Annotated in this window: 68 protein-coding genes and 5 tRNA genes; 54 read left to right on the plus strand and 19 right to left on the minus strand. The window is 32.8% G+C overall.

Going from position 1 to position 85,539, the window contains the following annotated elements:
* On the minus strand, positions 1-4,849 hold a 4,849-nt coding region (locus DFQ10_RS18545; protein WP_181897580.1), incomplete at its 3' end, for a beta strand repeat-containing protein.
* Positions 4,850-5,038: 189 nt separating this feature from the next.
* On the minus strand, positions 5,039-7,144 hold the full coding sequence (locus tag DFQ10_RS05400; protein WP_115816328.1) for a muramidase family protein: 2,106 nt from the start codon (positions 7,142-7,144) through the stop codon (positions 5,039-5,041).
* A 366-nt stretch (positions 7,145-7,510) separates the two neighbouring features.
* On the opposite strand from DFQ10_RS05400, the gene der reads away from it, so the two are divergent.
* Both der and DFQ10_RS05410 read left to right on the plus strand, forming a co-directional pair.
* Positions 7,511-8,815 carry a ribosome biogenesis GTPase Der gene (der, locus tag DFQ10_RS05405; protein ID WP_115816329.1) on the plus strand — a complete coding sequence of 435 codons (1,305 nt, stop codon included), beginning with the start codon at positions 7,511-7,513 and terminating at the stop codon, positions 8,813-8,815.
* A 287-nt stretch (positions 8,816-9,102) separates the two neighbouring features.
* Positions 9,103-11,883, plus strand: a complete 2,781-nt coding sequence (locus DFQ10_RS05410) for an outer membrane beta-barrel protein (protein WP_115816330.1) — start codon at positions 9,103-9,105, stop codon at positions 11,881-11,883.
* A 15-nt stretch (positions 11,884-11,898) separates the two neighbouring features.
* Here DFQ10_RS05410 and DFQ10_RS05415 read toward each other — a convergent pair whose 3' ends face one another.
* Genes DFQ10_RS05415 through DFQ10_RS05435 form a run of 5 tightly spaced genes read right to left on the minus strand, consistent with a single transcriptional unit; the run spans position 11,899 to position 15,085 of the window.
* Positions 11,899-12,723, minus strand: a complete 825-nt coding sequence (locus DFQ10_RS05415) for a TPM domain-containing protein (protein ID WP_115816331.1) — start codon at positions 12,721-12,723, stop codon at positions 11,899-11,901.
* Positions 12,723-13,160, minus strand: coding sequence for a TPM domain-containing protein (locus DFQ10_RS05420; RefSeq protein WP_115816332.1), 438 nt, complete (start codon positions 13,158-13,160; stop codon positions 12,723-12,725). The genes DFQ10_RS05415 and DFQ10_RS05420 overlap by 1 nt, the downstream gene beginning before the upstream one ends.
* Before the next feature lie 9 nt (positions 13,161-13,169).
* On the minus strand, positions 13,170-13,769 hold the full coding sequence (locus tag DFQ10_RS05425) for a LemA family protein (protein ID WP_115816333.1): 600 nt from the start codon (positions 13,767-13,769) through the stop codon (positions 13,170-13,172).
* 13 nt (positions 13,770-13,782) lie between these two features.
* On the minus strand, positions 13,783-14,112 hold the full coding sequence (locus DFQ10_RS05430; protein WP_115816334.1) for a MerR family transcriptional regulator: 330 nt from the start codon (positions 14,110-14,112) through the stop codon (positions 13,783-13,785).
* Between the two features lies 1 nt (position 14,113).
* Positions 14,114-15,085, minus strand: a complete 972-nt coding sequence (locus DFQ10_RS05435; RefSeq protein WP_115816335.1) for a M23 family metallopeptidase — start codon at positions 15,083-15,085, stop codon at positions 14,114-14,116.
* 132 nt (positions 15,086-15,217) lie between these two features.
* Between DFQ10_RS05435 and alaS the strand changes: the two genes are divergently transcribed.
* The 4 genes from alaS to DFQ10_RS05455 all read left to right on the plus strand — a co-directional run bounded on the left by alaS (position 15,218) and on the right by DFQ10_RS05455 (position 21,494).
* On the plus strand, positions 15,218-17,830 hold the full coding sequence (gene alaS / locus DFQ10_RS05440; RefSeq protein WP_115816336.1) for an alanine--tRNA ligase: 2,613 nt from the start codon (positions 15,218-15,220) through the stop codon (positions 17,828-17,830).
* A gap of 38 nt (positions 17,831-17,868) precedes the next feature.
* Positions 17,869-18,819, plus strand: a complete 951-nt coding sequence (locus tag DFQ10_RS05445) for a GSCFA domain-containing protein (RefSeq protein ID WP_115816337.1) — start codon at positions 17,869-17,871, stop codon at positions 18,817-18,819.
* Between the two features lie 366 nt (positions 18,820-19,185).
* Positions 19,186-20,613 (plus strand): tetratricopeptide repeat-containing sensor histidine kinase, encoded by a 1,428-nt coding sequence (locus DFQ10_RS05450; protein WP_115816338.1) that lies wholly within the window; start codon positions 19,186-19,188, stop codon positions 20,611-20,613.
* A 146-nt stretch (positions 20,614-20,759) separates the two neighbouring features.
* Positions 20,760-21,494 (plus strand): hypothetical protein, encoded by a 735-nt coding sequence (locus tag DFQ10_RS05455; RefSeq protein ID WP_147299176.1) that lies wholly within the window; start codon positions 20,760-20,762, stop codon positions 21,492-21,494.
* A gap of 108 nt (positions 21,495-21,602) precedes the next feature.
* Here DFQ10_RS05455 and coaD read toward each other — a convergent pair whose 3' ends face one another.
* Both coaD and DFQ10_RS05465 read right to left on the minus strand, forming a co-directional pair.
* Positions 21,603-22,061 (minus strand): pantetheine-phosphate adenylyltransferase, encoded by a 459-nt coding sequence (gene coaD / locus DFQ10_RS05460; RefSeq protein ID WP_115816340.1) that lies wholly within the window; start codon positions 22,059-22,061, stop codon positions 21,603-21,605.
* A gap of 59 nt (positions 22,062-22,120) precedes the next feature.
* Positions 22,121-23,098, minus strand: coding sequence for a D-alanine--D-alanine ligase (locus DFQ10_RS05465; protein ID WP_115816341.1), 978 nt, complete (start codon positions 23,096-23,098; stop codon positions 22,121-22,123).
* Positions 23,099-23,235: 137 nt separating this feature from the next.
* Here DFQ10_RS05465 and DFQ10_RS05470 point away from each other — a divergent pair, with 137 nt between their 5' ends.
* The 4 genes from DFQ10_RS05470 to DFQ10_RS05485 all read left to right on the plus strand — a co-directional run bounded on the left by DFQ10_RS05470 (position 23,236) and on the right by DFQ10_RS05485 (position 26,692).
* On the plus strand, positions 23,236-23,781 hold the full coding sequence (locus DFQ10_RS05470; protein ID WP_115816342.1) for a PASTA domain-containing protein: 546 nt from the start codon (positions 23,236-23,238) through the stop codon (positions 23,779-23,781).
* Positions 23,782-23,793: 12 nt separating this feature from the next.
* Positions 23,794-24,831 (plus strand): RluA family pseudouridine synthase, encoded by a 1,038-nt coding sequence (locus DFQ10_RS05475; protein WP_115816343.1) that lies wholly within the window; start codon positions 23,794-23,796, stop codon positions 24,829-24,831.
* 352 nt (positions 24,832-25,183) lie between these two features.
* Positions 25,184-25,942 (plus strand): peroxide stress protein YaaA, encoded by a 759-nt coding sequence (gene yaaA / locus DFQ10_RS05480; RefSeq protein WP_115816344.1) that lies wholly within the window; start codon positions 25,184-25,186, stop codon positions 25,940-25,942.
* Positions 25,943-25,972: 30 nt separating this feature from the next.
* Positions 25,973-26,692, plus strand: coding sequence for a hypothetical protein (locus tag DFQ10_RS05485; RefSeq protein WP_115816345.1), 720 nt, complete (start codon positions 25,973-25,975; stop codon positions 26,690-26,692).
* A gap of 56 nt (positions 26,693-26,748) precedes the next feature.
* On the opposite strand, the gene DFQ10_RS05490 is transcribed toward DFQ10_RS05485, so the two are convergent.
* Positions 26,749-27,315 (minus strand): hypothetical protein, encoded by a 567-nt coding sequence (locus DFQ10_RS05490; protein WP_115816346.1) that lies wholly within the window; start codon positions 27,313-27,315, stop codon positions 26,749-26,751.
* A gap of 228 nt (positions 27,316-27,543) precedes the next feature.
* Here DFQ10_RS05490 and DFQ10_RS05495 point away from each other — a divergent pair, with 228 nt between their 5' ends.
* The 4 genes from DFQ10_RS05495 (at position 27,544) to DFQ10_RS05510 (ending at position 30,188) form a co-directional block, all read left to right on the plus strand.
* Positions 27,544-28,341, plus strand: a complete 798-nt coding sequence (locus tag DFQ10_RS05495; RefSeq protein ID WP_115816347.1) for a tryptophan-rich sensory protein — start codon at positions 27,544-27,546, stop codon at positions 28,339-28,341.
* A 112-nt stretch (positions 28,342-28,453) separates the two neighbouring features.
* Positions 28,454-29,740 carry a DEAD/DEAH box helicase gene (locus DFQ10_RS05500; protein ID WP_115816348.1) on the plus strand — a complete coding sequence of 429 codons (1,287 nt, stop codon included), beginning with the start codon at positions 28,454-28,456 and terminating at the stop codon, positions 29,738-29,740.
* A 3-nt stretch (positions 29,741-29,743) separates the two neighbouring features.
* The gene (locus DFQ10_RS05505) at positions 29,744-29,959 is read left to right on the plus strand and encodes a DUF6500 family protein (protein WP_115816349.1); all 216 of its coding nucleotides are present in this window, start codon (positions 29,744-29,746) and stop codon (positions 29,957-29,959) included.
* 1 nt (position 29,960) lies between these two features.
* Positions 29,961-30,188 carry a VF530 family protein gene (locus DFQ10_RS05510; protein ID WP_115816350.1) on the plus strand — a complete coding sequence of 76 codons (228 nt, stop codon included), beginning with the start codon at positions 29,961-29,963 and terminating at the stop codon, positions 30,186-30,188.
* Positions 30,189-30,232: 44 nt separating this feature from the next.
* On the opposite strand, the gene DFQ10_RS05515 is transcribed toward DFQ10_RS05510, so the two are convergent.
* The 5 genes from DFQ10_RS05515 to trpA form a co-directional block, all read right to left on the minus strand.
* Positions 30,233-31,123 (minus strand): YitT family protein, encoded by an 891-nt coding sequence (locus DFQ10_RS05515; RefSeq protein ID WP_115816351.1) that lies wholly within the window; start codon positions 31,121-31,123, stop codon positions 30,233-30,235.
* A 154-nt stretch (positions 31,124-31,277) separates the two neighbouring features.
* On the minus strand, positions 31,278-31,610 hold the full coding sequence (locus DFQ10_RS05520; RefSeq protein WP_115816454.1) for an EF-hand domain-containing protein: 333 nt from the start codon (positions 31,608-31,610) through the stop codon (positions 31,278-31,280).
* A 70-nt stretch (positions 31,611-31,680) separates the two neighbouring features.
* Positions 31,681-32,133 carry a tRNA (cytidine(34)-2'-O)-methyltransferase gene (locus DFQ10_RS05525; RefSeq protein ID WP_115816352.1) on the minus strand — a complete coding sequence of 151 codons (453 nt, stop codon included), beginning with the start codon at positions 32,131-32,133 and terminating at the stop codon, positions 31,681-31,683.
* Complete coding sequence (locus tag DFQ10_RS05530; RefSeq protein ID WP_115816353.1) at positions 32,123-32,347, minus strand: hypothetical protein; 225 nt, start codon at positions 32,345-32,347, stop codon at positions 32,123-32,125. Before DFQ10_RS05530 ends, DFQ10_RS05525 begins: the two co-directional genes overlap by 11 nt.
* Before the next feature lies 1 nt (position 32,348).
* A complete protein-coding gene (trpA, locus tag DFQ10_RS05535) occupies positions 32,349-33,110 on the minus strand; it encodes a tryptophan synthase subunit alpha (RefSeq protein WP_115816354.1) in 762 nt (253 codons plus the stop codon).
* A gap of 295 nt (positions 33,111-33,405) precedes the next feature.
* On the opposite strand from trpA, the gene DFQ10_RS05540 reads away from it, so the two are divergent.
* The 5 genes from DFQ10_RS05540 (at position 33,406) to DFQ10_RS05560 (ending at position 42,430) form a co-directional block, all read left to right on the plus strand.
* Positions 33,406-34,998 carry a right-handed parallel beta-helix repeat-containing protein gene (locus DFQ10_RS05540; protein ID WP_115816355.1) on the plus strand — a complete coding sequence of 531 codons (1,593 nt, stop codon included), beginning with the start codon at positions 33,406-33,408 and terminating at the stop codon, positions 34,996-34,998.
* Between the two features lie 138 nt (positions 34,999-35,136).
* The gene (locus DFQ10_RS05545; protein WP_115816356.1) at positions 35,137-38,160 is read left to right on the plus strand and encodes a tetratricopeptide repeat protein; all 3,024 of its coding nucleotides are present in this window, start codon (positions 35,137-35,139) and stop codon (positions 38,158-38,160) included.
* 70 nt (positions 38,161-38,230) lie between these two features.
* Positions 38,231-39,961 carry a porin family protein gene (locus DFQ10_RS05550; RefSeq protein ID WP_115816357.1) on the plus strand — a complete coding sequence of 577 codons (1,731 nt, stop codon included), beginning with the start codon at positions 38,231-38,233 and terminating at the stop codon, positions 39,959-39,961.
* Between the two features lie 161 nt (positions 39,962-40,122).
* Positions 40,123-41,739: an amidohydrolase gene (locus DFQ10_RS05555; RefSeq protein WP_115816358.1), complete on the plus strand. Its 1,617-nt coding sequence runs from the start codon at positions 40,123-40,125 to the stop codon at positions 41,737-41,739.
* A 13-nt stretch (positions 41,740-41,752) separates the two neighbouring features.
* The gene (locus DFQ10_RS05560; RefSeq protein WP_115816359.1) at positions 41,753-42,430 is read left to right on the plus strand and encodes a hypothetical protein; all 678 of its coding nucleotides are present in this window, start codon (positions 41,753-41,755) and stop codon (positions 42,428-42,430) included.
* Here DFQ10_RS05560 and DFQ10_RS05565 read toward each other — a convergent pair.
* The gene (locus DFQ10_RS05565) at positions 42,406-43,107 is read right to left on the minus strand and encodes a class I SAM-dependent methyltransferase (protein WP_115816360.1); all 702 of its coding nucleotides are present in this window, start codon (positions 43,105-43,107) and stop codon (positions 42,406-42,408) included. The two genes, DFQ10_RS05560 and DFQ10_RS05565, sit on opposite strands and share 25 nt — an antisense overlap.
* A 71-nt stretch (positions 43,108-43,178) precedes the next feature.
* On the opposite strand from DFQ10_RS05565, the gene DFQ10_RS05570 reads away from it, so the two are divergent.
* From DFQ10_RS05570 to DFQ10_RS05590, 5 genes are all read left to right on the plus strand, one after another.
* Complete coding sequence (locus DFQ10_RS05570) at positions 43,179-43,673, plus strand: YkgJ family cysteine cluster protein (RefSeq protein WP_115816361.1); 495 nt, start codon at positions 43,179-43,181, stop codon at positions 43,671-43,673.
* Between the two features lie 53 nt (positions 43,674-43,726).
* Complete coding sequence (locus DFQ10_RS05575) at positions 43,727-44,629, plus strand: hypothetical protein (protein ID WP_147299177.1); 903 nt, start codon at positions 43,727-43,729, stop codon at positions 44,627-44,629.
* Positions 44,630-44,631: 2 nt separating this feature from the next.
* Positions 44,632-45,474, plus strand: a complete 843-nt coding sequence (locus tag DFQ10_RS05580; RefSeq protein ID WP_115816363.1) for a sterol desaturase family protein — start codon at positions 44,632-44,634, stop codon at positions 45,472-45,474.
* 28 nt (positions 45,475-45,502) lie between these two features.
* Positions 45,503-46,333, plus strand: a complete 831-nt coding sequence (locus DFQ10_RS05585; RefSeq protein WP_115816364.1) for a glycerophosphodiester phosphodiesterase — start codon at positions 45,503-45,505, stop codon at positions 46,331-46,333.
* Positions 46,334-46,491: 158 nt separating this feature from the next.
* Positions 46,492-46,944: a hypothetical protein gene (locus DFQ10_RS05590; RefSeq protein ID WP_147299178.1), complete on the plus strand. Its 453-nt coding sequence runs from the start codon at positions 46,492-46,494 to the stop codon at positions 46,942-46,944.
* Here the strand turns inward: DFQ10_RS05590 and DFQ10_RS05595 are convergent.
* Positions 46,930-48,300 carry an exo-beta-N-acetylmuramidase NamZ family protein gene (locus tag DFQ10_RS05595; RefSeq protein WP_115816366.1) on the minus strand — a complete coding sequence of 457 codons (1,371 nt, stop codon included), beginning with the start codon at positions 48,298-48,300 and terminating at the stop codon, positions 46,930-46,932. The two genes, DFQ10_RS05590 and DFQ10_RS05595, sit on opposite strands and share 15 nt — an antisense overlap.
* Before the next feature lie 9 nt (positions 48,301-48,309).
* Between DFQ10_RS05595 and DFQ10_RS05600 the strand changes: the two genes are divergently transcribed.
* The 29 genes from DFQ10_RS05600 (at position 48,310) to DFQ10_RS05735 (ending at position 75,961) form a co-directional block, all read left to right on the plus strand.
* Entirely contained in the window at positions 48,310-49,542 is a 1,233-nt protein-coding gene (locus tag DFQ10_RS05600) for an ABC transporter permease (RefSeq protein ID WP_115816367.1), read from the plus strand.
* A gap of 146 nt (positions 49,543-49,688) precedes the next feature.
* Positions 49,689-50,669, plus strand: coding sequence for a PLP-dependent cysteine synthase family protein (locus DFQ10_RS05605; RefSeq protein ID WP_115816368.1), 981 nt, complete (start codon positions 49,689-49,691; stop codon positions 50,667-50,669).
* Between the two features lie 135 nt (positions 50,670-50,804).
* Positions 50,805-51,917 (plus strand): methyltransferase, encoded by a 1,113-nt coding sequence (locus tag DFQ10_RS05610; RefSeq protein ID WP_317124889.1) that lies wholly within the window; start codon positions 50,805-50,807, stop codon positions 51,915-51,917.
* Positions 51,918-52,073: 156 nt separating this feature from the next.
* Complete coding sequence (locus tag DFQ10_RS18550) at positions 52,074-52,214, plus strand: hypothetical protein (RefSeq protein WP_181897582.1); 141 nt, start codon at positions 52,074-52,076, stop codon at positions 52,212-52,214.
* An 85-nt stretch (positions 52,215-52,299) separates the two neighbouring features.
* Positions 52,300-52,626, plus strand: coding sequence for a hypothetical protein (locus tag DFQ10_RS05615; RefSeq protein WP_115816369.1), 327 nt, complete (start codon positions 52,300-52,302; stop codon positions 52,624-52,626).
* Between the two features lie 67 nt (positions 52,627-52,693).
* Entirely contained in the window at positions 52,694-53,971 is a 1,278-nt protein-coding gene (locus DFQ10_RS05620; protein WP_115816370.1) for a DUF2851 family protein, read from the plus strand.
* Between the two features lie 8 nt (positions 53,972-53,979).
* Positions 53,980-54,207, plus strand: a complete 228-nt coding sequence (locus DFQ10_RS05625) for a PspC domain-containing protein (protein ID WP_115816371.1) — start codon at positions 53,980-53,982, stop codon at positions 54,205-54,207.
* 15 nt (positions 54,208-54,222) lie between these two features.
* On the plus strand, positions 54,223-55,245 hold the full coding sequence (locus DFQ10_RS05630) for a potassium channel family protein (protein ID WP_115816372.1): 1,023 nt from the start codon (positions 54,223-54,225) through the stop codon (positions 55,243-55,245).
* Positions 55,246-55,343: 98 nt separating this feature from the next.
* Positions 55,344-56,969, plus strand: a complete 1,626-nt coding sequence (locus DFQ10_RS05635) for an alanine/glycine:cation symporter family protein (protein WP_115816373.1) — start codon at positions 55,344-55,346, stop codon at positions 56,967-56,969.
* A 16-nt stretch (positions 56,970-56,985) separates the two neighbouring features.
* Positions 56,986-57,873 (plus strand): ComEA family DNA-binding protein, encoded by an 888-nt coding sequence (locus DFQ10_RS05640; RefSeq protein ID WP_115816374.1) that lies wholly within the window; start codon positions 56,986-56,988, stop codon positions 57,871-57,873.
* Between the two features lie 13 nt (positions 57,874-57,886).
* Positions 57,887-59,053: an acyl-CoA dehydrogenase family protein gene (locus DFQ10_RS05645; RefSeq protein ID WP_115816375.1), complete on the plus strand. Its 1,167-nt coding sequence runs from the start codon at positions 57,887-57,889 to the stop codon at positions 59,051-59,053.
* 292 nt (positions 59,054-59,345) lie between these two features.
* Positions 59,346-60,725: an alpha-amylase gene (locus tag DFQ10_RS05650; RefSeq protein WP_115816376.1), complete on the plus strand. Its 1,380-nt coding sequence runs from the start codon at positions 59,346-59,348 to the stop codon at positions 60,723-60,725.
* A 104-nt stretch (positions 60,726-60,829) separates the two neighbouring features.
* Positions 60,830-61,720: a tyrosine-type recombinase/integrase gene (locus DFQ10_RS05655; RefSeq protein WP_115816377.1), complete on the plus strand. Its 891-nt coding sequence runs from the start codon at positions 60,830-60,832 to the stop codon at positions 61,718-61,720.
* A gap of 81 nt (positions 61,721-61,801) precedes the next feature.
* Positions 61,802-62,104 (plus strand): ribosome hibernation-promoting factor, HPF/YfiA family, encoded by a 303-nt coding sequence (gene hpf / locus DFQ10_RS05660; RefSeq protein WP_115816378.1) that lies wholly within the window; start codon positions 61,802-61,804, stop codon positions 62,102-62,104.
* Between the two features lie 110 nt (positions 62,105-62,214).
* A tRNA-Thr gene (locus DFQ10_RS05665) sits at positions 62,215-62,288 on the plus strand.
* 68 nt (positions 62,289-62,356) lie between these two features.
* A tRNA-Tyr gene (locus DFQ10_RS05670) sits at positions 62,357-62,438 on the plus strand.
* Between the two features lie 139 nt (positions 62,439-62,577).
* Positions 62,578-62,650: transfer RNA gene (locus DFQ10_RS05675), tRNA-Gly, on the plus strand.
* A 68-nt stretch (positions 62,651-62,718) separates the two neighbouring features.
* Positions 62,719-62,790: transfer RNA gene (locus DFQ10_RS05680), tRNA-Thr, on the plus strand.
* 70 nt (positions 62,791-62,860) lie between these two features.
* Complete coding sequence (gene tuf / locus DFQ10_RS05685) at positions 62,861-64,048, plus strand: elongation factor Tu (RefSeq protein ID WP_115816379.1); 1,188 nt, start codon at positions 62,861-62,863, stop codon at positions 64,046-64,048.
* Positions 64,049-64,111: 63 nt separating this feature from the next.
* Positions 64,112-64,184 (plus strand) — tRNA-Trp (locus DFQ10_RS05690).
* Positions 64,185-64,234: 50 nt separating this feature from the next.
* A complete protein-coding gene (gene secE, locus DFQ10_RS05695) occupies positions 64,235-64,429 on the plus strand; it encodes a preprotein translocase subunit SecE (RefSeq protein ID WP_115816380.1) in 195 nt (64 codons plus the stop codon).
* A 17-nt stretch (positions 64,430-64,446) separates the two neighbouring features.
* The gene (gene nusG, locus DFQ10_RS05700) at positions 64,447-64,992 is read left to right on the plus strand and encodes a transcription termination/antitermination protein NusG (protein ID WP_115816381.1); all 546 of its coding nucleotides are present in this window, start codon (positions 64,447-64,449) and stop codon (positions 64,990-64,992) included.
* 65 nt (positions 64,993-65,057) lie between these two features.
* Positions 65,058-65,498: a 50S ribosomal protein L11 gene (gene rplK / locus DFQ10_RS05705; RefSeq protein ID WP_115816382.1), complete on the plus strand. Its 441-nt coding sequence runs from the start codon at positions 65,058-65,060 to the stop codon at positions 65,496-65,498.
* Positions 65,499-65,508: 10 nt separating this feature from the next.
* A complete protein-coding gene (gene rplA, locus DFQ10_RS05710) occupies positions 65,509-66,198 on the plus strand; it encodes a 50S ribosomal protein L1 (protein ID WP_115816383.1) in 690 nt (229 codons plus the stop codon).
* A 19-nt stretch (positions 66,199-66,217) separates the two neighbouring features.
* A complete protein-coding gene (gene rplJ, locus DFQ10_RS05715; protein WP_115816384.1) occupies positions 66,218-66,739 on the plus strand; it encodes a 50S ribosomal protein L10 in 522 nt (173 codons plus the stop codon).
* A 61-nt stretch (positions 66,740-66,800) separates the two neighbouring features.
* On the plus strand, positions 66,801-67,175 hold the full coding sequence (gene rplL / locus DFQ10_RS05720) for a 50S ribosomal protein L7/L12 (RefSeq protein WP_115816385.1): 375 nt from the start codon (positions 66,801-66,803) through the stop codon (positions 67,173-67,175).
* A gap of 121 nt (positions 67,176-67,296) precedes the next feature.
* On the plus strand, positions 67,297-71,109 hold the full coding sequence (gene rpoB, locus DFQ10_RS05725) for a DNA-directed RNA polymerase subunit beta (RefSeq protein ID WP_115816386.1): 3,813 nt from the start codon (positions 67,297-67,299) through the stop codon (positions 71,107-71,109).
* A gap of 73 nt (positions 71,110-71,182) precedes the next feature.
* Positions 71,183-75,484 (plus strand): DNA-directed RNA polymerase subunit beta', encoded by a 4,302-nt coding sequence (gene rpoC / locus DFQ10_RS05730; RefSeq protein WP_115816387.1) that lies wholly within the window; start codon positions 71,183-71,185, stop codon positions 75,482-75,484.
* 159 nt (positions 75,485-75,643) lie between these two features.
* Positions 75,644-75,961 carry a DUF3467 domain-containing protein gene (locus DFQ10_RS05735; RefSeq protein ID WP_115816388.1) on the plus strand — a complete coding sequence of 106 codons (318 nt, stop codon included), beginning with the start codon at positions 75,644-75,646 and terminating at the stop codon, positions 75,959-75,961.
* Between the two features lie 263 nt (positions 75,962-76,224).
* Here the strand turns inward: DFQ10_RS05735 and DFQ10_RS05740 are convergent, their stop codons facing one another.
* Positions 76,225-76,455 carry a (4Fe-4S)-binding protein gene (locus DFQ10_RS05740; protein ID WP_115816389.1) on the minus strand — a complete coding sequence of 77 codons (231 nt, stop codon included), beginning with the start codon at positions 76,453-76,455 and terminating at the stop codon, positions 76,225-76,227.
* Between the two features lie 151 nt (positions 76,456-76,606).
* Positions 76,607-78,196, minus strand: a complete 1,590-nt coding sequence (locus DFQ10_RS05745) for a peptide chain release factor 3 (protein WP_115816390.1) — start codon at positions 78,194-78,196, stop codon at positions 76,607-76,609.
* 819 nt (positions 78,197-79,015) lie between these two features.
* Between DFQ10_RS05745 and DFQ10_RS05750 the strand changes: the two genes are divergently transcribed.
* Positions 79,016-85,539, plus strand: a 6,524-nt coding sequence (locus DFQ10_RS05750; protein WP_147299179.1) for a DUF7507 domain-containing protein, incomplete at its 3' end; no start/stop codon positions are given.

Consider the following 85,539-nt stretch of genomic DNA (forward strand, 5'->3'; position numbering starts at 1 on the left):
AAAGTTCAAGATTACCATTATCTCCTGCATCGCTATTGTTAGTTGAAATAGTGATAGTGGCAGAGCTACTACCACATGAATTACTTACAGTATAAGTATAAGCGTCAGCAGTATCAGTACTAGGATCATAAATGTTTGTACCACTATTAAGTGCCGGTGACCAAACACCTCCTGTTTCTGGTGTTCCGGTTAGAGTGTCAAATAAGTTAACCGTGTTTGTAGAATCACATAAATTTAGTGTTCCGTTGCTACCTGCATCAGGTCCTTGTAAAACAGAAACGGTAACTGTTGCGGAATCATCAGGACATGCCGATGTACCACTAGAAACCGTATAAGTATATACACCATCAGTATCAGTAGTTGGATCAAATATACCAGTTCCACTTGTAAGCGTTGGCGTCCATGTGCCACCAATATCTGGTGTTCCACCTAAGCTGTTAAATAAATCTACAGGTGCATCCGTATTACAAAATTCTACTGTTCCATTATCACCAGCGTCATTCACATTAGATAAAGAAACGGCAACAGTTGCAGAGTTAGTGCCACAAGCATTACTTAAAGTATAAGTGTATGTGCCTTCAGGATCAGAGTTAGGGTCGAATATTCCAGTACCGCTAATTAAAGCAGGAGACCAAGTTCCTCCAATTTCTGGTGTTCCGGCAAGACCAGTTATTAGGTCTATTGTATTTGTTGTATCACATAGGTTTAGAGTTCCGTTACTACCAGCGTCAGGTCCTTGCAAAACAGTAACTGTAATTGTCGCAGAATCATCAGGACAAGCTGTTGTGCCACTTGAAACCGTATAAGTATATATACCAGCAGTATCAGTAGATGGATTAAAGACACCTGTTCCACTTGTAAGCGTTGGCGTCCATGAGCCACCAATATCTGGTGTTCCACCTAAACTATTAAATAAATCTACAGAAGCATCTGTGCTACAAAGTTCTATTGCTCCATTATCACCAGCATCATTCACATCAGATAAAGAAACGGTAACAGTTGCAGAATTGGTACCACAAGAATTCGTTAATGTATACGTATATATTCCTTCAGGATCCGTATTAGGATCGAATATTCCAGTTCCGCTATTTAAAGCAGGAGACCAAGTTCCTCCTGTTTCTGGTGTTCCAGCAAGACCCGTTATTAGGTCTATTGTGTTAGTTGTATCACATAGGTTTAGTGTTCCGTTGTTACCAGCATCAGGTCCTTGTAAAACAGTTACTGTAACTGTAGCAGAATCATTAGGACATGCGGTTGTGCCACTTGAAACCGTATATGTATATATACCAGTAGTATCAATAGATGGATTAAATACACCTGTTCCACTTGTAAGTGTCGGTGTCCATGTGCCACCGATATCTGGTGTTCCACCTAAACTGTTGAATAAATCTACAGAGGCATCTGTGCTACAGAGTTCAACTGTTCCATTATCACCAGCATCATTTACATCAGATAAAGAAACGGTAACAGTTGCCGAATTAGTACCACAAGAATTCGTCAATGTATAAGTATACATTCCTTCAGGATCTGTATTCGGGTCGAAGATTCCAGTACCACTTGTCAGAGTTGGAGTCCATGTACCTCCCGTTTCAGGGGTTCCTCCAAGCCCATTGATTAAATCTACAGTTATGGTTGCATCGCATAAATTAAGAGTTCCATTGCTTCCTGCGTCTGGCTCTTGTAAAACTGTAACCAAAACAGTTGCAGTATCATCAGGACATAAATTTGTACTGTTAGAAACAGTGTACAGATAGGTTCCTGCAGAATCAACAGTTGGGTCAAACATTCCAGTGCCACTATTTAGCATGGGCGTCCAAGTTCCGCCAATATCAGGAGTTCCACCTAAACTGTTAAATAAATTTATAGGTGTATCATTAAAACAAAGTTCTGCATTTCCGTTATTTCCAGCATCGTTAGCATCTGTTACAGAAACTGTAATGGTTGCAGTACTATTATTACATATTGCCGAATTTATAGTGTAAATGTAATCTCCTTCGGGATCTATATTAGGATCAAAAACTCCAGTTCCACTTGCTAATGCTGGTGACCATGTACCTCCTGTTTGTGGCGTACCGCCAAGACTATTAAATAAATCTACCGAATTGGCTAGACTACATAAATTTAGTGTGCCATCTAAACCTGCATCAGGCGATATTTCAATAGAGACTTCTACTGTAGCTTCATCTTCAGAACAAGGTGCTGAACCAGAGGTTGTATAAGTATAAGTTCCTGCTGCATCTATTAAAGGATCAAAAACGCCTGTTGTACTATTAAGTGTAGGTGTCCAAATACCTCCAGATTGTGGTGAGCCACCTAAACTGTTAAAAAGGTCAATAGTTCCATCATTAGTACAAGCAGTAACAGAACCATCTGTACCAGCATTTTGGAATGGCACTACCGTTATTAAGATTGTTGCTGTAGCATCGGCACAAGGACTCGTTCCTGTTACTGTATATGTGTAGTCACCAACGGCATCAACTAATGGGTCAAAAATATTTGTGCCACTAGCAAGCGCAGGAAACCATGTTCCTCCAGTTTCAGGGGTTCCACCTAGGTTATCGAATAAATTAATAGGTCCTATATTATTACAAATATTTATTGTAGCGTCTAAACCAGCATCAGGTGCTGGAATTACTGAAACTTCAACAATAGCTTCGTCGTCAGAACAAGGTCCTGTTCCAGAAGTTGTATACGTGTAAGTGTCTGCTAAATCGATAGCAGGATTAAAAATTCCTGTTCCACTGGTTAATGCTGGAGACCATGTACCACCAACTTCTGGTGTACCGCCAAGACTATCAAAAAGATCAATTGAGCCATCATTAGAACAAACAGTTATTGCACCATCTGTACCTGCATTTTGAAATGGTGTAATTGAAATAGTTACTGTTGCTATGGCGTCAGCGCAAGGACTGGTTCCTATCACTGTATAATTATAATCATCAATAGGATCCACTAAAGGATCAAAAATTCCTGTTCCACTTGTAAGTGCTGGTGACCAAGTACCACCAACTTCAGGTGTTCCTCCAAGACTATCAAATAAGTCTATTATTCCATCGTTACTACAGATATTTACAGTAGCATCTATTCCTGCGTCTGGTTCTTGAATTATTATAACATTTACTTCAGCTGATATATCTGTACATGGAGGATTTCCAGATACGGTATAAGTATATATTCCTGCGGTATCAGTAGATGGATCAAAGATACCAGTGTTACTAGTTAGTGAAGGAGACCAAGATCCGCCTGATTGAGGTGTGCCTCCAAGACTATTAAATAAATCTACAGTTGCTAAGTCATTACTACAGAGTGTAAGTGTAGCATCAGTACCAGCAATTGGTAATGGAACTACGTTTACAGAGACTGCTGCAGATTCATTAGGACAAGGATCATTTCCTGTAAAGGCATAGGTATATGTACCTGCGGAATCAATTATAGGATCAAAAACTCCAGTTCCACTATTTAATGCTGGAGACCAAACTCCACCAATATCTGGTGTGCCTCCAAGACTGTCAAATAAATCAATAATACCAATATTGTCACAAATATCTATAGAGCCATTTTCACCTGCATCTTTATATTCGGTTACAGATACAGTTATAGTTGCAGTGGCATCAGCACATGGGTCTGTTCCACTTACGGTATACGTGTAAATACCATCAGAATCAATAGACGGATCAAAAAGACCAGTTCCACTATTTAATGCAGGAGACCAAATTCCTCCTACTTCTGGATTTCCACCTAAATTATCAAATAAATTGATAGCAGCGTCTATGCTACACATATCTATGCTGCTACTTGTACCTGCATTTGGAGCAGGAATTATTGATATTGTAACTGATGCAGATGCATCAGGACATGTGTTATTTGAAGTAACGGTATATGTATACTCACCTATAGGATCTGTATTTGGATCAAAAATTCCTGTACCACTATTTAGTGTTGGTGACCATGAACCTCCACTCTCAGGAGAACCTTCAAGTGATAAGAATAGGTCGAAAGTAGAACTTAAATTATTATCGCAAATATCGAGTATGCCATTTTCACCTGCGTCTGGAACTGAATCTAAAATTGCAAGTACGGCTAATCTTCCAGTACTTTCACAAGGAGGGTCTAAAGTTGTTGCATAATACGTTTGCCCACTTATTAAAGGAGTACTCGCAGGTAAAGGTAATGCTGAGAATAATGAAATATACCAATTATTGTTGCCACTTGCTACTAAATCACCGACAGTTGGTGTTGATCCAGATGTACTACAAAAATTTTGAACCATATCTCCTGTTGGAATAGAAGTCGAGCCAACAATAACTAAAACAGGTAGTCTAGATGTTCTACAGCTTCCATCCGGACTTGCTTGATCTGCATAGTATAAGGTACTATTTACTAATATATCAGTGCCATTTAAAGGTGTGCCACCTGTAGGAGATGAATACCATTGTACATCATTTCCTGTAGCAACTAAGCTACTTACAGTAGCTTGAGATATGTCATCTAAACAAACTCCTTGAAAGTTATTACCTGCAGGAGGTCCAATAAGTGTAAAGTCTACACGAGCTCTAGATCCACAAGATCCAGTATTGTCATCCGCATAATAATCTTCACCACTTATTAAGCCTTCAGAATTAGATAAAGGTGTTGTAGAGTCTGCTGTGGCATACCATACTATTCCTCCTCCATTATCCGTAGCTTCAAGATCACCAACCAAAACGGATTGCAAATCGCATAGCGTTTGTGCACTGTTAGTTACTGTTGGGCATTGTGCATTAATAGACGTAAATGCGGTGGTAATTGTTAAAAGAAAAAATGTTATAGATATAGGATAACATTTAAAACGTCGCTGTTTGGCTTTCATTAAGAAAATTTAAAATAATTACTTTTGTTGAAATTGATGCCATGGATTAAGAACAGCAAGTTCAAAATAAAATCGTTCACTTGCAAAATTGTAAGATAAAGGGGAAACAAATATATGTAATTAGCCTTTACTTAGCAAAATTAAAATATGTCAGTTTTATAGTTTTTTTTATTTTAACATTCTAGCGTGTTAGTCTAGTTCCATTAATCCTTCATTTGAATGGTATTGCATTATTCGGATTCCATTGTTAGAATAGATAGAATCATTCGATTTTTGATATTCGAATTTTAAATGTGGATGTTCAGAAATAACAGTATTTATAGTATTTTCAAAAGATGAATTTTGGGAAAGTCTTAATAATATGTCTAAGGTGACATCAAATCCTAATTCAGAATATCTTGAAGGTTTAGATTCAAATATATCTTCGTAATGACGCTCAAAGTCGTTTACGCCTTTTTTATTTCTAGGATCTGTAATTGAAGGGAAAATTAAGCGCAAAACACGATATCTCATATCTGAAACCTCAGATTGTTTAGGTAGTAATGATGATTTAAGCATTACAAGCTGAATGTTGAAGTCCGATAATTGACTCATTAATGCTGTTGTTGAGTTTAGAAAAACAATGGTTTTTTCACTGTCTAGAACCAAATAGTTTAGTTTGTCTTTTCTTAACGTATTTTCTAGTGCATTTGCTTCAAAGAAACCTGCTTTATCAACTTTTAAGAATTTAGCATTAGGAATGATATTTGAAATTAGATTTTTATTTCTAGTTTCTTCCAGATCGCTAACAACTATAACTTGTGCGTTTTGTGTTGCTAAATAATTTAATGTTTTAGTTTTTTGAAAATTATCTGATGGAATTGATTGATATACTTTACTACTATCTTTAGGGATGATATTAGATTCTATATCAATAATTGAAAGATTTTCATTAGACGTAATGGCTGGGTAATGAGAAGCATTATCTAAAAAAGGAACAAGAATTGCATTTTTTTGATGAGGACTTTCAATATTTAGTTGAGGTTTGCCAATATTCTTTTTAATTAATGTAACGTCGAAATTAAGATTTAATGTTTTAGCTGAGTCGATTGCAATTTGAGCACCTTGGAAAAAATCGATATATTTTTGAAGATCGGCATTTGCATTGATCATTTTATCTCTTTGCTCAGGTGAACTTAATTCTTCGCTAGAAAAAGGAGTATAAAAATAAATACCATTGGCTGTTTCTGTAACCAAATTATCATATAATGCTTGGTTTTTATTAATACCTGTTTCCTCGTAATTTACTTCGGCTACAGTATCTGTAGTTGTTGAAACAACGTTTGTTGGCATTTTAATTACGTCTCCGGTATTAACAGAAGTTAGTAGTTTTGGATTTAATGTTGTTAATTCACTAATAGTCATCCTAGCTTTTTTAGACAAGCTATACAGTGTTTCTTTTGGTTGAATAACGTAATCTCTATAATCTCCGTTAGAGGATGCTGCACTTATTTCTGTTACAGAATTCTCAGTGGTGTTAGTAGAACTAAGAGTTTCATCTTGAGAGTTAGTGCTAGAATTGTCTACGTTAAGTCTATGACCAGCCATTAACATATCTACAATATGAGGGTTTTTGTTTTCGAGCTCGGCAATAGTCATATTAAAACGTCTAGCCAATTCAAATTTTGTGTCACCACGCTTTACTATATATTCTCCTTCCGTTGTAATCTCAGTATTTTTGTCTGGAATAACTAAAGTTTGTCCGATTTGTAAAAACTCAGATAATCTACCAGCGTTTGCCGCTTCTAATTGAGCAAGACTAATGCCATTACTTCTAGCAATTCCCCAAAGTGTCTCTCCTTTTACTACAATATGCTCGCCAGCAGCTGCTTTTCGTTCATTTTCTTTAATAGTTTTATCGATATTTATAATGTGTCCTGCCTGAAGCATTCTAACAATATGAGGATTTTGTTGCTCTAACATTGCAATGCTAACACCAAAGCGTCTTGATAGACCAGATTTTGTTTCACCTCTTTTTACTTCATAATTACTAATTTGGCTATCACTAATTACGGTATTGCTTGCTTGTGTATTTGTATCGCTAGAATTTGGTATTTTTAAGGTTCTACCAGCATATATAACTTCTTCGGATCCTGGGTTAAGTGAGAAAATCGCATTTACAGTAACTCCGTATTTTCTCGAAATCATATAAACACTTTCACCTTTTTGAATGGAGTGTTCAACGTAATTTTCTTGAGCTATTGCAAATTCTAAGCTTAAAAATAAAACTAAGATAAGCGTAAAGTATCTCCCCATTCTTTTTGAATATTTAATTATAATCTTTTAGTGTTTAATGTTAGCCATCAATAAAACCTTACGTCTTGTTTTAACACACAATTTCCCGCAAGAAAAGGGGCGGTTTCTCGAAAGATTATGTTTGTTAAGCCTTTTTAAGGATGTGTATGAAAGCTTCATTTTATACACGCCTTAAAATTACTAAAAATATACGTCTCATTTTTTAAATAAATACTTGTTATCAACAGGATGTTAACAATATTAGCTGTGTTATTTATGCTTTTACTTTTTAATTTGAATAGTTTTTAAAGTATTAAATGAAAAGTGATTAATAGTGCGCTATAACTAGGAAGGAAGTAGTATCTTTGTAGCCTTAAATATAAATAAATGGGTAATATAGTCGCTGTAGTGGGTCGTCCAAATGTTGGGAAATCGACATTTTTTAATCGTCTTATTAAAAGAAGAGAAGCTATTGTTGATGCTGTTAGTGGTGTAACAAGAGATCGTCATTATGGAAAAACGGATTGGAATGGTAAAGAGTTTTCTTTAATTGATACTGGAGGATATGTTGTTGGTAGTGATGATGTTTTTGAGGCTGAAATTGATAAACAAGTTGAGCTAGCAATTGATGAAGCTGATGCTATTATTTTTATGGTTGATGTAGAGTCTGGAGTTACAGGTATGGATGAAGACGTCGCTCAGCTATTACGAAAAGTTAAAAAACCCGTTTTTTTAGTCGTTAATAAAGTTGATAATAATAAACGTTTAGAAGATGCCGTTGAGTTTTACGCCCTTGGATTAGGTGAGTATTTTGCTATTGCAAGTATAAACGGAAGTGGTACAGGTGATTTATTAGATGCCGTTGTTGAGGCTTTACCAGAAAAAGAGGAAATTGAAGAAGATGAGTTACCTCGTTTTGCTGTGGTTGGGAGACCAAATGCAGGGAAATCTTCATTTATCAATGCTTTAATTGGTGAGGAGCGCTACATTGTTACTGACGTTGCTGGTACAACACGCGATTCTATAGATACAAAATATAACCGTTTTGGGTTTGAATTCAATTTAGTAGATACGGCTGGTATTCGTCGTAAATCTAAGGTTAAAGAGGATTTAGAGTTTTATTCTGTAATGCGAAGTGTTAGAGCTATTGAGCATTGTGATGTTTGTTTAGTTGTTTTAGATGCTACTCGTGGTTTTGACGGTCAGGTTCAAAATATTTTTTGGCTAGCTGAGCGTAACAGAAAAGGTATTGTAATCTTAGTTAATAAATGGGATTTAGTAGAGAAAGATACAAAAACGGCTAAGGAATTTGAGAAGCATATTAGGGAACAGATTGCTCCGTTTACAGATGTACCTATTGTATTTATTTCTGTATTAAATAAGCAACGTATTTTTAAAGCTATTGAAACGGCTGTTGAGGTTTACAACAATAGATCTAAGCGTATAAAAACAAGTGTGCTTAATGAAACTTTGTTGCCAATTATAGAGAATCAACCACCTCCAGCTTATAAAGGTAAATTTGTGAAAATCAAGTATATTATGCAGTTGCCAACTCCGCAACCACAATTTGCTTTTTTCTGTAACTTACCACAATATGTGAAGGATCCATATAAACGATTCTTAGAAAACAAATTACGTGACATGTTTGATTTCAATGGTGTTCCGATAAGTGTTTATTTGAGGAAAAAATAATATATTATATTCTAAAATTATATAACGATCTAAAGCGCAAATGCCATATGCTATTGTGTTTTAGATCGTTTTTTTTTTTTTTTTGTTTTAAAAAAATAGATTTCTATTTTTTTAAGTGCATTCGTCTTTATTGTTCAAGTTGTCTAATGTAAGCATGTTGAGTAGTTTAGCTGTTATCATATATATCTTTAAAAATTAATAAATTAGAATAAATGTGAAGAAATTTCATACGATTTCTTATTTTAGTGCGTTTAAGAATTAATCATCAATCAATCAACTAATTAAACATGAACAAACTAGTCTTAGTTTTTGCATTCTTATTTGCAATTAATTCATTTTCCCAAGAAAAAAAATTCGAAATTAAAGGAACACTTATAGCTGAAGACACTAAAAAACCACTAGAGTCTGCAACGATTTACTTGGAGCGCGTAAAAGATAGTTCTGTAGTTACTTACACGATTTCCGATAAAAATGGAAATTTTAAAATTGAAAGCTCCACTTACGATAAAAGCTTAAATTTTTACGTGTCTTATATTGGGTATGCGACTTATTTTAAGAAAATAAATATAGATAAAGAGAATATAGATCTAAAGGCTATTTCTTTAGAATTAGATAACCAGCTTGGTGAAGTTTTAGTGAAGTCTACTGCGCCAATAACGATTAAAAAAGACACCTTAGAATTTAATGTAAAATCCTTCAAAACTAAAAAAGATGCTAATGTTGAAGATTTACTAAAGCAACTACCAGGAGTAGAAGTTGATGAGGAAGGGAAAATTACGGTCAATGGTAAAAGCGTTAATAAAATTTTAGTAAATGGCAAGCCATTTTTTGGAGACGATCCTACCATTACAACAAAGAATTTAACCAAGGATATAATTGAAAAAATTCAGATTGTAGATACAAAAACAAAATCTGAAGAGTTTACAGGAGAAGAAGGCGATAAGGAAAACAAAACAATCAACCTTACTATTAAGGAAGAAAATAATAAAGGAGTGTTTGGTCGTGTTTCTGCTGGTGGTGGAACAGATAAACGTTACGAACTTGCTGGTATGGTTAATGTTTTTGATAATGATAGGCGTGTAAGTGTCCTTGCAGGCGCCAACAATACTAATACTCCAGGTTTTAGTTTTGGAGAGATTTCAAAAATGTTTGGAAATGGAGGTGGAGTTTCATTTAATAGTAATGGATCTTTTTCTATTGGAGGTCGTTCTTTTGGAGGAGGAGAGGGTATTACAACATCTCAAAATGCAGGACTTAATTATGCAGATGTAATTGGTGAAAAAACTGATCTATCAGCAGATTATTTTTTCTCATCTAGTAATTCTGAAAATAAATCATCATCTCAACGTGAAACGATTTTGTCTGATTCAAGATTTTTTACCAATTCAAATTCTAAATCAGATAACGATACAGATAATCATTCATTTAATTTAGAGTTTGAAATTAAAACAGATTCTACCTTTCAAATTAGCATAGAACCATCTTTTGGGTATTCAAAATCGAGAACCAGGTACAATAGCAATGAAGAAACATTAGATGAAAATTTACTATTAACTAACCAATCTGAAGTGAACTCAGATGTAGAAAGTTTTGCAAGGAGGTTTTCTAATGAAATTTCTATTACAAAACGTTTTGGGAATCGAGGAGCTTTTATTAAGGCGGAACTAGAAACTACGGTCAATCAGCAAGAAAGTGATGATTTTCTAGATTCAGCTACAGAAGTCTATGGTACCAACCCTGAAACTATAGATCGTAATCAATTTGCAGAAGGTGAAAATAATAGTTATGGTGTTTCAACAGCATTGTCTTATAGATTACCACTAATTACAAAAAAGTTCTTTTTAAATTTTAAATATAAGTACGCTAGAGATAAGGACAATAATAGAGAAAGTACGTTCGATTATAATAATAGCACACAGGATTTTACGGATTTCAATACCGATCTAAGTACCGATTTTCAATATACAGATTATAGAAGCATTCCAGGGTTTGGATTGTCATACAGAGGTGAAAAATTCTCTACAAGTTTTGATATTGGTTACAATATACGTACACTTAAAAATGAAGATTTGTTAAGGCCACAATTTAATGTAGAACGTGATTTTAAGAATATTGAAGCTAACTCTTATATCAGTTATACTTTTAGTCCAAAAGCATCTATTTATGTTAATTATTGGCTAGAAAATCAGCCGCCAGCGTTAAGACAACTTCAAGCGTTTGAAGACGTATCAAATCCGTTACAAACTATAATAGGTAACCCTAATTTAGAACCTTCAAACAATCATAGTTTTTATGCAGGATATAACGGTTTTGATTGGCAAAAGCGTACAGGTTTTTATGTAGGTGTTAATGCTAGTATTTCAGATAATCAAGTGGTGTCTAAAACTTTTGTAGATCTAGAAACTCTTAAGCGAACAACAACATATGTAAATGTTGATGGGAATTACAATATTGGTAGTTGGGTTAACTATAACAAAGACTTTAAAGTTGATACATTACGAACTATTAAACTAAAGGTTAGGGCAAGTTATAATACTTCAGAACGAATTAATTTTAATAATGATGTAAAATATGCGAGTAAGATAAATAGAATATCACCAAGAATAGGTTTAGATTTTATTTGGGATAAAGTATTGGAGTTTAAACCATATTACCAGTTGAGCTTTACTAACAATGCTTATGATATTGCGGCTTTTGAAGATCGTGAATTCACAAGCCATAATGCAGGTGTAAGAACGGCGACTTTTTTGCCTAAAAACCTTGAGTGGAGAAATGACATTAACTTTAATTATAATCCAAATGTAGCAGATGGATTTCAGAAAAGTGCTTGGTTTTGGAATTCTACTTTAGCCTATAGTGTGTTTAATGACAAAGCTATTATTACATTAAAAGTATATGATTTACTAAACCAAAACACTAATGCAAGGCGCATAGCAACTCAAGATTATATAGAAGATAAACAAAGTACCGTTTTAAGACAGTATTTTATGGTAAGTCTAAGTTATAAGTTTAATAGTTTAGGAAGTAAAGGTGAATCGGGAGGTGATGATGTTTACTTTTTTGATTAATCAAAGCTGTTAAAATTACCAGCCACCAGAAGCTCCACCGCCTCCAAAACTTCCTCCGCCAAAGCCTCCGCCAAAACCGCCTCCAGAGCTGCCACCAAAGCCACCACCTCCAAAGCCTCCAGTAGATGAGCCTCTAGAATAGCTTCCGCGTCCCATATTACTTAAAATAATGGCTTCGAGAAGACTTCTGCTGTCAGATCGGTTTCCTCTATTTCCACCGTTTCCACCACCATGACTTTTAGAAATCGCTATAACGAAAATTATAAATATGATGACTAAAAAAATAATAACTTCAACTGGGAATTCTCCACCTTCGGATTGTCTTGAGCCTTGGTATTCACCATTCATAACCTCAAAAATGGCATCTGTAGCACGATTTAATCCTCCGTAATAATCATTTCGTTTAAAATATGGAATAACGTCTGTATTAATTATACGTTTACTCATGGCATCTGTGAGTAAATGTTCAACACCTTTTCCTGTACTGATATTTATTTTTCTATCGTCTCTGGCTAGTAGTATAAAAATGCCGTTGTCTTTGTCTGCTTGTCCTATTCCCCATTTTTCGCCCCATTGTGCTCCTAAATAGTTAATGTATTCGCCTTTGGTTGAGCTAATTATTGCAACAACAATTTGCGTTGATGTAGAATCAGAATAACGAATAAGTTTACGTTCTAAGTTGCTTTTTTCTGATGCAGATAATAACTTTATCTCATCATCATAAACGCTAGTTTGAAATTCTGGTTTATCAGGAATATCATATTGTGCCAATCCAATAAAAGGACTTGCTAAAAACAGTACTAATAAAACCTTAAACGCTATGTGTTTTGTATGTTGCATTAACCTTTAGAAATTGCATTATCTAATTCGTCTTTATCATGATGATGCCATGGGAAGTGCTTAGATAAAACTTTGCCAGCCTCAGTTATTCCGTCTACAATGCCTTGTTTGAAGTTGCCTGTTTTAAATTGTGTCGCAATTTTATCGCGAGTAGAATTCCAAAAATCAGCACCAACAATATTATTGATGCCTTGGTCACCAAAGATTACAAAAGTTTTATTGTCTACAGCAACATAGATAAGTACTCCATTTCGCTGTATAGTATTGTCCATTTTTAAAACATGAAAAACCTCTAGTGCATGTTCGTAAACATCAGTATCACATTTCTGTTCTATATGCACACGAATTTCACCAGAAGTATCACATTCAGCAATTCTTATAGCTTCAACAATTTCCTCTTCTTCTTTCGATGTTAGGAAATCTTCAATTTTTGGCATAATTAGATTTTATTTAAAATCGAAATTAACATCTGGTGCATTTTCACTACCAGCATCTGCTTTATATCTTGGCATCTCTTCAAACCCAAACCAACCAGCTAAAACTGATCCTGGAAACTTTGAAGTATGTATGTCATAAATATTCACTTTTTCGTTATAACGATCTCTAGCGATATTTATTCTGTTTTCTGTGCCTTCTAATTGGCTTTGTAATTCTAAGAAATTCTGATTTGCTTTTAATTCAGGATAACGTTCAACGGATACTAAGAGTTTAGATAGAGCTCCACTCAATCCACTTTGTGCTTGTTGGAATTGCGCCATGTTTTCAGCATTTAAATTGCTAGCATCAATAGTAGTAGATGTTGCTTTTGCTCTAGCTTCAATTACCGCAGTTAAAGTTGATTTTTCAAAATCAGCAGCACCTTGTACGGTTTTAACTAAGTTACCAATAAGGTCATTTCGTCTTTGATAAGAACTTTCAACATTAGACCAAGCTGTTTTAGCATTAGCTTCATATTCTACAGCAGTATTGTTAAATCCTACAGCCCAATTATAGATACCAAATGCAATAATTGCAATTACGATTACAGGAATTAGCCATTTTTTCATGATAGTTTATTTTTTAAAGTTGTGTTTTAATTTTTGTGAGTTGTGCTTTTATACTTTCAAGCTTATCAATTATTTCAAATTTATTTAAAGCCTGCTTTTTTTCTTCTTTAAGATGTGTTTTTGCACCTTCAAGTGTAAAACCTCTTTCTTTTACTAAGTGATATATAAATTTAAGATTTTTAATGTCTTCAGGCGTAAATTTTCGGTTGCCTTTTGCGTTTTTCTTCGGTTTTAAAACATCGAATTCTTTTTCCCAAAATCTAATCAAGGATGAATTTACCTTGAAAGCTTTGGCAACTTCGCCAATACCGTAATAACGTTTTTCTGGTAAGTCTATGTGCATCTTAATCGAGAGATTGGTTTTCTAATGACGCTTTTTTCAGCAAAATATCATATTCTTCCGCAGATAAATTACCGTAATAAAAGTTAATAGGATTAATACGCTCACCATCTTTAAAGATTTCATAATGTAAATGTGGTGCTTCAGAACGACCTGTGCTACCAACAAAACCTATTAAATCACCACGTTTTACACGTTGATTTACTTTAACATTATACTTGTACATGTGCGCATATAATGAAACGTAACCATAACCATGGTCTATCCTTATATGATTACCGTAACCTGTAGATGCATTATCTGCTCTTTTTATAACTCCATCACCAGATGCATAAATTGGTGTGCCTCGTGGTGCTGTAAAGTCCATACCAAAATGAAATTTTCTCACCTTTGTAAATGGATCTGTTCTGTAACCGTATCCAGAAGCCATACGTGTCATGTTTTCATTACTTATAGGCTGAATAGCAGGTATTGCTTCTAAAAATTTTTCTTTGTCTTCGGCAAGTTTAGCAATCTCGTCTAAGGATTTAGATTGTACTACGATTGCTTTTTCTAAAATATCCATTCGCTTATTGCTTTCTGCAATTAATTGCGAATTGTTATACCCTTCGTATTTTTTATAACGATTAATGCCGCCAAATCCAGCTCTGCGTTGTTCTGTAGGTATCGGGTTGGCTTCAAAATAAAGTCTGTAAATAGCATTATCACGTTCCTCTACATTTTCTAAAGCAGCAAAGGCATCATCTGTTCTTTTGTTTAGCAACTCGTATTGCAATTCCATATTCTGCAATTCTCTTGCTAATTGTCGCTCTTTTGGAGATTCAATATATTGACTTGCAATAAAAAAAGATAGGAATCCAAAAAGCGCAGCAGCAGTTAAAAACACCGAAGCGTATTTTAATGTGGTGGTTTTTTTACGCTTTATCTTACGGTAAGAAAGCGTTTCAGAATCATAATAATATTTTACTTTAGCCATGTTTGAATTTATACTATTTTTGCAGCGAATAAGTGCACAAAGCAAGCACCTTATTCAAAGCGTAACGACCAAAGATAAAAAAATGTTTTGCATTTGCGCTAATTTATTACAAACAAGCTCTAATTTCAATATATGAAGTCTCAAGAAATCCGTTCTAAATTTTTAAATTTCTTTGAAGGAAAACAACACCTTATTGTTCCTTCTGCGCCAATGGTATTAAAAGATGATCCAACATTAATGTTTGTTAATTCTGGAATGGCACCTTTTAAAGAGTACTTTTTAGGTAATGCAGAACCAAAGAAAAATAGAATTTCAGATTCTCAAAAATGTTTACGTGTTTCTGGGAAACATAATGATTTAGAGGAAGTTGGGTATGATACTTATCATCATACCTTGTTTGAAATGTTAGGAAACTGGAGTTTTGGTGATTACTTTAAAAAAGAAGCGATTGCTTGGGCCTGGGAACTTTTAACAGAGGTTTATGGCATTGATAAAGATATTTTATATGTTACTGTTTTTGAAGGTAGTGATGATGCTGATAAGCTTAAAATGGATACAGAGGCTTATGATATTTGGAAGCAGTACATCTCTGAAGACCGAATTTTAAAAGGTAATAAGAAAGATAATTTCTGGGAAATGGGTGATCAAGGACCTTGTGGACCTTGTAGTGAAATCCATGTAGATATTAGGTCTAAAGAAGAAAGAGCTAAGGTAGATGGAAAGACGTTGATTAATATGGATCATCCGCATGTAGTTGAAGTTTGGAATTTGGTTTTTATGGAATATAACCGAAGAGCAAATGGGTCTTTAGAAGCTTTGCCAAACAAGCATATTGATACAGGTATGGGATTTGAGCGTTTATGTATGGTTTTACAAGGCGTGCAATCTAATTATGATACTGATGTTTTTACACCAATTATACGTGAAATAGAAACTATTACGGATAAAAAATATGGTAATAATGAGGAGGTTGATGTTGCAATTCGTGTAATTTCAGATCACGTAAGAGCTGTTGCTTTTTCAATAGCAGATGGTCAGTTACCAAGTAATACAGGTGCTGGTTATGTTATTCGAAGAATTTTACGAAGAGCAGTGAGATATGGGTTTACTTTTTTAGATAAAAAAGAACCTTTAATATATCGTTTAGTTGATGTATTGAGTAAAAAAATGGGTGATGCATTCCCAGAATTGAAAGCACAGAAACAATTAATTGAAAATGTAATTAAAGAAGAAGAAGCGTCTTTTTTAAGAACTTTAGATCAAGGTTTAGTATTATTAAATCGTATTGTTGAGGAAACAAAAGGCGATACTGTGTCTGGTGAAAAAGCCTTTGAGTTGTATGATACTTATGGATTTCCTATTGATTTAACGGCATTAATTTTATCTGAAAAGAATTTAAAGCTTGATGAAAAAGGTTTTAAAGAAGAATTAGAAAAGCAGAAAAAAAGGTCGCGTTCAGCAAGTGAAACATCAACTGAAGATTGGACGATTTTAATTGAAGATGATGTAGAAGAGTTTATTGGTTACGATACGTTAGAAGCGAATGTTAGAATAACAAGATATAGAAAAGTGACTTCTAAAAAAGATGGAGAAATGTATCAGTTGGTTTTCAACTTAACACCATTTTATGCTGAAGGCGGAGGACAAATTGGAGACAAAGGGTTTTTAGAAGATATTAGTGGTGATGTTGTTTATATATTAGATACAAAGAAAGAAAATAACGTTATCATTCATTTTACTAAAGAATTGCCAGAGCACATTAATGAGAGCTTTAAAGCTGTTGTGAATAATGAGCATAGAGCATTATCGTCTAGTAATCATACAGCAACACATTTATTACACCAAGCTTTAAGAACAATATTAGGAGAGCATGTTGAGCAAAAAGGGTCGCTGGTAAAACCAAAATCTTTAAGATTTGATTTTTCGCATTTTTCAAAAGTAACACCAGAGCAATTACAAGAGATTGAAGATTTTGTAAATGCAAGAATTGAAGGCAAATTACCATTAGAAGAAGAAAGAAATATTCCGATGGAAAAAGCTATTGAAGAAGGTGCTATGGCATTATTTGGAGAGAAATATGGTGATACAGTTAGGACGATTCGTTTTGGTAATTCTATTGAACTATGTGGTGGAATTCATGTGAAAAACACATCAGATATATGGCATTTTAAAATTGTATCTGAAGGTGCTGTTGCAGCAGGAATAAGACGAATTGAAGGAATTACCAATAAAGCTGTTAAAGATTATTTCTCTGAAAATAACGCTGCTTACCTTGAAATGAAAGGACTTTTAAATAATGCAAAAGAACCAGTAAAAGCATTAGAGAATCTTCAAGATGAAAACAACGATTTAAAAAAGCAAATTGAAGGCCTTTTAAAAGATAAAGCTAAAAATATCATAGGTGAACTTAAAAACGAATTAACCGAAATTAATGGTGTTCACTTTTTAGCTAAAAAACTAGATTTAGACGCGTCAGGAATTAAAGATGTATGCTTTGATTTAGGAAGTCAGTTTGATAATTTAGTTTTATTATTTGGAGCAGAGAATGATGGGAAGGCCATTCTATCTTGTTATATATCTAAAGAGTTAGTAGCGAGTAAAGGTTTAAATGCTGGTGCTATTGTTAGAGAATTAGGAAAACACATCCAAGGTGGAGGTGGAGGACAACCCTTCTTTGCAACTGCTGGTGGTAAAAATCCTGCAGGCATTGAAGCTGCTTTGGAAGCTGCTAAAGGTTATTTATAAGAATTTATATTCTGAACTTGATTCAGAATCGTTAGTAAATGAATTTACAAACTATAATACCACTAAAAAAACAACAGCATAATCAATTAGGTTACAACTCTAAGATTATGCTGTTTGGATCATGCTTTTCAGAGCATATAGGTGAGAAATTTAAGTATTATAAGTTTCAAACTTCAATTAATCCTTTTGGTATTTTATTTCATCCTTTAGCGATTGAAAACCTCATAACAAGAGTAATTAATAAGGATTATTACTCTGAGAAAGACTTACATTTTCATAATGAGCAGTGGTGTTGTTTAGATGCACATTCAAAATTAAACAATGCTTCAAAGGAAGTACTGTTAGATGTTTTAAATACTCAAATAGAAGAGATGCACAATGATTTGCTTAACGCTAGTCATATCATAATTACGTTAGGGACAAGTTGGGTGTATAGGCATATTGCTTCAGATGAAATCGTAGCCAATTGCCATAAAATTCCCCAAAAACAGTTTTTAAAAGAATTACTTTCCGTAGCCCAAATAACGGAATCTCTAGAGGCTATTATTAGCTTGGTAAAAAGTGTTAATCCTAATATTACCTTTCTTTTTACAGTGTCTCCCGTTAGGCATATTAAGGATGGTTTTGTTGAAAACACACAAAGTAAATCTCATTTATTAGCAGCAATCCATCAGGTTGTAGAGCCTAGAGCGCAACGTTATTATTTTCCTTCATATGAAATTATGATGGATGAATTACGGGATTATCGTTTTTATAATGCAGATATGCTTCACCCTAATGAGGTGGCGATAAATTATATTTGGGAAAAATTTAAATTGGTTTGGTTAACTGAAGATGCATTCAAAATATCAGAAACTGTTGCTGCTATTCAAGCTAAAAAAGCACATCGTCCTTTTAATCCAAATTCTGAAGCACATCAAAATTTTCTATTAAAGCTTCAGGTAGATATTAAAGATTTACAAGATAAATATCCTTTTCTTAATTTTTAATAGAGCTCAAGTAAATTACAATTTTACAAATAGGTTTTTTACGCGATCAAATGATTGATTGCTAGCATGTTTAATGCGGTAAATATTATATTTTTTATCTTTTTTTTGTTCTTTATTCCCAATTTATTTTGTCAATTAAAGATACTGGTTTATAGCTTTATTTAATTGATTTTGATGTTATTGAAGTATAATAGCTACAATTAGGCATTGTTTTAACTCAAAATTAATTCACACATCGAAAAAATGTGTAAGTGATTAATAATTAGTGATATATTAAACCAGCTATTAATTAAATTTTATAAAATACTTTAGATAATCTTCTGTTTTGAAAAGGCAGAACATTTCTAGTGTGTTTTTTTTATCTCAATGAAAAAGTCATTAGTCACATTTATTTGTTGCAGCATGTCTATGCTCAATTTTGCCCTGAATTTGGAGCGTTCAATTGATGTTACAAAACAAACGGAAAACCATTCGGTTATAAAGACTATTGATGTTAATTTGAATGAATTAGGTAGGTTAGATGAAGCCATTGCTACTTATAAAACAGAAATTGACGTAGCGATAACAAAAGGTAGGCAATTAGAATATGTTAAACTTTTAGAAAAACTTGGAAGTGCCTACAACACTAAGGGCAATACAAACCTAGCCCTTAAAACGTATCTTAAAATTATTAAAAAAGCGGAATTATTTAGTGTAAACGAAAAGGAATTAATTTCAGTTTATAACCAAATAGCTTCATTATATAATCAACTTAATGAGCCTGTTGATGCGCTTATTTATGCCAATAAGGGATTTAAGCTGATTGAAAAATATCCTGAAAGCAAACTTATGGCGGCAGATTTATATTTAATTGGAGCAGAAAGTTATTATATAATAAACAACTACAATAAAGCTAGAGAATATAAACAGAAATACATTTCACTAAAAGATTCCGTGTTTTCGGAGCAAAAGGTCTTAGCAATTGCGGATTTAGAAATTAAATACAAAACTGAAGAAAAACAAAAACAAATTTTAATTGAACGCGCAGAATTAGCCGAACAACAATTATTAATAACTAAAAAAAACTATAAAGTTTATGGTTTTGCAGGTTTGGTATTCACTTTGTGTTTTTTAGGGTATCTTTTTTATACTCAAAAGAATGAAAAAAATTCTAATAGTACATTAATTACAATCGAGACACAGAATAAATTACAAGAACAACGCTTGGCATTTAGTAGAGATTTATACGATAATATTGGGGTTCATTTAACGTTTATCATTTCGTCAATAGATAATTTGAAGAATGCTTTAAAAATTAAAGACGAAAAAATAACTAGCAGATTTAATACGATTAGTGATTTTACTTCGAGCACTATTTACGAGCTTAGAGATACTATTTGGGCAATGAATAAAAGAGAAATTACATTTGAAGATTTAGAAATCCGAATTGCCAATTTTATAGAAACAGCAAATCATGTCACTCAGGATATAAATTTTCAATTTAAAGTTGATGACAACGTTGATAAGTCTACTTCTTTTACCGCAGTTGAAGGTGTGAATATCTACAGAGTTACTCAAGAAGCCATCCATAATACTTTAAAATATGCTAAAGCATCAACGATTAATGTCGAAATATATGAGGTTAATAATCACATTAGAATTTCGATTAAAGACAATGGAAAAGGCTTTGATGACGAAATTATAAGTTTAGGAAATGGCATTAGAAACATGAAAAAACGTGCTCATGATTTAGGTGGGAATTTAGGGGTAGAAACTATGATAAATAACGGTACATCGGTTACGCTATTTTTGTAATCCACTTATAATTGCATGTAAAAACTAGAGCAATAAATTTTAATATCTAGTTACTATACTGACTATGTTTTATTTATTAATTGAGGATTTACTCTAGTTAACTACTAAATAACTTTATTTTAGCAGTCTTAATTAAATAACTAAACATGAAAAAACTGATTTTTATTTTTTGCGCCTTCGGCTTAATGCTTAATTCTTGTTCAAGCGATGATTCATCAGACGATGATGGTGGAGACCCAGATACTGTTTTATTGCAAACTTTAATTGAAACTTATGAAGGTGAAGATTATATAACTAATTTTACTTATTCTGGAAATAAATTAATTGGTACTTCTGATAATGATGGTTACTCTGAAGAGTATATTTATACAGGTGAATTATTAACTACAATTAAGGAATATGAAGATGGTGTTTTAGACTTTCAGACGGAGTTAGGATATGACAGTAGCAATCGATTAATAACCGAAACATTTACATTTGGTTCAAGTTCGGTTGACGTTAATACATTTACTTATAATGCAGATGGTACTATTACTTTATCAGAAGATGGAGTAAATACCTATATTTTAACTTATGCTTCAAATGGAAACCGTATTGAGGAAGAAGATGTTGATGGAGGACAGGATTATACATTTACTTATGACACCAAGAATAATCCATTAAAAAACATTCACCAAAGAGAGGTTTTTGAATTAATTGGGAATTATGCGTATGAGAATAATGTGTTAGATGAAGTTAATACAGGTAATACAGCTTTTGCTGATGAGAGTTCATTTACATATACTTACAATTCTGCAAACTATCCTACTAGTGGTGTAGAAACAATAACGCTTGACACTGGAGGAGAAGAGGATTATATTTTACAATATATTTACGAGTAAATATTATATTCAATTTTAAATAGTAATAAAAAACTCAAGCCTTAACGGTTTGAGTTTTTTTTATACTTTAAATATGTTGAGAAAAGCTATAAAAATATATGCAATCAGTTATTGGTTTACCCTCACGCTTTCAGGCACCAAAACCGTGTAATCTCCATTGTTTCTAATAACATCTCTTACAATAGAAGATGAAATAAAAGAAGTTTTAGCCGCAGTTAACAAAAATACGGTTTCAATTTTAGAGAGTCTCCTATTAGTATGTGCTATGGCTTTTTCAAATTCAAAATCAGCAGGATTTCTTAAACCTCTTAGTATAAATTCTGCATCAATTTTATCACAGAAATCAATAGTTAATCCTGTATAGGTGACAACTTTTACTTTAGGTTCGTTTTCAAAAGACTTTTCAATAAAAGCTTTTCGTTCTTCTAAAGAGAACATATATTTTTTATCAGCATTGATACCAATAGCTACAACGACTTCGTCAAATAGCTTAATACCACGTTTTATAATATCGAAGTGTCCGTTTGTAATGGGATCAAATGATCCAGGGAATAATGCTCTTTTCATTGCCTATGTTTTGTTATTGTCAAATAAAATAGAAATTTTATTAACTTCAAATATAACTATTAATTGTTCAAAGCCTCTTCAATAGCATTCCCAAACAAATCCACTAGACTAATTCCGGCTTCAGTAGCTTGTTGAGGTAATATACTCTCTTCAGTTAAACCAGGAACAGTATTTACTTCCAGCAAATAAGGTTCATCATTTTTAGAGATAAATTCACTTCTAGAAAAGCCTTTCATTTTAAGGATTTCATATATTTTTTTTGCTTCAATTCTCACTTTATTCGCGTAAGCTTCAGAAATACGAGCAGGAGTAATTTCTTGAGATTTTCCTTCATATTTAGCTTCATAATCAAAGAAGTCGTTTTCCGAAACGATTTCAGTAATTGGCAAAACGAGTGTTTCTTTATTGTATGTAATGACACCAACAGAAACTTCTACACCATCTAAAAATTGCTCTATAATGATTTCATTATCTTCCTTAAATGATTTTTCGATGGCTGTTTTTAAATCTTCTTTTTTATAGACTTTAGAAATTCCAAAACTACTTCCAGCTTTATTGGCTTTTACAAAACATGGTAAGCCTACTTTTGCAATAATAGCATCTTCATCAATAGTATCACCAAGATTTAAAGGATAGCTTTCGGCCGTTTTAATTCCGTAAGGCTTTAGTGTAGCCAATAAATCGCGCTTATTAAATGTAAGGGCAGCTTGGTACATTGAGCAGCTAGTTTGTGGCATATTTAACAAGTTAAAATACGCTTGCATGTAGCCATCTTCACCAGGAGAACCATGAATGGCATTAAAAACGCAATCAAAATTAATTTTTGTTTCGTTTACTAAAACCGAAAAATCATTTTTATCTATTGGAAATTCTTCATCCAAATCATTCACAAAAACCCATTTGTTTTTGAAAATATGAACACGGTAAGCGTTGTATTTATTTTTGTCTAACGTGTTGTAAACCACGTTGCCACTCTTAAGGGAGATCTTATATTCACTAGAATAACCTCCCATTATAATTGCGATATTTTTTTTCATTATTAGGTTTAAAAAAGTCTTACGGTAAATGTATAATTTATTTTTTATAAACTAAATCACTTGTTCTAACGTATTTTATACATGTGTCGTTAATATAACGTCAGAATTTCTTAGTTTTGTCAACAATTATATAGCTTATGAGTTTAATTAAGTTTCTTACTAGTAAAGTGTTTTTTAAACAATTGGCAATTGCCGTTGTTGCCATTGTAGTACTATGTTTTTTAGTATTAAAATGGTTAGATGTAACAACCAATCATGGAGAATTTGTAATCGTACCAGATTTAAAAGGTAAATCTATAGAAACGGTTGGGATAGAATTAAAAGATCATGATTTGGCTATGGAAATTCAAGATTCAGCAAATTATAATCCAAATTACCCAAAGTATTCCGTTATAGAACAAAATCCAATAGCAGGATCGCAGGTTAAGGAAAACAGAAAAATTTACTTAATTTTAAATCCTTCAGGTTACAGAAAAGTAGAGGTGCCAAACATCTTAAAACGTACTTTTAGACAAGCCAAACCACAATTAGAAGCCTTAGAATTTCAAATAGGTGAAATTAGTTACAAAAAATCTATTGGAGAAGGCGTGTTGTCTATGTCACACAATGGAAAGCCGCTAAAACCAGGTACATTATTGCCTTTAACATCAAAGATCGACTTGGTAATAGGTAAGGTTGACTAAAAAAAAATGATAATGCCAAATATTCCTGATATTTCAGAAAGTGACGATAACGAATTGTACGAGCATCACGCTTTTAGAGTTGTTAGTGGTCAACAACCACTTCGAATAGATAAATACTTAATGAATTTTATTGAAAACGCCACGCGTAATAAAATTCAAGCTGCAGCAAAAGACGGTAGTATTTTTGTTAATGATGTGCCTGTAAAGTCAAATTACAAGGTAAAACCTAATGATTATATTACCGTTAGGTTTGAGCATCCTCCACACGAAAATTTATTAATTGCAGAAGATATTCCAATAGATGTAGTTTACGAAGATGATGACTTGCTCGTTGTTAATAAACCTGCAGGTATGGTAGTGCATCCAGGACACGGAAACTATTCTGGCACCTTAATTAATGCATTAATTTTTCATTTTGAAAACCTACCAAACAACTCAAGTGAAAGACCTGGTTTAGTTCATAGAATAGATAAAGATACCAGTGGATTGTTGGTTGTTGCTAAAACGGAACAAGCCATGGCGCATCTTTCTAATCAGTTTGCTAAAAAAACGAGCGAACGCGAATATGTCGCCTTAGTTTGGGGAAATATAGAAGAGGAAGAAGGTACAATAGAAGGTAATATTGGTCGTCACCCTAAAAACAGATTGCAAAACACCGTTTTCTTAGACGATGAAGAAGAGCAAGGTAAGCCAGCTGTGACACATTATAAAGTAATAGAACGTTTAGGTTATGTAACGTTAGTGAGTTGTATACTCGAAACTGGTCGTACGCACCAAATCCGTGTGCACATGAAACATATTGGCCATACCTTATTTAATGACGAACGTTATGGTGGTGAGCGCATCTTAAAAGGGACTACATTTACAAAATACAAACAGTTTGTAGATAACTGCTTTAAAATTTTGCCAAGACAAGCCTTACACGCCAAAACTTTAGGTTTTGTGCATCCAACAACAGGTGAATTTATGCAGTTTCAATCTGAAGTTCCAGAAGATATGACGCAGTGTATTGAAAAGTGGAGGCACTACGCTAAACATACAAATGAATAATGATTTTTGGGCGTTTCTCTACTTCGCAATAGCTACGTAGAGTCAGGCTGTCCATTATATCTTTTTTTTCGTACCTCAAAAAAAGGATGCCATTTCCATCCTTAACGCACTTTCCAATGGTTAGTGATTATAAAGCTAATGCAATTACAACAACTTAATAAGGTAAGTGTAATTGCATTTTTACTTTTTGGTATACAAAATGTTTCTGCCTCTTAATAGTTATTCATTATAACACTATCAAGATTAGTTCTCACTAAGATTTGAAACTCTTTCATTTACAACGTATTTTTACATTGAGAAAGAAAAATTGTTTAACCTTTAATGAGAGACCACACAATTGTGGACATGTGTTATGAAACTAGTACTATCACCAGCAAAATCTTTAGATTACGAAACTAAACTGCCAACAACTAAAACTACAGAGGGTGTTTTTTTAGGTGAAGCAGAGCGTTTAAATAAATTACTAAAAAAGAAGTCTGCAAAGAGTTTATCTACACTCATGCACATATCAGATAATTTGGGACAATTGAATTATGAGCGTAATCAAGAATGGGAATTGCCATTTACATCAGAGAATGCAAGGCAAGCTATGTATGCTTTTAGTGGTGACGTCTACAGAGGGTTAGATGCTTATACCATAGATACTAAAAAGCTAGATAAAGTTCAAGATACCGTTCGGATTCTATCAGGATTATATGGTGTATTAAAACCTTTAGATTTAATACAACCTTACCGATTAGAAATGGGAACTAAAATGCCAGTTGGTAAAAACAAAAACCTTTATGAATTTTGGCAGAAGAAAGTTACTAAAGCTTTAAATGAAGAGTTAGAAGACGATGAGATTTTTCTCAATTTAGCAAGTCAAGAATATTTTAAAGCCATAGATACAAAGGCTTTAAAAGTGCCAGTAATAAATATAGCATTTAAAGAGTATAAAAACGATAAATATAAAATCATAGCCATCTTTGCAAAATTAGCTAGAGGATTAATGACCAGATATATTATTGATACCGATGCAAAAACCATTGATGATATTAAAGGTTTTAATTACGAAAATTATGGTTTTAGTGAAGAATTATCTTCAGAGAATGAATTGGTGTTTACAAGATAAAATAGATCTTTAAAGCCTTAAATTGGATTTATGTATTACTTACTTATTGTTGTTCAGGTGTATTGTTTATATCACGCCTATAAAAACAACAAACCATATTATTGGTATTTTCTTATCTTTTTTGTTCCTGCTATTGGATCTTTGATTTATATCGTGACTCAGATATTTAACCAAAGTGATGCTGAAAAAATTCAAGAAGAAATAACAACCGTTCTTAATCCAACTAAAAAAATAAAAGATTTAGAAAAGAAGGTTAATCTTGTCGATACCTATACTAATCGAATTGAGTTAGCAGATGCATATTTTAAAAACAATGATATTACTAATGCTATTGTACAGTATAAGAAAACATTAGAAGATACCATTCAAGATGATTTGCATGCAAGGCAGAATTTGGTGTTGTGTTATTTTCAGCTTAAAGATTATACAGGTGTAATTGAACAAGCAGAGTACATCAAGGATAAATCAGAATTTAAAGGTTCAAAACAACAATTTTGTTATGGCTTGGCCTTAAATGCATTGGGCAAAACTGGTGAAGCTGAAGTGCAATTAAAACAAATAGATAGACCGTATTCAAACTATGCAGAACGTTTGGCACTCGCCAAATTTTATATAGAAAACAATAGAACTTCAGACGGGAAGGAGCTATTAGAAGAAATCGCAACAGAATCTAAACGTTTAACAAAACCAAACAGAAAACTTTATGGTGCAACCATTGTTGAGGTTGAACGTATGTTGTCTGCATTATAAGATTTCACTTCAAAATCTAAACCAACGATTTATTATATCCACTAAACTCGTTTTACTCAATCTTCAGTTCCCCAAGGATCACCTGGCGTTTCAATAATTTTAGTTAAATTAAAACGAACGGAAAATAAACGATCAGTACCTAAACGACGTAAGTTGTATGTTAGACTTGTTTCATCTATGGTAAACCACCAAATATTGGTAGAAGCTGCAGGTAATATTTCTGAAGTATGTGCATCGGCAGGAAACATTTGTAAATTAGCCAAACCTTGATTTGCACTTGTGCCACCATATTGGGTTAGTTTTTCTTCCGAACCGTCTTCATGTCTATGATCGTGTTTTAGGCTTATTATTTTATCATCATTCATATGTAACACCCAAGTACGTGATTTGTCCTCACCTACAAAAAATGGAATTCTAATATCGTTAGTATCACAAGAACGCACATGCATAACTAATTTTTTACCTGTAAAGCCATCACCTACTTTTCCTCCTTCTATAATTTCGCCTTCGTAAGCATGGCCACAATGTGCTTCCAATTGCTCCCAAAATTTTTCTGAATTGGTCTGTTCTTGTGCTAAAAGGTGTAGTGGTAATGCGAGTATAAAAAAGAGTAGTACTTTCATATTTAAATTTTCTTAACGTGTTTCTATAACAGCTAATATACATGAATTCTATAGGTTAAATAGTTTTCTATTACCATCAAGGAAACATGAATAATCTAATTGTTCAGTAAATCTAAATGTTGAAAAAGAGACATTAACAAGATTTATATATTTTTATTTATGTTAAAGAATGACGAGAATAAGATAATCTAATATGTTATAAGTCTTAAATTAGAGAAAAATTAAATCATGAAAAAGACGCTTCAAATTGGAAATATAATAGCTTTAGTTATAACCATATTTATCAATTACCTCTCTAACACAGGAGCCTTAAATAATACCACTATTGGTGAAGTTTCTAATAGTTATAAATCTTTATTTACTCCAGCAGGTTATACGTTTACCATTTGGGGAGTTATTTATTTACTGCTAATAGGTTTTGCTATTTATCAAGGTCGGAGCTTATTTAAGGAGGTTAAAAATGACGATGTTGTACTTAAAACAGGATGGTGGTTTATGCTCTCGTGTTTATTTAATTCGCTTTGGGTATTCGCTTGGATTTATGAATATACAGCCGTGTCTTGTGTTTTTATTTTCTTATTACTGTTTTCGTTATTAAAAATTGTAGTCAACAACAGAATGGAGTTAGATGATGAGCCATTACCAATTATTGCATTTGTTTGGTGGCCTTTTGTGATGTATTCCGGTTGGGTTACCGTGGCGAGTATTGCTAATGTTTCAACATATCTCGTGAAAATTGGTTGGGACGGTTTAGGGTTGTCTGATGTGACTTGGGCTATTATACTCATCGCAATTGCAGTGGTTATAAATGTAGCGATAACATGGAAACGTAATATGAGGGAGTTTGCGCTTGTTGGTGCTTGGGCATTAATCGGTATCGGAAATGCCAATAAAATTAATAATGAGACACTCATGTATGTTGCCTTTGTTAATGCGGCTGTATTAATAATAAGCAGCTCTATTCATGGTTTTAAAAACCGTGATACTAGTCCGTTAATTAAATTTAAGGAACGAAATAATTCATAGTGTTTAGAATATAATAGTTGATTTTTTAGAGTCAGGCTTAAAATAGCTGTAACTTCGCACCAAATTAAAGGAGTGACCTAAATAAATAGAGTTTGCTTCATAAACACTATTTATGTCATTTAAATCTTTGGGCCTATCTGAGCCTTTACTTAAAGCTATCCAGAAAAAAGGATACGAAACACCTTCACCAATTCAAGCAAAAGCCATTCCTCCTGTATTAGAAGGAAGAGATGTTTTAGCATCAGCACAAACAGGAACTGGAAAAACAGCAGGTTTTACATTGCCATTGCTACACTTATTATCTAATGGTCCTGAGCAAAGGCACAGACCGATTAGAGCTTTAATATTAACTCCAACTCGTGAGTTAGCAGCTCAAGTTTATGCCAATGTTAAAGAGTACAGTGAGTTTTTAAACATTAGAAGTACGGTTATTTTTGGTGGAGTAAATCAGAAACCACAAGTTAATAAATTAAGTCAAGGAGTAGATGTTTTGGTAGCAACACCAGGACGTTTAATAGATTTAGAAAACCAAGGAGTTTTATCTTTAAATAAAGTAGAGATATTTGTTTTAGATGAAGCAGATCGCATGTTAGATATGGGTTTTTTACGCGATATAGAACGCGTTATGAAACTTATGCCAGCGAAACGTCAGAACCTTATGTTCTCGGCAACGTTTTCAAAAGATATTAAGAAACTAGCCTATTCAATACTTAATAATCCTATTCAAGTTGAAGCGACACCTGAAAATACAGCAGTTGAGGTTATTGAGCAAAAAGTCTATCGTGTTGCCAAAGGCAAAAAAACAGGATTGATTATAAAGTTGATTTCTGAAGGGAATTGGAAACAGGTTTTAGTGTTTACAAGAACCAAACATGGAGCCAATAAGCTTTGCAAAAAGATGATAAGCGATGGTATTACAGCAGCAGCGATTCACGGAAATAAAAGTCAAGGAGCAAGAACCAAGGCATTAGCAGGATTCAAAAATGGATCGGTTAGAGTTTTAGTAGCTACAGATATTGCAGCAAGAGGTTTAGATATACCATTGTTGCCACATGTTATTAATTTTGAATTGCCTAATATTTCTGAAGACTACGTTCATAGAATAGGTAGAACAGGTAGAGCAGGAGCCAGTGGAGAAGCAATTTCTTTAGTAAGTGCAGATGAAACTACATTTTTACGCGATATTGAGAAGTTGATTGATATGAAGATTGAAGTTGAAATCCTTGAAGGTTTCGAACCAGATCCTAATGCTTCAACAGAACCGATTAAGCCAGGTCAGAATAGAAATCAAGGTCGTGGTAGAGGTTCTAATAATAGAAATTCAGGAAAGGCTAAAAGCTCTAGTTCAGACCGAAATAAAAGTAGAAATCGTAATCGAAATAATGATAACAGACGTTAGGCAATGACTTCAGCTTTAAAAGATAAAATCATAGCGGTTTGCGATAAAAAGATTGTTCAAAAAGGGACCAATGTTGGCATTTCATTCTATGCGTTTTTTAAAAACAAAAATGATAATCCAGAGTTATTAATGGAAGCTGCGACGTGGTGGATTCAAACACACCAATTAGATCATTTTGAAAAAGCGGTTAAGATTAAAGAATTAGTTAAAAGTTTATAGTTTGTCAACGCAACCTAATAACCCACTTCACGGAGTAAAATTAGAACAGATCATAATAGAGCTGCAAGCACATTATGGCTGGGAATATATGGGCTATCAAATTAATATTCGCTGTTTTACCGATAACCCTTCTGTTAAGTCGAGTTTAAAATTTTTGAGACGTACACCTTGGGCAAGAACTAAGGTCGAAAATATGTATTTGGACTATTTAAAAAAGAATAAGAAATAGTCCTTCTTTGATTTGTCTTTAAAAGATAGCATCAAAATTCGGACTTAAATTTTAGGTAATGTCTTACCTTTTTTCTTGTCTAGATAATGACGTAATACCCCTCCTTTTACATTATTTACATCAAACTCAACGATAAACGCATTTTCGTCTATTTCTTCAATGATGCGATGCATTTTTTTGATGTCTATACGGTTAATTATAGTATGAATAATATCAAAATCTTGCTGAGGTCCATTACTTCCAAATCCTTTAGAGCCTTTGTAGGTGGTTAGGCCTACTCCCAATTCAATCATAATAGCATGCTTAATTTTAGCATAGTCATTAGAAACGATAGTAACACCAATAAAATCTTCAAAACCTTCAATAGTCATGTCAGTCACTTTTGCAGTAACGATATACGTGAGAATTGAGTAGAGCGCTATTTCTAGAGAGACAACCATTGCTGTAATACTGAATAATATAATATTGAATATAAGGATTACTCTACCTATGCTTAATCCAAATTTATCATTCAGATAAATCCCTAAAATTTCTGATCCATCTAAAACAGATCCATTTCTGATAGCAATGCCAATACCTCCACCTAAACATAAACCTCCAAAAATGGATATTAAGAGTTTGTCGTCTGTAATGGTGTCGTAATTTCCAAAATGAATCAATGATGCAAAAGCAAGAATACTAAGAATGGACTTTATAACAATGCGTTTAGAAACCGTATAATAGCCAAGAATTAAAAATGGCAAACTGAAGATGACCAATAGTAATGAAATGTCTACTCCGATAACTCTATTGACTAATAGGGCTATTCCTGTAACACCTCCATCCATAAAGCCATTAGGTAATAAAAAAGCTTTTAAACCAATACTAGCTAGAATAATACCTAGCGTAATTTGACCAAATTCAGAAAAAAAATTATAGGTTTTAGAGTGCTTCATAATACGGTGTTAGATTAATGAAAAGTTACAAAAGGATAATCATTTAAATGTTATTTAGGAGTAAAAAACCTCTAGAAATTCCAGAGGTTTTTTTATTTGTTTCTCACTTACGCTAAAACTTATGTGAGTATTTAGTTTTTAGAAAAACGAGTAATTATTCTTTTTTCTTTTCAACTTTGATGGAGCTTGTTTGTTTTTTTCTGTTATCACCAAAAGCAACTTTGTATTCTTCTCTGTCAAGAGTTCCATTTTTATCTGAATCTAATTCTGTAAAGCGATTTTCGTATCTTTCTTTCTTAGATTCATCTTTCATCATTAAAGATTTGAACTCTTCTAAAGTAATTAGATTATCAGAGTTTTTATCAAGTTGTAAAAACATTTTTTCTGATTTATGTTTTTTATCTGCAACCTTTTCTTGAGCACCTACAAAAGAAAATGAAGCAACTGCAATTATAAAAATTCCGGTTTTTAATGTTTTAGTAATCATTGTAATATGATTTAGGATTTGTTTAAAATTTAGACCAATATAAGCGAAAAAGGTCTAATCACCATAAAAATTATTTTATTTGTCGTAATCCTTCATAAACTACGATGCCAACAGCATTCGCTAAATTTAGACTTCGAATGGATTTACTATAAAGTGGAATTTTAAATAATTGTGTTTTATATCGTTCTATGAGTGGCTTAGGTAATCCTACAGATTCTTTCCCAAAAACTAAAAACATATCGTCCGTAAAATCGATATCCCAATGTGTTTTTGTGCCATAGCTAGATAATAAAACCATTTTAGCATCTTTATTTTTTAAGAAGAATTCGTCTATATTATCATAGTAGATGACCTCTAAATGCTGCCAATAATCTAATCCTGCTCGTTTAAGACGTTTATCATCGATTTCAAAACCAAATGGTTTTACTAAATGTAATTTAGAGCCTGTTGCTAATGCTAAACGTCCAATGTTACCAGTATTGTTTGGTATTTCGGGTTCTATAAGTACAATATTAAGTGGCATTTTTACGTGTAATTTTAATAAAAATTAATCTTATTAATAACAGAAATGGAAAGCCATGAAATACCACATCAAACCAATCTTTTAATGTCATTCCGTGTGCTCCACCTTCAATCCATCTTATTTTTCCAATGATATGAGGTTCTGGAAAAAAAGGTGCTAAACCTAATGTTAGGCATAGTAGAAGTATAATACGCCAATCGTTAAGGATTTTCATATTATCGGATGGAGGTTATGAAGCTATCGATGGAGTTGATGCCGTTATTACTGATATACTTAATAAATGCACTCCCAATAATGGCGCCTTTACCATACTGCGTGGCTTGCGTAAAAGTTTCATTGTTAGAAATTCCAAAACCTACTATTTGTGGGTTGCTTAATTTCATATCTGCAATACGCTTAAAATAATTGGTTTGTTCGTCTCCAAAACCAGAATTACCACCAGTTACACTGGCAGAACTTACCATATAAATAAAGCCATTAGAAACAGAATTGATATAACGAATGCGTTCTTCTGAAGTTTGAGGAGTAATTAAAAGAACATTAATTAAACCATATTTTTCAAAAATTGATTTATAATCGGAGTGGTAAACGTCTACAGGTAAATCAGGAATGATGAGTCCATCAATTCCTACTTCTTCACATTTTTTACAGAAGGCTTCAATACCATATTGAAACATTGGGTTAAAATAGCCCATTATAATCAATGGGATGTTAACCGATTTACGAATATCTTTGAGTTGCTCAAACAATAATTCGCTAGTCATGCCATTTTTTAATGCTTGTGTAGAACTTGCTTGTATTGTTGGTCCATCTGCTAAAGGATCACTAAAAGGTAGACCAATTTCTATCATATCTACACCACTTTTTTCTAGATTTTCAATGATGGTAACTGTATCATCTACATTTGGATAACCTGCTGTAAAGTAGATGGATAAAAGCTTTTTGTCTTCTGCTAATTTTTGGTTTATTCTGTTCAAAATTTAAGTTTTGTTATTGGGTAGTGAACTTTAGAAATTTTCACGGTAATTTGTTTAATGTAAAAGTATAACTTAAATACGAAACTTTTGTATTTTGATAAAACCTTCTTTTTCTACATTAGTGTATTTGTAAAGCTTGTTTCCATCGTTAAATTTAGAGATGTATTTTTAAAAACTATATTGGCACAGTAATTGAAATTATGCGATGCTAACAGATGTACTTGCCTAATTAGTTGTTTAAATAAATGATTAATAGGAAACAGTGCGATAAGGTAAAAACAATAAAATTAAATTCATGAAACATATTATAAGTATCATAATTCTACTAAGTTCAGCAATTGCTTTTGCGCAAAATGAATTCCACGTTTTTCCTTTAGATGGTACAACAATAGCCGGAACACCAAATGGAAATGGAAGTATAGATAATCCATGGGATTTGCAAACAGCATTATCGCAATCTCCCGAATACGTAAATGGAGGAGATACAATTTGGATTCACGAAGGTGTTTATAATGGAAGATTCATGAGTTTAATTCGGTCTTCAAACTCAAAATTTATTACAGTTTCAGCATTTAAAGATGATACTGTAATACTAGATGGTAATGTATCTACGGAAGGCAAATATGTATTGGAGGTTAAAGGAGGTAAAGTAATATTTAGAAATTTTGAAGTGACCTATTTAGGAGATTTTCCGAGGTTGTATTCAGATAAAAATATTAGAGGAGCTAACGGAATTAATCATATTTCTGGTGAATGTAAATTTCAGAATTTAAAGATTTATAATATTCCTGGACTAGGGTTTGGGTCGTGGAAATCAACAGGAGGATCTGTAATAGAAGATTGTATTATTTATAATAATGGTATTATCGGAAAAGAAAGAGGTTTTGGTGAAGGTATGTATGTTCAAAATCATAGCGATAATACAAGGATCATTAGAAACAACATCATTTTTAATAATTATTATAAAGGTGTAGAGATTTGGTCTGCAAGTTCAGGTCAAAATAAAGAATTTGTTAAAAATATAACCTTAAGTGGTAATGTTATATTCAATAATGGAATTCCCTCAGGAAGACATCAAGGCAATGTAATTATAGCAAGTAATGACAGAGAAAGTGTAAATATTGCCAAGCATATTAAAGTAGAAAACAATGTATTATATCACAACGTAGATTTTATTAAAAACAATAAATTAGGTGATGCTTCGTCTTTGCTTTTGGGTTTTATAAAACAAGCACTTGTTGAAGATATTATAGTTACAGATAATGTAATTATTGGACAAAACAACGCTTTCAGTATTTTGCATGCTAAATCTGTTTTGTTTAAAAATAATACGGTTTATACAGGTTATGTGCATTTTGATAGATCAACGTTACCAGGTTTAGAGTCGCAGTTAATTCAAATGGATCATAATAACTACTTTTCTAAAAGAGGAGTGCCTTTTAGAATTTCAAAACACAAAGATTATACGCTAACAGACTGGCAAAATACTTTTAAAATTGATACACATAGTTCAGCTGGAGCCTTAAAAGATTTTGAAATTAATTCTGTTTTAAAAGTGAGTTCATTACATACAAAACCAAGTCACTTTAATGTTGTGCTTTTAGAAAAAAATGGAAATGATGTTGAAGTTAATTTTAGTGATTATAATATCGAAGAAGGTATGACTTATAAAATCTATGATATTGAAAACAGTCATAAGGTTTTAAAATCTGGTAAAATCACAAAAACTTTAAAAGTTAGTTTCCCTATGAATTTGACGAATTTTGAGAAGCCATTACACAATACTTTGGCCATAAAATCTGCTGATAATTTTGGAGTATTTAGAATTGAATTCGAAAAATCAGAAAAGAAAAGTTTTTTCAAACGCTTATTCGGTTGGTTGTTTTAAGGACTAAACACCATTTACTTAATTACACCAACTATTTTTAATAACTCCGTGTATAATTATAAACAAATTCTATCGTTATAGATTTGGGATTGAATTATATTTGACACTAAATAAAATCATCAAAAAAACGTAAAACTAATGATGTTACTTAAAAAACAGTTAATCATCGTTTTTCTTGTAGTTTCTTCGCTTGCAATGGCTCAAAAATCGGCTGTTTATACTAGTGATTTACAAGATTATCAAAAAGCATTAACCTTATACAATAACAAACAATATCGTGCAGCTCAGTCTTTGTTTGATAATGTTAAAGACAATACAGACGACATAACCATACAATCCGATTGTGCTTATTATATCGCAAATTGTGCTGTGCGTTTAAATCAGAATAATGCAGACGATTTAATCACGGAATTTGTTGAAGATTACCCAACAAGTACTAAAAGAAATACAGCTTTTTTAGATGTTGCAGACTATTACTTTGATAATGGAAAATATGCGTATGCACGTAAATGGTATGAGAAGTTAGACGAAGGTAGCATAGCGCGTTCAGAAAAAGAGCGTTTCAATTTTAATTATGGTTATGCTTTATATTCAACTAAAGATGAAAAGAAAGCGACTAAGTATTTAAATAGAGTTGTAAACTCTAAAGAATATGGTTCTCAAGCTAAATATTACATAGGTTTTTTAGCGTACCAAGGAGATGATTACGATAAAGCGAATGAGTATTTTGATCAAGTAAGTGATAACGAAAAGTACAAGGAAAAATTATCTTATTACCAAGCAGACTTAAATTTCAAGTTAGGTAAATTTGAAAAAGCCATAGAGCTTGCCCAAGCACAATTACCAAGAAGTAATGCAGCTGAAAAATCAGAATTATCAAAAATTATTGGAGAAAGTTATTTCAATCTAGAGAAATACACTGAAGCTATTCCATATTTAAAAGACTATAAAGGAAAAGATAGAAAATGGAGTAATACCGATTATTATCAATTAGGTTATGCGTATTACAAGCAAAATGATTTTGAAAGCGCCATATCAGAATTCAATAAAATAATTGGAGGACAAAATTCAGTAGCGCAAAATGCATATTACCATTTAGGAGAAAGTTACATCAATCTAAACAAAAAGCAGGAAGCTTTAAATGCCTTTAGAAATGCATCACAAATGGATTTTGATGCTAAAATTCAAGAAGATGCTTGGTTAAATTATGCTAAAATTAGTTACGAAATTGGAAATCCATACCAATCCGTTCCTCAGGTTTTAACAAGTTATTTAAAAGCCTATCCTAATTCTGGCTATAAAGAAGAGGTTGAAACACTCTTAATAGATTCTTACATTACATCAAAGAATTATAAAGAAGCCTTAGAACTTTTAAAAGGTAAAAATAGTTTTGAAAATAAAGCAGCTTACCAAAAAGTGGCCTTTTTTAGAGCTGTAGAATTATTTAATGAAAATAAATATAACGAGGCTTTAGGTTTATTTAAAGGCTCTTTAAAAGAACCAATAGATCCTGTTTTTGTTGCTAAAGCAACCTTTTGGAAAGCTGAAACAGAATACAATTTAACTAATTATAACGATGCTTTAATTGGCTTTAAACAGTTTGATGGTTATAGTGAATCTGCTGGTTTATCAGAAAACGAAAATCTAAATTACAATTTAGCATATACCTATTTTAAGCTGAAAGATTACGCTAACGCTTCTAACTATTTTGAGAAATTTATAAAAAATAAGTCGAATGACAAACTACGTCAAAACGATGCTTATTTAAGATTGGCAGATGGCTATTTCGTCTCTAGTAAATATCAGAATGCGATTGAAGCATACAAAAAAGCAATTCAGATTAATGAAATAGAAACAGACTATGCAGCTTTTCAAACAGCGATGAGTCAAGGGTATTTAGGAAAAGGTGCAGATAAGATTTCAGAATTAAAAGCCTTTATTAATCAGTATCCAAAATCGGCATTACGAGATGATGCTATGTATGAGTTGGCAAATTCTTATGTAAAATCTAACGAATCGGATAAAGCGATGCAAATGTACGATCGCCTAAATTCTGAATACAAAACAAGCGCCTTTACCTCTAAGGCCTTATTAAGACAAGGTTTGGTTTATTATAATGGTAATGATAATAATCGTGCATTAACCAAATTTAAACAAGTAGCAACAGACTTTCCAGGTTCTGGAGAAGCGGTTCAGGCGGTTTCAACAGTACGATTAATTTATATCGATTTAGGAAAAGTAGATGAATACGCAACGTGGGTGAGAACATTAGATTACGTTGAAGTTACAGACGTAGATTTAGATAATGCAACCTATTTAGCAGCAGAAAAGCCATATTTAGATAATGAAACGGATAAAGCCATCCGCCAGTTTAATAAATATTTAAATGAATTTCCAAAAGGACTTCATAATGAAAAAGCCCATTTTTATTTGGCGCAATTGTATTACAAAAAAGAATTGTTTGATAATGCACAACCTCATTTTAAAGCTGTTGTTGAAGCTTCAAAATCAGAATATACTGAACAAGCTATCGTAAAGCTTTGTGAGATTTATTTAGGTAAATCTAATTGGGAAAAAGCAGTGCCTATTTTAAAACGATTAGAGCTAGAAGCTGACTATCCTCAGAATGTGGTTTATGCACAATCTAATTTAATGAATGCTTATTACCAAACTGAAGATTACGTTAAAGCAGAAAGCTATGCTGAAAAAGTATTGAGCAATTCTAAATTAGATAACAAAGTTAAGAGTGATGCTAAATTAACAATTGCACGTTCTGCTATTAAAATTGGAGACGAAGCTAAAGCAAAAATAGCATATGCTGAGGTTGAAAAATTAGCAACAGGAAGTGTCGCTGCAGAAGCTTTATTTTACAACGGTTATTTTAAAAACAAAGCAGGAGATTACGAAGCATCAAATACTACTATTCAAAAATTAGCAAAAGACTACGGCAGTTATAAATTGTTTAGTGCAAAAGGCTTGGTTGTAATGGCAAAGAACTTTTATGCTTTAGGAGATGCATTTCAAGCTACTTATATTTTAGAAAGTGTAATTAGCAATTTCCCAGACTTTACAGAGGTTGTAACGGAAGCGAAAGCAGAATTGAATAAAATAAAAGCTGAAGAAGCAAAAACAAATTCATCAATCGAAACTGACGACAACTAAAGGTAACATTAATCAAACGGTCAGGTTCAACCTGTTCAAGCCAAGTTGAAGTATAAACAAAACATTTAAAATGAAAATCAAATTTTTAATTTTTATTGTAACCATATCAAGCAGTATGTCTTTTGTTGTAGCTCAAGAAAAAGACACCATCGCAGATCAAACGGTTAACGTTATTAAACCATACACACCAACAATTTCAGATGCCTTTAAAGTTAAGGATAACCCTAAATTGAATGATTCTAGCGCAGTTAAGAAAAAGGCAATTAAGTATAATATCTTTTCAATTCCGGTAGCATCTACTTTTACACCTGCAAAAGGAAAAGCAGCCACTGTAGATAAAGCCAAAGCTGTAAAATTATACGATAATTATGCATCGCTTGGTGTTGGTAATTATTCGACGCTTTTAGGTGAAGTTTATTTAAACCATGAACTAAGTAAAAGTGAAAATGTTGGTGGTTACTTTAGTCATCATTCGTCTCGAGGAGGTATTGATAATTTGTCGTTAGATGATTATTTTTCTAAAACCAAATTGAATGCACATTACAGTAAGAGCCAACGAGATTATACGTGGAAAGTAGATGGTGGTTTTAATTTGCAAGCTTATAATTGGTACGGTTTACCAGAGGGTGTTTATTCTGAAACACAAATTGATTTAATTGACTCTAAACATACATTTAATAGCTTTAATGTTGGAGGGAAAATTAATTTTGATGATGCTATTGTAAAAGATGCAAGTCTTAGATTTAGACGTTTTGGTGACAATCAAGATTCTGGTGAAAACCGTTTTATGGCTAATAGTAATTTTGAAGTTTCTATACAAGATGCAGATATTGATGCAGAAGTATTTTTAGATTATTTAGGTGGAAGTTTTGATTCTACTTATTTGGAAACCCTAACATCAACATCAATAGATTACGGTAATATTATGTTTGGTTTGGCTCCATCTTATCAGCTTAACCGAGATGATTTAACCATTAATTTAGGTGTAAGGTTAACTTACCTTAATGATACAGAGCTAAGCAAAAGTAAATTTTATGTACATCCTAATATTGAAGCATCATACCGCTTAGTAGATGAACTGTTGATTGCTTACGCAGGTCTTACAGGTAAAGTGATTCAAAATTCGTATTACGATTTTGCTAATGTGAATCCATTTGTATCACCAACACTTTATGTAAGTCCAACCGATCAACAGTATAAAACTTTTGTAGGTGTAAAAGGAAAGCTAACTAGTAATATAAGCTATAATATTACAGGGAATTATGCTTCTGAAAAAGCAAAGGCATTATATAAGTCTAATGTTGCGATAACTTCGGCAACGGAAGACTATCAATATGGTAATTCTTTTAATGTAGTTTACGATGATGTTACTACATTTTCTATTGCAGGTGAATTGAATGTAGACTTCAATAGAAATTTTACTTTAGGAATTAAAGGAGAGTATTTTGCATATGATACAGATGATGAAGCACAAGCATGGAATTTACCAGATTTAGAAGCCTCATTGTTTTTAGATTATCAGATTTCAGAACAATGGTTTGCTGGTGCAAGTGCTTATTTTGTTGGTGAGCGAAAAGATGAAAGAATAGTTACTGATTTGTTCTTGCAAACAGATATATCAAGAGTATCATTAGAAAGCTATTTTGATTTAAACGCACATGTAGGTTATAAAATAAACGACCAATTATCTGTTTTTGCGAAGGCTAATAATATTTTTAATCAAGATTATCAGCGATGGTTAAATTTCCCAGTTCAAGGTATTCAGTTTTTAGCTGGTGCAACTTATCAGTTTGATTTTTAATAAAAAGTATTATTACAGTTGTTGTTTAGAGACTTCATTATTACATACAAGATTTTTAAAAGCGTTCCAAAGTGGAGCGCTTTTCTTATTTTTACACAAGATATCAATTTATCATCATGGTGTTGAATATTTATAAATACAGAATAAAAATTAGATTTAACATGAATAAAAAACTACTATTAATTTTCTTATTAATCACCGTTTTCGCTTGTGAAAAAGATAAATTACAAGCCGATTTAATCGTTACAAATGCTAATATTTATACCGTTAATAATGACTTCAATAAAGCGGAAGCATTTGCTGTAAAAGATGGTAAAATAATTGCTGTAGGATCAACATCTGAAATAGATAATAAATACAAAGCCATTGACACGCTCAATGCTAAAGGTAAAACTCTTGTGCCAGGATTTATAGATGCACATTGTCATTTTTTAGGTTTAGGGCTTAATCAGCAAACTGTTGATTTAGTGGGTACAAAGAGTTTTGAGGAGATGATGAAACGTGTTTTAGATTTTCAGAATACAAAACATAAAAAATTTATATTCGGACGCGGTTGGGATCAAAATGATTGGGAGGATAAACAATTTCCAAATAAAAATTTATTAGATAAATTATTTCCTAATATACCTGTTGCGTTGTTGCGTATAGATGGCCATGCCATATTAGCCAATCAAGCAGCATTAGATTTAGGTAAAGTCACTAAAAACAGTAAAATTGATGGAGGTGAAGTGGTTGTTGAAAATGGAAAACTGACTGGAGTTTTAATTGATAATGCAGAACAGTTGGTTATGAATCATTGGCCAAAACCAACAAAAATTGAACAAGCAAAGGCGTTGTTAGAAGCTCAGAAAATATGTTTTGATTTAGGTTTAACCACAGTTGATGATGCAGGCTTAAGTAAGGAATCCATTGAGATTATTGAAAACCTTCAAGAATCTGGAAAACTGAAAATGCGCATATATGCAATGGTGTCGCATTCCGAAGAGAACTTAGATTACTTTTTAAATAAAGGTATTACCAAAACAGACCGACTCAATGTACGCTCATTTAAGTTTTATGCAGATGGAGCACTTGGTTCTAGAGGAGCTATGTTAAAAGAACCATATTCAGACAAGCCTGGTCATCTAGGATTATTGGTTACGGATTTAGAAACCTTAAAAAAAGCAGCTGAGCGTATTGCAGATTCTGAGTTTCAAATGAATACTCATGCTATTGGAGATTCTGCCAATAGAGCCGTTTTAGAAACCTATAATAAAGTTTTAAAAGGTAAAAACGATAGACGTTGGAGAGTAGAACATGCACAAATTGTGTCGACCGAGGATTTTGATTTTTACAAAAATATAATGCCATCTATACAACCAACGCATGCAACAAGTGATATGTATTGGGCAGAAGATCGTATAGGTTCTGAACGCGTCAAAGGTGCATATGCCTATAAAAAACTATTAGAAGCTTACGGAAAAGTAGCTTTAGGAACTGATTTTCCGGTAGAGCGTGTAAGTCCGTTTTTAACGTTTTATGCTGCTGTGGCTAGACAAGATTTAGACCAATATCCTGAAGGTGGTTTTCAAATGGAAAATGCATTGAGTAGAGAAGAAGCTCTAAAAGGAATGACTATTTGGGCAGCGTACTCTAATTTTGAAGAAAATGAAAAGGGAAGTATTGAGGTAGGTAAATTTGCAGATTTCATCATTCTAGATAAAGATATTATGACGGTTGATGCTAATGAAATACCGAATATTAAAGTGTTAAAGACCGTTGTTGGAGGTGAAATTTAATAGATGTTTAAATATGAAAAAGGTTAGTATAACATTTTTATTAATTACTTTTTGTTTAAATTTTTCATTTGCTCAATATGATTGGACAAATGCTAAATTATATTTAAAAAACAGAGAGGTTCTTAGCGGTGAAGTAAAGATTCCTGTGATGGGAGCTGGCATGAATTTGGGTAAAGAAACTCTAAAATATAGAATTGATAAAAAAGATAAGGTGTCTGATTTCAAGCCAGAGGAAGTTGATAGTATTCTTTTTATAATTGAATACAACAAAAAAGTAGATAACAAAAAAGTAATAGAAACCCGTTTACAAACATTTGTTCCAGTTTTTCTAAATAAGAAGAAATCAAGATTGGGTTTTGTAGAAATTTTGGTTGATGGAAAGCTAAGGTTGGTTGGTAAAACTGTGATAGATAATTTTGGGGGTAATTCTTCAAATATTACAATTGGAGTAAATGGAGGTCATATATATCAAAATGATTATATGCGTGGTCATAATCAAGTTATGCTTTTAAAAGAAGGTGAAAAACCTGAGGTATTTTATAGGGATACTTCTTCTAAATTTTTTAGAAAGAGAGCTATGAAATATTTTAAGGATTGTATTTCATTAGAAATTAAAATAGAAAATAAATTTTTTAAAAAAGAAGATATTCAAGATGTTGTAAGATTTTATAACCTTAACTGCGCCAAATAATCAAAATGCTCACCATCTATAACTTTTTCACATTGTAATCCAACAGTTAAACAAGCTGTTTTCAACGTTTCAAAATCGAGATATAACCATTTCATAGGAGATTCTTTTTCGTCTTTATAAGTTAAAAAATAATCTAGTTCGCCAGGATAACCTTGGTTGAGGTCTAACCACATGCCTCCATCCTCATCTTCGTACATATATGAAATATCCGAAGAATCTATGAGAATTTGCCCTTCAGGTTTTAAAAGCGATTTTAAATGCATTAAATATTTTGAAACTTGAGATAATTCTTGAAAAATCCCAGTACCATTCATCAATAATAAAATAGTATCAAACGTTTCAGTTTCTTCTAAAAGTGGTTTTAATTCGGCATTTAAAACTCCACGTTTTTTAGCTACTTCAATAGCACCTTTAGAGTTATCAATCGCTTTTACTTTTAAACCCTTTTCTTGTAACCAAAGTGAATGGCTTCCAGAGCCACAACCCACGTCTAAAATGTGACCTTTAGATAACTGTAATGCTCTTTGTTCTAGTTTTGGCATATCAGAATAACCTCTAAATAAGTAAGGAAGTGGTAAAGCATCTTCATCCGAAATATTAGTAGATGTTATGAGATCTTCAGAGTAATTTCCGTTCTGGTAATCTAATAAGGCTTTTCCAAAAATATCTTTAGTCATAGTTTTTTGTCTGTTTGATGGATTTTTGTTTTAATTGAAATTGTATTGAGAACTTTAGTTAAATTTGTTTTATGCAAGACCAGATCAATAACCTTCCAAAGCTCGCCAAAGATAAACATAAGGAGAACAAAACCTTTTTTACAAAGCTAAAAAAGAAACCACCAAAGCAGTTAGACTATTTAATGCAAGAGTTGCACGAAGCTGAATTTGAGCGTACCGATTGTTTAGAATGTGCCAACTGTTGTAAGACCACAGGTCCTTTATTTACAGATAAAGATATTCAGCGTATTGCTAAATCTTTTAAAATGAAAGAACAGCAATTTATAGATGCCTATTTGCATTTAGATGAAGAAAATGATTATGTACTGCAATCTGTGCCATGTACGTTTTTAGGAGCTGATAATTATTGCTCTATTTATGATGTGCGTCCTAAGGCGTGCAGAGAATTTCCGCATACAGATCGAAAAAAGTTTCAACAAATTTCTAATTTAACTTTAAAGAATGTTGCCATTTGTCCTGCAGCTTTTAATATTGTTGAAGAAATGAAGAAGAGAATTCAATTGTAAGAGCTTTTGTGTTTTCGGAATAATTTTTGATATTAAAAAGATTAAAAAACACCATGAAAAAACGAATTATAATATCGCTATTGTTTTGTTTTACAATCAGTTTATCACATGCTCAAGCTTGGATGACGAACTTAGAAATTGCTCAAAGTTTAGCTTCGGTGCAAAATAAAATGGTATTAATGGTTTGGGAAGGGACTACAAAATATCCTTATCCTGTATTTATAAATAATGATAAAGGGAATACGGTTTTTATTAATAACCTTTTTGAAGATGAATTGGTAAGTCCAATAATTTGGAAAAATTTTGTTCCAGTAATTGTAAGCGAAGATGAATATGCGGATTTATACTTAAAAATTAAGGATAGTCGCTCTCAAAAATATATGGATAAGTTTAATGATGACTCTATTAAAATATTAGATATAAATGGTAATATATTGAATACAGCTTACACCTCAATTGATTACGAGAATATTACTACGATGATTCAGGATTACGGATTAAATACCGAATTTATCGCGGTGGAATTAATGAGTTATAAGCAAAAGCAAGATTTTTATTCGGCTTATTATCTAGCTTCAAAATATTTAGATTATTCTATGTATATGAAAGAAAGCGTTAGGCAAGAAGTGATAGATTTAGCCAATATCTATTTAAATGAAGCTGCTGGTTTTGTTGAAGCAAATAAAAATGAAGATCAACTTTCACTGCAGCAACGTGTAGAGCTTTTAAAAATTCAGGAAAATTTAATTACTAAACATCCCAAAAAAGTATTGCGTCAATTAAAACGAATGGATGCCGAAAATGTAGCAACTAATAACCAAGCATTCGTTGCCTTTTTGTATTATACAGCTTATAAGATTTTAAATGACAAAACTAATGCTGAACAATGGAAGTCTAAGATTTCTTCAGTAAATTTGAAGAAAGCGGAGTTAATTATTAATCTTAATTCTTTATAATATTGGAAAACATTATTAATTACTTTGAAACTATTCCTTCATTACACAGAAGTCTTATTTTAGTTGGTGGACTTACATTTTTTTGGTTATTAGAAGGAGGTTTACCATTATTTAAGTTTAAATATAAAAAATGGCAACACGCTATTCCTAATCTCTTCTTTACATTAACTACGATTATTATAAATTTTGCTTTTGCATTTGTTCTTTTAAGTTCTGCAGATTGGGTAAAAGCCAATGATTTTGGAATTATAAACTGGTTACCGCAAATGCCATTATGGTTATATGTCTTTCTTGGTTTATTATTTTTAGATTTTTTTGGAGCCTATTTAGCACATTATGTGGAGCACAAAGTAAAACCACTTTGGATGGTGCATTTAGTACATCATACAGATCATAAAGTAGATACGACTACTGCAAATAGACATCACCCAATTGAAAGTCTTATTAGGTTCGGTTTTACTTTACTAGGCGTTTTTGTAGTTGGTACACCAATAGCTTTAGTGATGATGTACCAAGCCATGTCTTTAATATTTACACAGTTTACACATGCAAATATTAAATTACCAAAAGGCTTAGATAAGGCCTTGAGCTATTTTATTGTATCTCCAGATATGCACAAAACACATCATCATTATAGATTACCATATACAGACTCTAACTATGGAAACATTTTTAGTATTTGGGATCGTGTTTTGGGAACTTATAGGTATATGGATCGTGAGAAGTTGATTTATGGAGTTGATGTTTTTCCGGACGAAGTGAAGAACAGTAATATTAGGCATTTACTTAAACAACCATTTCTGAACTATGAAAAATCAACACTTTCAGCAGAAACTGAAAACTAGTGCAATCGCATTTTTAATTCTATTATGTATGAGCTGTAATACTAACCGAAAACAAATAGATATACAAGGTCATAGAGGTTGTAGAGGATTGTTACCAGAAAATTCATTACCAGCTTTTGAAAAAGCAATAGATTTAGGAGTGCATACTTTAGAGTTAGATATTGTGATCTCTAAAGATAATAAGGTGGTTGTATCTCATGAGCCTTTTATGAATCCTTTAATTTGTTTAGATATTAATGGAGACGTTTTTCCAGATTCACTTGATGCAAAACTTAATTTGTATCAAATGAATTATGAAGAGATTAAACAATTTGACTGTGGTTCAAAATTTCATCCTACATATCCAAATCAAGAAAAATTAAATACCTATAAGCCATTATTAGCAGAAGTATTTGATTTGGTGAAAGCAAAAAAATCTGATGTTAAGTTTAATATCGAAATTAAATCTGAATCTAATTATTATGGCATTTTCACACCTTATCCTGAAGATTACGTCGCCTTAGTTTTAGATGAAATTAAAAAACAAGACATGCTTAATCGTGTAAATCTTCAATCTTTTGATTTGCAAATTCTTGAACAAATAAAAAAGCAATCTCCAAATATGGAAGTAGCTATACTCATTGAGGATAATGAAACCATTGATGGAAAACTTAAAGCACTATCTTACCAACCAGAGATTATCAGTCCATATTTTAAATTATTAACATCAGCATCTGTTAAAGCCTATCAGGCAAAAGGTTTTAAAATTATTCCTTGGACAATTAATAGCGAAGATGATATGAAAGAAATGATATCATGGCAAGTTGATGGTATTATTACAGATTATCCAAATCGATTGATTGAGCTATTAAAGCTATAATTTTCTTACATTTTTTTAAAATAATGCAGTTCGTCGAATATTTGTGGTAGATAATGTAAATTATAGGTTGTATCATCTTAAAACCACTTATGTTTAAACGGATTAATTAATTATTGTTGGGTATACACTTGCTATGTGTAACTTAAAGTTGTGTTGTTTTGAAAAATTTAATCCGCTTCTGCATTATCATTATTCTCTCCATTTTATTGGGTTTTACGTTGCATGCACAAGAGCAATATGCTAAGTTAGAGAAAAACCGAAATATTCAAGCTCAAGGATTAATTCATCAATTAAATAAAACTAGTGACACTTTAATTCTTAAAAGTGATAAAATAATCCATTCGCTTTATACAATCAATCAAAACTATACACGCGAGCTAGATATTGAAATCGATTCTACCGCTTATAAATTACCATTAAATAAATTATCTATAGGAAAGCATGTGTTTGTAGCTAGACAAGCACCAATGAAAATAATATTTGTTGTAAGAATTTTAAAGGAAATTCCAACGCAACTTCCTGAGTCGTATAGAACCAAAGCTCTGGTTGCTATTAAACAATTAAATTCATCAGTTGAAAAAGAAAATAGCGCGCGCTTAGTCGTAGATTAAATAGTGCTTGCGTTTGTTTTTAAAAGTCTCTAAATCGGTTTTCCAACTTGCTTTAATTTCCGCTTCACTTAAACCAGCTTCAATCTGTTTTTGCAATATTGCGGTTCCTGCATGAGTGGTGAAATTAGACATGTTAAACACTTTACTCTTATCAGTTGCATGGTTATAAGCATCCATGATATATTTTAAGGTGAAATGACGCTCAGCACTAACCTTTGATAAATCTACGCCATAGCAAATTTCATTTTCATGCTTTGGATATTTAGACCCAAAATTGGCAACAGGAGTATAACTAAAGTTGTAGTGATTCTTATCTAAAAACGGTGCGCCATAGCGTTGAAACTGAAATTCAGTACCTCTACCTGCATTAATGTTTGTGCCTTCAAACAAACCCAAACTAGGATACAACACAATAGATTGGTCGTTTGGTAAATTAGGCGACGGTCTAATGGCTAAGTTGTAAGTACTATTGTGATTATAATTCTGCACTTTAATAATAGTAATGTTGCAAGTGATGCCATTATTTAACCAAGCTTCACCATTTATCATTTTTGCATACTCGCCAATCGTCATGCCATGAACTAAAGGAATAGGATGCATGCCTAAAAAGCTACTGTGTTTTTTTTCTAAAACAGGACCATCAACATAATTACCATTTGGATTTGGCCGATCTAAAATTAAAAGTGGAATATTTTGTTCGGCACAAGCTTCCATAACATAATGTAATGTAGAAATATAGGTGTAGAAGCGCACACCAACATCTTGAATATCAAAAACCACAATATCCACATCTTCAAGCTGTGTTTTGGTCGGTTTTTTATGTTTTCCATGCAGCGAGTAAATGGCTAAACCTGTTTTGGTGTCTTTGCCATCTTTTACCAATTCACCTGCATCTGCAGTGCCTCTAAAGCCATGTTCTGGAGCAAATACTTTTGTAATATCCACATTTCGGTTTAAAAGAGAATCTATAAGATGTGAGTAAGGTTTATTTGGATACGTACTTTTATCTTCAGTGAAATGATAGCGATTAAATTCATTGTAGTAAGCTTTTTTAAAAATTACAGACGTTTGATTGGCAACAACACCAACACGTTTTCCTTTTAGTAGTGTTAAATATGACTCTGTTCTATTAGCGCCAACTATAATTGATTTTTTTTCTTCGATTGCTGTTGTGAGACTTAAAGAGTCAACGTATTGGTTTTCTGAAATTATATGTAAAGCACTACTGTTTTCTTCTTCTACAAGTTGAGAATTCTCTGCTTTTGATTTCATTTGATTTCCACAAGAAAATGTAAGGGAGGATATCCCAATAATTATCGAGAATAAAACTGTATTTTTGAAAACCTTTAAAAGCATATATTAGGTTTGAATTTTGAGTTATTTATAGCTAAACGTATAATAGGCAATAAAACGTATAAAAGTAGTGTTTCGGCACCAATAATTAAAATTGGTATCGCAGCAATTGCTATTGGTATTATTGTAATGCTTATTGCAATCGCAACAGGTTTAGGATTACAGCAGAAAATTAGGGATAAAGTTGTAGCATTTAATGGCCATATAGAAATCACTAATTACGATACTAATGCGTCAGATGAATCTCAGGTACCAATTTCTATCAACCAAGATTTTTATCCTAATTTTAAAGATGTAGACGGTGTAAAACACATTCAAGCTGTAGCTACCAAATTTGCAGTGATTAGAACCGAAACGGATTTTGAAGGTGTGGTTGTAAAAGGTGTTGGAGCCGATTATAATTGGGAATATTTTAAAGAATTTTTAGTCAAAGGAAGACTTCCAGATTTTACACAAAATCGAAATGAAGAAGCATTAATTTCAAGTTATCTTGCTAATCGATTAGGATTTAAAGTCGGTGATAAGTTTCAAACTTTATTTACCGAAGAGATAGATAGATTACCTCGTATTATTAATTTTGAAATTGTAGGGATTTACAATTCAGGTTTTCAAGAGCTTGATGAAAAATTTTTAATAGCCGATTTAAGGCATGTGCAACGTCTTAATAAATGGGAAGCTGACCAAATAGGAAGTTTTGAGGTTTTTATTGATGATTTTTCTCAAATTGATGAAAAGACAGTTGAAGTATATAAAGCGATTCCATCTTTAATGAATGCGACTTCAATTACTCAAAAATATTATACCATCTTCGAGTGGATTAAGATTTTCGATAACAATACTTATGGTATTATAGCTATTATGATTATTGTAGCAGGTATTAATATGATTACCGCTTTATTGGTTTTAATCTTAGAACGTACGAGTATGATTGGGATCTTAAAAGCGTTAGGTAGCTCTAACTGGACCATCAGAAAAGTATTTCTTTACAATGCTTCTTATTTAGTTGGGTTGGGATTACTTTGGGGAAATATTATAGGTTTAGGTTTATTGTTTGCACAGAAGTATTTTGAGCTGTTTCCATTAAATCCAGATACCTATTACGTAAGTACAGCGCCTGTTTACATCAGTTGGGAATATATTGTAATTCTTAACCTTGGTACATTTATAGCTTGTTTATTAATGCTATTAATTCCTTCAGTTATTATTTCTAAGATTTCCCCAGTTAAAGCGATTCGATTTGATTAATAATGCATTGTTAGCTTCAGATTATCAACTAATAAACGCTTTCAATTATAAATGCTTTTTGCTAAAGGCATAACACTATTATTATAACCTTTTTAACTTTATACTTCTAACTTTTCACTTATTTTTGCATCCTTGAAAAAACAATTATGGAATACGTAGAAAATATATTAGGTACAATAGGGAATACACCATTAGTGAAAATGAATAAGCTAGTGGAAGACTTGCCATGTCTAGTACTTGCAAAATACGAAACTTTTAATCCTGGGAATTCTGTAAAAGACCGAATGGCTTTACAGATGATTGAAGATGCAGAGGCAGATGGTCGTTTAAAACCAGGAGGAACCATAATTGAAGGTACTTCAGGAAACACAGGTATGGGATTAGCTTTGGCAGCTATTGTAAAAGGATACAAATGTATTTTTGTAATGGCAGATAAGCAATCTAAAGAAAAAGTAGATATTATGCGTGCTGTAGGAGCACAAGTTATTGTTTGCCCAACAGCAGTAGAGCCAGACGACCCAAGGAGTTATTATTCAGTATCAAAACGATTAGGTGAAGAAACTCCAAATTCTTGGTATGTTAATCAATACGATAATCCAAGTAATACTAAAGCGCATTACGAAAGTACAGGTCCAGAAATCTGGAAACAAACCGATGGTAAAATCACACATTTTGTAGTGGGTGTTGGTACAGGAGGAACTATTTCTGGCGTTGGAAAATACCTAAAAGAACAAAATCCAAATATTAAAGTTTGGGGAGTTGATACGTATGGTTCTGTATTTAAAAAATATCACGAAACAGGTATCTTTGATGAAAAAGAAATCTACCCTTATGTAACAGAAGGCATTGGTGAAGATATTTTACCAAAAAATGTAGATTTTAGTATTATTGATGGTTTTACTAAGGTAACAGATAAAGACGCATGCGTTTACACACAACGTTTAGCAAAAGAAGAGGGTATGTTTTTAGGAAACTCAGCCGGATCAGCAATAAAGGGTGTATTGCAATTAAAAGAACATTTTAAACCAGAAGATGTAGTTGTGGTATTATTTCATGATCATGGTAGTCGTTATGTAGGTAAAATGTTTAATGACGATTGGATGCGTAAGATGGGATATATTGATTAAATCTTCCTGCGAAAGCAGTAATCTTATTATATAAAAATAAAAATCTTGGGTACTTACTCAGGATTTTTTTGTTTCTGTAATTGCTATGTTCTCAATAACAGTTTAATTTTTTTATTAAACCCTCACTAATGGTAGATGGCAGAGCCAATACCTTACCTTCACCCAAAAGCAGTTCTGTCTATGGATATTGAAGTAAAAGTGAATAAACCAAACCCAATTTTATCCAAAGAAAAAGTGGTAATCTATAATCGTAATGTAGATGTTAAGTCCACAATTAAAGCTTTAGAGACTGGCAACAATGTTTTAATTACAGAATTTTATAATAACGGATCTATCCTAATTAAAGAGTTGCAACAACATCTTAGTGAAAAATTACCTAACAAATCGTTTAAAGAACAACGTGAATTTAGATTAGTATATCATAAATTGTCTAATCTTATACTAATAGAAATTGAGAATCATCAATTACTAGTTAAAAAATCACCAAATATTGGTTGGTTTGAAAAACTATATCCAGATACTAAAGATTTGCTTTTAACCTATCCGCAAGTACAAGGGTTAAATAGTTCTTGGCAATGGTATAAAAACGGAATTACTATTCCTGTTTTACGAAACAAGATTCATCCTTATTATGGCGTTTATTTTCCAACACGTTTTGAGCATTTAGAGTTGTTTGATAATTGGCTAAAGCGCTATTCTGGTCCTAAAAAGACAGCTATCGATGTTGGTATTGGCAGCGGAATATTAGCCATGCAATTAGTAAAGCATGGTTTTCAAAAAGTATTGGGTACGGATACTAATTCTAATGCCATTGTTGGTTTGAAAGAATCTATGGGGACGACAAAACTCTCTCGAAAGATAGAGCTAGATTTTGCATCACTTTTTGGCAAATGGAACCAACCAACAGAACTCATTATTTTTAATCCTCCTTGGTTACCAGAAACTCGTAATTCAGAAAACTTAGATGAAGCTATTTATTATAATAAAAGCTTATTTAATAATTTCTTTGAAGCGGCAAAAGAAAGATTATTACCAGACGGTAAGTTGGTGCTTATATTTTCAAATTTAGCACAAATTATAGGCTTATCAAAGGAGAACCCGATAGAACAAGAGATAGCAAATGGTGGACGATTTCAATTAGAGCGTTGTTTTACTAAAAATGTAAAAAAAGGATCTGAAAAAACGAAGCGCGATTTAAATTGGAGGAATAAAGAGGAAGTTGAGCTTTGGGTTTTAACTCATAAATAAAGTGTAAACAATAGTGATTATCGTAATTGCGAGATGTTATGCCGAGAAAAGTCTAAATGACTAATAACGAGAAAATCTATTTGTTTCTAGTTTAAGCTTACAGGTTTTACTTGTCTATGAGCTTATTTAGCTATCTTGATTAACTAAATAGTATATATGAAACAAGTTTACAAATCAACCTCTATTATTGATTTTGAAAGTTTTACTTCCAGTTTAAAGCTTGGTGTTTATCTTTTAAAATTGATGACTACGGAAGGAGAATCAATCACTAAAAAAACTTATAAAAGCATAGATTAAAATGCTTTAGAGTGTTACAAATGATGTAGGTCATTTTAGAAGTGAGTACTAAAAAGTATCTTAGAGTATTAAATATTAATGCTTTATGAAAACTTCTAAACATAAATTACACAAAAAAATCTATTGGGTTTTAATCATTTTATCCTTAGTTATTGATTATATCTTTTATAGTGTTTTAAAAGATCAGTTCTCGTTATTCTTTCTTGTTTGTTTTTCTGGCATACCTTTCTTCTTATTTGCGACAGGGTGTTTTGGGTTATTATGGCCAAAAATTAAACCAGAAGGAGATGATGAAGTTTATATTAGCCATTCATTAATAATAGGCTTACTTTTTATCGTTTTGTTTTTTATTCATGTTTGGATTATTTTACCAAGTATTTGTCCAGAATTTGGTACACTTTTAGGGGTTTAAAACTTATGATAATTAGTAATTTAAAATTAACTTATGTTTTTTAACGTATAAATTTTATTTTAGCTAAATGCAAGAAGACTTCCTTCATTACATTTGGAAACATAAAGCCTTCGACTCCTTATTGTTAAAAACAACAAAAGACGAAACGATTAGTATTTCTAATTTAGGACAGCACAATCATAATGCTGGTCCAGATTTCTTCAATGCACAACTAAGTATTGCAGATCAGCTTTGGGCTGGTAATGTAGAGATACATATTAAATCTTCGGATTGGTATATACATAACCACGAAATCGATAAAGCTTATGATAATGTCATTCTACACGTGGTTTGGGAACATGATACCGAAATCTTTAGAAAAGATAATTCTGAAATTCCAACTTTAGAACTTAAGCACTATGTAGATAAAAACTTGATCTATAAATATGAAAAACTGATGCAATCTAAATCTTGGATTAATTGTGAATCTAGTTTTTTAGAGGTGGATGATTTTTTACTTAATAATTGGTTAGAACGACTTTATATAGAACGCTTAGAAAGAAAATCTGAAACTATTGAGCAATTACTGCAAGATTCTAATAGCGATTGGGAAGCGGTTTTGTTTAAGATGTTATTAAAGAATTTTGGACTTAAAGTAAATGGAGAATCGTTTTTTAGCTTGGCAAATTCAATAGATTTTTCAATCATAAGAAAATTGCAAAATGATGTTTTAGATTTGGAAGCCTTGCTTTTTGGTCAGTCAGGTTTGTTGATAGACGAAAATATTGAAGACCGTTATTTTATATATTTAAAAAATCGCTATGGGTTTTTAAAGCAAAAATTCAAACTAGAAAATCAAGGAGTATTACCACTACAGTTTTTTAGATTACGACCACCAAATTTTCCAACCATTCGATTGTCTCAATTTGCAAATTTATACAGTTTAGAACAGAATTTGTTTTCAAAAGTGATGCAATTTAATACACGAGATGAGTTTTATTCATTTTTTAATAAAGGAGTTACAACGTTTTGGACATCACATTATACGTTTGCTAAAACTTCAAAAGTGTTTAAAAAAGTCTTAACCAAATCTTTCATAGATTTACTAATCATTAATACGCTAATTCCATTAAAATTTAGTTATGCTAAATCGCAAGGAAAGACTATTGATGATAATGTATTCAAGCTTATAAAAGAGATTAAGATAGAGAATAATAGCATAGTGTCTAAATTTTTAGATTTAAAAGCTATAGAGAAAAATGCATTAAGTTCTCAGGCTTTATTGCAATTAAAACAAGATTATTGTGATAAAAATAAGTGTCTTCAATGTGCAATAGGCAATAGTTTAATTGTGAAAAAGAAGTAAATTGCAGCATGAAATGGTTCTACAACTTATTATTGTATTTTCAAAAACGAGGTTATTATGTTTGTCAACGTATTGCAGACCGCTTAGGTATTAGAGCTAAAATTGTGAGAACCACGTTTATGTATCTTACTTTTGTAACCGTAGGTTTTGGTTTTGCACTATATTTGTTTTTGGCGTTTTGGATGCGAATTAAAGATATAGTATACACAAAACGATCTTCTGTTTTCGACTTATAATTACATTGTTATTACATGGATAATCCACTTTTAAGACTTTATAGATCTAAGATTTACACGGCTGTAATGATGTTAGTGCTTTTACTCTGTATTGGAGTTTTGGGTTACAGATTTATTTCAGATTTTGAATGGCTAGATGCGCTCTACATGACTGTAATAACAATAACTACAGTGGGTTTTGCAGAGGTAAATCCTTTAGATGAACAATCTAAAATTTTTACAATATTTTTAATATTGGCAAGTGTAGTTATTGTGGGTTACGCTATTTCAATAATCACCGAATTTATATTAAATAGAAATAATATAGAAGATATAAAACAACGTAAGATGCAGAAGAAAATTGATGCTATGACTAATCATATTATTATTTGTGGTTATGGACGTAATGGTAAACAAGCGGCAAAAAAGTTAAGTGATTACGGAAAACCTTTTGTAATTATTGAGCGTAATAAAGAAACTATTGAAAAATTTCAAGACGATGATATTATCTTTATTGAAGGAAATGCGAACGAAGATGAAATACTTCTTTCTGCAGGTATCGATAAAGCAAGTACGCTAATTTGTGCTTTGCCAAATGATGCAGATAATTTATTTGTGGTATTATCAGCTAGACAGATTAATTCAAAATTGACCATAATAAGCCGAGCTTCTGAGGAAACTTCGTATAATAAGTTAAAATTGGCAGGTGCTAATAATGTTATTCTACCAGATAGAATAGGAGGTGATCATATGGCATCTTTAGTGGTAATTCCAGATTTGGTAGAGTTTATCGATAATTTAGGGATTGTGGGAGAACGTAATATCAATATTGAAGAAGTTAAAGTAGAACAGCTTTATAATATTAATGAAGTTAAAACCATCAGAGACTTAGATTTACGTAGAAAAACAGGTTGTACTGTTATTGGTTTTAAAGATGATAAAGGAGATTATATTGTAAATCCTGAAGCAGAAACAAAGTTGATTCCAGGTTCTAAAATTATTGTTTTAGGGCGTCCAGAACAGATTGTGAAACTGAATTCTAAATATAATATTGTATAAAAATTCAATCGTTTTATAGCTTCAGACTTTATTGGTTCAGTTTTTTTTTGCATCTTGTCATCTTATAAACTAAAAAAAACTAACTAATCACTACACACATGAAGAAGTATCTTCTATCAATTCTTACACTTTTATTACCACTATTAAACTTTGCTCAAGAAACAACTTCCGAAAAAATTGATACCATTTTTAAGGATTATACAGGTTGGTTTGTTGATGCTATTTTTTATGAAATTCCATTTTCAGAAACATATAAAATTCCATGGGTGCTAATTGTATTAATAGGTGGAGCATTGTTTTTTACTATCTATTTTAAATTTATAAATATTACTGGTTTTAGAATGGCTATTAGAGTTGTTAAAGGGCAGTATGAAGATATTGAAAAACATGGAGCAGACACTTTATATGGTGATAATACTGCAAATGAGGGTGAAAACATAATTGAAACCATGAGAGATGATGGTGCAGACGGAGAAGTTTCGCATTTTCAGGCTTTAACAGCAGCTTTATCAGCAACTGTTGGTTTAGGGAATATAGCAGGTGTTGCTGTAGCCTTATCTATTGGTGGACCTGGAGCAACATTTTGGATGATTGTTGCAGGATTATTAGGAATGGCTTCAAAATTTGCTGAATGTACACTTGGTGTAAAATATAGAGATGTTGGTGATGATGGTACCGTTTATGGTGGTCCAATGTACTACTTAACTAAAGGTTTAAAAGCCAAAGGTATGGGTGGTTTTGGTAAAGTGCTAGCTGTATTGTTTGCCATATTTGTGATAGGAGGTTCTTTTGGTGGTGGAAATATGTTTCAAGCCAATCAAGCTGCTGCGCAATTTGTTAAAGTATTCGATTTAGATCCGGCTTCTAATGCAGGTCTTTATTTTGGTTTAGTTATGGCAGCTCTTGTAGCAGTTGTAATTATTGGTGGAATAAAGCGTATTGCTAAAGTAACTGAAAAAGTAGTGCCATTTATGGCAGGAATATATGTGTTAGCTTCTTTAATAATTCTAGGTGCTAATTTTAGTTTAATTGATGATGCATTTGCATTGATTTATGAAGGTGCATTCTCAGGATTGGGTATAGCTGGTGGACTTGTTGGTGTAATGATTCAAGGTATTAGAAGAGGAGCATTTTCTAATGAAGCCGGAGTTGGTTCTGCTGCAATTGCACACTCTGCGGTCCGTATTAAATATCCTGCATCAGAAGGTATTGTTGCGCTTTTAGAACCATTTGTAGATACCGTTGTTATCTGTACAATGACAGCATTGGTTATTGTAATCACTAATTTTGATGGTGGTTTTATGGAATATGGTGTTGAAATTACAGAAGGTGTTGAAATTACAGCTACAGCTTTTGATTCTGTGATTCCGCATTTCTCAATTGTACTTACAATCGCTGTTATATTATTTGCTTTTTCAACTATGATTTCTTGGTCTTACTATGGTATGCAAGGTTGGGTGTTTTTATTCGGAAAGGGTAAAGCATCAGATTTAGCTTATAAAATATTATTCTTATTCTTTGTAGTTGTTGGTGCTTCTATAAGCTTAGGAGCTGTAATTAATTTCTCTGATGCCATGATTTTTGCTATGGTTGTACCTAATATAATAGGTGTAGTGATTTTGTCTCCAGTCATTAAGAAGGAATTAAATAAATATTATAAAGCTATCAACGTTAAGAATGATGCCATTGAAGATGGAGCAGATGATTTAAATGAAATTTTATAAAATAGAATTATAAAGTATGAAATCCCATTTCTTGTTTACTAATCAACAACGGAATGGGATTTTTTTATTGTTGGCTGTAATAGTGATTATTCAATGTATCTATTGGTTTGTACCAAATATTTTCACGGATACAACTACGGATAAACCTGTAAACGAAAATGAATTAGAAACGTTTAGAAAAGAAGTAGATTCATTACGACTAGTTGAAATAGAAAATAGGAAACCAAAAATTTATCCTTTCAATCCAAATTATATAACAGATTATAAAGGTTATACTTTAGGAATGACAAATGAAGAAATCGATAGGCTTCATAAATTTAGAGAACGTAACCAATGGGTTAATTCAGCTAAAGACTTTCAAAAAGTTACCAAGGTTTCAGATTCATTTTTAGACATAATTTCTCCTTATTTTAAATTTCCAGATTGGGTAACAAATCCTAAGCCAAAGACTCAAGGTTATAGTAATTCTTATTCAAATTCTTCAAAACCTAAAACATATCAACAGAAGGTAGACTTAAATTTAGCAACGGCAAATCAGTTAAAAAAGGTTTATGGTGTTGGCGAAAAATTATCCGAACGGATTATAAAATATAGAGACAAGTACAAGGGAGGGTTTATTTCAGATGTTCAACTTAGTGAAGTTTATGGATTGTCTCCAGAAGTTATAGAGCGTATTAAAAATGATTTTACGGTTAAAACACCAAGAGCAATTAAAACTTATAATCTTAACACAGCAACTAGAGATGAGTTAGTCACTATTCAATTTATCGATTACGAAGTGGCTCATAATATTATTGAAGAACGAACTCTTAGAGATGGCTTTAAATCTCTAGAAGAGTTAACAAAAGTTGAAGATTTCCCCATCAAAAAATTCGATATAATTAAGCTATATTTGTATTTATAACAAACAACAATTTATGTCTAATTTATATTTTACAGAAGAGCACAATTTATTCCGAGAAAGCCTCAGAGAATTCTTAAAAAAAGAAGTTGTACCACATATTGATAAATGGGAAGAAACAGGTCATATTGAACGTTTCATCTGGAAAAAATTTGGTGATATGGGTTATTTTGGTTTAGCAACACCAGAAGCATATGGAGGCTTAGATTTAGATTTATTTTACACTGTTATTTTTCTTGAAGAAATGCAACGCATAAATTCTGGTGGATTTGCAGCAGCAATGTGGGCACATGCATATTTAGCGATGACACATCTTAACAAGGAAGGAAATCACGAACAAAAAGAAAAATATTTAACGCCTAGTGCTTTAGGTGACGCCATAGGTTGTCTTTGTATTACTGAACCTTTTGGAGGAAGTGATGTTGCAGGTATGCGTACAACTGCAGTGAAGAAAGGTGATACTTATGTTATTAATGGTTCAAAAACTTTTATAACAAATGGTGTTTATAGTGATTATTTAGTGGTTGCTGCTAAAACGAGTCCAGAATTAGGAAATAAAGGTATTAGCATTTTTGTAATGGATAGAGATACGCCTGGTATCTCGGCAACAAAATTAGATAAGTTAGGATGGAGAGCTTCAGATACAGGTGAGATTGCATTTGATAATGTTGTAATTCCTGCTTCTAATTTAATGGGTGATGAAGGTCAAGGTTTTCCATACATAATGCAACATTTTGCGTTAGAGCGATTAATAATGGGAGTGAATTCGCATGCTAGGGCAGAATATGCTTTAGAATATGCCAAACAATATATGTCTGAAAGAACAGCTTTTGGAAGAACTATAGATAAATTTCAAGCCTTAAGACATACTTATGCAGATTGCGAAACACAGATGGAAATTTGTAAACAATTTAACTACTATGTGGCAAAAAGATTAGATATGGGAGATTATGTTGTAAAAGAAGCAACAATGTCTAAATTACAATCCACAAAAATGGCAGATGATGTTATTTACCAATGTCTTCAGTTTTTAGGTGGTTACGGTTACATGGAAGAATATCCATTAGCACGTATGTCAAGAGATAGCCGATTAGGTCCTATTGGTGGAGGAACTTCCGAAATCTTAAAAGAGATTATCGCTAAAATGGTAATTGATAATAAAGACTATAAACCAGCAACATAACTGATTAAATTATCATTTTAGAGAAAATTGTTTTTAATATCGCTAAAATGGTAATTGATAATAAAGACTATAAACCTGCGACTTAATTTTGTGATTATTATATTTGAAATATAGGTCTTAGATCTGTTAAATTGAGAACTCGTGAATTTATTCACGAGTTTTTTTGTTAATCATCATTTTTTACGCTAATAGTTTATGATTTATTAACACGCAAACGTTTTCGTGAATTATTGGATTTCTATTGAAGTCATTATTCCTGTAAATTTAGAGATATAACAAAATCTTAATATTCATGAATAATTTAAAAATCATTGGTCTTGCCTGTTTAATACTATTTCTTTTTAATTGTAGTCAGGATGAAATTTTTGTAGAAGAACAATCAGCTCAAACTACCGAGACAATAGTAGAATATGCTAAACGTGATGGACTAAAACCAATTGGTTCAGGTGTTATGATGCAAGCTTTTTATTGGGATGTTCCTGCAGGCGGAACTTGGTGGAATACTGTAAACTCTAAAGTAGCAGATTGGAGTAACGCTGGTATAGATGCCATTTGGCTTCCTCCAGCTTCAAAAGCACAAAATGGTCCTTTTTCTATGGGTTACGATCCTTTTGATTATTTTGATTTTGGAGAATACAACCAAATGGGAAGTGTTGAAACACGTTTTGGATCGAGAACTGAACTCACTAAATTAATTGATGCAGCACATCAAAATGGACTTAGTGTAATAGCAGATATAGTAATTAATCATAATAGTGGAGGAGCAAGTGAGGCTAATCCTTATGCTGGAGGTAATACATGGACGGATTTTAATCCTATGTCAGGTAATTTTTATCGCTCAGCTAATGATTTTCATGCCAATAATATACACTCTAATGATAGTGGAGCATTTGGAGGTTATCCAGATTTATGTCACAATCAAACTTATGTGCAAGATTGGTTATGGAATAATTCAAATAGTGTAGCAAAATATTATAGAGATGTTATAGGTTTTGATGGATGGCGTTTTGATTATGTTAAAGGTTTTGAACCTTGGGTTGTAAAAGCATGGAAAGATGAAGCAGGTGGATTTGCCGTTGGTGAATATTGGGATAGCAATGTGTCTACCTTAGATTGGTGGACAAGTACTGCAGAGGCAAGTGCTTTTGATTTTGCGTGCTATTATAAAATGAAAGATGCGTTTATGGGTAATAATTTAACGGTTCTAAATGATAATATGTTGTGGAAGCAAAATGCCACAAGGGCAATGACATTTGTTGCGAATCATGATACCGATGAAATCATAAATAATAAAATTTTGGCTTATGCTTATATCTTAACTCACGAAGGTTATCCGACTATATTTTATAAAGATTATGAGGAATGGTTAAATAAAGAGCGATTAAATAATTTAATATGGATTCATAATAATTTGGCTGGTGGAACAACAAATATATTACATGCAGACACAGACGAATATATAGCGAGAAGAAACGGTTATAATAATGCTGGTCTTGTGGTTTATATTAATAATTCAGATTTATGGCAAGAAAGATGGATAGAAACTAATTGGTCTAATACTATTATTAAAGACTATACAGGTCACTCTGCTTGGGAACCTACGACGCAATATGGTAAATGGGTTAAAATACAAGCACCACCAAAAAGTTATTCGGTTTGGTCAGTAAAGTGATTTTTTATTGTTTAGTTTAAATCCTGCCAAAGTGCAGGATTTTTAATATTATGCTAAATTAATACCAACTAATCGTTATATTTATTTTTATTGAAACTAGTTGGATGAGTCTTAAATTTTTTTCAGAGTATTTATTATTAGAAAAAAAATATTCTAACCATACTGTATTGGCCTATACAAAGGATATAGAAAATTTTCAAACCTTTTTAAATCAACATAATTATCCTGAAGATTTAATACAAGTTGGATATTCAGAAATTAGACAATGGATTGTAACGTTAGTAGATGCTGGTATTTCTAATCGTACTATTAACCGAAAAGTATCTTCATTAAACACTTATTATAAGTACTTACAAAAAACTGAAGACATTAATGTAAATCCATTAAAACAGCATAAAGCCTTAAAAGTTGGAAAAAAAGCACAATTGCCATTTTCAGAACAAGAATTAAAAACTGTTTTAGAAAATTCTATAGTAGTAGATGATTTTGAAAGTGCAAGAAACCATTTTATTATTGAGCTATTTTACGCTACTGGAATTAGACGTATTGAACTCGTAAATTTGAAACTAACTGATGTAGATAAGAGTAATAACCAAATAAAGGTATTGGGTAAACGAAAAAAAGAAAGATATATTCCTTTAATAGAATCGTTATCAAAATCCCTAAACTCTTATTTAGAATATAGAAACAATTTACCAACTATAGATGATAAGGAGTATCTGTTTTTAACAAAGAGTGGTCTTAAAATTTATGAAAAGCTTGTTTACAGAATAATAAATAAGTATTTTAGTGAAGCATCTACGAAAGCAAAATGTAGCCCTCATGTAATTAGGCATTCGTTTGCAACGCACTTGTTAAATCAAGGTGCAGATTTAAATACAGTAAAAGAACTTCTTGGACATACAAGCTTAGCTGCTACTCAGGTTTATACACATAATAGTATAGCTGAATTAAAAAAAGTACATGCTAAATCACATCCAAGAAATCAAAGTTAAGTATAACTTAATGCCAATAATCAATAAATAAGTACTTAACAAATGCGTTTTAGTACCCATGTTTAACTTAAAATAAAATATATGAAAGTAAACACTCAATCCGTTAATTTTACAGCAGATAGTAAGCTGATAGATTTCATTCAGAAGCGAATGGATAAATTAGATTTGTTTTATGATAAAATAATTCAGTCCGATGTATATTTAAAAGTAGAAAATACAAGTGATAAAGAAAATAAAATATTCGAAGTTAAAGTAAGTGTGCCAGGAGATAGTTTTGTTGTAAAGAAGCAATGTAAATCTTTTGAGGAAGGAGCAGATGCCGCAATTGCCTCATTAGGAAGGCAAATCAAAAAGCGAAAAGAAAAATTAAGGGCACATAGTTAAAATTTTTTTAAAAAATGTTTTGAATAGTAAAATAAAGTCTTACATTTGCAGTCCGTTAGAAATAGCGGACTTTTTTATGGTCAGTTTTTGATCTTGAAAAAGTAAAAAAGGCCGATGTAGCTCAGCTGGCTAGAGCAGCTGATTTGTAATCAGCAGGTCGTGGGTTCGAGTCCCTCCATCGGCTCTTTAAAAGTTTGGTTTTTTTGATTAAAAAATAAGCTTTTATTGTTTGAAATATTGAAATTAAGTTTTGGGGAGATACTCAAGCGGCCAACGAGGGCAGACTGTAAATCTGCTGACTACGTCTTCGCAGGTTCGAATCCTGCTCTCCCCACAAATAATTTTTGCAAATAGTTTTGAAAATTAAACTTCATTAAGCTACTTTTGCAAAAAAAAAAATGAATCTTGTTTTTGTGGGTTCATTAAGAATGAAATATTGATTACCTTTCAGAATGTAAAAATTTTGATAAAATGCGAGAGTAGCTCAGTTGGTAGAGCGTCAGCCTTCCAAGCTGAATGTCGCCGGTTCGAACCCGGTCTCTCGCTCTAAAATTTACGAGTTAAGATTTAGACTTTTATATCGTAATTCGAGAATCGGCTACCGTAAGTGAAAAGCCGGTGTAGCTCAGGGGTAGAGCGTTTCCTTGGTAAGGAAGAGGTCACGAGTTCAATTCTCGTCATTGGCTCTTTTTTCTAAGTACATAGATTAGAAATAACAATTGAACACTAATATTAAAAGAATAAAATAAATTAAACATGGCAAAGGCAACTTTCGATCGTTCAAAACCACACTTAAACATTGGTACTATTGGACACGTAGATCACGGTAAAACAACTTTAACTGCTGCTATTACTAAAGTATTAGCTGATGCAGGTTTATCTGAAGCAAGATCATTTGATCAAATTGATAATGCACCAGAAGAAAAAGAAAGAGGTATAACAATTAATACTTCTCACGTAGAATATGCAACTGCTAATCGTCACTATGCTCACGTTGACTGTCCAGGTCACGCGGATTACGTAAAGAACATGGTTACAGGTGCTGCTCAAATGGATGGTGCTATTTTAGTTGTTGCTGCAACTGATGGTCCTATGCCACAAACACGTGAGCATATCTTACTTGGTCGCCAGGTAGGAATTCCTCGTATGGTTGTATTCATGAATAAAGTGGATATGGTTGATGATGAGGAGTTATTAGAATTAGTAGAAATGGAAATCAGAGATTTATTATCATTCTACGAGTATGATGGTGATAATGGTCCTGTAGTAGCAGGTTCTGCTTTAGGTGCACTTAATGGTGAGCAAAAGTGGGTTGATACTGTAATGGAATTGATGGCACAAGTGGATGCTTGGATTGAAGAGCCAGTTCGTGATATGGACAAGCCTTTCTTAATGCCAATTGAAGATGTATTCTCAATTACTGGTCGTGGTACTGTTGCAACTGGTCGTATTGAGACTGGTGTAGCTAACACAGGTGATCCTGTTGAAATCATCGGTATGGGTGCTGAGAAATTAACATCTACTATTACTGGTATTGAAATGTTCCGTCAGATTTTAGATAGAGGTGAAGCTGGTGATAACGCTGGTATCTTATTAAGAGGTATTGAGAAGTCTCAGATCTCTAGAGGTATGGTAATTACTAAGCCTGGTTCTGTAACACCACATGCTAAATTTAAAGCTGAGGTTTACGTATTGAAAAAAGAAGAAGGTGGACGTCATACTCCATTCCATAATAATTACCGTCCACAGTTTTACGTTCGTACAACTGATGTAACTGGAAACATTGCGCTTCCTGATGGTGTTGAAATGGTAATGCCAGGAGATAACTTAACAATTACAGTTGAGTTAATTCAACCAATTGCAATGAACGTAGGTTTACGTTTCGCTATCCGTGAAGGTGGTAGAACAGTTGGTGCTGGTCAGGTTACTGAAATTTTAGACTAAACAAAATAGTTAAAATATTTAATTAAGGTGTCTCGATATTTCGGGACGCCTTGATTATTGTTTACGGGTTTAGCTCAGTTGGTAGAGCACTGGTCTCCAAAACCAGGTGTCGTGAGTTCGAGTCTCTCAACCCGTGCAAATTAAACATTGGATTATTTTGTAATCCTTAATAAAGTATATTATCAAATGGCAGGATTAATAACATATATAAAAGAATCGTTTGAAGAGTTGAAGAATAATGTGTCATGGACTCCATGGCCAGAGGCTCAGAAACTAACGGTAATTGTAGCTGTGCTTTCAATTATTTTTTCTTTAGCTATTTGGGGAGTTGATACCGTGTTTAGTAGAGCGGTTAAGGCTTATTTTGAAATGATTCACTAACAATTTACAAGAAGAATATGTCCGATAAAAAATGGTATGTTGTTAGAGCGGTAAGCGGTCAAGAGAACAAAATTAAAGCTTATATCGAAAATGAAATTTCAAGATTAGGTTTAGAAGATTTTGTAGACCAAGTTTTGGTACCAACTGAAAAAGTTATTCAAATCCGTAACGGAAAGAAAATACAAAAAGAGAAAGTTTATTTCCCTGGTTACATAATGGTTCAAGCCAATTTAAGTGGTGAGATTCCTCATATTATTAAATCGATTACAAATGTTATCGGTTTTTTAGGTGAAACAAAAGGAGGTGATCCTGTGCCTTTAAGACAATCTGAAGTAAACAGAATGTTAGGTAAAGTAGATGAATTGTCTGTAGAGGCTGATGCTAATGTTGCTATACCATTTACTAAAGGAGAAACTGTAAAAGTTATCGATGGTCCATTCAATGGTTTTGATGGTACTATTGAGAAGATTAATGAAGAAAAGCGTAAGCTTGAGGTAATGGTTAAGATTTTTGGAAGAAAAACACCATTAGAGTTAAGTTATATGCAAGTTGAAAAAGTTTAATAATTGTTACAATAAAGAGCGTTAATCTATGCTTCCAATATAGATAAGCGTATAAACATTAAGAAATGGCAAAAGAAATAGACAAAGTAGTTAAGCTACAAGTTCGGGGAGGTGCTGCGAATCCATCGCCACCGGTAGGACCCGCTTTAGGTGCCGCTGGAGTTAATATCATGGAGTTCTGTAAGCAATTTAATGCTAGAACTCAAGATAAGCCAGGTAAAGTTTTACCTGTGGTTATATCTGTTTACAAAGACAAATCATTTGAATTTGTAATTAAGACTCCACCAGCAGCAGTACAATTATTAGAAGCGGCCAAAGTAAAGAAAGGATCAGGAGAACCAAACCGACGTAAAGTAGCAAAAGTAACTTGGGATCAAGTAAAAACGATTGCTCAGGATAAGATGGTAGATCTAAATGCATTTGAAATCGGATCAGCTATGAAAATGGTTGCCGGTACAGCAAGATCTATGGGTATCACTGTTAAAGGAGGAGAAGCTCCAAACTAAATTTTTAGAAATGGCAAGATTAACAAAGAAGCAAAAAGAAGCAAGAGCAAAAGTTGATAATAACAAAATTTACTCTTTAGAAGAAGCTTCAGCTTTACTAAAAGAAATTACATATACAAAATTTGATGCTTCTATCGATTTAGCAATCAGATTGGGTGTAGATCCACGTAAAGCCAATCAAATGGTACGTGGTGTAGTTTCATTACCACACGGTACAGGTAAAGATATGAAGGTTCTTGCACTTGTAACACCAGATAAAGAAGAAGAAGCTAAAGAAGCAGGCGCTGATTATGTTGGGTTAGATGAATACTTACAGAAAATTAAAGATGGTTGGACTGATGTTGACGTTATCGTTACTATGCCAAGCATTATGGGTAAGTTAGGACCATTAGGTAGAGTATTAGGACCAAGAGGTCTTATGCCAAACCCTAAGACAGGAACAGTAACTATGGATGTCGCTAAAGCAGTTGCAGAAGTAAAAGCTGGTAAAATAGATTTTAAGGTAGATAAAACAGGTATTGTACATGCACCAATAGGTAAAGCATCGTTTAGTACTGATAAAATTATTGGGAATGCCCAAGAATTGTTATCTACAATCATGAAGTTAAAACCTACTGCATCAAAAGGTACTTATGTAAAGAGCATTTATATGTCTAGTACAATGAGTCCTAGTATTGCAGTTGATACAAAAATAGGATAGTAGTTAAACTTAGAACATTATGACAAGAGAAGAAAAATCCCAAGTAATTGAAGAGTTAACTGCTCAATTAGCAGATAATACAAATATCTATTTAACTGATATTTCAGGATTAGATGCAGTTGCAACTTCAAATTTAAGAAGAGCGTGTTTCAAGTCTAACATTAAGTTAGCTGTTGTTAAGAATACACTTTTAGAAAAAGCAATGGATGCATCGGATAAAGATTTCGGTGATTTACCAACTATTTTAAAAGGAAATACATCTGTAATGTATTCTGAAACAGGAAATGCTCCTGCAAAAGTAATTAAAGAATTTCGTAAAAAATCTGAAAAGCCATTATTAAAAGGTGCTTTCATTGAGGAATCAATTTACATTGGTGACGATTTACTTGATGCTTTAGTTGATATTAAGTCTAGAGAAGAGCTTATTGGAGAGATTGTAGGTTTACTACAGTCACCAGCTAAGAATGTTATCTCGGCACTTAAATCAAGTGGTGGAACCATTGCAGGCATCGTTAAAACATTATCTGAAAGAGAAGGATAATCGTATTACAATTACACAATAGAAAATTAAATTATAACACACATTATTAAACATTAGAAAAATGGCAGATTTAAAAGATTTCGCAGAACAATTAGTTAACTTAACAGTAAAAGAAGTTAACGAATTAGCAACTATATTAAAAGATGAGTACGGTATTGAGCCTGCTGCTGCTGCAGTAGCTATGGCTGGTCCTGCTGCAGGTGGTGGTGACGCTGCTGAAGAGCAAACTGAATTTGATGTAATCCTTAAAGCGGCAGGTGGTTCTAAACTAGCTGTAGTAAAATTAGTTAAAGAATTAACTGGTTTAGGTTTAAAAGAAGCAAAAGGTTTAGTTGATGATGCACCAAGCGCAATTAAAGAAGGTGTTTCTAAGGATGAAGCTGAAGGCTTAAAATCTTCTTTAGAGGAAGCAGGAGCTGAGGTAGAGCTTAAATAAGCATACTCATTCAACAATACAAGGTTTAGGTCTGGAGTCGTACTCTAAGACCTAAACCATTTTGTGTATATAAACGTTATATGCATTTTTTAGTTTTTATTTATTAAAATCTCGTTCATCAATGTTAGCAAAAAAGGCTGAAAGAATTAATTTCTCTTCTATTGTAAATAGGACAGATTACCCAGACTTTTTGGATATCCAAATTAAATCCTTCCAGGATTTTTTCCAATTAGAAACAAAGTCAGAAGAAAGGGGTACTGAAGGTTTGTACAACACCTTCATGGAGAACTTCCCAATTACAGATACACGTAATCAATTTGTATTAGAATTTTTAGATTACTTTATTGATCCACCTAGATATTCTATTGAAGAATGTATCGAAAGAGGATTAACTTACAGTGTGCCTTTAAAAGCAAGATTGAAGTTGTATTGTACGGATCCAGAACATGAGGATTTCGAAACAATCGTTCAAGATGTATATTTAGGTACTATTCCTTATATGACACCAAGTGGTACATTCTGTATTAATGGTGCAGAGCGTGTAGTTGTCTCTCAATTACACAGATCACCAGGTGTATTTTTTAGCCAATCATTCCATGCTAATGGAACTAAATTGTATTCTGCAAGAGTAATTCCTTTCAAAGGATCTTGGATAGAATTTGCTACAGACATCAATCAAGTAATGTATGCTTACATTGATAGAAAGAAAAAATTACCAGTTACAACACTTTTCCGTGCTATCGGTTTTGAGCGTGATAAAGATATTTTAGAAATTTTTGATCTTGCAGAAGAAGTTAAAGTTTCTAAGTCTGGATTAAAGAAAGTTATTGGTCGCAAATTAGCTGCCCGTGTATTGAATACATGGCACGAAGATTTCGTTGATGAAGATACAGGTGAAGTTGTATCTATTGAGCGTAACGAAATTGTATTAGATCGTGACACAATTATAGATAAAGATAATATTGAAGAAATTCTTGAAGCTGAAGTAAAAACTATTCTTTTACATAAAGAAAGTGCTCAGCAAGGAGATTACGCAATTATTCATAATACATTACAGAAGGATCCAACAAATTCTGAAAAAGAAGCTGTTGAGCACATCTACCGTCAATTACGTAATGCTGAGCCGCCAGATGAGGAAACTGCTCGTGGTATTATAGACAAATTATTCTTCTCTGACCAACGTTACTCTTTAGGTGAAGTAGGTCGTTACAGAATGAACAAGAAATTACAGTTAGATATCGGTATGGATAAGCAAGTGCTTACCAAAGAAGATATTATAACGATTATAAAATATTTAATCGAGCTTATTAACTCTAAAGCAGAGATTGATGATATTGATCACTTATCTAACCGTCGTGTACGTACAGTTGGTGAGCAGTTATCTTCTCAGTTTGGTGTTGGTCTTGCTCGTATGGCACGTACTATCCGTGAGCGTATGAATGTACGTGATAACGAAGTATTTACTCCAATTGATTTAATTAATGCAAAGACCTTATCGTCTGTTATTAATTCATTCTTTGGTACTAACCAGTTGTCTCAATTTATGGATCAAACGAATCCTCTTGCAGAGATTACGCATAAGCGTCGTCTTTCAGCATTAGGACCAGGTGGTTTATCTAGAGAAAGAGCAGGTTTCGAAGTACGTGATGTTCACTATACACACTATGGACGTCTATGTCCTATTGAAACACCAGAAGGACCAAACATTGGTTTAATTTCTTCTTTATCTGTATTTGCAAAAGTGAATTCAATGGGATTCATTGAAACTCCATATCGTAAAGTTGAAAATGGTGTTGTTGATATTAAAAATGCTCCAACGTACTTAAGTGCGGAAGAGGAGGAAGATATGTTAATCGCTCAAGCAACTATCAAAGTTGATGAAGATGGTAAAATCTTAGCTGATAAAATTATTTCTCGTCAAGAAGGTGATTTCCCAGTTATTGATCCAACACAAGTAGATTATACTGATGTTGCACCTAATCAGATTACTTCAATATCTGCATCGTTAATTCCATTCTTAGAACATGATGATGCCAACCGTGCATTAATGGGATCTAACATGATGCGTCAGGCCGTTCCTTTATTACGTCCAGAAGCACCAATTGTAGGTACAGGTTTAGAACGTCAGGTGGCTTCAGATTCTAGAGTATTAATTAATGCTGAAGGAGCTGGTACTGTTGAATATGTTGATGCTGAAAAAATCACCATAAGATACGAGCGTACTGAAGAAGAAGCAATGGTTAGCTTTGAAAGTGATACTAAAACATATCCTTTAGTTAAATTTAGAAAAACAAATCAAGGAACATCTATCAACTTAAAGCCAATCGTAGTGAAAGGTGATAAAGTTGCAAAAGGACAAGTTCTTTGTGAAGGTTATGCAACTGAAAATGGGGAATTAGCACTTGGTAGAAATATGAAAGTAGCCTTTATGCCTTGGAAAGGGTATAACTTTGAGGACGCTATCGTAATTTCAGAAAAAGTAGTTAGAGAAGATGTATTTACATCTATTCACATTGATGAGTACTCTTTAGAAGTTAGAGATACTAAATTAGGTAACGAAGAGTTAACTAATGATATTCCTAACGTGTCTGAAGAAGCGACTAAAGATTTAGATGAAAATGGTATGATTCGCATTGGTGCGGAAATCAAACCAGGTGATATCTTAATTGGTAAGATTACTCCTAAAGGTGAATCTGATCCAACTCCAGAAGAGAAACTTCTTAGAGCTATCTTTGGTGATAAAGCAGGTGATGTAAAAGATGCGTCTTTAAAAGCATCTCCATCTCTTAACGGTGTTGTAATTAATAAAAAATTATTCGCTAGAGCCGTAAAAGATAAACGCAAGAGAGCACAAGATAAAGAAGATATTGAAGCATTAGAAAATGCTTATGACAATAGATTTGATGATCTTAAAAATGTTGTAGTAGAAAAATTATTCAATATTGTTAATGGTAAAACTGCTCAAGGTATTTATAACGATTTAGGTGAAGAAATTATCCCTAAAGGTAAGAAGTATACCTTAAAGATGTTAAATGCTGTAGATGATTATACGCATTTAACTTCTGGAAAATGGACTACTGATGACCATACTAATGAAATGGTTGCAGATTTAATCCATAATTATAAAATTAAGGAAAATGATCTTCAAGGATCTTTAAGACGTGAGAAGTTTACAGTTTCTGTAGGAGATGAATTACCTGCAGGTATCATAAAATTAGCTAAAGTTTACATCGCTAAAAAACGTAAACTGAAAGTTGGTGATAAGATGGCGGGTCGTCACGGTAACAAAGGTATTGTTGCTCGTATCGTTCGTCAAGAAGATATGCCTTTCTTAGAAGATGGAACTCCAGTTGATATTGTATTAAATCCACTTGGTGTACCTTCTCGTATGAATATTGGTCAGATTTATGAAACCGTTTTAGGTTGGGCTGGTCAAGATTTAGGGAAAACGTATGCAACTCCTATCTTTGATGGTGCAACTTTAGATCAAATTAACGCATATACAGATGAAGCTGGTATCCCTAGATTTGGTCATACATATTTATATGATGGTGGAACAGGAGATCGTTTTGATCAACCAGCAACAGTTGGTGTAATCTATATGATTAAACTTGGTCACATGATTGATGATAAGATGCACGCACGTTCAATAGGACCGTACTCATTAATTACACAACAACCATTAGGTGGTAAAGCACAATTTGGTGGTCAGCGTTTTGGTGAGATGGAAGTATGGGCACTTGAAGCTTATGGAGCATCAAGTACATTACGTGAGATCTTAACTGTAAAATCAGATGATGTTATTGGTAGAGCTAAAACTTACGAAGCAATCGTTAAGGGTGAGCCAATGCCAGAACCAGGACTTCCAGAATCGTTCAACGTACTTATGCACGAATTGAAAGGTTTAGGATTAGATATTAGATTAGAAGAATAAAAAATAGTAGCCAGTCATCAGTATGTAGTAGTCACTGCATACTGAAGACTGAAGACTGAATACTATAAAGAACATGGCAAGAAAACAAGATAAGAATACAGTACAGAAATTTAACAAAATTTCTATTGGTTTAGCATCTCCTGAGTCTGTTTTAGCAGCATCTCGTGGTGAGGTATTAAAGCCAGAAACTATTAATTATCGAACTCACAAACCAGAAAGAGATGGTTTGTTCTGTGAGCGTATTTTTGGTCCTGTAAAGGATTTTGAATGTGCTTGTGGTAAATATAAAAGAATACGTTACAAAGGTATTGTATGTGACCGTTGTGGTGTAGAAGTAACAGAAAAGAAAGTACGTAGAGATCGTGTTGGGCACATTAATTTAGTGGTACCTGTAGCGCATATCTGGTATTTCCGTTCGTTACCTAATAAAATTGGTTACCTTCTTGGATTACCATCTAAGAAATTAGATATGATAATCTATTATGAGCGCTATGTGGTTATTCAATCAGGTATTGCTATGAATGCTGAAGGAGAACCAGTTCAAAAAATGGATTTCCTTACAGAAGAAGAGTACCTTAATATTTTAGAATCACTTCCTAAAGAAAACCAATATTTAGATGATACAGACCCTAACAAATTCATCGCTAAGATGGGTGCTGAGTGTCTTATCGATTTGTTAGCTCGTATTGATTTAGATGAATTGTCATATGAATTAAGACATAAAGCAAATAATGAAACATCTAAGCAACGTAAAACTGAAGCTTTAAAGCGTTTACAAGTTGTAGAGGCATTTAGAGATTCAAATTTAAATAGAGAGAACAGACCTGAGTGGATGATTATGAAGGCTGTTCCTGTAATTCCACCAGAATTAAGACCTTTAGTGCCTTTAGATGGTGGTCGTTTTGCGACTTCAGATTTAAATGATTTATACCGTCGTGTAATTATCCGTAACAACCGTCTTAAAAGATTAGTTGAGATAAAAGCACCAGAAGTGATTTTACGTAATGAGAAACGTATGTTACAAGAATCAGTAGATTCATTATTTGATAACACACGTAAATCATCTGCTGTAAAAACAGATTCTAACAGACCATTAAAATCATTATCAGATTCACTTAAAGGTAAGCAAGGACGTTTCCGTCAAAACTTACTTGGTAAGCGTGTTGATTATTCTGCACGTTCTGTAATTGTTGTTGGACCAGAATTAAGATTATTTGAATGTGGATTGCCTAAAGGTATGGCAGCAGAACTTTACAAGCCTTTTATCATCAGAAAACTGATAGAGAGAGGTATCGTAAAGACTGTAAAATCTGCAAAGAAAATTATAGATAGAAAAGAGCCTGTAGTTTGGGATATCTTAGAGAATGTTTTAAAAGGACATCCAGTGCTTTTAAATCGTGCTCCTACTTTACACAGACTTGGTATACAAGCATTCCAACCTAAACTTATCGAAGGTAAAGCAATTCAGTTACACCCATTAGTGTGTACTGCATTTAATGCCGATTTCGATGGTGACCAGATGGCAGTACATTTACCATTAGGACCAGAAGCTATTTTAGAATGTCAGATGTTAATGTTGGCTTCACATAATATATTGAACCCAGCAAACGGTTCTCCAGTTACTGTACCTTCTCAGGATATGGTACTTGGTTTATATTATATGACTAAACTTAGAAAATCTACTCCAGAAGTGCCAATTAAAGGAGAGGGGTTAACTTTTTATTCTCCTCAAGAAGTTACAATAGCTTACAATGAGAAGAAAGTTGACTTAAATGCTGGTATTAAGGTAAGAACTTTTGATTTTAATGAAGAAGGAGAATTAACTAAGCAAATTATAGAAACAACTGTTGGTCGTGTACTTTTCAACGAAAAAGTACCAGCAGCAGCAGGTTATATTAATGAAGTATTAACTAAAAAGTCTTTAAGAGAAATCATTCATGGTATTCTTAAAAAGACTAGTGTACCTGAAACTGCAGATTTCCTTGATGAGATTAAAACACAAGGTTATAAATTTGCATTCCAAGGTGGACTATCATTTAGTTTAGGTGATATTATTATTCCTGCAGAAAAGCAAGGAATGATTGATGCTGCTAATAAACAAGTTGATGGTATTATGGGTAACTATAATATGGGACTTATTACCAACAACGAACGTTATAATCAAGTTATTGATATTTGGACATCAACCAATGCTGAATTGACTGAATTGTCAATGAAACGTATTCGTGAAGATCAACAAGGATTTAACTCGGTATTTATGATGCTTGACTCTGGTGCAAGGGGTTCTAAAGAACAGATTCGTCAGTTAACAGGTATGCGTGGATTAATGGCTAAACCTAAAAAATCTACAGCAGCAGGTGGTGAAATTATTGAAAATCCAATTCTTTCTAACTTTAAGGAAGGTCTTTCAATTTTAGAATACTTTATCTCTACTCACGGTGCACGTAAAGGACTTGCAGATACGGCTCTTAAAACTGCCGATGCTGGTTACTTAACACGTCGTTTAGTAGATGTATCTCAAGATGTTATTGTTTATGAAGAAGATTGTGGTACGCTAAGAGGAATCGAAGTTTCTGCACTTAAGAAAAACGAAGAAATTGTTGAAAGTTTAGAAGGTAGAATCGTTGGTAGAACATCTCTTAATGATGTTTACAATCCATTAACTGAAGAGTTATTGGTAGAAGCTGGTGGTCATATTAATGATATTATCGCTAAGAAAATTGGAGACTCTCCGTTAGAGTCTATTGAAGTACGTTCTCCATTATCTTGTGAAGCTAAAAAAGGGATTTGTGTTAAATGTTATGGTCGTAACCTAGCTACTGGTAAATTAGTACAACGTGGTGAAGCTGTAGGTGTAGTTGCTGCTCAATCTATTGGTGAGCCTGGTACGCAGTTAACATTACGTACATTCCACGTTGGTGGTATTGCAGGTAACATTTCTGAAGAAAATAAATTAACTGTAAAGTTTGATGGTATTGCAGAAATTGAAGATTTAAAAACTGTTAAATCAAAAGATAAAGAAGGTAATGAGGTTGATGTTGTCATCTCAAGAACTTCAGAATTGAAATTGGTTGATGCTAAAACCGGAATCATTTTAAGTACAAATAATATTCCTTATGGTTCTTTTATTTATGTTAATAATGGAAGTAAACTTAAGAAGGGTGATGTAATTTGTGAATGGGATCCATATAACGGTGTAATTATTTCAGAATTTGCTGGTAAAGTGAAGTATGAAAACATCGAACAAGGCGTTACATATCAAGTTGAAATTGATGAACAAACTGGTTTCCAAGAGAAAGTTATTTCTGAATCTAGAAACAAGAAGTTGATTCCAACATTATTGATTGAAGATTCTAAAGGTGAAACTATCCGTTCTTATAACTTACCAGTTGGTGCCCACATTATGATTGATGATGGTGATAAAATTGATATTGGTAAGATTTTGGTTAAAATACCTCGTAAATCATCTAAAGCAGGTGATATTACTGGTGGTCTACCTCGTGTAACAGAATTATTTGAAGCACGTAACCCTTCTAATCCTGCTGTAGTAAGTGCGATTGATGGTGTGGTTTCATTTGGTAAAATTAAGCGTGGTAACCGTGAGATTATAATCGAATCTAAATTAGGAGAGGTTAAGAAATACTTAGTAAAATTATCTAATCAGATTCTTGTTCAAGAGAATGATTATGTAAAAGCAGGTATGCCTTTATCTGATGGTTCTGTTACACCAAACGATATTCTTAACATTAAAGGCCCGTCGGCAGTTCAACAATACTTAGTGAATGAAGTACAAGAAGTATATCGTTTACAAGGTGTGAAAATTAATGATAAGCACTTCGAAGTTGTTGTAAGACAAATGATGCGTAAAGTTAGAATTATTGATTCTGGAGATACTATTTTCTTAGAAAATCAATTAGTACACAAATCAGATTTCATTGAAGAAAACGATAAGATTTTCGGAATGAAAGTGGTTGAAGATGCGGGTGATTCTGATAATATGAAATCTGGTCAAATTGTAACAGTTAGAGATTTGAGAGATGAAAACTCTAGCTTACGAAGAGAAGATAAAAATCTTGTAACTGCAAGAGATGCTAGTCCGGCGACTGCAACTCCAATATTACAAGGTATTACTAGAGCTTCATTACAAACTAAGTCGTTTATATCAGCGGCATCGTTCCAAGAAACTACAAAAGTTCTTAACGAAGCAGCAGTAAATGGTAAGGTAGATTCTTTAGAAGGACTTAAAGAAAATGTAATTGTAGGTCATAGAATACCAGCAGGTACAGGTGTTAGAGAATACGAAAACATCATCGTTGGTTCTAAAGCAGAATTTAATGAAATGATGAAGGCTAAAGAAGAAATGAATTTTAATTAAAGGAGATTTATATTTAGCTAGCCGAAGGCGATGCAAAATATTAAAATCGAATTTATCCTGAACTAATGTCAGAGATTCATTCTTTAAATAGTAGAATAAACCAAAAGCCTTCAAGTTATATAACTTGAAGGCTTTTATATTTTTAAAAAATAACATATTATGGCAGACGAAAAAATTAATCCTAAAAAAGGTCAAATAAACATCGAATTGGATGAAAAAGTAGCAGAAGGTACTTATTCCAATTTAGCAATTATAAATCATTCCGTATCAGAATTTGTAGTGGATTTTGTAAGCATTATGCCAGGAACTCCGAAAAGTAAAGTAAAGTCTCGTATCATTCTTACACCACAACATGCAAAACGTTTATTGAAAGCCTTAGGCGAAAATATTGTTCGTTTTGAAAAAGCACATGGAGAAATTAAAGATTATGAGCAACCTCCAATACCTTTAAATTTTGGACCAACGGGACAGGCATAAGTTTATAATTAAACTTTAGTGCGTAATAGTTTTTTTCAATTATTATGTTATTATTAATTGAATTTATATATTCAAAACAGCTTATTTTAAAGTGTGTTTAAGGTTGTTTAGTGATTCTTGCTTATATATTCATATGAAATAAAAATAACGACCTCAGAGAGGTTTTAAAACCGCTTTTAGTGATTTTACGCCTTTTAGATATAAAAAAACCTTTGAATGAATAATTTAAAGTTTTTTTTATATCATTAAATCAATGTTGTTGTTTATGCAACTTCTTTTTGATTTAAATGATACTGTAAAGCTCCAGAAGGGCACTTTTTAATCTGATTAATAATGGCACCTGTTTGTGCTCCTTCGAGATCAATCCAGGGAATTACAGAGTTTCTAAATACATTAGACAATTGCTTCGCACAAAGTTGCGCATTTGCACAACATCGAGGCTTGTAGGTAACGGTAATTTCTGCGTTACTGAAAACGTTTGCGTTAATTTCCATAATAAGTAGATTAGTTTGGGGTTAATCGTATTTTGAAAGTATTGAATGAATATGGATTATTAATAAATAATAGACTATGTGTAAATTTAATCGTTTAATTGAAATTATTTGTAGGTATATACTCTTCTAATCGATGAAATACATGCTCTATTTATTCAAATTCTGATGTCATATGAAAGGTAATACTTGGATATTTTTGTTGAGACATCTGAAGTGAGAACATCGAATCTGCTAAAAACACCAATTGATTTTGTTTATCTCTGGCTAAATAGCGCTGTTTTACTCTAATAAATTCTTTGTATTCTTCGCTCTTTTCATTCTCTGTTTTTATCCAACAGGCTTTATGTACGTTAAGATTTTCGTAAGTACATTTTGCACCATATTCGTGCTCTAATCGGTACTGAATAACTTCATACTGCAGTGCACCTACGGTACCAATGACTTTTCGTCCATTAAAATCTAATGTAAATAATTGTGCAACACCTTCGTCCATTAATTGGTCGATACCTTTATATAGTTGCTTAGCTTTCATAGGATCAGCATTATTGATATATCTAAAATGTTCAGGAGAAAAACTAGGTACTCCTTTATAGTTTAAGATCTCACCTTCTGTTAGAGTATCTCCAATTTTAAAACTTCCAGTATCCTGAAGTCCTACGATATCACCTGGATATGAGATGTCTACAATCTCTTTCTTCTCTGCAAAAAATGCATTAGGACTCGAAAATTTTAATTTTTTATTTTGTCTTACATGTAAATAAGGAGTGTTACGCTTAAATTCTCCTGATACAATTTTTATAAAAGCTAATCTATTTCTATGATTAGGATCCATATTGGCATGTATTTTAAAAACAAAGCCGCTAAATTGCTTTTCTTCAGGTTTAACTAAGCGTTCTTCACTTTGTTTAGGTCTTGGTTTTGGTGCTATTTCAACAAAACAATCTAATAATTCTCTAACACCAAAATTGTTAAGTGCAGATCCAAAAAATACAGGTTGTTGCTTTCCGTTTAAATAGTCTTCTTTACTAAACTGAGGGTATATTCCTTCAACTAACTCTATCTCTTCTCTTAAGGTATTGGCTGCTTTTTTACCAACTAGTTTGTCTAATTCTGGAGAGGATAAATCGGATACCTCAATAGTTTCTTCAATATCCTTTCTGCTATCGCCAGAAAACAAATTAATATTCTTTTCCCAGATATTGTAGATACCTTTAAAATCGTAACCCATTCCTATAGGAAAACTTAAGGGAACAACCTTTAAACCTAATTTTTGTTCAATTTCATCTAGTAGATCAAATGCGTCTTTACCTTCTCTATCCATTTTGTTAATAAAAACAATCATTGGAATGTTTCGCATTCTACAAACTTCAACTAATTTTTCGGTTTGTTCCTCAACACCTTTAGCAACATCAATGACCACTATTACACTATCTACAGCAGTTAGGGTTCTAAATGTATCTTCAGCAAAATCTTTGTGACCAGGTGTATCTAAGATATTAATTTTAATACCGTTATATTCAAAAGCTAAAACAGAAGTAGCTACGGATATTCCACGCTGACGTTCAATTTCCATAAAGTCACTGGTAGCACCTTTCTTTATTTTGTTGCTTTTAACCGCACCAGCTTCTTGTATAGCACCACCAAATAATAGTAATTTTTCTGTAAGTGTAGTTTTACCTGCATCTGGATGAGAGATGATTCCGAACGTTCGTCGTCTATTTATTTCTGAAATAAAGCTCATAATAATTATTGAAAAAGCAGTGCAAATATATTACTTATAAGTTCAATAAGACTAACTAATCTAAAGGTTTTAATGGAAGAATCTTTTGAGATATCATTAAAATATTAATTCATGACAATAGAGAAACTATAAGTGGAAAATATTTTTTAGCTTTTATATCATTCCTATAATCCATACTAATAATACATATATTCAGAATCTAATGATCAAATCGTATACTTATTTATATTAAAACATGCATTTTATTTGAGCTATATCACCATATTTAGGTTTTAGAACAATATGACACTTGTTCATAACATAATTTCCAAATCATTAATGCTAAAGCTTATTTTTACAGCGTTTAAAGTGATCAAGGCAGAATAATTATATGAAATTAAAAGTAAGTTAGATACGTAATAAAAAACTCACATGTTATCCATACCTTTTTTTAAATTCCATCTAGAATAGTTGCCGTAGATGTAAAATTTATGAGCCACCTTATGTCTTGGTATTTTATAAAAATTTATTGTGTAAGAATACTTACATCTTAAATTTTTTGTAATTTTACTTTTATAAAATTATGGGATTAATTTTTTTGAAGTTGATTAATAGTAAATCTCTTCGCCAATTTAATATTTATTTTAGAATTTTAAGTGTGACTTAAGGCTTGTTTTAGGTGTCTTAAAAATTAATTATTGTACGTTATTTTCTATAGTCATATGGATTAAATCTTGCAATAAATTGTTTTGTTTGCATTTTACCGAATATATCGGCTATTTAGTCGATGTTTTGTTTTTTTATTTGTACAAACTGAATTATACATCAACTATATAATATATGGAAATCTTTACTCGATTCTCTTTCGCAAAGAACATTAATTTTTGTCAATGCTTAGTTTTAGAGAACTTATCTCAGTTTAGGATAAAAACTTTATTGCTGGTTAGTCTTTTCTTATCATCTTTTATTTTAAGTGCTCAAGAAGATGTAACCACTATATATGGTGATCAAGGTGGTTTTTTTGTGTCTTCTACGGCCTTACCAGTTACAGCAACGGATTCAAATAACTTATTAGGCTTTGTGGCTAATGGAATTACATATTCTACAGGTGTGGATGATTCTGTATTAACATCTAATGGAGTGACGACGTTCACTGCTCTTGAATTTCTTGCCTTTCCTGTACCAGGAGTTATAAGTTATAGTAACCCAGAATTGCTAGGAGTTGCTTATAATTGGGGAGGTGTAAATCAAACAAATGCTGCTACAGATTATATTAATAATTTTTCACCAATAGTACCAACTAATTTTCTTAGAGATGGAGTTAATGGTTTGGAAATGAGTACGAATTTTTTCAATATTGACTCTCAAAATATTGAGTATGATGATTTAACTGTTCTGTCAACAGCTAATATTACTGATAATGTACCAGATATAATCGTAAACCAAACAGGAGCGCCTGGAGGTAGTGATACCTTTAGTTTTGTGGATAGTTCTGGTCTTGTTGTTGGTAATGCTGTTGTAGTAGACTTCTCTTCTACACCTGTTGTGGCAGGAGTCGATTGGACTATATATAATGTTAATCCTGCTACAGGTACTGTAACTAATACATTTGGAATAAATACATATAGAGATTTTAGAGTTTTATCATTTTTATTGAGTGATTTTGGGATTACTGCAGCTAATTCATCACAAATAGTAAAATTTGTTCATACAACATCTGGTAATACTGATATTGCCTTTACGGCTTATAACTCTAATAGTCTGGGGTTTAGTACTTCAGTGGACTTAAGTATAGATGCAAATATAGAGTCGTCAACAAGCTTGTGTACTACAACTGATGTTGATCTGGTTGCTACGGTTACTAATAATAGTGCAATAAACAGTAGTAGTTTTGTGGTAGAAGCTCCATTACCTTCGGGTTTAAGTAATGTTGGAAGTACATTTTCTTTTTCATCTGGATCAGGAACAGCTTCTTACGATTCAGTTACAAATGAATGGGTGATTTTTGGGTTAGAAGCTGGTGAAAGTGTAACTTTAACCGTTAATACATCTGCATCTTCTTTAGCATTGCCTCTTGTATATAGCGCAAGTATTACTAATATGACTCAGTCAGATACAGACAATAGTAATAATTCTTTTTCGGTTTCTGAGACTGATTCAGATTGTGATAGTGTGTTTGATTCAGCTGATCTAGACGATGACAACGATGGGATTTTAGACACTGACGAATGTAATAAGATTATTATTCCACCATTTAGTATTTCAGGTGGATCAAATACAACTATTAATTTTCCTTCTTCAGATGGAATGATACTAGATATCACATCTATCGATAATAACTTTAATATAGAAATAAACGGAACACTATTAGCTCCTCAAGATATTGAGTTTTCAGCAACAGGTGTTACTTTTCAAGCTGGTGATTCTTATCCTGTATTTGCATCGGATGGAAATGGATATGGACAAGGTGGTAATCCAGGTGTTTGGACACTTAATTATAATAATGCGGACCCATCTTTCTTGCAAATGAGATTGGTTATTAGTGCGTCAGGTGCCGTAAAATTGTTAGCAAAACGCGATAGTAATCCAGGTACGCTTTTAGAGGAAATGATTATTGATCCTAGTACTCCTCAATTTAATACTATAACATGGAATACAACAGGTTCTAATACGATAGTTGTAAGCCAACTCAATACTAGCCCTCCAACTTTCTTATATGCTTCTGTAAGTGGATGTGGTGATACTGATAATGATGGTATTCCTAATCGTTTAGATACAGACAGTGATAACGATGGATGTAATGATGCAGTAGAAGTTGGTCACATAGATGATAATAATGATGGCGAAGTAGATGGTACAGGTTATGACACTAATGGTCAGGTAATAACAACAGGAACTGCATATACAGGTGCAAATACAGATGTAATCACTGCAACAGTGGTTACGATAGATAGCTCTCCAACCAATCAATCAGAAATTGATGGAAACACTGCAGTATTTGCTGTAACAACTTCAGCAACTAGTACTACAAATTTTACTGGTACACCACCAAATACAACACCAAATTATAGTGGCGGTTCAGCTACCAATGTTTCAAGTGATACAACTTATCAATGGTATTTAGGAGATCCTGCAACAGGAGGTACAGCATTAGCTAATGATGCGACCTATTCTGGTGTAACGTCTGCTAATTTAAATATTGTTACAAATTCTGCATTAGACGGTAATGACTATTGTGTAGTGATTTCTCATCCAGATTTAGAATGTACTCAAACGGAATGTGCGACATTATCAGTCATTGCAGATCCATGTGATGCAGTAGCATCAGGTAATCCTGATAATGATGGTGATGGAATAGCCGATTTATGTGATGAGGATGATGATAATGATGGCATATTAGATATTTACGAAGGATGTGGAAACCTTATCATTAATGGTAATTTTCAAAAACAAGATTTTTCAAGTCAGACAGATTTTCCAGATGCTTCAAATACGAGTTCTGCGGGTACATTTATTGGTGCTACATACAATACAAACACAATGATAGGTTGGGATTACACTCAAAATTTTGATGGTTGGATTGGTAATGAATCTCCAACTTGGGGTCCTAGTTTTACATTTGCAAATGCTTATAATGGTAACCAATACCTTGATGTTCTTGGTAATAATAACGTTACAGGAGGTGTTAATAATGTCCTTTCTCAAACAATTAATACTGTTCCTGGAGTTACTTACACGCTTTCTTTTTATTGGGGAGAAGATGTTGGGCATGCTGCTGGTTCTGATGTAACTTTAGATATAGATGTTATTGATGCTACAAATGCATCATTATATAGTCAGACTTTAACGGCTGTGGCTCAAGGAGAAATAGGTGGAATTATTGGGCCTAAAACATGGTATGCTTTTTCTCAAACCTTTATTGCGACCACGTCTCAAACAACGATACAATTTGAAGCCACACCTCCAGCAGGATCAACTGCAGCAGGAGCAGCTCTTGATTTTGTAAGTGTATTTGGTAGTGATTGCACAGATACAGATGGAGATGGAGTGGATGATGTATTTGATTTAGATTCAGATAATGACGGTATCTCTGATGTTGTAGAAGTAGGAGGAACAGATAATGATTATGATGGTATGGCTGATGGTGTTGTAAGCACTTTCGGAATTCCTGCAACAGCTGGTGCAGGAATTACACCAATAGATACTTTAGGAGATGGAAGTTTTGATTTTCAAAATACAGATAGTGATTTAGATGGCTGCTCAGATGCAAATGAAGCTTATGATGATAATAATGCAGATGGAGGCGATGGAGGTCAATTTGGTTTGGGAGATCCTGCAACTGTAGATTTAACAAATGGATTGATAGCTGGTCTTGATTATACTAATGGGACTAACGCTACAGTAATTGATGATAGTGTATCGTCTGGTTGTAGTTTGTGTATAGATGATATTCCTGGCGGAAACCCAACAGCAGCAATAGATGCTGGCGATGTAACTTTTGATATAGATAGTGGAATAAGTGCAGGTTTCCCTGCAGAATTAAATTCCATTACTATCGCAGGTGAGCCAAATCCTTTTACAGCAATTTATGCGCCAAATAATTTAAATTACCAATATGCCAATCCAGCAGCAGGTAGTCAATATGTTAGGGATCAATTAAGCACAACAGCATCAATAGCAGATGGACCTGTAATTTATAATGCAGCTTTACTTGCGGCAAATTTTGAAAATGATTTAAGACATTATTTATCAATGGATAATACCATAGATCCAACAGATTATAATGAATACATTTATAACTCTCCAATAGCTTCTGCTTCTAATAGATATGTTGTTGTTACTGAACGAAATGGTAATAATGAATTAAGTATTCAGGCCTTAGATAATTCTTTAAATCCAACAGGAAATATCGTATTGGCAAATGCTACAAATTATATTGATACAGGTGTTGCCACAGATTTTACGCAACACGTATTTTTAGCAATTTATCCTTTAACAGCTTTAGTACCATCTGGAACAGATGTGCAAGGAATAAGAATTACTCAAACCGGAGCTGCAGGTGGTGATGGTGGTGATGGAAAAGCTTTTATTATTTATGATCCAAGTTTCTTGGTACTGCCGCCAACTATAGAAGTTTCAACTTCTAGTGTTCAACCAGATTGTACAACAGTTCAAGGTTCTATTACAATTGATGCTATTGATAATGGAGGTGGAGCGATGGAATACAGTGTTAATGGTTTAACAGGTCCTTTCCAGCCAAGTCCTACTTTTAATAATCTTGTACCAGGTTCTTATACTTTAGCAGTAAGATATATTACTTCTCCAAGTTGTGTTGAAGTAGCTTTAAGTCCTATGGTATTAGACGTGCCAGATTTATGTGATATTGTTTCAACAAATGAGTCAGCATGTAGTGATAATGGCACACCTCTAGATATTACAGATGATACTTTCACTGCAGATATTACGGTGTTTTTCTATGATCCTCCTGCAACAGGAAATTTAGTTTTAACAGGAGATGGCACAGCAACTCAACCAGTTTCTAGTATTACTGCTCCATCGTACACTTTTGTAGGAGTTGTTTTACCAGCCAATGGCAGTGATATTTCACTAACCGCAACTTTTTCAGCAGATTCTGCTCGTGCCATAACAGTTGATGATGTAGTAGTTGCTCCTTTTGAATGTAGTGATGAAGCTTGTTTAGATATAATTCCAGTTGGTAATCCAATGTCAGCACTTTTGGCAAGTGAAGTTAGTTTTAATATTTCTAGTGCTCCAAATGCAGGATTTCCAGCAGTATTAAATTCAATTTCGGTGACAGGCCAACCAAACCCTTTTACTGAGATTTATGCGCCAAATAATGTGAATTATCAATATGCAAATCCTAATGCTACAAGTCAGTTTGTTAGGGATCAGTTGTCTACAACAGCAACTATTACAGATGATCCAGCAGTATATAAAGCAGCATTGTTAGCGGCAAATTTTGAAAATGATTTAAGACATTATTTATCAATGGATAATACTATTGATCCTACGGATTTTAATGAGTTTATCTACAATACTCCTATTGCAGCTGCTGAGAATCGATATATAGTGGTTACTGAACGTAACGGAAATAATGAAATGAGTATTCAGGCTTTAGATAATACTTTAAGTCCTACAGGTAATATATTATTAGCCAATCCTTCAGTTTATATTAATACTGGTGTTCCTACAGATTATACACAAGAAATATATGTTGCAATTTACCCATTGACAGCTTTAGTGCCAGCAGGTACAGATGTTCAAGGGATTAGAGTTACTCAAATTGGTGCTGCTGATGCCGGTCCAAACTTTCAGGACGGAGGAGATGGTAAAGTATTTATTATGTATGATAATGCGTTTTTTATACCACCTCCTACAATTAGTCCAGCAACATCTGCTGTGCAACCAACTTGTTTAACTACCACTGGTTCAATTAATGTAGTTGCCGTAGATAATGGTGGTGGAGCTATTGAGTACAGTGTGAATGGTTTAGCAGGTCCTTTTTTACCAACATCAAATTTTACAGGTTTAGCAGCTGGTTCGTACTCTGTTGCGGTTAGATATGCTGGAAACCCGGATTGTGTTGAAGTAGCATTGGAACCGATTGAAATTGTAGCAGCGGATTGTTCATTGAGTTTAATTAAAAGTATTGTAGACGTAGATTCATTAGGATCACCAGGAATATTGGATGATGAAATAGAATATGAGTTTACAGTTACTAATACTGGTGATGAAACTTTAACAAATATTATTGTAACTGACCCGTTAGTAGGTACTGTAACTTGCTTGGCAACTACTCTTGCGCCAGGAGTCAGTACTACATGTAGTGCTACTTATACTATTTTGCAAAGCGATGTTGATGCTGGTGGTGTAGAAAATTCTGCAACTGTAAGAGCAGATGCTCCAGGTGGTGATAATTCAGATCCAAGTGATGACGTGATAGATATATCAGATACAGGTACAACAAGTGACGGTTCAACTGTTACTGATCCTGAAACTATAGAGACTGATGATATTGATAGCGTTAATGGTAATAATAATGATTTAGATCCAACAAATGATGTAACTCCTTTTTCTATTACTCAAAATGCTTCCTTAACTGTAGTTAAGACAGCAGTAGTAACAGACAATGCGCCAACAGGATTAGGGATCAATGATTTGATTACTTATACTATAGTTGTAAATAACACAGGCAATGTAACGGTAAGTGATATTACATTATCAGATACCCTTACGGACTTAGACGGTAATGTGTTGAGCTTATTAAGTAATCCAACGTTAACAGGATCAAGTTCAGGTAGTAGTGCCGCGAGTTTATTAGTTGGAGGTAGCTTAACGTATAC

It is taken from the genome of Winogradskyella eximia, from assembly GCF_003386165.1.
Lineage (GTDB): Bacteria > Bacteroidota > Bacteroidia > Flavobacteriales > Flavobacteriaceae > Winogradskyella > Winogradskyella eximia.

Coding starts and splice junctions, on each gene's coding strand:
- DFQ10_RS05400 (WP_115816328.1), bottom strand. CDS start 7,144: ATGGGGAGATACTTTACGCTTATCTTAGTTTTATTTTTAAGCTTAGAA.
- der (WP_115816329.1), top strand. CDS start 7,511: ATGGGTAATATAGTCGCTGTAGTGGGTCGTCCAAATGTTGGGAAATCG.
- DFQ10_RS05410 (WP_115816330.1), top strand. CDS start 9,103: ATGAACAAACTAGTCTTAGTTTTTGCATTCTTATTTGCAATTAATTCA.
- DFQ10_RS05415 (WP_115816331.1), bottom strand. CDS start 12,723: ATGCAACATACAAAACACATAGCGTTTAAGGTTTTATTAGTACTGTTT.
- DFQ10_RS05420 (WP_115816332.1), bottom strand. CDS start 13,160: ATGCCAAAAATTGAAGATTTCCTAACATCGAAAGAAGAAGAGGAAATT.
- DFQ10_RS05425 (WP_115816333.1), bottom strand. CDS start 13,769: ATGAAAAAATGGCTAATTCCTGTAATCGTAATTGCAATTATTGCATTT.
- DFQ10_RS05430 (WP_115816334.1), bottom strand. CDS start 14,112: ATGCACATAGACTTACCAGAAAAACGTTATTACGGTATTGGCGAAGTT.
- DFQ10_RS05435 (WP_115816335.1), bottom strand. CDS start 15,085: ATGGCTAAAGTAAAATATTATTATGATTCTGAAACGCTTTCTTACCGT.
- alaS (WP_115816336.1), top strand. CDS start 15,218: ATGAAGTCTCAAGAAATCCGTTCTAAATTTTTAAATTTCTTTGAAGGA.
- DFQ10_RS05445 (WP_115816337.1), top strand. CDS start 17,869: ATGAATTTACAAACTATAATACCACTAAAAAAACAACAGCATAATCAA.
- DFQ10_RS05450 (WP_115816338.1), top strand. CDS start 19,186: ATGAAAAAGTCATTAGTCACATTTATTTGTTGCAGCATGTCTATGCTC.
- DFQ10_RS05455 (WP_147299176.1), top strand. CDS start 20,760: ATGAAAAAACTGATTTTTATTTTTTGCGCCTTCGGCTTAATGCTTAAT.
- coaD (WP_115816340.1), bottom strand. CDS start 22,061: ATGAAAAGAGCATTATTCCCTGGATCATTTGATCCCATTACAAACGGA.
- DFQ10_RS05465 (WP_115816341.1), bottom strand. CDS start 23,098: ATGAAAAAAAATATCGCAATTATAATGGGAGGTTATTCTAGTGAATAT.
- DFQ10_RS05470 (WP_115816342.1), top strand. CDS start 23,236: ATGAGTTTAATTAAGTTTCTTACTAGTAAAGTGTTTTTTAAACAATTG.
- DFQ10_RS05475 (WP_115816343.1), top strand. CDS start 23,794: ATGCCAAATATTCCTGATATTTCAGAAAGTGACGATAACGAATTGTAC.
- yaaA (WP_115816344.1), top strand. CDS start 25,184: ATGAAACTAGTACTATCACCAGCAAAATCTTTAGATTACGAAACTAAA.
- DFQ10_RS05485 (WP_115816345.1), top strand. CDS start 25,973: ATGTATTACTTACTTATTGTTGTTCAGGTGTATTGTTTATATCACGCC.
- DFQ10_RS05490 (WP_115816346.1), bottom strand. CDS start 27,315: ATGAAAGTACTACTCTTTTTTATACTCGCATTACCACTACACCTTTTA.
- DFQ10_RS05495 (WP_115816347.1), top strand. CDS start 27,544: ATGAAAAAGACGCTTCAAATTGGAAATATAATAGCTTTAGTTATAACC.
- DFQ10_RS05500 (WP_115816348.1), top strand. CDS start 28,454: ATGTCATTTAAATCTTTGGGCCTATCTGAGCCTTTACTTAAAGCTATC.
- DFQ10_RS05505 (WP_115816349.1), top strand. CDS start 29,744: ATGACTTCAGCTTTAAAAGATAAAATCATAGCGGTTTGCGATAAAAAG.
- DFQ10_RS05515 (WP_115816351.1), bottom strand. CDS start 31,123: ATGAAGCACTCTAAAACCTATAATTTTTTTTCTGAATTTGGTCAAATT.
- DFQ10_RS05520 (WP_115816454.1), bottom strand. CDS start 31,610: ATGATTACTAAAACATTAAAAACCGGAATTTTTATAATTGCAGTTGCT.
- DFQ10_RS05525 (WP_115816352.1), bottom strand. CDS start 32,133: ATGCCACTTAATATTGTACTTATAGAACCCGAAATACCAAACAATACT.
- DFQ10_RS05530 (WP_115816353.1), bottom strand. CDS start 32,347: ATGAAAATCCTTAACGATTGGCGTATTATACTTCTACTATGCCTAACA.
- DFQ10_RS05540 (WP_115816355.1), top strand. CDS start 33,406: ATGAAACATATTATAAGTATCATAATTCTACTAAGTTCAGCAATTGCT.
- DFQ10_RS05545 (WP_115816356.1), top strand. CDS start 35,137: ATGATGTTACTTAAAAAACAGTTAATCATCGTTTTTCTTGTAGTTTCT.
- DFQ10_RS05550 (WP_115816357.1), top strand. CDS start 38,231: ATGAAAATCAAATTTTTAATTTTTATTGTAACCATATCAAGCAGTATG.
- DFQ10_RS05555 (WP_115816358.1), top strand. CDS start 40,123: ATGAATAAAAAACTACTATTAATTTTCTTATTAATCACCGTTTTCGCT.
- DFQ10_RS05560 (WP_115816359.1), top strand. CDS start 41,753: ATGAAAAAGGTTAGTATAACATTTTTATTAATTACTTTTTGTTTAAAT.
- DFQ10_RS05565 (WP_115816360.1), bottom strand. CDS start 43,107: ATGACTAAAGATATTTTTGGAAAAGCCTTATTAGATTACCAGAACGGA.
- DFQ10_RS05570 (WP_115816361.1), top strand. CDS start 43,179: ATGCAAGACCAGATCAATAACCTTCCAAAGCTCGCCAAAGATAAACAT.
- DFQ10_RS05575 (WP_147299177.1), top strand. CDS start 43,727: ATGAAAAAACGAATTATAATATCGCTATTGTTTTGTTTTACAATCAGT.
- DFQ10_RS05585 (WP_115816364.1), top strand. CDS start 45,503: ATGAGCTGTAATACTAACCGAAAACAAATAGATATACAAGGTCATAGA.
- DFQ10_RS05595 (WP_115816366.1), bottom strand. CDS start 48,300: ATGCTTTTAAAGGTTTTCAAAAATACAGTTTTATTCTCGATAATTATT.
- DFQ10_RS05605 (WP_115816368.1), top strand. CDS start 49,689: ATGGAATACGTAGAAAATATATTAGGTACAATAGGGAATACACCATTA.
- DFQ10_RS05610 (WP_317124889.1), top strand. CDS start 50,805: ATGGCAGAGCCAATACCTTACCTTCACCCAAAAGCAGTTCTGTCTATG.
- DFQ10_RS18550 (WP_181897582.1), top strand. CDS start 52,074: ATGAAACAAGTTTACAAATCAACCTCTATTATTGATTTTGAAAGTTTT.
- DFQ10_RS05615 (WP_115816369.1), top strand. CDS start 52,300: ATGAAAACTTCTAAACATAAATTACACAAAAAAATCTATTGGGTTTTA.
- DFQ10_RS05620 (WP_115816370.1), top strand. CDS start 52,694: ATGCAAGAAGACTTCCTTCATTACATTTGGAAACATAAAGCCTTCGAC.
- DFQ10_RS05625 (WP_115816371.1), top strand. CDS start 53,980: ATGAAATGGTTCTACAACTTATTATTGTATTTTCAAAAACGAGGTTAT.
- DFQ10_RS05630 (WP_115816372.1), top strand. CDS start 54,223: ATGGATAATCCACTTTTAAGACTTTATAGATCTAAGATTTACACGGCT.
- DFQ10_RS05635 (WP_115816373.1), top strand. CDS start 55,344: ATGAAGAAGTATCTTCTATCAATTCTTACACTTTTATTACCACTATTA.
- DFQ10_RS05640 (WP_115816374.1), top strand. CDS start 56,986: ATGAAATCCCATTTCTTGTTTACTAATCAACAACGGAATGGGATTTTT.
- DFQ10_RS05645 (WP_115816375.1), top strand. CDS start 57,887: ATGTCTAATTTATATTTTACAGAAGAGCACAATTTATTCCGAGAAAGC.
- DFQ10_RS05650 (WP_115816376.1), top strand. CDS start 59,346: ATGAATAATTTAAAAATCATTGGTCTTGCCTGTTTAATACTATTTCTT.
- DFQ10_RS05655 (WP_115816377.1), top strand. CDS start 60,830: ATGAGTCTTAAATTTTTTTCAGAGTATTTATTATTAGAAAAAAAATAT.
- hpf (WP_115816378.1), top strand. CDS start 61,802: ATGAAAGTAAACACTCAATCCGTTAATTTTACAGCAGATAGTAAGCTG.
- tuf (WP_115816379.1), top strand. CDS start 62,861: ATGGCAAAGGCAACTTTCGATCGTTCAAAACCACACTTAAACATTGGT.
- secE (WP_115816380.1), top strand. CDS start 64,235: ATGGCAGGATTAATAACATATATAAAAGAATCGTTTGAAGAGTTGAAG.
- nusG (WP_115816381.1), top strand. CDS start 64,447: ATGTCCGATAAAAAATGGTATGTTGTTAGAGCGGTAAGCGGTCAAGAG.
- rplK (WP_115816382.1), top strand. CDS start 65,058: ATGGCAAAAGAAATAGACAAAGTAGTTAAGCTACAAGTTCGGGGAGGT.
- rplA (WP_115816383.1), top strand. CDS start 65,509: ATGGCAAGATTAACAAAGAAGCAAAAAGAAGCAAGAGCAAAAGTTGAT.
- rplJ (WP_115816384.1), top strand. CDS start 66,218: ATGACAAGAGAAGAAAAATCCCAAGTAATTGAAGAGTTAACTGCTCAA.
- rplL (WP_115816385.1), top strand. CDS start 66,801: ATGGCAGATTTAAAAGATTTCGCAGAACAATTAGTTAACTTAACAGTA.
- rpoB (WP_115816386.1), top strand. CDS start 67,297: ATGTTAGCAAAAAAGGCTGAAAGAATTAATTTCTCTTCTATTGTAAAT.
- rpoC (WP_115816387.1), top strand. CDS start 71,183: ATGGCAAGAAAACAAGATAAGAATACAGTACAGAAATTTAACAAAATT.
- DFQ10_RS05735 (WP_115816388.1), top strand. CDS start 75,644: ATGGCAGACGAAAAAATTAATCCTAAAAAAGGTCAAATAAACATCGAA.
- DFQ10_RS05740 (WP_115816389.1), bottom strand. CDS start 76,455: ATGGAAATTAACGCAAACGTTTTCAGTAACGCAGAAATTACCGTTACC.
- DFQ10_RS05745 (WP_115816390.1), bottom strand. CDS start 78,196: ATGAGCTTTATTTCAGAAATAAATAGACGACGAACGTTCGGAATCATC.